Raw genomic sequence first — 113301 nt, 5'->3', positions numbered from 1 at the left:
CCTCCGAAATGTGACTCCGCCGAAGAGCAGGACGAAGAGACGCACGAAGAGCCGCACCGCCCCCGGGATACCCGTCCGGACCGGTCTCGCACTCGCCGGCGCGCTGCTCGCGCTCACCGGCTGGGCGACGGCCGCCGCCCCGGACGCCCGGGCCGACGACCCCGTCACCCTGTCCCAGCAGGGGCAGATCACCGACCGGGTGGGCGCCCTGGGCGACCGCAAGGCCGAGGTCACCGCCGCGCTGGACAAGCTGTACGCCGACCGGAAGGTCCAGCTGTTCGTCACGTACGTGCGCGACTTCTCCGGCCGGTCCGCGCAGAGCTGGGCCGACGCCACCGCACAGAAGAACGGCCTCGGCCAGAACGACGTCCTGCTGGCCGTCGCCACCGGCGCCAGGCAGTACGCCTATTCGGCCGATGTCGACTCCGGATTCACCAAGGAGCAGCTCGCGGCGGTCGCGCAGACCGCCATCGAGCCGGCGCTCAGGCAGAACGACTGGGCGGGCGCCGCGATCGGCGCCGCCGACGGCTATGACGCCGTCCTGGGCGGACAGCCCGTACCCGTGCCGGCGGTCGTCCCCGGCGAGGCCGACCCCGGAGGCGCCGCGGCGGGCGGCGGCGAGAGCGGCGCCGGGGACTTCGTCCTCCCGGTGGTCGCGGTCGGCGCGGCCGGCGCCCTCGGCGCGTACGCGTACACCCGCCGCAAGCGCAAGCAGGCGGGCGGCAGCGGCGGCTCGAAGACCACCGGCTGGTCCGGGCAGGGCCCCGCCCCGCTCTCCCTGCCGGAGCTGGACACCAAGGCCAAGGCCCTGCTGGTGGAGACCGACGACGCGATCCGCACCAGCACCGAGGAACTCGGTTTCGCCACAGCGCAGTTCGGCGAGGAAGCGGTGTCGTCCTTCACGCAGGCGGTGGAGTTCGGGAAGAGCGAGCTGACGGCCGCGTTCCGGCTGCGCCAGCAGCTCGACGACGCGTACCCGGAGGACGACGCCACCCGCCGCCGGATGCTCGACGAGATCGTGGCCCGCTGTACGGAGGCGAGCCGGCGGCTCGACGCCGAGTCGGCGGACTTCGACCGGCTGCGGGACCTGGAGAAGAACGCCCCGCAGGCGCTCGAAACCGTGGAGGCCCACTTCCGGGCCCTGACGGGCCGTACGACCATCGCGGAGGCCACCCTCACGGCGCTCGGCCGCCAGTACGCGGACTCCGCGGCGGCGCCGGTCGCCTCCAACCCCGAACAGGCCAAGGACCGGCTGCTGTTCGCGACGACCAGCCTCGGCGAGGCCCGCGCCGCCATCGGCACCGGCGACAACGGCAAGGCCGCCGTGCACGTCCGGGCGGCCGAGGGCGCGGTGGACCAGGCGGCCACCCTGGTCGACGCGGTGGAGCGGCGCGCGCAGGAGCTGGCGGAGGCCGCCGGGAAGCTGACGGGCGCGCTCAACGAGACGGACACGGACCTCGCCGACGCGAGCGGACTGCTGTCCGGCACCGCCGAGGGCACCTCGACCGCCGATCTGCGCGGCCGGATCAGCCGGGCGCAGGCCGTACTGGCCGACGTACGGCAGGAGCAGAGCGCCGGCCGGTACGACCCGCTGGACGCGCTGCGCCGCGTGGAGGAGGCCGACGCGGCCCTCGACGAGGCGCTGGCCGGGGCCCGCGAGCGGGAGTCGGGCCGGCAGCGGGCCGCGGCCCTGCTCGACCAGGCCCTGCTGACGGCCCGCAGCGCGATCGGCGCGGCCACGGACTACATCACCACCAGCCGGGGTGCGATCGGCAGCCAGGCCCGTACCCGGCTGGCGGAGGCCCAGCGCCACCTGGAGCGGTCCACGTCCCTGGCGGGCTCGGACCCGGCGGGCGCACTCGCCGAGGCCCAGCAGGCGGACTCGCTGGCGCGCCAGGCGCAGCAACTGGCCGAGCAGGACGTACGGGGCTACCAGAACCCGTACGGCGGTGCCGGCCGGCAGCAGGGCGGCGGCATGGGCGGCGCGGTGCTCGGCGGGATCATCCTGGGCGAGATCCTGGGCGGCGGCGGCCGCGGCGGAGGCGGCTTCGGCGGAGGGGGCGGGGGCGGCTTCGGCGGCGGCTTCGGCGGAGGGGGCGGCGGCGGGCGCGGACCCGGCTCCTTCGGCGGCGGCGGCACGCGCGGCCGGATGGGCGGCGGCGGCCGCTTCTGACGCACACACCGCTTGCCGGGGGCCTCGCGGCCACCCCCTTCGCAGGGACCTTCCCCTCGTTCCCTCGTTCCCTCGTTCCCTCGTTCTCCGCTCCCTCGTGTTCCCCCGTTACCCCATCCCCCGCTTTCCCGTCCCCAAGGAGACCCCGCACATGAGCAAGCAGAGCATCCTCGGCCGCGTCACCCAGCTCGCCAAGGCCAACATCAACTCCCTGCTGGACCAGGCGGAGGACCCGCAGAAGATGCTGGACCAGCTCATCCGCGACTACACGAACAACATCTCCGAGGCGGAGCAGGCCGTCGCCACCACCATCGGCAATCTGCGGATGCTGGAGGCGGACCACAAGGAGGACGTGGACGCGGCCGCGGAATGGGGCGGCAAGGCCCTCGCGGCGAGCAAGAAGGCCGACGAGCTGCGGACGTCCGGGTCGGCCGCAGACGCCGACAAGTTCGACAACCTCGCGAAGGTCGCCCTCGGCCGCCAGATGCAGTCGGAGAAGGAGGCGAACACGGCCGCGCCGACGATCGCCGCCCAGACCGAGGTGGTGGACAAGCTGAAGTCGGGCCTGGACTCGATGAAGACCAAGCTGACGGAGCTGACGGCGAAGCGCGACGAGCTGGTCTCGCGGGCCAAGACCGCGCAGGCCCAGAACACGATGATGGACGCGGTCAAGAACATCGACGTGATGGACCCGACCAGCGACATCAACCGCTTCGAGGAGAAGGTCCGCCGCGAGGAGGCCATGGCCCTGGGCAAGCAGGAGCTGGCCGCCTCCTCCCTGGACGCCCAGTTCGAGTCCCTGGACGACCTCGGCAAGACCTCGGAGATCGAGGCCCGGCTGGCCGCCCTGAAAGCGGGCAAGGCCGCCTGAACGTCCTGCCGGTGCGGGCCGCTTCCTTCCGGGGGCGGCCCGTACGCGTGTGTCACCGGGGGCTGCGGACCCCGACGCCGGGGACCCGGCCCCGCTCACCCGGCCCCGCTCACCCGTACATGCTCACCCGTACATGCTCAGCAGTTGCTCCGCCGACAGTTCCGTCACCGATTCCGCCACCGCGCCCGGGAGCGGGAGCTCGAACCAGACCGTCTTGCCCCGGTGGGTGCGGCGGGTGCCCCAGCCCGCGGAGAGCAGACCGACCAGCTGCAGGCCTCGGCCGCCCTCGTCGGTGTCCCGTGCCCGGCGGCGGCGGGGCTGGACCAGGTTGGCGTCCCAGACCTCGCAGACCAGGGTCCGGTCCAGCAGGAGGCGCAGCCGGATCTCGCCCTCTCCGTAGCGCAGGGCGTTGGTGACGAGCTCGCTCACCAGGAGTTCCGTGGTGTCGAGCAGTCCCTCCAGGCCCCACGCGGGCAGTTTCGCCCGGGCCAGCTCGCGGGCCCGGCCCACCGAGCGGGCCTCGCGCGGGAGCTGCCAGTCGCCGACCGCGTCCACCGGAAGGCCCTGGACCCGGGCCATCAGCAGCGCGATGTCGTCCTCTCCGTGCCGGGTGTCCAGGGTGTTCAGGACGTGGTCGCAGACCTCCTCCAGGGGGCGCGACGGATCGGCCAGCGCGTCCCGCAGGCCGCGCAGGCCCTCCTCCAGCGGATGGGTCCGCGATTCCACCAGCCCGTCGGTGTAGAGCGCGAGCAGGGCCCCCTCGGGGAGTTCGACCTCGACCTCCTCGAAGGGTTCCCCGCCGACGCCCAGCGGCATCCCGGTCGGGATCTCCAGGAGCAGTCCGGGGCGGGGCGTACCGCCCTCCTCCACCGGCTCGACCAGCACCGGCGGCATGTGGCCGGCGTTGGCGATGGTGCAGCGCCTGGTGACCGGGTCGTAGACGGCGTAGACGCACGTCGCGAGGTACACCTCGGAGCGGTCGGCGTCCCGGGAGTGCAGGGCGGCCCGGGAGGCCTGCTGGGAGCCGCCGGGCGCGCCGAGGCCCCGGGCGATCTCGTCCAGCGCGGTCAGCACCTCCGCCGGTTCCAGGTCCAGCAGCGCGAGGGTTCGTACGGCGGTGCGCAGTTCGCCCATGGCGACGGCGGCCCGCAGTCCGCGGCCCATGACGTCGCCGACGACCAGCGCCGTGCGGTGCCCGGGCAGCTCGATGACGTCGAACCAGTCGCCGCCGACCTCGGTGGCGGCGTTGCCCGGCAGGTAGCGGCAGGCGATGTCGAGTCCGGCGGCCTCCGGGTCGCCCGGGGGCAGCAGGCTGCGCTGGAGTATCAGCGCGCGCTCGTGTTCGCGCCGGTAGAGCCGCGCGTTGTCGATGCAGACGGCGGCGCGCGCGGCGAGCTCCACCGCGACCGCCCGGTCGCGTTCGCCGAAGGGCTCGCTGCCCTTGGTGCGGGAGAACTGCGCGAGCCCGACCACCGTGTCGTGCGCGACCAGCGGGACCACGAGCGTGGACTGCACGAGGTCCCCGGACTCGGGTCCGCCGCCCTCCACGAGCCGCGGCCGCGCCGTGCGCAGGGCGAAGGCCCCCGGCGAGCCGGCCGGGTACCGGTGCACCTCCCCTACGGAGACCAGCGCGCCCGGACCGGACAGCGGCGCGTCCGACACGGCCGAGGAGAAGGCCACTCGCCGCAGGGGCGCCGAGGGCGCGCGTCCGGGTCCGTAGCCGGGCAGGCTGGGAACGCCGGGGCCCTGCGGGCGGGCGGGGCGGTCGTCGTCGCCGAGCAGCAGGCCCTGGTAGAGGTCGACCGCGGCCAGGTCGCAGAAGCCGGGGACGGTGACGTCGAGGAGTTCGCGGGCGGTGGTCTCCAGGTCGAGGGAGTTGCCGATGCGGTGTCCGGCCTCGTTGAGCAGGGCCAGGTTCCGCCGGACCCCGGCGGCCTCGCGGGCGGCGAGGTGGCGGCGGGTCACGTCGATGCCGATGCCGGCGACCCCGATGGGACGGCCGGTACCGCCGTGCACCCGGTAGAGGTTGATGGACCAGTGCCGGTTGTCCCGGCTGCCGGGGGCGGCGCCGGTGATCTGGAGGTCGTTGACCGAGTCGCCGGTTTCCAGGACCCTGCGCAGGGCCTCGGCCATCCGGTCGGCCTCGTGCGCGGGCAGGTAGTCGTGGACGGTGCGGCCGCGGTGCTCCTCGGCGGCGCCGCCGAAGACGGTCGCGAAGCGGCGGTTGGCCCGCTGCACGGTGAGGTCCGTGCCGAAGAGCAGGAATCCGAAGGGGGATTGACCGAATATCGCCTGCGAGGCGGCCAGATCGGATTCGATCCGGCGCAGCGCGCGTACGTCGACCACGACGCAGAGCGCGGCCCGCTCGGCGGTTTCGGTCTGGGTCGGCATCACATAGATCTCGGCCACCCCGTGCGCACCGTCGCCGCCGGGGATCCGGAAGGGGATCAGACCCGTCCATTCCTTGCCGTCGAGAATCTCGGCCACCCTGCGGTGTGCGCCGGCGCGCAGCTCCGGGGGCATGAAGGCGTCGACGGGGTCACGGCCGACGGCCTCGGCCGCGGTCAGCCCGAAGAGTTCCTCGGCGCGCAGACTCCACTGGTCGATCAGCCCGTCGGGCCCGATCGAGAAGGAAGCGACCTTTATGTAGTCATATATCGAGCCAGGCGGGCTGCTGTGCCACAGGGAGTCGCGCCAGGTCTCCCCGGACGCTCCCCCGGGCACACGGGCCTGATGTGCCTGTACAGGTATCTCGCTCACGCGACCGTCCCCTCCAGCTCACCGCAACCGGACCGGCCATGACCGAAGTATTCAGCACCACGGCGCTCTACGACACGGCCTTCGCGATCACAAAAAGATCCCGTTGTTTTCCAGCCAAGCTTTGTGATCGTCGGCTGCCCCTCACCTTGTTACTCACCAGGAAGAGCCAATTCGAACCACACGGTCTTGCCCGACTTCCCGTGACGGGTCCCCCAGCGCTGTGCGGAGACCGCCACGAGGTGGAGTCCGCGGCCCCCTTCGTCGTCGGGTGCGGCGACGCGCTCGCGGGGTGGATCCGGAAGCGGATCCGAAACCTCCACGAGAAGGGCCGGACCCGAGGGAGCGTCCCGGGCGGCTGGATTGCGCCGTACGAGACGGACTCCGATGGGGCCGGAGGCGTACCTCAGGGAGTTGGTGACCAGCTCGCTGACCAGCAGGACGGTGACGTCGCCGACGGAGTCGAGACCCCAGTCGCGAAGAGTGCCGCGCACCGCGTGGCGGGCGGTGCGGACGGCACCCGGTTCGGCGGGAAAGGCCCATTCGGCGCATTCACCGTCTGTGTCGATCACGCCGATCACTTCCCGGGCCGACTGGCGACCCCAGTCCGGTTCAGCAGGGAACAGAACCTCGAGTACAAGTACGAGATGGGGATTAATAGCGACATACCCGATATTCACGGCGTCGTACCACTCGGGCCCCCACGGACCGGCGCACTGTGGCGCAGACGGCCTAGCGCGTGCGCGTCACGCGCCCCCGCGGCCCCCGCGAACCCCGTCGCGTGCTGCGCCCAGCCGGCGGCCGGCCTCGGCGACGGCCGGGCGGTCCTGGTCGAGCCAGTCCACCGAGTCCAGTTCCTCGGGCCGCAGCCAGCGCAGCTCGTCGTGGTCCTCCAGCGGGAGCGGATCGCCCGAGAGCAGCCGGGCCGTCCACACGTGCAGGACGAGGCCGGGCTTCAGCGGCCACTCCCCCGGGATCCGCTCCAGCGCCTCGGTCTCCACGCCGAGCTCCTCGCGCAGCTCCCGCACGAGCGCCTCGGGTACGGATTCGCCCGGCTCGGCCTTGCCGCCCGGGAGCTCCCAGCGGCCGGCGAGCTCCGGGGGCGCGCTCCGGCGGGCGGCCAGCAGGCGCCCCTCATGACAAAGGGCTCCGCCCACGACCACTCGTACAGTCATGGGCGGAGCCTATGGCAGCGGCGACGGGTGCGCCGCACTGCTCAGTTCCTCGTGCCGGTCCGGCCGGCGGTGCTGTCCTGGCCGAGCCGCTCGATCCAGTAGAGCTGCTTGTGCCCTCTGCTTTCGAGGCTGTCGGCGACCTTCTGGGCCTCGGCCCGGGTGGAGTACCGGCCCACCCGGTAGCGGTTGCCGTTGTCGTCCTCACGTATGACCAGCCACGGGAGCAGGGCACCGCTGTCGTTCATCGCGTTTCACCCTCCGCCGACGTACCTGCCCGGGAAACCGCATTGCGCATATGCCCGAGCCTACGCCCGACCTTTACTCAGCGGATACGGTTTTTCACGAAGAGGTACCTCGCAGGCGTACGCATCCGGCCATGCGTACGAGTGGGCCGTGCGCGCCGGTTCAGAGCCCGCGCACGGTCGGCAGCGGCAGGATCACGGCGCCGCCGGCGCTCTCCTTCCTGCAGACGTCCCCGCAGGTCGCGTCGAGGGAGCAACAGAGCGAGCAGATCGGGCCGGAGACGACCGGGCAGTCGGCGATGTCCGGGAGCTCGTACGCGGACTCGCAGACGGCACAGACGTGCGTGGCGGTGATGTCCGGGACGGTCACGTCCGGGCCGTTGACCGTGTTCGTCCTGGCCAGGTAGTACTTCCCCTTCGTCGCCCAGGCGATCAACGGGCAGAGGACGAGCGCGAGTCCGGCCGCGATGAAGGTGGAGAAAGCCTCCGCGTATGTCCCGAAAAGACCGAAGAAGGCGAGGATAGAGACGGTGGAAGCGATCACCATCGAGCCGAAACCCGCCGGGTTGACCGCGTAGAGGTAGGCCCGCTTGAACTCGATGTACGGCGGGCTGAGCCCGAGCCGCTTGTTGATCACGAGGTCGGCGGCGACGGCGACGATCCAGGCGATGCCGACGTTGGAGTAGAAGCCCAGCAGCTTGCCGAGCATCGCGAACATGTTGAGCTCCATCAACGTCAGCGCGATGCCGAGGTTGAGGAAGATGTACCAGACGCGACCGGGGTGGCGGTGGGTGATCCGGGAGAAGAAGTTCGACCAGGACAGCGAGCCGCTGTAGGCGTTCGTGACGTTGATCTTGATCTGGGACACGATGACGAACAGGGCGGCGACGGGCAGCGCGAGACCGCCGAGCCAGGGGCGCAGCGCCTCCAGCTGCGGGGCGATCGGCTCCAGCGCGTGGGTCTTGCCGACGGCTTCCAGGGCGACGAAGGCGAGGAACGCCCCGCCGAGCTGCTTGGCGGCGCCGATGATCACCCATCCGGGGCCGGCGGCGAGTACGGCGAAGTTCCAGCGGCGGCTGTTGGCCGGGGTCTTGGCGGGCATGAACCGCAGGTAGTCGGCCTGCTCGCCGATCTGCGCGATGAGCGAGAGCGCGATGCCGGTGCCGAAGCCGAAGCCGATCCAGGAGAAGCCGGACCCTGCGCCCTCGGTCCCGCCGAAGTGCGCGAAGGCGCCCCAGGCGTCGGGGGCCTCGAAGGCGAGCACCAGGAAGGGCAGGACCAGACCGATCAGCCAGATCGGCTGGGTCCACGCCTGCACCTTGGCGAGGGCGCCCATCCCCTTGAAGACGATCGGGATGACGATGAGCGTGGTGATCAGGTAGCCGATCTCCACCGGCAGGCCGACGGCCTGGTGCATGGCCTGCGCCATGATCGAGCCCTCGAGCGCGAAGAAGATGAAGGTGAAGGAGGCGTAGATGAGGGAGGTGAGGGTGGAACCGAAGTACCCGAACCCAGCGCCCCGGGTGACCAGGTCCATGTCCAGGCCGTACTTCGCGCAGGCCCGGGCGATCGGGATGCCGGTCAGGAAGATGACGGCGGCGGCCGCCAGGATCGCGGCGGCCCCGCTGGTGAAGCCGTAGGCGAAGACGATGGAGGCGCCGATGGCGAAGTCGGCGAGGTAGGCGATGCCGCCGAGGGCGGTGCCGGCGACGGTGCCGGGGCCCCAGCGGCGGAAGGAGTGGGGCGCGTACCTGAGCGAGTAGTCCTCGCGGCTCTCGTCGGCGGCGAGCTTCGCGTAGCTCCTGCGGGGCGGCGCGGGGGCCGTGGCGGGGGTGACGGTATCGGTCATACCGCCGGAAGGTAGGCCGCCGACGTGACGGCTCGTCACGCTTGGGCATTGCCCGGCGGTTACGCCCCCGGACCCGGCGTGACGGCGGGGTTACGCCCCGCGGACCCCCTGTCCGCCTTCCGGTACCCGGCCGCGGATGCTCCGCCCCACCGCCCCTGCGGCCGCTCCCGCAGATACGTTCCGGCTCGCCGCCGTTGCGGGGACCAGCCCCCGGGAGCTGCGCCGCAGAGGGACCGGGCCCCGCACCCCGCGCGGCAGTGCACCGCGCAGGCGGCCGGGCTGCCCGGGTTCACCTCACCGGCAGGTGGTACGCCAAGCGGTAGCGGTCGGCCGGGACGATGACGTCGGCGGTTTCGACGGCGCGGCCGGACGCGAAGTAAGTGCGCCCGATCACCAGCACCACATGCCCCGGCACCCCGCCGAGCTGCATGTTCTCCTCCGCCAGCCCCGGCCGCGCACCGACCTCCTCGACCACGTTGTCCACGACCACGTCGATCGCGGCCATCCGGTCCACCACCCCGGACCCGCCCAGCGGGCCCTCCTCCGGCAGCATCACCGGGCTCCGGCCGGTCACGGCGAGCGGCTCCCAGGAGGTCGACAGCATCATCACCTCGCCCGCGTCCCGGTAGACGTACCTCGTCCGCATCACCCGCTCGCCCGGTTCGATGCCGAGCCGTTTCGCGATGTCCGCCGGGGCGGCGGCCTGTTCGCTGCTGGAGTCCCAGGTGCCCCGTGCGCCCGCCTCCGCCTGCTCCTGCCGGAAGGGGGTCGAGACCCCGCCGGTGCGGTAGCCGGAGCGGGCGACGCGCCGCGGGACCGGCTGTTCGCGCACGTAGGTGCCGGATCCGGACCGGCCCTCGACCAGGCCCTCCGCCATGAGGACCTTGCGCGCCTCCAGGGCCACCGTGTCGGAGACCCCGTACTCCTCACGGATCCGGGCCTGTGAAGGGAGCCGGGCGTGCGGAGGCAGGGACCCATCGACGATCTTCCGTCGCAGATCACCGGCGACGCGCAGATAGGCCGGCTGCTCGCCGAAAGTCACAGGCCACTCCCATCAGGTTGACAGACAGCTACAGCCTGGCAACCGACGGTTGTCCATCGCAAGCAAGGGCCAGAGTTTCACCCGAAGTGATGAAGCCAGGTCACTCAAACCCACCCGTCACACGGACAACATCGCCTGCTCCACGGACGGCGCCCGGCTCGGCGCACCCGAGCCGTCACCCTGCGGCTCCTCCAGCCACTCCGGCACCGTCGTCGACAGACCGTACGCCCCGCGCAGCGCCTTCTCCGTCGCGACCGGCAGCTCCTCGAGCGCCTGGTCCCAGGCCTTCACGAACCCGTCCCCGGTCGTCGCCTCCGCGGCCCGGCGCCAGTGCCGCCGCGCCGCCTCCACCCGCTCCGCCTGTACTCCCGCCGGCCCGGCCACCTGCGGCCGGGCCTTCGCCGCGTCCAGCATCCGCGCCTCCGCGGCCAGCACCTCGTCCATCTCCCGCGCCCAGGCCCGGTACTCCTCCAGCGCCTCGTCCACGTCCTCGTCGGGCGCGTGGCCCAGCGCCAGATCGGCCTCGTTCATCGCGTGCAGGAAGGCCACCTGGTCCGGTTCCAGCATTCCGGCATCCTTGCGCAGACTGCCCCGCTGCTCCTGCTCCGCCGTGCCGATCACGCACACCAGCCGCCGCTCCCCGTCCTCCCACGTCGCGCGCGAGGGCGCGAAGTAGAACATCTCCGCGTACGGGGGCAGCGCCCAGGTGTCCATCGCGTACGCGTCCTGGGCTCGCCAGCATTCCCGCGCCGTCGACTCCTTCAGCTCCTCCTCGCCGGGGAACCGCGCCCCGCTCAGCGAGTGCGCGAGGGTGACCTCGGCGTCGTGGACCTGCGTACAGGCGATCCGGTACACGAAGGGGTCCTCGGCGAGCAGGTCCCCGCCGGGGACGTTGAAGCAGCTTCCGACGCCCAGCTCCGAGAGGTCGGCCGGCTCGCCCTCGACGTCCTCGTAGGGCTCGGCCGGGCCCATCGCGCGGGCCCGCTCGAAGAAGCCGTCCGCGGCCCACCCGGTGGCGACGACCAGGACTCCGGACAGCAGCACCGACACCACCAGCCCGCAAACGGCCAGCGCCCTGCCGCGCTCGCCCCTCCCGGCGGTCCGACCCCTCCTGCCGGTCTGCACGAGGGCCACGATCGCGAAGACGATGCCCAGGGGCGGGAAGCAGAGCAGCCCGACGAGCAGGGAGGCGAGCGCGAAGCCGTTGAGCGGCGGTGGTCCGTACGCGTACCCCTGCCGGGGCGGCCCGTACGCGTACCCCTGCGGGGGCGGGCCGGACCAGTGGTGCGGGGGCTGCGTGCTCACGGGGCTCCAGAAGCGGGCGTACGAATGCGCGAATAGTACGCAGCGGGGGCGACCGTCGAAACGGTCGCCCCCGCCGGGTTCATCGCGTCACCGACCTCATGGGGGTCAGAACTGGAGCGCCCAGGAGTCGATCTTTCCGGTGTCGATGTTCGCGTTGTCGTTGACCCGCAGCTTCCACACTCCGTTGGCGACCTCGGAGGAGGCGTTGACCGTGACGGACTTGACGATGTTGTCCGCGCTGCCACCGGAGCGGTTGTGCAGGTTGTACAGGGTGCCGTCGGGGGCGACGAGGTCGACCTTCAGGTCACCGATGTACGTGTGGAGGATGTTCACGTCCACCTTGAGCGTGCTCGGGGCGTTGCCGGAGACCCCGCTGACGGTGATCGGCGAGTCGACCGTGGAGTTGTCGGCGATCGCGTAGTCGGCGGTGTTCTCGAAGCGGGTGCCCGGGTTCGGCGGAGTGGTGGTGCCCCCGACGTAGAGCAGGCGGTTCGGGGAGCCGGTGCCGGGGCTGGTCACGACGTTCGGCGTGGCCGCGTTCACCAGGGCCGTGGAGACCTGGGCCGGGGTGGACGCCGGGTTGGCCGCGAGGTAGAGGGCGGCGGCGCCGACCACGTGCGGGGTCGCCATCGAGGTGCCGGAGATGGTGTTGGTCGCGGTGTCGCCGGTGCCCCACGAGGAGGTGATGGAGGAGCCGGGGGCGAAGAGGTCCAGGACGGCGCCGTAGTTGGAGTAGCTCGCCTTGGCGTCGGTGTTGGTCGTGGCGCCGACGGTGATCGCCTCGGTCACGCGGGCCGGGGACTTGGTGTTGGCGTTGGTGGACTCGTTGCCCGCCGCGACCCCGTAGGTGATGCCGCTGGCTATGGAGTTGCGCACGGCGGTGTCCAGCGCGGAGTCCGCGCCGCCGCCCAGCGACATGTTCGCCACGGCCGGCTTGACGGCGTTGGCGGTCACCCAGTCGATGCCGGCGACGACCTGGGCGGTCGTGCCGGAGCCGCTGTTGTCGAGCACGCGCACGCCGACGATCTTCGCCTTCTTGGCCACGCCGTACGAGGTGCCCGCGACGGTGCCGGCGACGTGCGTGCCGTGGCCGTGGCCGTCCTGGGCGGTGTTGTCGTTGTCGATGGCGTCGTAGCCGTCGGAAGCGCGGCCGCCGAGGTCCTGGTGCGTCTTGCGGACGCCCGTGTCGATGATGTACGCCGTCACACCCTCGCCGGCCTTGTCCGGGTAGGTGTAGCTCTGGTTCAGCGGAAGCGCCGTCTGGTCGATGCGGTCCAGGCCCCACGAGGGCGGGTTCGGCTGGGTGGCGTCGACGGTGAACACCCGGTTCTGCACGACGGACTTGACCGCGGGGTCGGCGGCGAGCTTCTTGGCCTGCGCCTCGGACACCTCGACGGAGTAGCCGTTGAGGGCCGCGCTGTAGGTCCGGTCGATCCTCGCGCCGTACCGCTTGGCCACGGCCTTGCCGCTGGCGGCGGTGGAGCGGGCGGCGGAGTCGTTCAGGGTCACGATGTAACTGCCGGAGACGGTGCCCTCCGCGCCGGCGTTCTCGATGACGCCCTGCGGGGCGAGCGGGGCCGCCGAGGCGGGTAAGGCGAGGGCGGCTCCGAGGGCGAGGGCCAGTGTGGCGGTCGCTCCGATGCCGGTGATCTTCCGGCGGGTGTGACGCGTCGCGGACATCTGAGGGGTCCTCCTCATAGGTGGTGCGCTGCGGGGGGTGCGCGGTCGTCGGACCTGTCGCCAGGACATGGCTTTAGCCATGCTCATGACAAGCAATTCGGCTCAACGATGCGCCGCTGACGAAAGGTTGACCCACGGAGTCGCTCCACCACAAGAGGACAACGAACGCGTAACATCCGTGCCATACGTCAGCCATGAACGAGCAAAGGCTCACCGCACATGACGCACGCACTACCCGGCTACGTCTGCGCCGAAGACGGCACCCGCGCCGACGCGCGGACGGCCCCCTGGTGCTGCCCGGTCTGCGGCGGCCCGTGGGACCTCGACTTCGCCCCCGACCCGGCCGCCGTGCTGGATCCCGCGGCCGGCCCCCACTCGCTCTGGCGCTACGGCCCCGCACTGCCGCTGACCGGCGCCTTCGCCGTCACGCTGGCGGAGGGGAACACCCCGCTGGTGCCGCTGGCGGAGCGAGTGCACGCCAAGCTCGACTTCCTGATGCCCACGCTGTCGTTCAAGGACCGCGGCGCGGTGATGCTCGCGGAACTGGCGCGCCGGCTGGGGCCGCGGCGCGTGGTGGCGGACAGCAGCGGCAACGCCGGGACGGCCTCCGCGGCCTACTGCGCGCGGGCCGGGCTGGACTGCGAAGTCTTCGTGCCGGAGGGCACCTCGGCGAAGAAGACGGAGCAGATGCGCGCACACGGCGCGGCGGTGACGGTGGTGCCGGGCGGCCGCGAGGCCGCGGCGGTGGCGGCCCGCGAAGCGGCCGACCTGCCGGGTGTGTTCTACGCCAGTCACGTCTTCAACCCGTACTTCCTGCACGGCACCAAGACGTACGTCTACGAGATCTGGGAGGCGCTGGGCGGCCACCTGCCCGAGGTGATCGTCGTCCCCGTCGGCAACGGCACCCTGCTGCTCGGGGCCGCGCTGGCGGTGGAGGAGCTGGCCCTGCGCGGGGTCCGCGCGCCGACCCTGATCGCCGTCCAGTCGGCGGCCGTCGCCCCGCTGGCCTCCGCCTTCCGCGCGGGCGCCGAGGACGCCGCCGCCGTGCCCCAACTCCCCACCCTGGCAGAGGGAATCGCGATCCCGGCTCCGCCGCGCGCCCGCCAGATCCTGGCGGCCGTCCGCAAGTCCGGCGGGACCTTCCTGACCGTCGGCGACGACCGCGTCCGCGCGGCCCAGCTCGACCTGGCCCGGCGCGGCCTCTTCGTGGAACCCACGGCCGCGGCCTGCTGGGCCGCGGTCGGCCCCACCGCCCCCGACGACCCCCTCCAGGGCCGCACCGCGGTCGTCCCGCTCTGCGGCGCGGGCGCCAAGACGGGGCTGGCGGCGCCGGTGGCCTGACCGGGACGGCCCCGGGCACCCTCGGGACGGCCCTCGGGACGGTCTTCGGGGCGGCCCGCGCGAGGGCCCGGTCCGGGACCCGCCGATGGTTGCAGGGGCCAACGACATAGGCTCCGCGTCATGCGCACCTCAACGGCCCGTGTCTGGATCGCCCTCGCCCTCGTGTACGTCGTCTGGGGTTCGACCTACCTCGGCATCCGGATCGTCGTCGAGACCATGCCCCCGTTCCTCTCCGCCGGGGCCCGCTTCATCACCGCCGGGCTCCTCCTGGCCGGCATCGTGGCCTGGCGCGACGGCCCGGCCGCGCTCAAGGCCACCGGCGCCCAGCTGCGCTCCGCCGTCCTGGTCGGGCTGCTGCTGGTGCTCGGCGGCAACGGCCTCGTCGTCCTCGCCGAGACCTCGATTCCCTCCGGGCTCGCCGCCCTCCTGGTGGCCGCGGTCCCGATGTGGCTGGTCGTCCTGCGCGCCTGCTCCGGCGACCGCCCCTCCCCCCGCACCCTGGCCGGTGTGCTGCTGGGCCTCGGCGGGCTCGCCGTCCTGACCAGCCCGGGATTCGGCGGGGAGATCGCGCTCGGCGGGGTGCTCCTGGTGCTGGCCGGCTCGGTGTGCTGGTCGCTCGGCTCCTTCTCGGGCTCGAAGCTGACCCTGCCCGCGAACCCCTTCACCGGCAGCGCGTACCAGATGCTCGCGGGCGGGGCCGGCGGGATCTTCGTCGGCCTGTGCCGCGGCGAACAGCACGGGCTGGACCTCACCTCGTACTCCACCGCGTCCTGGCTGGCCCTCGGCTACCTCGTGCTGTTCGGCTCGCTCGTCGGTTTCACCGCGTACGTGTGGCTGCTGCGCGCGGCTCCGCTCTCGCTGGTGGCCACGTACGCCTACGTCAATCCGGTCGTGGCCGTCGCCCTGGGCTGGCTCATCCTCGACGAGGCCCTGACCTGGCCGATCGTGCTCGGCGGCGCGATCGTCGTGGCGGCGGTGTGCGTGATCGTGAGCACGGAGCGCCGCGACTGAGGGGCCGGCAGGACCTCAGTCCGCGGCCTTCGCCGCCCGCTCGTAGAGGGCCTTCGCCCGGTCGTCGAACAGCGCGGCCGTGGAGTCCACGTCGGTGTCCCCGCCGCTCAGCACCCCGATGAGCTGCCCCGGCCGCCCCGGCCCGCCGCGGTCGGCGATCCACGGGCTGCCGCTCGTCCCCGTCCAGAACCCCGCGCAGTTGATGTAGAGCATGTCGGGGTCGTCCTCGTCGTGCCGGCTCTGCGTCGTACAGGCGACGGGCTTGTTCTCGGGGTTGTGCTCGGACTCCGGATAGCCGACGACGGTCACGTCCCGCTCGTAGCCGGAGGTCCAGACGGGCTTCGGGGCCTCCCCGCGGCCGACGACCTCCTGCAGGCTGCGCCCCTCCGCATCCGGTTCGACGCTGAGGAAGGCGAAGTCGGCGGTGTCCTCGCCCCACTTGCTCCAGCGCTCGTCGACCTGGACGGAGCGCACCTTCCACAGCCCGAGGGGCCGCTGCCCGGAGCCCTCGCCGGAGAAGGCGGGGGCGAAGGAGAGCTCGCCGATGGCCAGCCCGTCGTGCGCGGCCTCGCCCGGCCGGCCGTCCTCGCCGGCGGGGGCCACGCAGTGCGCGGCGGTGGCGACGACATTGCCCAGCGGGCTGTCGACGACGCTGGCCGTGCACCAGTGCTCGCCGCCCGCCATGAGGACTCCGACGGTGGGGAAGGGGAGCGCCGCGCGGTCCTCGTAGCCGCCGGAGTCGACGAACACCACGGCGAGCAGCGCGGCGACCCCCGCGAGGGCGGCCGAGGCGATCCCGATCCCCTTGATGCCGGGGCTCACCGCGAGGCGGCGCCGCTCGCGCCGCCGCTCGGGGCCGGCCGGGGCTTCGGGGTGGGTGCGGACATCACCTTGCTGATCCACTCCAGCGCACCCTCCCTCATCCCGCGTACGTACGACTTGCCGTTGTGCTCACCATCCTGGATCACCTGCAGCTTGGTGTGCACGGGACCCTTGCCGTGGTCCCTGATGAACCGCTCGGCCTTCTCCCGGCCGGTTTCCCTGGTGCCGATCTGGAAGTTGACGTAGACCTCGGGACCGCCCGCCGCGATCAGTTTCGCGGCGAGCTTCTCGGGGTTGTTCTCGTCCATGGCCTGCGCGTTTCCCTGCCACAGCGGGGAATCGGGGGCGGTGTCCACCCCGCTCGCGATGGCCGCCTTGAAGCGGTCGGGGTACTTCAGGACGTGCTTGAGGGCTCCGAAACCGCCCGACGAGGAGCCCATGAAGGCCCAGCCGTCGCGGGAGGTGAAGGTCCGGAAATTGGCCTTCGCGAAATCCGGGACGTCCTCGGCCATCCAGGTGCCCATCTTGGGCTGCCCGGGGATGTCGGAGCCGTCGAAGTGGTGCTTGGTGTCGGCGTTGATCACCGGCATGATCAGGATGAAGGGCAGGCTCTTGCCGGACTTCGCCCCGTCGCTCACGGCCTGCTGGAGGCCGAGGCCGGGGCCCGTCCCCCAGTAGTTCGTGGGGTAGCCGCGGCCGCCGGGCAGGGAGATCAGGACCGGGAAGGCGCTGTCGGCGTACGCCGGGTCGTCGTACTGCTTCGGCACCCACACCCACACGTCGCCCTTGAACCCGGACTTCTTGCCCGTCAGGGTGGTCTTGGCGATCTGGGTGCCGTCCGGCAGCCGGGAGGTCCGGACGAACGAGGCCTTCGGCCCGGTCGGCATGAGCACGCCGGGCTCGGCGTGCGAGGCGGCGGAGGCCGCGGGCCGGGGCTTTCCGAAGGAGACGGGATCGCCTATGTCCGAGAAGAGGTTGTAGTGGTACGCGGCCGCCCCGCCGCCCGCCAGGAGGGTGAGCCCGAGGCCCCCGCCGATCAGGATCAGGCGCAGCCGGCGCGTGGGGCGGCGGCCCCCGGTCGCGGCGCCGTGGTCCCCGGTCGCGGCGCCGCCCTCGGCCGCCGGACCTGCGCTCTCGGTCGTGGCGGCGGCTTCACCCTGCAGGTCTTGGTGCACGGATCGTTCCCGTTCCTTCTCCGGCGCCCCCTGGGAGCGCGGGTTGGACCGTTTGGTCCCCCTTACATCCATAACAGAGGTATGAACGACCGGATGGGTTGCCTGGGACGGGTGGACGTGGCGAGGGCCACGTGGGGGACGCGCGCCGCGCGCGGTGCGCGCGGGCGCCGCTCCCCCGCGCGGGTGCGTCCGCTCGCTGTCAGCCCGCGTCGGGCTTCGGCCCCTTGAGCACCTTGCTGACCCACTCCAGCGAGCCTTCCTTCATGCCGCGCACGTAGTGCCAGCCGTTGTGCTCGCCGTTCTGGATGTCGCGGATGGTCATCTTGACCGGGCCCTTGGCGTACTTCTGCCGGAACTGCGTCATGCGTTCCTTGCCGCTCTCCTTGGTCCCGATCTGGAAGTTGATGTAGACCTCGGGGCCGCCCGCGTCGATCAGCTTCTGAGCGAGCTTCTCGGGGTTGTTCGCGTCCATCTCCGCCTGGTGGCCCTTCCAGAACGGGGAGTCGGGGACGATCTCGCCGCCGCTGGCGATCACGGCCTTGAACTTGTCCGGGTGCTGGAGGACCTGCTTCATGCCGACGAAGGCGCCGGAGGAGGAGCCCATGAAGGCCCAGCCGTCGCGGGACTTGTACGTACGGAAGTTGGCGCGGGTGAAGTCCGGGACGTCCTCGGCGATCCAGGTGCCCATCTTGGGCCGCCCGGGGATGTCGGAGCCGTCGTAGTAGTACTTCGGGTCCGGGTTGAGCACCGGCATGATCACGATGAACGGCAGGCTGGTGCCGGCCTTGACGCCCTCGCCGATGGCCTTCTGGAGGCCGAGGCTGCGGTCGGCCCAGTAGTTGTCGGGGAAGCCGTTTCCGCCGGGGAGGGCGATGAGCACCGGGAAGCCGCTCTTGGCGTACTTCGGGTCGCCGTACTCCTTCGGCGTCCACACCCAGACGTCGCCCTCGAAGCCGGACTTGGCGCCCTTGAGGCGGGTCTTCGCGATGACCGTGCCGTCGTCGAGCTTGGCGGTCTGCTTGAACGCGGAGGCCGGCCCGGTCGCCTGCCGTACGTCCGGGTCGCCGGTCGGCGTGGGCGGGCTCGCGGGGGCCTCGCCCGGGCCGCCCTGCGCCGCACCGGTGTCAGCGGAGGGCGGGGTCGTGCCGAAGCTCACCGAGGAGCCGTTGCCGGAGAACCAGTCCAGCTTCCAGGCCGCGAAGCCACCGCCTCCGAGGAGGAGCACGAAGGCCATGGCCGCGCCGATCCACGGCACGCGGCGGGAGCGGGCGCGGCGGGAGCGGCGCGGGGGCTCGGGTATGTGCGGGGGGACGTACGCCTCGCTGCCGTAGGCGGGCGCGCCATCGGGTTGGTGTGACAATCCCTGCTGGTGGGGCTGGTACGGCTGGTCATCGGGCCGCGGGCGCTGCGGGTCCTGGTGCACGAACTTCGCTCCGAACGGTCATGACTGCCCCCCGGTGGGACAGAAGGGACTGGGATCCCCCTAGTCCTGATGTGTGAATCCCCCGGAAAGTTCCAAATCAGCGCAAAATCACGATCCGGATTCCGGGCACCTCACTTCAGCGCGTCGAGGACCCCCGCGCACCGCCCGAGCAGTTCGATCAGCAGCTTCCGCTCCTCGCCGCTCAACTCGGCGGCGAGCGCCCGCTCCACCGCCACCGCCCCCGCGTCGGCCAGCTCCATCACGGAGCGCCCCTCCTCGGTGAGCCGGGTCTCCAGGACGTTGCGGTGCAGTTCGTGCGGGGTCCGCTCGATGAGGCCGCGCTCCGAGAGGTTCTTCAGCACGGTGTTCATGGTCGGCGGCGTCACCCCGCACAGGCGGGCGAGCGAGGCGGCGGAGATCCCGGGCTTCTCGGCGAGCCAGAGCAGGGCGGCGTACTGCGGAACCGTTACTGCGGCCGGCTTCACCGCCGTGTTCTTGGCCCCGAGGAGCGCCTGCTCGGCGCGCTTGATGTGGGAGCCGATGCGCTCCTCGGCGGGCATGGAAGTCATCCCCGCATCATAAAGCCCTTGCATGCATTAGAGCCCTAACTTAGATTCGTGCCCACATAGAGAGAAGAGGACGTCCGATGACGAAGAGCTCGACGAAGAAGTTCCTGCCCGCCGCCCTGCTCACCCTGACCGCCGCCCTCACCCTCGGCGCGGCCCCCGCCGCCACGGCCTCCGGCGTCACGGCCGCCGGCGTCACGGCCGCCGGCGCCACGGCCGCCGACGGCCCCGATCGCCAGGGGGCCCGGACGGGCATCTCCACGGCCTTCACCCTCCCCGGCACGCAGGTCTTCCCGGAGGGCATAGCCGCCGACCCCCGCACCGGCACGGTCTACGTCGGCTCCTACAAGGACGGCACCGTCTACCGGGCCCGCTCCGGCGGGCGCGCGGCGGAGGTCTTCCTGCCCGCCGGCACCGACGGCCGCCACACCGCGAACGGACTGCGGGTCGACGGCCACGGCCGGCTCTGGGTGACCGACTCCACCTCCGGCGTCTCCGTCTACGACACCCGCTCGGGGGCCCGTACGGCCCACTTCGAGATACCCGGGAGCGCACCGCGCTTCCTCAACGACCTGGCCGTCACCCCGGACGGCACCGCCTACCTCACCGACAGCGTCCGCGCGGTGGTCTACCGGGTCACCCCGGAGCAACTCGCCGCCGGCTCCGGCCCGCTGCGGGCCGCGTACGACCTGAGCGGGCGGCTCACCCCGTCCCCGGCGGGCAGCTTCAGCCTCAACGGCATCACCGCGGACCCGGCCGGGCGGTTCCTGCTCACCGTCGACATGACGGCCGGCGATCTGTACCGCATCGACCCGGTCTCCGGCGCGGTCTCCCGCGTGGCGCTGACCGGCGGGGACCTGAAGACGGCCGACGGCCTCGACCTCGCGCCCGGCGGCGTCCTGCGCGCGGCCCAGAACACGCGGAACACCCTGAGCCGCTGGCAGGTTTCGGCCGACGGCACCCGGGCCCGCCTGGTCCGCACCGTCACGGACCCCTCGCTCCAGATCCCGACCACGCTGGTCCGGGTCCCGGGGCGGACGCTCGTGGTGCGGTCCCAGTTCGACAAGGACGGCGGGGTGCTGCCGTCCACCGGCGCGCCGACCGCCTTCACGGTCGCCTCGGTCCGCGGGTTCTGACCCGCGGGCGGGTCCCGCCGGAGGGTCCCGTCGGAGGGTCCCGTCGGAGGTAGGGCTGGCCATACCCCCGAAGCTCGCCCCTGCCCCGCTGACCGGGGGCCGCGCGGCCGGTTGGCTGGGAACCATGCTGAGGATCGCGTTGAGGTCGCTGCGGCGGCGCTGGATGACACAGGTGGGGACGTTCGTGGCGGTGGCCCTGGGGGTCGCGCTGATGACGGTCATGGGGCTGGGGCTGGCCGCTTCGGCGGCGCTGCCCGCGGGGGCCGGGGTGGTGGGCCTCAACTCGATGCTGGGTACCGCGGGCGGGGTGAGCTCGTTCGTGGCGGCGTTCGTCGTGGCGTCGACCTTCTCGTACGCCGTGGCCGCGCGGCGGCGCGAGCTGGGGCTGCTGCGGCTGGCCGGGTCGACGCCCGGGCAGCTGCGGCGCCTCGTGCTGACGGAGGCGGCGGCCGTCGGGCTGGCCGGATCCGCGGCCGGGGTCGCCCTGGGCCGGGAGGGTGCCCCGCTGATGGCCCGCTGGACGGTGGCGCAGGGGCTGGCGCCCGCCGGGTACGCGATCGGGGACCAGACCTGGCCGCTGCACACGGCGTTCTGGACGGGACTGCTCGTCGCGCTGTCGGGGGCGTACGCCGCTTCCCGGCGGGCGGGCCGGGTCGGTCCGCTGGAGGCGCTGCGCGAGGCCGTGACCGACGGGCGGCCCATGACCCCGGGGCGCTGGGTGGCCGGGGGCGGCCTGCTGCTCTGCGCGGTCGCCTTCGTGGGGTGGCGGCTCGGGTCGGATCCGGGCTCGCTGCTCAAGCGCAAGACGTACACCTGGCAGCCGATGCTGCTGATCTCCGCGTGCGGACTGCTGGCTCCGGTGCTGGTACGGCCCGTCGTACGGCTGCTGATGTGGGTGCCGGTCCGGCTGACGTCCTACGCCGGCCGGCTGGTGCGGGCGAACGCCTCCGCCGGGGTCCGCCGGACGGCCGCGGTGGCGGCGCCGGTGCTGGTGATGGTCGCGCTGACCGGATCGCTGCTGGGCTCGGCCTGGACCCTGAAGGAAGCCAAGGCGGTGGAGGCCCGGGCCCGGACCGGCGCGGACTACGTACTGACCGGCGGGCGGCTGCCGGACCGGGCGGCGGCCCGGGGGTTCGCCGGTGTCCCGGAGGCGAGCGCCCTCTCGGTGGCCGACACCCGGCTGACGGTGCTGGAGGAGGGGTTCGTGAAGGTGCCGACGGAGGCCTTCGCGGTCGACCCGGCGGCGCTGGCGGAGGTCTCCCGGCTACCGGTGGTTGCCGGCTCGGTCGCCGACCTGGACGACGGCGGCATCATCGTCACGCAGGAGTGGTGGCAGCACCGGGTCGGGGACTCGGTACCGCTGTGGCTGGCCGACGGCACCGCGGCCCGGCTGCGCATCGTCGCCGTGATGCGGACGGGCACCGGCGACAACGGGGCCTACGTCACCCCGCGCAACGCGCCCGGCGCGAAGGTCTCCCGCATCGAGGTCAGGGCCCCCGCGTCAGCGGCCGCGGCGGTCCGCGAGACGGCGGCCCGTTACGGGGCCACGGCCCACACCAAGGAGGAGTGGCTGACGGCGACGCACCCGCGCACGAACCGCTTCACGGCGCTCGGTTACGTCCTGGTCCTGGGCATCGCCCTGGTCTACACGGCGATCGCGCTGGCCAACACCCTGCTGATGGCCACCTCCGACCGGGGCGGCGACCTGCGCCTGCTCCGGCTGGCCGGGGCCACCCGCGGCCAGGTACTCGCCGTGACCACGGCCGAATCCCTGCTGGCGGCCGCGGTCGGCGCCCTCCTGGGGACGGCGGTCACCGCGGTCAACCTGACGGGCATGCGCGCCGCCCTCGCGGTCCTCGGGGTCGACTCGCCGGTGGTCGTCCCCTGGCTCCCGATGGGCGCGGTGGCCGGTGTCTGCGCCGCGCTCTCGGTCCTGTGCACGCTGCTGCCGGCGTCCCGCGTCCTGCGCGACAGGACGGGGCGGCGCAGGGCGGGGCGGCGCGGGACGCGGTCGGGGGAAGTGCCCGCCATCGCCGCCGGGTTGACCTCGGGCTGAAGCACTCACCGCGAAGGGCCTCCCGGCCGGAGCCGGGAGGCCCTTCGCGCGTGTGCGTGCGAGGTCTCACTTACCGCCGACGGGCTGCAGGTCGGGGGTCTCGACCCGGGGCTCGGGGTCGTCCTCGCGCAGGAACAGCTTGCTCGGCCACCACATCCACCGGCCGACGTCCAGGGTCAGCGCCGTGACGAGGACCGAGCGGACGATCATGGTGTCCAGCAGGACGCCGAACGCCACCGCGAAGCCCAGCTCGGCCGCGAACACCAGCGGCAGCGAGGCCATCGCCCCGAAGGTTCCGGCCAGCACCAGACCGGCCGAGGTGATCACACCACCGGTGGTGGACAGGCCCAGCAGCGCGCCGCGCCGGGTGCCCTGCTCCATCGACACCTCGCGCACCCGGGTGACCAGGAAGATGTTGTAGTCGATGCCCAGCGCGACGAGGAAGACGAACGTCAGGAGCGGGAAGGAGGCTTCCGCGCCCGCGAAGCCGAAGACGTGGTCGAACACGAGACTGCTCACGCCGAGGGCGGCGCCGAAGGACAGCACCACCGTGCCCATGAGCAGCAGCGGCGCGACGACCGAGCGCAGCAGCAGCATGAGGATCAGCAGCACCACGACCAGGACGATCGGGATGATCACCTTGGAGTCGCGGGCGGCGGCCGTCTGCGTGTCGAGCATGACCGCCGAGCTGCCGCCGACCTGGGCATCGGCGCCCTCGATCGCGTGGACCGCGGTCCTGGCCTTCTCTACGGTGGTCATCGCGGCCGTACTGCTGGGGTCGTCCTTCAGCTCGCCGAGCAGGATGGCCTCGCCGTCCCTGACGGTCGGGGGCGAGACGGCCGCGATGCCGGGGACGGCGAGCAGTGCGGTCCGTACCTCTTGCGCCGAGACGGCGTTGCCGACGACGTAGATGGGGTCGCCGGAGCCGGCCGGGAAGTGCTCCGACCGGATCTGCTCGCCGACGGCCATCTGCGGGGTGTGGGTGAACTGGTCCTTGTTGGCGAGCCCGTCGGCCTTGAGGCCGAGTACGCCCAGCGCCATGACGGCGAGCGCGAGCGCGGTGCCGATCCACACCAGCCGCGGCCGGCCGGAGACGGCGGTGCCGACCCGGGCCCAGATTCCGTTCTCGGCGGTGGCGGGCGCTCCGTAGGCGGGCTTCACCGGCCAGAAGATCCAGCGGCCGCAGGCCACGAGCAGGGCCGGCATCAGGGTGACCATGGCGAGCAGTCCGACGAGGACACCGACGGCGCAGGCCGGGCCGAGTCCCTGGGTGGAGTTGAGGGTGGCCAGCATCAGCAGCATCAGGCTGACCGCGACGGTCGCGGCGCTGGCCATGATCGCGGGGCTGGAGCGGTACAGGGCCTCCGCCATCGCGTCGTGCCGGTCCTCGTGCTTCAACAGCTCTTCCCGGTAACGGGAGATGAGCAGGAGCGCGTAGTCGGTGGCGGCACCGAAGACCAGGACGGTCAGGATGAAGCTGGTCTGCTTGTTGACGACCAGGCCGGCGTTCTTCGCCAGTACGTAGATCACCGCCTCCGAGGTGACCAGGGCGACGCCCACGGTCAGCAGCGGCAGGAGCGGCAGCAGCGGGCTCCGGTACGTCAGCAGCAGGATCGCGACCACCACGAGCGCGGTGATCGTCGTCAGGGCCCCACCCCCGCTGAAGGCCTTGATCGAGTCGGCCGCGTAACCGGACGGGCCTGCGACGTGGAAGCCGAGACCGCCGGCGTTCTCCTTGCCGACCTCGGTCATCGCGTCGACGACCGCGCCGATCCCCTCCCAGCCCGACTGGTCCGTCTTGACCTGGACCACCGTCTGGATGGCCTTGCCGTCGTCGGACTTCACCGGGCCCTGCGCCTGCCCGACGACGTTCTCGATGCCCTTGAAGGCCTCGGCGTCGGCCTTGGCCTTGGCCATGTCGGCGTCGGTGACCCCGGCGGACCGGTCGTAGACCACGACGGCGGGCAGGGTGTCCGCGGGCATGAACTTCCCGGCCCGCTCCACGACGGCGGTCGACTCCGCATTGCCGGGCAGCCAGGCCGAACTGTCGTTCTCTTCGACGTCACCGAGCTTTCCGGCGAGCATGAGGGCCGGCACCAGCAGGGCCGCCCACACCGCGATGACGACCCATTTGCCCAGTCTCCCACTGGGCAGGGCCGCTATCTTCCGCATCATGTTCTTCCCCCGGTCTTCGTTGCGGAACGACGCGAGGACGAGGAGTGCGGCCTTGCCCCCAAGTCGTTAACGGTCAAGAGACTAGGGCACGTTGGGGTGGCCAGAGTGGAGGGAGGGAGGCCCGGACCCCCCTCCCCCGCGCACGCTTCCGGCGGCCGGTGACGCCCCGGCGTCATCAGGGTGACATCCGGGCTCAGCGACCGGTCAGGACCCGGTCAGGTGCTCCGGGCGCACCGGCGTCTTGTTCAGCTCCAGCCCGGTCGCGGCGCGGATCGCCGCGAGGACGGCCGGGGTGGACGACAGGGTCGGGGCCTCGCCGATGCCCCGTACCCCGTACGGGGAGTGCGGGTCGCCCAGCTCGAGGTAGTCGACCGGGAGCGTCGGCGTGTCCAGGATGGTGGGGAGCAGGTAGTCCGTGAAGGAGGGGTTCTTCACCTTCGCGGTCATCGGGTCCACGATGATCTCCTCCATGATCGCGACGCCCAGGCCCTGGACGGTGCCGCCCTGGATCTGGCCGACCACGGACAGCGGGTTGAGGGCCTTGCCCACGTCCTGGGCGGTGGCCAGCTCCACGACCTTGACGAGTCCGAGCTCGGTGTCCACCTCCACGACCGCGCGGTGCGCGGCGAAGGAGTACTGGACGTGACCGTTGCCCTGACCGGTCCGCAGGTCGAAGGCTTCGGTGGGCCGGTGGCGCCACTCCGCCTCGATCTCCACGACCTCGTCCTCCAGGACGTCCACGAGGGCGGCGAGCACCTCTCCCCCGCCGCTGATCACCTTCCCGTCCTCCAGGAGGAGTCCGGCGCCGGCCCATCCCGCGTGCTCGGCGCCGAACTTGCGCCGGCCCAGCTCCAGGACCTCCTCCCGGACGAGCCCGCAGGAGTTCTTGATGGATCCGCCGGTCATGTACGTCTGGCGGCCCGCCGAAGTCGAACCGGCCGAGCCCACCTGGGTGTCGGCGGGATGGATGGTGACCTGCTGGACGCCGAGTTCGGTGCGGGCGATCTGTGCGTGGATGGTGATGCCGCCCTGGCCGACCTCCGCCATGGCCGTGTGGATCAGGGCGACGGCCTCGCCGTTGATGACCTCCAGGCGCACCTTGGCCGTGGAGTAGTCGTCGAAGCCCTCGGAGAAGCCGACGTTCTTGATGCCGACGGCGTAGCCGACGCCCCGGACGACCCCTTCGCCGTGCGTGGTGTTCGACAGACCGCCCGGCAGCGCGCGCACGTCGGCCGCGCCCTCGGTGCTCTCCCACTGGCGCTCGGGCGGCAGCGGACGCGCCTTGACCCGGCGCAGCAGTTCGGCGACCGGGGCCGGGCCCTCCACGACCTGGCCGGTGGGCATGACCGTGCCCTGCTCCATGGCGTTGAGCCGGCGGAACTCCACCGGGTCCATGCCCAGTTTCGCCGCGAGCTTGTCCATCTGGGCCTCGTACGCGAAGCAGGCCTGGACGGCGCCGAAACCGCGCATCGCGCCGCACGGCGGGTTGTTCGTGTAGAGGCCGACCGCCTCGATGTCCACGTCGTCGATGACGTACGGACCGACCGAGAGGGAGGCCGCGTTCCCGACGACCGAGGCCGTGGACGAGGCGTAGGCCCCGCCGTCGAGCACGATCTTGCACTTCATGTGCGTGAGCTTGCCGTCGCGGGTGGCGCCGTGCTCGTAGTACAGCTTCGCCGGGTGGCGGTGGACGTGCCCGAAGAAGGACTCGAAGCGGTTGTAGACCATCTTCACCGGCTTGCCCGTGCGCAGCGCGAGCACACTGGCGGTGATCTGCATCGAGATGTCCTCGCGGCCGCCGAAGGCGCCGCCGACACCGGCCATCGTCATGCGGACCTTCTCCTCGGGCAGGCCGAGGACCGGGGCGATCTGTTTGAGGTCCGAGTGCAGCCACTGGGTGGCCACGTACAGGTCGACTCCCCCGTCCTCGCAGGGCACGGCCAGTCCGGACTCGGGTCCGAGGAAGGCCTGGTCCTGCATTCCGAAGGTGTACTCGCCGGTGACGATGACGTCGGCGCGCTCCCGGGCCGCCGCCGCGTCTCCGCGGAGGATGGGCTGGCGGTGCACGATGTTCGGGTGCGGGACGTGGCCGGAGTGGTGGTCGTCCCGGTTCTCGTGGACGAGTACGGCACCGGGCGCGGTGGCCGAGGCCTCGTCCGTGACGAGCGGCAGCTCCCGGTACTCGATCTTGATCTTCGCGGCGGCGCGGCGGGCGGTCTCCGGGTGGTCGGCGGCCACCAGGGCGACCGGCTCTCCGTGGTGGCGGACCTTGCCGTGCGCCAGGACCGGAGTGTCCTGGAACTCCATCCCGTAGTACTTCACCGGGGTCGGCAGGTCCTCGTAGGTCATGACCGCGTGCACGCCGGGCAGGGTCAGGGCCTCGGAGACGTCGATGGACAGGATCTCGGCGTGCGCGAGCGTGGACCGCAGGGCCTGGCCCCACAGCATGTCCTCGTGCCACATGTCCGAGGAGTACGCGAACTCGCCGGTCACCTTCAGGGTGCCGTCCGGGCGCAGCGTCGACTCTCCGATGCCGCCCTTGGTGCGGGTGCCCTGGGTTCCCTGGGTGACCTCGGTGGGAATGCCGGTGGTGATGCCAGCCATGATCAGACCGTCCTTCCTGGAGTCCTACGTGTGAAGCCGCACCGGACGGGGCGGCCGTCGGTGAACGTCTGCTGGACGGTGGCGAGTTCGCCGCCCACGCCTCTGCTCCGGCTCCCGCTCTGGGGCTCGCTCTGGGTCTCTGTCTCGCCCGCGCCCGTGCCGGTGTCGCGACCCCCGTGCGCGACACGCTGCCCGGCGCGGGCGGCCGGTCCTTCGACCATCACGTCCGTCCCACCCGCGATCGGCACGGCCCGCGGGGTGGCCGGCCTTCGCGGCGAGCGCCTCCCCCAGTCGGCGGGGCGGAGAAATTCCATGAGCGGCCCTCCTCATTCCATTCGCATGTGGCCAGAAGTCGGCGTCGGCCGCATGCGCAGAAGTAGATCCCGCACCCCACGGGGCGAGGCAGTCACCGATCGCTCAGAACCGGCTTCTCCAACGGCTGTGGACGAGCGTGCTTTCGCACGGCTGCACCGCTGTGAGCTGCGCCGATTCCTCTCCCGCACACCCCGCTCCGTGCGAAAGTAGCGATCATGCGGCTACGTGAACTCCTGGACGCCACCGAGCTCGGGCTGCTCCTGCTCGTGGGCCATGCCACCGACGAGACCGACGCCCCGCCCGGCACCCCCTCCCTCGACCGCACCATTTCCGCCGTCGCGACCAATGACCTGGCCGACCCCGGCCGCTTCCTCACCGGCGGAGAGCTCGTCCTCACGGGGCTCGCCTGGTGGCGGGAGGACGGGGACGCCGAGTCGTTCGTACGCGTCCTGCACCGGGCGGGCGTCACGGCCCTCGCGGCCGGCGAGGTCGAACACGGGCTCGTCCCGCACGACCTCGTGCGTGCCTGCCGGCGCCACGGACTCCCGCTGATCGCCGTACGGCCGGAGACCTCGTTCGCCGCGGTCACCGAGTACGTCCTGCGCCGGCTGCACCGCCGGGACCCCGGCAGCCCCGCCGGCATCGCCGGCCTCGCCGCCCTGGTCGAGCGCCACCGGCGGCTCCTCGCCGACCGGGCCGCCCCGGACTCCGTACTGGAGCTGCTGCGGCACACCCTCGGCGTCGACGTGCGCGTCCTGTCCGCGACCGGACGCCAGGTCTCCGGACCCCGGCCGCCCCTGCGCGCCAAGACGGCGGCGGCACTGGCCGCCCGCCACCTCGCCGCCCGCCGTGCACGCGGGACGGCCCCCCACCCCGTCACGCTCGGCGCCCGCCCGTACTCCCTCGTACCGGTACCCGCGCCCGTGCCGCCATCGGGATCCGCTCCCCACGCCGCCGAGCTGGGCGACTGGCTCCTCGTCCTGGAGGCCGACACCTCGCTCTGGCCGGCCCCCGACCGGGAACTCCTCGACCGCACCGTCGAACTGGTCGCCGACGCCCGCGCCGCCCACGAACAGGCCAAGACGGCGCGCAACGACCTGGCCGACCGCTCCCTCGCCCTGCTGCACAGCGACGTCCCGGCCGAGGAGATCCCCATCCGGCTGCGCAGCACCGCGCAGGCCGTGGTCAGCGGAGTCGGCCACTGGCCGCGGTGCCAGTTCGTGGTCGCGGGCGGCGAGTGGCACGCGGGCCGCCCCGTCCCCGCCGCGGCCCTGCGCGTCCTCCTGGAGGAGGCCCTGATCCAGGAGGACGGCCCGGTTCCGGTCTCCACGGAGGACATCGCCGCCACCGTCGACGGCGACCGGGCCGTACTCCTCGTCCTGGTCCCCGAGCCCTCGGACGCACACCCCGACCCGGCCCTCGACCACGCTGCCCTCGAGCGCAGGCTCTCCGCGGCGCTCGTCCGCTGGCTCGGCCCGGCGGACGGCGTCTCGATCGGCGTCAGCTCCCCGGTGGCCGAGCCGGGCAACGCCCGCCGGTCACTGGAGCAGGCCCACAACGCCCTGCGGATCGCCCGCGCCGCCCCCGGGCAGGTGACGGTCCGCGGCCCGGAAGACCTCACCTCGCACATCCTGTCCTTGCTCCCCCTCATCCCGGCCGAAGCCCGCCGCGCCTTCGCCACCCGTCTCCTGGGCCCTCTGCGCGATCACGACGCCCGCCACCGCACCGAGCTCCTGACCACCCTGGAGACCTTCCTCGACTGCGACGCCTCCTGGACCGCCTGCGCCGCCCGCCTCCACCTCCACGTGAACTCCCTGCGCCAGCGCATCGCCCGCATCGAACACCTCACGCACCGCGACCTGTCCCGCCTGGAAACCCGGCTGGACTTCCTGGCGGCCCTGAAATCCGGCTGACCGGGGATCACCGGCACAGCTCCCCTGAACGGCCGCAATCGCTATGGTTGGCTCATGACCGCACTGCCCGACTGGATGCGCCCTCCGCGCCCGGAAGGCTGGTTCGCGGAGGACCTCGACCGTCTCCCCGAGGCGCCCCGCCACACCGAGCTGATCGATGGAGCCCTCGTCTTCATGATGTCGCCGCAGCGGTCCTGGCATGGCCGCCTTGTCACCGCGCTGACCACCACGCTGACGGCACAGGTACCCGCCGGTTGCGAGGTCGAGCGGGAGATGACGATCCGCCTTGATGCCCGCAACCGTCCCGAGCCGGACCTCCTGCTGACGGACCTGCCCTATGACCCCGACCGCACCTGGTACGCCCCGGAAGACGTGAAGCTCGTCGTCGAGGTCGTCTCCCCCGAATCCGCCCACCGCGACCGCACCGTAAAGCTGCGCAAATACGCCGAGGCCGGTATCCGGCACTACTGGTGCATCGAGGACGAGGACGGGGCACCCGTCGTCCACGTCTACGAGCTCGACGAGCCCACCGGGGCCTACGCGCCCGCCGGCATCTTCCGCAACACCCTCCGGCGCCCCGTGCCCTTCGAGATCAACCTGGACCTCGGCACGCTCACGCCGCCGCGGAGCGGCTGAATACCGGCAGGGCATGCGGAAGGGGCCGGACTCGTCGGAGTCCGGCCCCTTCCCGTTGCCCTGGCTACGAGCCCCCGGTCACAGCCGCTTCGCGCTCCGCAGGGTCGTCGCGTAGTAGCCGTTGCCGTCGAGGCGGGAGGTGCCGCCCTTGTCGCCGATGGTCGGTCCGTTGGCCTCTTCGCGGCTGGATATGAAGATCTGGTGGCCGTCGGTGTCGGTGCCGAGGTAGATGCCCGTGTGGTCCAGCCGCTCGCCGGTGCGCCCGTCCAGCTTGAAGAACAGGATGTCGCCCGGCTGCAGGACGTCGATGGAGGTGGGCCGGTTCTCGGCGCCGACGCCCTTGAGCGGGATGACGTTCACGCCGGTCTTCGAACGGGCCATGCCGTTCGCGGTGCGCGGCAGGCCGTCACCGGCGGTGTCGGTGGCCATCAGCGGGAAGCGGGCCCGGTAGCCGAAGACGGTCCGGACGAAGCCGGAGCAGTCCATCGAGCGGGCGCGCATCGCTTCGGGCTTCGCGGTGGTCCCGCTGCGGAAGGTGTACGGGATCCCCAGGTAGTCGTAGAAGTCCGACTCCTCCAGGCGGTAGTCGTTGCCGACCGAGCCGTTGGGGTTGATCGGGCCGAAGTTCGCGTCGCCGGCGTACGAGACGCCCTCCGCGTCCTTCTTGACCGGGGCCTGGTCTCCGTACTGGAAGGCCATGGCGAAGATGTCGTCCTCCTCGCTGCCCAGGTACTTCTTGAACCACTCCTGGAACCACTGCTCCTTCTCGGCACCGCTGCGCCAGGTCTCCGGCATCAGCCGCACCCAGTTCTCGGTGACCACCCGGGTCTTGGTGGTGGCCGGCTCGGTGAAGGTGCGGCTGGGGCCGGTGAGCGTGGCGGTGCGGGCGCCGTCGGTGAAGGTCGCGAGGATCCCGCCCTTGCCGTCGCGCAGCACGGAGCGCTCCGGGTTCTTCAGCCGTTCCCACTTCTGCGCGCCTTCGTCGCCGCCCCCCTTGCCGGCGACGGGGGCGTCGACGAGCGACTGGATGGCGGGCGCCTTGGCCTGCTCCTCCTTGCGCAGCTCGATGGTGAAGTAGACGCTGCCGGCCAGCAGGGCGATCACGGTGGCCGCGTGCAGGACGGGACGTGTGCGGCGCTTGGACGTGGCGGTCATCGGTTACTCCGGGCGAGGTCGGTCGGGCGGGCGAAAGGACGGGCTGGGGCGGCGGACCGCGGCGGGGTCACGCGTGCGGCATGACGCCGAGCAGGATGCCGGCGGTCAGTACGACGTACGTCATCAGCGTCGCGGAGCCGGTGGCCAGCAGGGTGGCCCCCTTGGGCTGGCGGACCAGCTGGTAGGCGATCAGGCCGGGCACGATGAAGCCGAGGGTCTGGTTCGCGTACAGCAGCGGGAACTTCATCTGCAGCAGGATCACGACGCCCCCCTGGAGCAGCACGCCGATGAGCACGACGGTCGCGAACAGCCGCTTGCCGTAGAGGATCACGTAGCGCTGCGCGACGAGCGTGAGCGCGTACGTCAGGACGGTGACGCCGAGGACGATCGCGGCGCGCTGGAGGTCCTCGATGAGGGTGAGGGCGAGCCAGCCCGGGGTGATCATGCCGCCGGGAGACAGGTTGGTCGTCAGGTAGCAGACGAGGGAGAACAGCAGACCCAGGGCGATGCCGATCGCGGCGATCTCGGGGGTGAGGACGGCGGGGATCAACGGGGTTCTCCTGGGTTAGACCACTGCGGGGGCCGAGGGTGCTGCGGGTGCTGCGGGTTCTCGGGCTGAGGATTCTGGTGCTGCGGGTTCTGGTGCTGCGGGTTCTGGTGCTGGCGGGGCGGCGGCGGGAGCTGCGGCTGTTGCTGGAGCGGCTGCGGATGCAGGGCCAGCGGCTGCGGCTGCTGGAGCTGCGGCCACGCCGCCGACGTCAGCTCCGGGCGCTGCTGCTGCTGATGCTGCTGCTGCTGCGCCGCCTGGTACTGCTGCTGCTCCGCGGGCGGGAACTGCTCGTACGCGGGCGCGTAGGGCCGCGGCTGCGGGAACTGCTGCGGGAACTGCTGGTTCGGGTAGTGCGGGAACTGCGGGTTCGGGTGCTGCTGGCCCTCGCCGCGCGGCTGCGGGATGTGGGGGTTGCGCATCCGGCGCGCTTCCTCGGCCGCGGGCAGGTTCGCGTACGGGTCGAGGTGCTTGACGTACAGCGTCATGGTCTGGTCGTGCCGTACGTGCTGCGTGGGCGCGCCCGGCGTGGGCAGGGCGTCGCCGTCCTCCTCGAAGGAGGGCAGCTCGGCGAGGTGCTCCAGCAGGATCTCGCCCTGGCCGTGGATGTTGCCGATGGCCACGAGCGAGGAGTCCGCGCCGAGGTGGTCGAAGAGCTCGTTCATGAACTCCTCGCCGTCCCGGCCGTCGCCGCCGAGGTCGACGGCACGGCCGCGCCAGTCGGCGGGGATCGCGTCGATGGCGCTCTTCGACGGGTGCCCGATCACGAACACCTTGTCGGGCTTGAGGTCGGGCACGATCTGGCCCATCTGGCCGTTGCGCTCGACACGGTCGGGGCGGCAGTTGATGACCACGTTCAGCGGGCGGTTGATCGCGCCGAGGTCGAGCAGCTGGTTGATGTTCATCAGCGTGGACTCGGGGTCGTTGGCCGCGAACACGTTGGCGAACCGCAGCCGCTTGTCGCCGGGGCCGACGTAACGCTCGACGGAGAGCACACCCGGGTCCGGCGGGGCGTCGTACATGCCCTGCAGCGCGGTCTCCCGGTCGATGCCGAGGAGATCGGCCACGACCAGCGCGATGGCCACGTTCTCCTTGAAGGTGAACCAGCTGAAGCCGCGCAGCTCCTCGTCGCTGACGATCTCGGGGTCGGCGTAGATGAGCCGGCAGTTCCGCGCGTCCGCCTCTTCCTGGAGGACGTGGAAGCGGTCCTTCTCGGCGGTGACGCAGATGCCGCCGTGCGGCATGGAGCGGGACAGCGAACGGCCGATGTCGTCGAGGGTCGGGCCCATCTCGGCCACGTGGTCCTCGCGCACGTTGCACAGCACGCCGATGGTGGACTGGATCAGCTTGGCCTGGTTGAGCTCCTGGAGCGGCGGCATGACGGCCATGCACTCCATGACCAGCGCGTCGGGCTTGTAGGCCGCGGCGCGGCGCACGATGCCGATCTGCTCGACGACGTTGGCGATGCCGAACTTGCGGTAGACCGGCTCCTCGGTGGCGTCGGGGTGGATGAAGCGGGCGGCGGTGCCGGTGGTCTTGGCGACCGTGACCAGATCGCCGCCGCGCAGCGCGCCCGCGACGAGCCGGGTGATGGAGCTCTTGCCGCGGATGCCGTTGACCAGCACCCGGGTGGGTATTTCTGCCAGGTTGGCGAAGTGCCGCCGCTGCTCGATGATGCCGGCGATCAGCATCACCACGCAGCAGACGACCAACACGCTGAAGAGAAAGAGCACGGGGTCAGTTCCTTCCGGCCTTGGCAGCCTGGCCGGACCGGCCGGCGGTGCTGGTGGCTTCCCGCTTGCGCAGTTCCTGGAGCTGCTGCCTGATGACTTCCAGGCTGCGGGTGACGGCGCCGACCTCGTCGTGGTGGCGCGGGTAGAGGACGGTGCGGCGGTCGCCGTCCGCCAGGGCTTCGGCCCGCCGCGCGAGTTCGCGCAGCGCCTGGACCACCACGATCTGGAGCCAGCCGAGACAGACCAGGGCGGCCGTGAGGCCGAGCAGGCCGGCCAGCACCGTGCGGTTCTGCAGGTTGTACTCGGGGATGGCCAGGCCCTTGGCGGGCTGCCAGCTGACCACGGTCCAGGTGAGCGGCTTGGCGGCGCCGCCGCCGGCCATCGGGACCGCGGCGGCGATGGTGATGTCCTGGTCGTCGTTGCGCAGCACGACGCTGCTGGGGCGCGGGCCCTTGCCGACCTTCTGGTTGGTGCCGGCCACCAGCGCCCGCAGGCTGTCGTTGGGCAGCTGCGAGAAGGCCAGGTAGCCGTTGTTGCCGCCGATGATGCGCTGCTTCTCGTCGATCACCCGGATCTCGCCCAGGCCGGGACGCTTGAGCAGGGAGTTGAGGAAGTCGATGCGCAGCTCTCCGACCACGGACGCGCCCTTGATGCCGGGGGCCGCGGCGAACTCGACGATGACCGGCGCGTTGCCGGATTCGAGCAGTGCCACGGGCGCGTCGACGGCGGGTGCCTTGCCGTGCGGGCGCCGGGGCTCGGCCCCGACCTTGGCGGTGATGGTGCCGTCCGCCTGGAGGACGTACAGGGACTCGTAGCGGCCATGCTGGGTGAGGGTGCGTTCCAGGATGCCGGTCATCTCGGCGGGGGTGGTGGCCGGGCCGATCAGCGAGCCCACGGAGGCGAGGTCCGTGTGCCCCTCGTTGAGGGCGCGGCGGACCCGGTCGGCGAGGGTGTCGGTGCGTTCGCGCTGGTCCTGGACGATCGTCTGCGGTACGCCGACGGAGTCGCCGGCCCGGTTGAGCAGCAGCACCAGGGGCGCGGACCACAGCAGCAGGAGCGCGCCGCAGGTGGCGAGAAGGGCGCGGGCACCGATCCGGCCGCGGCCGCGGCCGGGGCTGTGTGCCTTCTGGTCCTCGGAGGACTCGCCGAGCAGCTGGCGGCGCAGCCGCTCCAGGGCGGTGCCGATGCGGGCGGCCTCACCGTACTTGGGCCGGTTGACCGGACGGTTCAGGTCGCCGCGGCTGAGCCGGCGGCTCTCCAGGAAGAGCTGGAGCAGCGGCTTCTGCACGGTGCCGATGAGGAGGGAGACGGCGAGGAGGCCGATGACGAGCAGGACGGCCGCGGCGACGATCCCGAAGAAGGGGTCGACGAGGGAGGCCCGGTCCTCGGTGACGCTGATGAGGGAGATGACCGTCAGCCCGAGGGCGGTGGCGGCGGTGCCCTTGCCCGCCTCGGGGCCGGTCAGGCTCGCGTAGCCGACGACGGTCCGCTCACCGCCGTTGGAGGAGCCGAGCAGGCTGCCGCTGACACCGCGGAAGCCGCCCCCGCCGGGCTCCTTGGTGGTCAGCGGGTTCGCCTTGGTCTTCCTCGCGGCGATCTTGGCGTACTTCTTGAGCTGCTTGCGGGCCTGCTCGGTGTCTTCCTTGACGTCCTCGGACTGGATCTGCTCGTCGTTGGCGATGCCGTCGCTGCTGAGGATCTGTCCGGTGGGGTCGGTGACGGCGATGGCCCGGAACTTGCCGAGGCTGACGCCGGGGAACCTCAGGCTGCTCGAGGCGACGAGCAGTTTCTGGGGCTGGCCGGGCCAGGACAGCACGGCGAAGGTGAGCAGGCGGGTCTCGCCGTTCTCCAGCCGCACCATGCGCGGGACGAGGCCGTTGGCCTCGGCGAGCTTGGTGTGGTCGATGGCCTTCAGCGGCACGTTCTCGCCGCGCTGGGCCTCCAGCCGTCCCGACTTGACCTCGATGACGGCGGTGCCGCGCCACTTCTGGTAGACGTTGCCGAGCTTGTCGAGCACCGTGTCGGCGGAGACCGGGGCGCCCGCGTTGAAGAGGGTGGCGGTGCGGGAGATGTCGGTGATCGACTCGTCCAGCGAAGCCCGCATCGCGATGGCGCCGTCCTCCGCGAAGTACTGCTGGGACGTGCGGACCGCCTCGGGGACGGACTCATTGCCCACCTTGCCGAGGTGGAATGCGGTGAGCGCGGCAAGGGCGAGCAGCAGCGCGGACAGCGCGGCGATGGGCGGCCGGATGCCGCCCAGCAGCGACATGTCAGCCCTTCGGCGGGCCTTCTGCCGCCGCTTCGTGCGCGACGCGGACAACGGGACTCCTGTGGGTGCGGGTGCGGGGTGCGGGTGCGGGTGCGGGTTCGCTGGGCGACACGTCCGGCGGGCGGACTGCGTTCGCCCGGGTCCTAGCGGTTCGTCAGCGGCGCCAGTCCGTCCTTGCCGCCGCCCCGGTTGAGCAAGGTGCCCTGGGTGCGTTCGTACGCGAGCTGGTAGCGGGCACGCCGTTCGGCCGAGAGCCCGCTGTCGTTCTTCAGCGCGGTGGCGAGCTCGATCAGCCTGTGGTCCTTGACCTGTCCGGTGTCGGGCAGCTTGACCGCGGGGTCGGAGACTTCCAGTTCCGGCGGCAGCTCCACGAAGGTGGGGACGTACCGGGCCTTGACGTCCCACTTGCCGTTCTTCTCGGCGAATTCGAACCAGCCGATGACGCCTTCCTCGGACAGCCCGCTGGGCACCTCGTGCCGGGCGAGCTGGTTGCCGAGCCCGTACGCGACCCAGATGTCGCCGACCTTCTCCATGGGCTGGACGACGTGGGCGTGGTGGCCGATGACCAGGTTGATGCCGGTCTTCTCGGCGACCTTCTTGGCGAGGCTCAGCTGGAGCGAGTTCGGGGCGGGCTGGTGTTCCGTGCCCCAGTGGATGCTGAGGATGACGACCTCGGCGCCGGCGGCCCGGGCGGCCTTCTCGGCGGCCGAGATGGCGTCCAGCGAGGTCTTGTTGGCCAGCCACGGCTTGTCCGCGGGCACCTGACGGCCGTTGAACCCGCCGGCGAAGGAGATCTGCGCGACCTTGACGCCCTTGACGTCCATGATCAGCGGCTTGGCGGCCTCCGCCTGGCTGCGGGCGGAGCCGGTGTGCTTGAGCCCCGCCTTGTCGAGGGCGTCGAGGGTGTTCTTGACACCGCCCTCACCGTGGTCGAGCACGTGGTTCGACGCGGTCGAGCAGGTGTCGTACCCGAGGTCCTTGAGGGTCGTGGTGACCTGCGGCGGCGCGATGAAGTCCGGGAAGCTCTGGAAGGGCCCCTCCGGCTTGCCCAGCACGGGCTCCATGTGGCAGATCGCCAGGTCGGCCTTGCTGATGACGGGCTTCACCCCGGCCATGATCTGTCCGAAGTCCATGCCGGCCTTGCCCTTGGCCTTGGCATCCTGCTCGGCCTGAGCGGTCAGCTCGGGGTGGATGAGAACGTCACCGGCCGCGGCCACGGTGAAAGAACGCCCACCGGACCCCGTGGACAGACGACCCTTGGCATCACCACCGGATCCCCCGTCTCCGAGGAGTCCACAGCCGGTGAGGGCTGTCGACAGGAGCAGGGTGAGCGCTCCGGTGCGGAGCGTGACGAGAGAGGCGGATATCTTCACTCGGTCTATCTTTATCCGATCATGACTCCGTTCCTCGCGAAACGTATAACGATTAAGGCAACTCTGTGCGCGGTGGCCATCATGGCCGCGATTGTGGCGTATTTCACGCTCTCCGCAGGGCAACCATCGGGCGAAATGCAGGTGAATTCCAGACCTTCGGCTGCCCCGGGGGTCGACCTGGAAAAGCGGATTACGGCATTCACCCAGGGATTCGGCGAGCGGGGGGGCTACCGGATCCCCACCGCGACCGAGCGCCGGACGGTCACGCAGGGTGTCGCCCTCCTCCTCGACGGCAAGGAGGAGGCGGCGCGCAAGCGGCTGGCCGAGGTCGATTTCACCGTGCAGTCGTTCACGGACACCGTCAGCGGCCGCGACTACGCCGAGGTCGCGGACGCGGCGGGCTCTTCGGGCTCGGCGAACCGCGGCTGGGGCCGGGTGTACGTCAACCTGGGCGTCCCGCTGACCTGGAGCGTGCAGGTCCCCCACCCCGTCGCCGACCAGGAGACCGAGCGGCTCGGCGCCCGCGTGCTGCGCGGGGCGCCCGGCGGGGTGATGGTGCTGGCCGGCGCCCACCGGACCGCCGGCGAAGGGGACTCCGCCGATGTGGCGCACCGCACGGACTCGGTGTTCCACAAGGTGATCGAGGAGCTGATGGAGCGCGGTCTGCCGGGCGTGCAGCTGCACGGGTTCGCCAACGAGTCCTTCCCCGAATTCGACGCCGTGGTCTCGACCGGGGCCGGGGACCGCGCGGTGTCCGAGGCCAGGACCCTGTCGGCGGCGCTGACCGACGAGGGCCTGGAGGTCTGCCGGGCCAATGTCCGGAAATGCAAACTGTCCGGAACCTCGAACGAGCAGGGCCAAGTGGCGGCCGAGGAAAAGCTGCGTTTTCTCCACATTGAACTCGCGAGGGTGATAAGGACGGACGACAGCCGCCTCGACGATGTGACGGAAGCCATAACGGTTCTCACCAAGCGCTGGTCGAAATCTTGACCGTCTCGACCGGATTTGACTGGTTTGACCGCAGTGACCGCACACCGAAGGGGCCGGCTCACGTAGGAGCCGGCCCCTTCGGACCACTCAGACGTTGAAGCGGAACTCGACCACGTCGCCGTCCTGCATGACGTAGTCCTTGCCCTCCATGCGGGCCTTGCCCTTGGAACGGGCCTCGGCGACCGAGCCGCAGGCGACCAGGTCCTCGAAGGAGATGATCTCCGCCTTGATGAAGCCGCGCTGGAAGTCGGTGTGGATCACACCGGCGGCCTCGGGGGCGGTGGCGCCCTTCTTGATGGTCCAGGCGCGGGTTTCCTTCGGGCCGGCCGTCAGGTAGGTCTGCAGGCCCAGGGTGGCGAAGCCGACGCGGCCGAGGGTGGCCATGCCGGGCTCCTCCTGGCCGACCGACTGGAGGAGCTCGAGCGCCTCGTCGTCGTCGAGCTCGATGAGCTCCGCCTCGAGCTTGGCGTTCAGGAAGATCGCCTCGGCCGGGGCCACCAGCGCGCTCTGCTCGGCCTTGAAGGCGTCGTCCGTCAGCTCGTCCTCGTCCACGTTGAAGACGTAGAGGAACGGCTTGACCGTGAGCAGGTGCAGCTCGTGGAGGAGGTCACCCTGCTCCGTGCCCTTCGTGATGCCGTGCGAGAAGAGGGTGTCGCCCGCTTCGAGGATCTTCACGGCCTTCTCGACGGCCGCGAGGACCGCGACCTTCTCCTTCTGGAGGCGGGACTCCTTCGTCAGACGGGGCACCGCCTTCTCGATGGACTGGAGGTCCGCGAGGATGAGCTCGGTGTTGATGGTCTCGATGTCGTCCTTCGGCGAGACCTTGCCGTCGACGTGGACGACGTTCTCGTCTTTGAAGGCGCGGATGACCTGGCAGATCGCGTCCGACTCGCGGATGTTCGCGAGGAACTTGTTGCCGAGGCCCTCGCCCTCCGACGCACCGCGCACGATGCCCGCGATGTCGACGAAGTCGACCGTCGCCGGGAGGAGCTTGGCGGAGCCGAAGATGCCGGCCAGGACGCCGAGGCGGACGTCCGGAACGCCGACGACGCCGACGTTCGGCTCGATCGTGGCGAACGGGTAGTTGGCCGCCAGCACGTCGTTCTTGGTCAGGGCGTTGAACAGGGTCGACTTGCCGACATTCGGCAGGCCGACGATTCCGATCGTGAGCGACACGTTGGCGACTTCCCGTAGCTGGAGGGGGCGGCGGCCCGGAGTGGGCCATCGGACAGTTTACTTTCCGATGAGGGGGCCCGGATGTACGCGTGTCCGGGCACACGATCGGCTGCTTCCCCGCCTAGTTTTGGAGGGTGGAGCGATACAAGGCGCGTACGGTACGTCACCCGGCGGAGCGGTCTGCCGAGCGGACCCCCCAGCGAGGGCCGACGCCGGTGCGCCGGCTGCCGCGGCCCCGGCTGACCGGGCTCGGCGGCGGGCTCTTCGCCTGCGCCGCGATGTTCCTGATCGGCGGCCTCGACTGGCTGCTGTTCGACGCCTCGCTGTTCGTCTACGGCCTGTTCTTCCTGCCGGTCGCGGCCGCCACCGCCCTGTGGGTACGGCCCGCCGACCTGATCACCGCGCCCATCACCGCCCCGATCGCCTTCGCCGCCGGAGTGTGGCCCGTGTCGGGCGGCTCCGGCGGGTTCGCCGGCGAGGTGATGGGGCTGGTGTCCGCGCTGTCCCTGCACGCCGGCTGGCTGTACGCGGGCACGCTCGTGGCGGCGCTGATCGCGGTGGTGCGCAAGGCCGTCCTCATCGGCCGCCGCCGGATGCCCCGCCGTATCGCCTGAGCCCGGCGGTCGCCTGAGCCCGGCGTCGTCTGAGCCCGGCGGTCGCATGAGCCCGGCGGCCCGGGGCCCTGCGGGGGCCCGGGCCTGCGGCTACTGCTGCGCAGCCGAGCGCGCCGCCATCGCCGCGCCCACGATGCCCGCGTTGTTCTGCAGCTCCGCCGGCACGATCCGCGCCCGGACGCCCTCGATCAGCGGCAGGAACTTCTCCGGCTTTCGGCTCACGCCGCCGCCGATGATGAAGAGGTCCGGGGAGAAGAGCATCTCCACGTGCGCCAGGTACTTCCCCACCCGGCGCGCCCAGTGCTCCCAGGTCAGCTCCCCGTCCTCCTTCGCCTTCACCGAGGCCCGCGTCTCCGCATCGTGGCCCTTCAGTTCCAGGTGGCCGAGCTCGGTGTTGGGCACCAGCCGTCCGCCCGTGAAGAGCGCGCTGCCGATCCCGGTGCCCAGCGTGAGCAGGATGACGGTGCCGTCGACCCCGCGCCCCGCCCCGTAGGCCATCTCCGCGACCCCGGCCGCGTCCGCGTCGTTCAGGACCGTCACCGGGCAGCCGTCCAGGCGCGAGGAGAGCAGCGCCGCCGTGTCCACCCCGACCCAGGCCTTGTCCATGTTGGCCGCCGACCGGGTCACCCCGCCCGTGACCACCCCCGGGAAGGTGACCCCCACCGGGCCCTCCCAGCCGAAGTGGCGCACCACCTCGACGACGCAGCCGGCCACCCCGTCGGGGGTGGCCGGCTGCGGTGTCAGCACCTTGTGGCGCGCCTGCGCCAGGTCGCCACGGTCCAGGTCCACAGGAGCGCCCTTGATCCCGGAACCGCCGATGTCCACGCCGAAGATCTCCATGGACTCACCGTACGAAAAGTCCCGCCGGAGCGCCCTGCCGAGGAGATGCCTACTTCTGTACGCCCGAAGCCGGGCCCGCACCCGCGCCCGGCGCCGCCACGAGCTCCGCCGCCTCCGCGCGCAGGTCGCGGCGCAGTTCCTTGGGCAGGGAGAAGACGATGGACTCCTCGGCCGTCTTGACGATCTCCACGTCCGCGTACCCGCGCGCGGCCAGCCACTCCAGCACCTCTTCGACCAGCACCTCCGGCACCGAGGCGCCCGAGGTCAGACCGACGGTGGTGACGCCCTCCAGCCAGGCCTCGTCGATCTCGCTGGCGAAGTCCACGAGGTACGAGGCCTGCGCGCCGGCGTCGAGGGCGACCTCGACGAGGCGGATCGAGTTCGAGGAGTTCTTGGAGCCGACGACGATGACGAGGTCGCAGTCCTTGCCCATCACCTTGACCGCCTCCTGGCGGTTCGAGGTGGCATAGCAGATGTCGTCGCTGGGCGGCGAGACGAGCAGCGGGAACTTGGTCTTCAGGGCGTCGACCGTCTCCATCGTCTCGTCGACGGAGAGGGTGGTCTGCGACAGCCAGACGACCTTCGACTCGTCGCGGACGGTGACCTTCTCGACGTCGTGCGGGCCGTCCACGATGGTGATGTGGTCCGGGGCCTCGCCGGAGGTGCCGATGACCTCCTCGTGGCCCTCGTGGCCGATGAGGAGGATGTCGAAGTCCTCGTTCGCGTAGCGGATCGCTTCCTTGTGGACCTTGGTGACCAGCGGGCAGGTCGCGTCGATCGTCGCGAGCTTGCCGCGCGCCGCCTCCTCGTGGACCACGGGGGCCACGCCGTGCGCGGAGAACATCACGATGGACCCCTCGGGGACCTCCTCCGTCCGCTCGACGAAGATGGCTCCCTTCCGCTCCAGGGTCTGCACGACGTACTTGTTGTGGACGATCTCGTGCCGCACGTAGACCGGCGCGCCGTACTGTTCGAGGGCCTTCTCGACGGCGATCACGGCTCGGTCCACGCCCGCGCAGTAGCCGCGCGGGGCGGCCAGGAGAACGCGGCGGGATGCGGGAGCGGGGGCGTCAGCAGTCATGGGCTCCATCGTACGGGGGTGTCCAGCAGGCCGGGGGTCGCCCGTTCGGCACAAACTGGGTCGAACATCCGCACCTGCCTTACCCCCGGAGGAAAGATGGCGTCCGCGACGGATCCCAGCACGCCGCCCGGCCCGCCCGGTCCGTCCGGTCCCTCCGGCGGCCCGTCCGCCGCGCCGGGCACCTCGCTGCGCCGCAGTCTCGGATTCCGGGACCTGGTGGTCTACGGGCTGCTCTTCATCGCCCCCATGGCCCCGGTCGGCGTCTTCGGCACCCTCGACGCCAAATCGCACGGTGCCGTCGCCCTCGTCTACCTCGTCGCGACGGTGGCGATGGCCTTCACGGCCTTCTCCTACGCGCAGATGGTGCGCGTGGCCCCGCAGGCCGGCTCCGTGTTCACGTACGCCCGCAAGGGCCTCGGCGAGGGTCCCGGGCTGATCGCCGGCTGGATGGCGATGCTCGACTACCTGCTGATCCCGGCGGTCGCCTACCTCTTCTCCGGCATCGCCATGAACGCCCTGGTCCCGGAGGTCTCCCGGTGGGTGTGGACGGCCCTGGCCGTGGTCGTGACGACCCTGCTCAACCTGTGGGGCGTACGGGCCGCCGCCCGCGTGGGCTTCGCCGTGCTGGCCATGGAGATCGCGGTCCTGCTGGTGTTCCTGGTCTCGGCGGTGACCGTGCTGGTCCGGGGCGCGGAGCACCGCGCCTGGCTCTCCCCCTTCACCGGGGACGGCTCGCTCGGCGGGTTCTCCACGGCCGCCGTGCTCGGCGCGGTCTCGGTCGCGGTCCTGTCCTACCTGGGCTTCGACGCCATCGCCTCCTTCGCCGAGGAGGTCACCGGAGGCAGCGCGAAGGTGGCCCGGGCGGTGCTGTTCTGCCTGGCGCTGACCGGCGTGCTGTTCATCGCCCAGACCTATCTGGCGGCCCTCCTGAGTCCCCTCTCGGCGGCGGAGCTGGCGGCCGACCCGGCGAAGCAGGGCCCGGCCTTCTACACGACCGTCGAAGCCTCCGTGGGCATGTGGCTGCACGACCTGGTCGCCGTCAGCAAGGCCATCGGGGCCGCCTTCGCCGCGCTGGCCGGACAGGCCGCGGCCGGCCGGCTGCTCTTCGCGATGGCCCGCGAGCGGCGGCTGCCCCGCGTGCTCTCCCACACCTCGCACGGGACCCCGCGCCCGGCCCTGCTGCTGGCGGCGACGGTCACCCTGATCGCGGCCGTGTGGGCGGCCCGGCGGGACGACGGGCTGGACCACCTGGTCTCGGTGGTGGACATCGGGGCGCTGGTGGCGTTCACGCTGCTGCACGCCTCGGTGGTCGGCTGGTTCGTGGTCAAGCGCCGCGAGGGGGCTCCGAACTGGTTCAAGCACCTGGTGATCCCGGTCCTCGGCGCCGCCGTGACCATCACGGTGATCGTCGAGGCCTCGCGGACGGCGCAACTGGTGGGGGCGGTGTGGCTGCTGGCGGGCCTGTGCGTGCTGGTGGCCCAGCGCGGGCGGCGCGGGCAGGATCAGGGCTCCCGGCCCGACGCCGGTGTCGGCGCAGGCGGTTAGCCTGCGTGCATGGGTCTGAATTCGTCGGCTGACGCGCCGCTGCCGGTCGGTCAGGTGTCCCGGCTCATCGGGGGCTGGATCGACAAGCTCGGTCAGGTGTGGGTGGAAGGGCAGATCACGCAGCTCTCGCGGCGGCCGGGAGCGGGGGTGGTCTTCCTGACGCTGCGCGATCCCTCGCACGACATCTCCCTCAGCGTGACCTGCTTCCGGCAGGTCTTCGACGAGGTCGCGGACTCCGTGACGGAGGGCGCGCGCGTGGTCGTGCTCGCCAAGCCCGAGTGGTACGCCCCGCGCGGGCAGCTGTCCCTGCGGGCCACCGAGATACGGCCCGTCGGCATCGGCGAGCTCCTCGCCCGGCTGGAGCGGCTCAAGCGCTCCCTCGCTTCCGAGGGGCTTTTCGCGCTGGACCGCAAGAAGCCGCTGCCGTTCCTGCCGCAGCTGATCGGGCTGGTGGTGGGTCGTGCCTCGGCGGCCGAGCGCGACGTCCTGGAGAACGCCCGGCGCAGGTGGCCGGCGGTCCGCTTCGAGGTCCGCAACGTCGCGGTCCAGGGGGTGCACGCGGTGCCCCAGGTGATCCAGGCGGTCAAGGAGCTGGACTCCATGCCCGAGGTGGACGTGATCATCGTGGCCCGCGGCGGCGGCAGCGTGGAGGATCTGCTGCCCTTCTCCGACGAGGAGGTCGTACGGACCGTCGCGGCGGCCCGTACGCCGGTGGTCTCGGCGATCGGGCACGAGCCCGACTCCCCGCTGCTGGACCTGGTCGCGGACCTGCGGGCGTCCACGCCCACGGACGCGGCGAAGAAGGTGGTCCCGGACGTCGGCGAGGAGCTGGAGCGGGTGCGCCAGCTGCAGGGCCGGGGGCTGCGCGCCGTGCGCGGGCTGCTCGACCGGGAGGAGCGGGGGCTCGCGCATGCGCTCGCGCGGCCGGTCTTCGTCCATCCCCAGCGGATGGTGGAGACCCGGGAGGCGGAGGTGGACGCGCTGCTGGCGCGCGGCCGCCGGACCCTGGGGCACTTGCTGGACCGGGCCGATTCGGAGCTGGCGCACACGCTCGCCCGCGTGGTGGCACTGTCCCCGGCGGCCACGCTGGAGCGCGGGTACGCAGTGCTCCAGCGGGGCGACGGGCACGTGGTGCGCTCGCCCGAGGACGTGTCGGCGGGCGATGTGCTGCGGGCGCGGGTGGCGGAGGGAGAGTTCTCGGTGCGGGTCGCCTCGGCCGAAGGGCCCTCGTAGGCAGGTCGCTTGACCGGCAGATCGCTTCACACTGCCGCAACAAATTTCGGTGTACTACACAGTTAAGGTGGGAGCGGGAATGGCAGAGACCGATACGGCGCTGGGGTACGAGCAGGCCCGGGACGAGCTGATCGAGGTCGTCCGCAAGCTGGAGGCCGGCGGCACCTCGCTGGAGGACTCCCTCGCACTCTGGGAGCGCGGCGAGGAGCTCGCGAAGGTGTGCCGCCACTGGCTGGAGGGGGCCCGCGCCCGGCTGGACTCGGCGCTGGCGGCGCGCGAGGCGGCCGAGGGGGCCGGCGGGGAGTGATCCCGCTCACCCGGAAACAGATTTAGTTGAATTTTCATCTACTTTCGTCGTAGTCTCTGGGCATCGCTTCAGTCCCGTACAGAAGAAGGCTTTCCGATGTCTCTCGTTCTCGACGCCGCCGCTCAGGACCTCCTCTTCCGTGAGGCCCGCACCGCCAACACGTTCTCCGACGAGCCGGTGACCGAGGAGCAGGTCCAGGCGATCTACGACCTGGTGAAGTACGGCCCGACCGCCTTCAACCAGACGCCGCTGCGCATCACCCTGGTCCGCTCTCCCGAGGCCCGCGAGCGCCTCGTGAAGCACATGGCCGAGGGCAACCAGGCCAAGACCGCCGCCGCCCCGCTGGTCGCGATCCTGTCCGCGGACAACGAGTTCCACGAGGAGCTCCCGCAGCTGCTCCCCCACTTCCCGCAGGCCAAGGACGCCTTCTTCTCCGCGCGCCCGGTCCGCGAGCAGTCCGCGCTGGTCAACTCCGCGCTGCAGGCCGCGTACTTCATCATCGGCGTCCGCGCCGCCGGCCTGGCCGCCGGCCCGATGACCGGTCTGGACTTCGCCGGCCTCCAGAAGGAGTTCCTGGACGACGACCACACCCCGCTGATGGTGATCAACATCGGCAAGCCGGGCGAGGACGCCTGGTTCCCGCGCTCCCCGCGCCTGGAGTTCGACCAGGTCATCACGACCGTCTGAGGCCGGCCCCGCAGGCGGTGAACGAAAAGGCCGCGCTCCCCGGAATCCCGGGGGCGCGGCCTTTTCGCGTCGTACTGCGTCGTACTGCGTCGTACTGCGTCGTGCCCTACGAGCCCTGCTTGAACTCCAGCGCCGCGGCCATCGCGCCGAGCTGCTCGAAGGAGGCCGTCCCGGTCACGACCGTGACGTAGCCCTGCTCCTTGCGCACGAGGGCGTCGTACTTCTCGCCGTCCCAGCGCTCCCAGACCTGGTCCCCGACCTGCTGGGTCTCCCCGGTGGCCTGCGCCTTCCGGGTGACCTTCCCGATGTACTTGTCCGTGGCGTCCGCGGACTGCTCCACCGCCACGTACTGCTGTGCCGGGTCCAGGAAGCCCAGGTGCCAGGCGCTGGCCTCCTTGCGCGCGTACCCGACGGAGGTCGCCCGCCACTCCGGCGGCAGCCCGACGGGCACCGCCACGGGGTACGGGGCCGCGCGCCGGGCCGTGAGGCTTTCGACGCGGTAGTCGACCACGTTCGTCGGATCGGCCTTCTCGTCATGTGGGATGACCAAATAGATCCCCCCGACCACGAGCCCGATCACCGCCAGCGACCGGACCATGTCCACGACCGTCTGCTTGCCCTTCATACCTGCCACGACACCATCGTCCCGCATGGCTCCGGGCGATCACCGCCGGGGTCGCAATGGCGCGCCACGGGCGGCGCAAGATGTCCGCTCAGGACAATCGGCTGACCGATATGGCGCTCATACGTGACCCGGTCTGCTCAATATGTCGACGTACCGATAGAGTCCAGGGACCCTCACTCCCGGCCGTCGCCGTACAGAAAGGTGCGCTCCGATGACCGAGCACAACCTGCCGCCCCAGCTCGAAGTCTCTCCGGAGGCACCCGACCGCAACCTCGCCCTGGAACTCGTACGGGTCACCGAGGCCGCCGCCATGGCCGCGGGCCGCTGGGTCGGACGCGGTGACAAGCTCGGCGCCGACGGCGCTGCCGTCAACGCGATGCGCACCCTGATCTCCACCGTTTCGATGAACGGCGTCGTCGTCATCGGCGAGGGCGAGAAGGACGAAGCCCCGATGCTCTTCAACGGCGAGCGGGTCGGCGACGGCACCGGTGCCGAGGTCGACATCGCCGTGGACCCCATCGACGGCACCACCCTGAACGCCAAGGGCATGCCGAACGCCATCGCCGTTCTGGCGGCCGCCGACCGCGGCACCATGTTCGACCCGTCCGCGGTCTTCTACATGGAGAAGCTGGTCACCGGTCCCGAGGCCGCCGACTTCGTCGACATCAACGCCCCGGTCTCCGTCAACATCCGCCGCGTCGCCAAGGCCAAGAACATGGCCGTGGAAGACGTCACCGTGATCATCCTCGACCGCCCCCGCCACGAGGGCATCGTCAAGGAGATCCGCGAGACCGGCGCGCGCATCAAGTTCATCTCCGACGGCGACGTCGCCGGCTCGGTGCTGGCCGTCACGGAGGACAGCGGCATCGACCTGCTGCTCGGCATCGGCGGCACCCCCGAGGGCATCATCTCGGCCTGCGCGATCAAGTGCATGGGCGGCACCATCCAGGGCAAGCTGTGGCCCAAGGACGAGGCCGAGCGCCAGAAGGCGATCGACGCGGGCCACGACCTGGACCGCGTCCTGTTCACGGACGACCTGGTCTCCGGCGACAACGTGTTCTTCGTCGCCACCGGCATCACCGACGGCGAGCTGCTGCGCGGCGTCCACTACCGCTCGGAGACCGCGACGACCTCCTCGCTGGTCATGCGCTCGAAGTCGGGCACGATCCGGCAGATCGACTCGACCCACCGCCTCTCGAAGCTCCGCGCGTACAGCGCGATCGACTTCGACCGCGCCAAGTAGGCCACGGGCGGCACGGCATCACGGAAGGGGCGCTCCCGCGTGCGGCGGGGGCGCCCCTTTGCCGTTCGTCTTTGCCGTTGCCGTTCGGTTGTCGTTGTTCTTGCCGTTCGGTTGTCGTTGTTCTTGCCGTTGGTCCGCTGCCGGCCCGCGCGGCGCGGAGCCCCGCGCCGCCTACGAGGCTTCGCGCAGCTCCACCGCCCGGCGCCGCCGGCGGGCCAGCACCACCCGGCGCTCGGCGGCCGTCAGCCCGCCCCAGACCCCGTAGGGCTCGGGCTGGATCAGCGCGTGCTCCCGGCAGGCGACCATGACGGGGCAGCGGGCACAGACCCGCTTGGCGGCGTCCTCACGGGACAGCCGGGCCGCGGTCGGCTCCTTGGAGGGGGCGAAGAAGAGCCCGGCCTCGTCGCGCCGGCACACCGCGTCCGCGTGCCATGGGCCGTCCTCTTCCCTGGCCGGCACCCGAGGCTTCGGCACGACCGCCGCCGGGCGCCCCTGGAGACTCTGGACGGCGGCTACCTGCAGGGACTGGCGCGGCGGATGCGGCACGGTCTACTCCTGACGACGTATACGCGAGCGAGAGAGGCGACGCACCTGTCCCTACCCGCTGTGGGCGCCCCTATGCACCGTGTGCCGCCGATCCGGCCGGTTCGACCGAAAGGTGCTCCCGCCCGGCCCGGCCCCTCGTGCCCCTTCCCGGCCCCGCCCGGCCGCGCCCCCGTCACCCGGACGTCACGCGGCGGACGGCGTCCAGCCGGGGCTGCGGCCCAGGAAGGCGAGCAGCGCACCGGCCGGATCAGTGTCCGGATCGGGCGCGGGGGTGAGCGCCGGGGCGTACGCGAACCCGCGCAGCGGCTCGGCGAGCACCCGGGCGGCCGGGCTCAGGGCCGCCGCGAGGGCGGGCGTCAGCGGAGAGGCCTGGCCGGTGGCGACCGCAAGGTCCCAGGCGTGGACGGCCGCGTCGAGGGCGGCCGCGGCGACCGCGGTCTCGGCGTCGAGGGTGAACGGAGGCAGCGGGACGGCCACCTCCGCGGTGCCGGGCGCGACCCCGGCGAAGGCCTCGGCGGCGGCGTCGAGGGCGGGCTCCAGCAGCTCCGCGGGGCTGCCGGCCAGGGTGCCGGTGGGCGCGAAGGGGTCCTCCGCCGGTCCCGGCCCGCCGGTGAGGCGGCCCGCGTAGGCGAGCTGGTCGCCCGCCGCGTGCTGGAGCACTTGGCCGACATTCCACTGATCGCACGGTGTCGGTGCGCTCAGGGCATCGGCCGGTATGGCGACGGCGACGGAGCGCAGCGCCGCGTGCGCCTGGTCGAGCAGGTCCCACTTGGATGCGGTCATGAGCCCGACCTTACGAGCACCTACCGGCCAAGGGGGCTGATTTCAGCTCCAGTTGCCCGCGTGTCGGCCTTACCGGGCGCCCTCCAGGCCCTTGCGGAGCCTGTTCGCCAGGTCCACCAGGCGGGCGCCGAGCTTGGGGCGGGCCTCGATGTTGCCCAGCAGCGCGAAACCGCGGACGATCACGACCGGGGCCTGCGGGTCGGTCTCCACGCGCCCTTCGCCCCGGACCTCGAAATTGCCGAGGACCCCGCTGCCGTAGCCGCGCAAGGTGACATTCTCCGGGACCAGGATCTCGACGTTGCCGAGGATGCTGGTCACGTTGATCTCGGTGACCTGTTGCTCGAAGACCGCCTGGGTCAGGTCGATGCTGATGTCACCCATGACGGAGACCGCACGGGTGTGCGCGCCCGGCCGCCAGCGCCCCTTGCGGGAGGAGCTGCTGCACACGGCCACGATCGTCTCGACCGGGGCGCCCGCGGGTGCTCCCGCGTACGCGGGCTCCTGCCGGCTGCCGGCGCCGGGCGCGGGCAGGTCCCGTACGAGCACGTCCAGCTCGGCGACCGTCTTCAGCGCGTACAGCGAGTCGAGCCGGTCCGAGTGCTCCTCGGCGGTCAGCCGTCCCTCGGCCACGGCGTCGGCGAGGATGTGCGCGATCCGGTCCCGGTCCGCATCGGAGGCGCGCAACCCGGGGGCGGGCACGGGGGCCGGCGCGGGGGCCGGCGCGGGGGCCGGCGCGGATGAGGGCTGCTTTTCCAGGTCCACGCACCCCAGCATAGCGAGACACGATAGATCGCGATACCGGCCAGTGAGCCTTACCTCACAACAAAAGCCGCCGGAAGAGGTCCTACGCTGGTTACCGCGCTGCCAAACGGTCGTCAGCGCCGTCTGCCGAGTGAGGGAATGACTGCCGTCATGCCAGAGTTTGCGTACACCGACCTGCTGCCCCTGGGCGAGGACTCCACCCCGTACCGCCTGGTGACCTCCGAAGGCGTCTCCACCTTCGAGGCCGACGGCCGTACCTTCCTCAAGGTCGAGCCCGAGGCGCTGCGCAAGCTCGCCGAAGAGGCCATCCACGACATCCAGCACTTCCTGCGCCCCGCGCACCTCGCGCAGCTGCGCCGGATCATCGACGACCCCGAGGCCAGCGCGAACGACAAGTTCGTCGCCCTCGACCTCCTGAAGAACGCGAACATCGCGGCGGCCGGCGTCCTGCCGATGTGCCAGGACACGGGCACGGCGATCGTGATGGGCAAGCGCGGCCAGAACGTCCTGACGGAGGGCGCCGACGAGGCGGCCCTGTCCCACGGCATCTACGACGCGTACACCCGCCTCAACCTGCGCTACTCACAGATGGCCCCGGTCACCATGTGGGAGGAGAAGAACACCGGCTCGAACCTGCCCGCGCAGATCGAGCTGTACGCGACCGACGGCGGCGCGTACAAGTTCCTCTTCATGGCCAAGGGCGGCGGCTCCGCCAACAAGTCCTTCCTCTACCAGGAGACCAAGGCGGTCCTCAACGAGGCCTCCATGATGAAGTTCCTGGAAGAGAAGATCCGCTCGCTCGGCACCGCGGCCTGCCCGCCGTACCACCTCGCGATCGTGGTCGGCGGCACCTCGGCGGAGCACGCCCTCAAGACCGCGAAGTACGCCTCGGCCCACTACCTGGACGAGCTGCCCACCGAGGGCTCCCCGCTGGGCCACGGCTTCCGCGACGAGGCCCTGGAGCAGCAGGTCTTCGAGCTGACCCAGAAGATCGGCATCGGCGCGCAGTTCGGCGGCAAGTACTTCTGCCACGACGTCCGCGTCGTCCGCCTCCCCCGCCACGGCGCGTCCCTCCCGATCGCGATCGCCGTCTCCTGCTCCGCGGACCGCCAGGCCACCGCGAAGATCACCGCCGAGGGCGTCTTCCTCGAGCAGCTGGAGCGGGACCCGGCGCGCTTCCTCCCGGAAACCACGGACGAGCACCTCGCCGAATCCGAATCCGCGGACGTGGTCTCCATCGACCTGAACCAGCCGATGGAAACGATCCTCGCGACCCTCACCCAGCACCCGGTGAAGACCCGCCTCTCCCTCACGGGCCCGCTGGTCGTGGCGCGCGACATCGCGCACGCCAAGATCAAGGAACTCCTCGACTCCGGCGCGGAGATGCCGCAGTACCTGAAGGACCACCCGGTCTACTACGCGGGCCCCGCGAAGACCCCCGAGGGCTACGCCTCCGGCTCCTTCGGCCCGACCACGGCCGGCCGCATGGACTCCTACGTCGAGCAGTTCCAGGCGGCGGGCGGCTCCAAGGTCATGCTGGCCAAGGGCAACCGCTCCCAGCAGGTCACCGACGCGTGCGGCAAGCACGGCGGCTTCTACCTCGGCTCCATCGGCGGCCCGGCGGCGCGCCTCGCCCAGGACTGCATCAAGAAGGTCGAGGTCCTGGAGTACGAGGAGCTCGGCATGGAAGCCGTCTGGAAGATCGAGGTCGAGGACTTCCCGGCCTTCATCGTGGTCGACGACAAGGGCAACGACTTCTTCCAGAACCCGGCCCCGGAACCCACGTTCACCCACATCCCGGTCCGCGGCCCGGGCCTGTGACCTGACGAACGCAGAGGGGCGCCGCGCCGCATGGCGCGGGGCCCCTCTTGTCTTGTCTTGCGTTCTACTCGGCAGCGGGGTCGGCTCCGCCGGAGGTACGCGCGATGCTGTCGTCGATGTTCGCGAGGACCTTGCGCGTGATGCTGAGCTCGTAGTTGAGGAGCTTGCGGCCGAATTTCCCCGGCCCCCGCTCATAGCGGGCCCTCCCTCGCTCCGAGGTGAAGGCGGACGCGGGAACCGCGTCTTGCCCCTCCGGGATGAACTTGAACACCTCTTCAACGGCAGCCAGCGCACTCACCATCGCACCCCGGTACTTGTGGTGTTCAGATTCAGGCGAGTTCAGCACCCCCAGGCTGGCCCAACGGCCGAACCGGTCCGCGACCTCCGCGAACTCACCGGGATCGATGATCTCGGACGGCTCGGCACCACCGTAAGCAGGCGGAGGCGGCGGAATCTCCACCGCCATCACGAACTCGAAGCGCCGGTCCCGACCACAGCCACGACACACACCCTCATACACCGCCACGAGGTCATCGCCGTGCTGCTCCAGGTGATGCCGACGCTCGAAATCCGCACCCCCACACTCACAGGGGTGGAGATCCATATACAGGTGCGCTTCCGACGAAGAGCGAGCTCTCAACATCACCCAGCGGCCGCGTCAGCTCCGCCCGACGGGCGCGCGACGCTGTCGATGGCTTCAAGGGACCGGCGCGTAATGTCGAGCTCGATCTCAAGGATTTCACGCGTGAAATTTTCTGGGTCCTTCTCGTAGCGGGCCCTCCCCCGCGCAGAGGTGAAGGCGGACGCGGGCACGGCGTCCTGGCCCGCCGGGATGAACTTGAACACCTCTTCGACGGCAGCCAGCGCACTCGCCATCGCACCCCGGTACTTGTGGTGCTCGGACTCAGGCGAGTTCAGCAACCCGATCCCCGCCCAACGACCGAAGCGGTCCGCCACCTCGGAGAATTCGCCGGGGTCGATGATCTCGGACGGCTCGGCACCACCGTAAGCAGGCGGAGGCGGCGGAATCTCCACCGCCATCACGAACTCGAAGCGCCGGTCCCGACCACAGCCACGGCACACACCCTCATACACCGCCACGAGGTCATCACCGTGCTGCTCCAGGTGATGCCGACGCTCGAAATCCGCCCCCCCACAGTCACAGGGGTGCAGGTCCATGTACAGGTGCGCTTCCGACGAAGAGCGAGCTCTCAACATGGCATGATCTTAAAGTCTGTTGTGCGATGTGCATATGACGCTTCCTGGGGAGGGGCATCACATGGAGCCGTCGGCCTACCCTCTGATGGGTACCGGGGCCCTACCGCCATACCAGTCCGGACAGCAGGCCGAGCTCGTTTCGGCTGCAGCCCAGGACATGGAAGGGGTGGCCGCCGCTGTCCTGCGCGAGCGGCTCGGTGGCTTCCAGTCGCTTCAGGACGGGGCGGGGCGCCAGCATTTCAAACTGCTGGACGGCAACGGCGACGAGGCGACCATCTGGGTGGACGCCGTTCCGCTGGAGGCCGAGGGAATCGTCGCCACGGCGACGAACACCAAGTCACAGAACTACGTGATCCTCGTCTCCGATCGCCTTCCGCGCGAACTGCTGGGACGGGTACTCGCCCACGAGCTGGGCGAACTCACCACGGTGCGTCAGCGAGCGGCCGAGGGCCTGACTCCCGTGCGGGAGGATCTCCTCCGCGAAGGTCCCGAGCTCCCGGCCGAGCGGGAACTGTCCGCCGCAGACATGGGACGCATTGGCGAGCTCGACTGGCTTGCCTCACGGCAGGCAGACCCTGACCTTTCGCCGCAGGAGCAGGCAGCCGCGCGGGCCGAATTCTCTGCGCTGCTCGACCCGTACGGAATCCGGCCGACCGCCGCAGTGGATCACGAGGCATTTTCCTCACAAGCGAACGCGGCGGTCCACCGGCTCAGGGCGTCAGTCGGACAAATGTCCCCTGCTTCCAAGCGCCTCGTCAGAGACCTCGCCCATCCCATAGAGCAGCTCAACCCCGCCGACGCCACCGCACTCCAGGCCTCCCGCGAGGCCGCCACCCGCGCCGAGCGGCAGGTCGCCGCGTTCATCGGGCGGCGCGAGGTCACCATGGCCATGCCCGGCTACGACCAGAACGGGCTCCCGCTGCCGCGCGACCAGACCGGGGTCGCCGTCGGCGAGTGGTCGGCGTGGCGGACGCATGTCAGCGAGCAGACCGACCAGAAGCTCCAGGAGCAGATCGCGCGCGGGGAGACCCCGGTGCGCAAGGTGACGATCGGCGGCGGGGCGAGCCTCAGTGGCCGGGACCCGGAGGCGTTGCTGGTCGATGCCGTCGGGCGGTGGCAGCGGGATCCCGGCGTCGGGATCGTGCAGTCGGCGGATCAGGACCGGGATCTGGCCCAGTGGATGGGAGTGGACCCCTACGCGGCGGTGGACGACCCCCGCAAGCGGGTGCCCATCGACGCGGTCCGGGTGTGGGAGGACCAGCTGGCCACCCAGGGCGACATGGTGAACGGGCACGCGCGACTGGAGCTCGGCGAGAACGGCGAGCTCGTCGCCGAGATCAACACCCTGGGCAAGGACGGTGTCGCGACGGGGAAACCCCTGCAGGTGACCTGCGACGGCACGCCCGTCGTGGCGACCGGTCTGCCGCCGGAACTCGTACCCGGAACCGTGCGCGACCAGCGCGGCCGGCCAGGGGTGGAGAGCCGGGGCGAAGCCCTGCGGCTGGTCGGGGACCGGCTGCGGGAGCTCGAGGGCGAGGGTGTCGCCGGGGCGGGCGAATTGCGCGCCTCGCTGCAGGAGGCCGAGCGGGGCGGCGCCGACACCCGGACCGTCCTGGAACAGCTGGATGCGTCCCCGCTGAACGAACTGCTGCGGGCCGGTCCGGACGGCAGCCCCGCCACCCGCATCGAGGGCTGCTTCGCGGTCCTGAACGCGACCCAGAAGTGGGAGGCCGCGCGCGAGGACGCTCCCGGGCGGGCGCTGATGGGCGACGAGGTCGCCGACAACCGGTTCGACGCGCGCGACGCCGATCACTGGATCATCGCCGGATCCGGCGGAACCGGCGTCGCGAACGCCGAGATCATCCTGCGTGAGAACCCGAACGCGCGGGTCACCATCATCGGTCGGGGCAATCCGCCGCCCGCCCTGGCCCACCAGGTGCAGTTCGACGCGATGGACGCCGAGTGGGGCAAGGAGAACGGCGACGGGCGGCTGGAGTTCGGCTACGCGAGCATCGGCGACATCGAAACCGTCCGGGGCGAAGACGGGCGGACCCGCTTCCGGATGACGTACAAGACCAGCCAGGAGGAGAACGCGGAAACGGTGACGGTCGACGCGGACGGCTACGTCGCGAGCCTGGGCCGTACGAACCCGCTGCCCGCCGCCGTCCAGGGTCTGGCGGACCAGGTACGGGACCGGGGCGGCCAGGTCAGGGGGGACCTGATGTTCGACCGGGACGACCAGTACATCGGCTACGGCCTCACCTTCGACGTGGACGGCAAGGAGCATCGGGTCGACGTCGACGGCGCGGCGTCCTGGCAGCTGCCGCGCGAGGTCTTCCCCCCGGAGAACGGACTCCAGCAGGAGCTGAACGCGATGGGAACGCGCGCGCTGCCTTCCGAGACGGGCAACGCCGCGCCGGGGTTCGCCCCCATCGCCCGGCAGAGCGCGCTCCGGGCACGGGCCGTCGCGCAGGTGCGCGAGGGGGACACTCAGGCGGTACAGCGGCTGGAGACGGTGCCGGACCGCTGGAAGCGCCCTTCCAAGCCTGCCCGGAGCACCCCGGCCACGACCGTGGCCCGGGAGGACCCGGCCGCCGCCGTGGACCGGGAAGCCCCCACGCTTTCGGCTGCCGCCATCGACCCGGCGGCCACCGCGCCCCCGGCCGCCACGGTCGACTCCGCGACTCCGGCGACTCCGGCCACCCCGGCAGCCCCCGCGACCCCGGCCGCCCCCGCACCCCCCGTGCCCAAGACACCCCCCGCGCCCGAGGCGGCCCCGCCCGGCCGGGGGGCGCCCGGGGGGCACCTCTGGCAGCTCGGCGTCGCCCGGCCCGGAAAGGGCGGGCCCCCGACCCCGCCGGCGTCCGGCCAGGGCCCCCCGCCCCCGGAGACCGGCCCGACCCGCCCGGGCCTCGGCCACGGGGACTGACCGGGCGGGGGCCGGGGCCCCGTACCGACGGCCGAGCAGGGTGCGCGGGGTGCGCGGAGTACGCAGCGTGCGCGGGGAACCGTCACGAACTGTTCGGCCGTCGGTGGAGCACGCTGCACCGGCCCGGTCATCGCATCCGGTTACCGTCTACTCCATGACGCAGCCGTTCCCCTCCACCGCGCGCGCCACCCGCGTGGTCGCCCACCGCGGTGCCTCCCACGAGCACCCCGAGCACACCATGGCCGCCTACCGGCAGGCCATCGCCGACGGGGCCGACGCGCTCGAGTGCGACGTACGGCTGACCGCCGACCACCGGTTGGTCTGTGTGCACGACCGGCGGGTCGAGCGGACCTCCGACGGGCGCGGGGTCGTCTCCGAGATGACGTACGAGGAGCTGCGCGCCCTCGACTTCGGGGCGTGGAAGGGGCCCGGCCACGCCGGGGCCCGGGTGCTGCTCTTCGAGGACCTGGTCAAGGAGGCGCTGGCCGCGCCGTACCCGGTCGGGCTGGCCGTGGAGACCAAGCACCCCACCCGCGCGGGCGGCCGGCTGGAGGCCGAGCTCGTGCGGCTGCTCGGGGAGTACGGGCTCGCCGACGGCTCCGCCGGCCGCGTCGAGGTGATGAGCTTCTCCCGGACCGCGCTGACCCGGATGCACCGCCTCGCGCCGGGGCTGCCGGCCGTGTACCTGATCGAGCGCAGGGTCCGTCCGGTCCGGCCCCCGTACGCCACCCACGCGGGCCCGGGCATCGAGCTCGTACGGCGGGATCCGGGGCTGGTGGGCCGGCTGAAGGCGAAGGGGCTCGAGGTCCGCGTATGGACCGTGGACGAGCCCGAGGACGTGGAGCTGTGCGTGCGCCTGGGCGTGGACACCCTCATCACCAACCGCCCCCGGGACGTACGCAAGCTGCTGCTCGACATGTGAGCACCCGGCCGGGGTGCGCCGGCCGGGTGTGGGGGGTCGTCTGGGTGTGGCTGTCGTCCGGACGGGGCTGTCGTCCGGGCGCCGGAACCTACGGGGTGCGGGTCCGGAGGGGGTTGCCGGAGCGGGTTGCCGGAGGGGTTACGCGAAGCGCTGGTTGGCCGAGCCGTTGCAGGTCTGGAGGCGCAGCGGCTCGTGGGCCGCGGCCACCGTCAGGCACATGCCCGGGGCGGCGGCGGGCCTGAAGGTGGCTCCGTCGCGGACGAACTGCTGGTTGGCGCCGCCGTGGCAGTTCCAGATGATCAGTGCGGTGCCGCCGCCGTAGTTGGCGCCGGGTGCGTCCAGGCAGCGGTCGTGGGTGAGCTCGACGTGCAGGGACTTCTTCGCGGAGTCGTACCACCAGCCCTGGTTGCGGCCGCCGTGGCAGTCCCAGCCAAGGACCTTGGTGTTGTTGGCGCTGGCGCCGCCGTTGGAGTCGACGCAGTTGCCCGTCGCCTCGTTCTTCAGCGGCTTGTAGAGGTCGTCCCAGGCCCCGGCCTGCAGGACGGGGGTGCCGGTGCTCGCCGGGTCGGCGCAGGAGGCCTCGCGCAGGCCGGAGGAGTAGAGCTGGGTCAGACAGGACGCGAAGGCGCCGTGGCCGCGGTAGTTGGGGTGGAAGGACTGCCGGGCGGTGTTCTCGTCCCACGGGAAGTGGTCCCCGAGGTCGAGGTAGAGGCCGCGGGCCCAGGTGTCCTCCATGCAGACCTCGTGGCCCTGGAAGAGACGCGAGTTGTCGAGGTAGGTCGCGCCCGCGGCGAGGGCGGCCGCGCGCATGCCCTTCTCGAAGGTGGGCACCGCGTAGTTGCGGCCCCAGGCGGCATCGGAGTCGTAGCCGGCGCAGCCTCCGGGGAGCTTGCCCGGGAAGTCGGGGTTGTCGTTGAAGTCGGGGCCGATCGGGCTGGGGTAGCCCATCACGACCAGTTTGTAGTCGGTGTCGGCGTAACCGGCGTCGCGCATGACAGTCTTGAGGTCGCCGATCGTCGACTGCACCTTGGGCTTCAGCCCGTCGACGCGGGCCTGCCAGCCCGGGCCGTACTTCGGCTCGCAGGTGCCCTGGCTGAGCACCCATCGGGTGACGCAGTCGGTCATGACCGGGCCGAACTGCAGGTCGTCGTTGGCTCCGGCGACCAGCAGTACCATCTTGATCTTGGTGTTGCGGGCCTTGATGGCCAGGCTGTCGCTCTGCACCAGCTCGTCGGCGTACTGCTTGCTGCCGCCGATCTTGATGTTGCCCGTGTAGCCGCCGGAGCAGGCCGCGTTGAAGGTGTAGTCGGCCGCGATGCCGGTGCGGTGGATCGCCGCGTCGGGCGAGCGGTGGCACTGGTTGGACGAGGTGTTGGTGGCGGGGTCGTAGTTGCCGACGCCCTCGCCGGAGATCTCGCTGTCGCCCAGCGAGATCAGACCGGTCTTGCGGTCCGCGAGGGGGCGGATCGCGGAGTCTCCGTAGATCTTGACGGCCTCGGCGGCCCGGATGGCCTCCAGTTCGGGCGTGAGGGGCGTGACGGCGGCCCCGACGGCGGCCCCCGCGGAAGACCCGGCGGTCGTCGCCGCCTGGGCCATGGGGGTGATGGCGGTGACGCCCCCGAGGGCGGCCGCGACCGCCGCGACGGCGGCAAAGGTAGATCTGAACCTGGATTGTGTACGGACACGTGCCATGAGCGCCTCCCCGATCTCAGTGTTACCCCCGGTATTTACTGGCCAGTAGGCGAGTTGGGAACAGTCCGAACAAGACAATTGCTCAACTTTTTGAGGAGGCACCACAGATGACCGATGATCAGCAGCCGACCGAGGACTCCGCGGAGTACCGCACCGAGCACGACTCCATGGGCGACGTACGGGTCCCCGCGCACGCCAAATGGCGAGCTCAGACCCAGCGCGCCGTGGAGAACTTCCCCATCTCCGGGCTGCGCCTGGAGCGCGCCCACATCGAGGCCCTGGCCCGGATCAAGGCCGCGGCCGCCACCGTCAACGCCCGGCTCGGCGTGGTCGACGAGGCCATCGCCGCCGCGATCGTCTCGGCGGCCGGCGAGGTCGCCGACGGCCGCTGGGACGAGCACTTTCCCGTGGACGTGTTTCAGACGGGTTCCGGCACCTCGTCCAACATGAACGCCAACGAGGTGATCGCCACCCTGGCCGCCGAGCGGCTCGGCCGCGCCGTCCACCCCAACGACCACGTCAACGCCTCGCAGAGCTCCAACGACGTCTTCCCGTCCTCCATCCACATCGCGGCCACCGCCGCCATCACCGGCGAGCTCATCCCCGCCCTGGAGCACCTGGCCGGCGCGATGGAACGCAAGTCCGCCGAGTTCTCCCAGGTGGTCAAGGCCGGCCGGACGCATCTGATGGACGCCACCCCGGTCACCCTGGGCCAGGAGTTCGGTGGATACGCGGTCCAGCTCCGCTATGGAGTCGAGCGACTGCGCGCGGCGCTGCCGCGGCTGGCCGAACTGCCCCTGGGCGGGACCGCCGTGGGCACCGGGATCAACACCCCGCCCGGGTTCTCCGCGGCCGTGATCGCCGAGGTGGCCGCGGCGACGGGGCTGCCGCTGACCGAGGCCCGGGACCATTTCGAGGCCCAGGGGGCCCGGGACGCCCTCGTCGAGACGTCCGGAATGCTCCGTACGGTCGCCGTCTCGCTCACCAAGATCTGCAACGACCTGCGCTGGATGGCCTCGGGCCCGCGCACCGGATTGGCCGAAATCAATCTCCCGGATCTCCAGCCGGGGTCCTCGATCATGCCCGGGAAGGTCAATCCGGTCGTCCCCGAGGCCGCGCTGATGGTCGCCGCCCAGGTGATGGGGAACGACGCGGCGGTGGCCGTGGCGGGCGCCGCGGGCAACTTCGAGCTCAACGTGATGCTCCCCGTGATGGCCCGCAACCTCCTGGAGTCCATCCGGCTGCTGGGCTCCGTGAGCCGGCTGCTGGCCGACCGCACGGTGGACGGAATCACCGCCAACACGGCCCGGGCCAGGGAGTACGCCGAGTCCTCGCCCTCCGTGGTGACCCCGCTGAACCGGTACATCGGCTACGAGGAGGCCGCCAAGGTCGCCAAGAAGTCCCTCGCGGAGCGCAAGACGATCCGCGAGGTCGTCCTCGAGTCGGGCTACGTGGACCGGGGCGACCTCACCCTGGAGCAGCTCGACGAAGCGCTGGACGTGCTGCGGATGACCCGCCCCTGACCCCGGCGCGGCCGCCCCGTCCCGGGGTCCGGATCCGGTCGTTTCCCGCCCCCGGGCACCTCGGTGACCTGCAGCGCAGCGATCCTCCGGACCCCAGCCCTAAGATCTGCCCATGACAGGTACCGGAGGCCGCGGGGGCGGCAGTGCGCGGAGCTCCGCACGGGGCTCGGCACGGGGCGCGGCACGGAGTGCGGAGCGGACCGTGGAGCGGGGCGCCGCCGAGGGCGTCCGCTGGGCGCCCGGGGAGCAGATCCTCTGGCGCTACCGCGATCACGCGCCCGGCGCGAAGGGCGCCGTCCACATCTGCCGGCCCGTGACCGTGGTGACCGACACCGACGAGCTGCTCGCGGTGTGGATGGCCCCCGGGACCGAGTGCGTCAAGCCGGTGCTCGCCGACGGGACCCCGGTCCACGAGGAGCCGCTCGCCACCCGGTACACCGCGCCGCGGACCACCGTACGGTCACGCTGGTTCGGGGCCGGGGTGCTGAAGCTGGCACGGCCCGGGGAGCCGTGGTCGGTGTGGCTGTTCTGGGGGCCCGGCTGGCGGCTCAAGAACTGGTACGTGAATCTGGAGGAGCCCCGGTCCCGGTGGGCCGGCGGCGTGGACTCCGTGGACCACTTCCTCGACATCGCCGTCTACCCTGACCGAAGCTGGAAGTGGCTGGACGAGGACGAGTTCGCGCAGGCCCAGCGGTCCGGTCTGATGGACCCGGAACAGGCCCGGCGCGTACGGGACGCCGGCCGCGCGGCGGTGGACGTGATCCGGGCCTGGGGTCCGCCGTTCTCCGAAGGCTGGCAGGATTGGCGACCGGACCCGGCCTGGGGCGTACCGGCCCTGCCGGAGGACTGGGACCGCACCCCGGCGCATATGACCTCATGAGACCCTTGATGCGCCCCCGGGGGGCAATCGTAGGATCGTCCTGCACCGGGGCGTCGGGGGGCAAATGTCGCCGTCAGAACAGCATTTGACCTAGGCCGACGCGATAACGAGAGGTAACGAGCGGGACGCGGAAACGCGGGGTGATGGTGTCCCCGCCGCTGAGCGGGTATACCGCGACTGACCGAGTTGAGTGCAGCGCACATCGAGCGCAAACGGACGGAATGCCACGCGTGACGGAGTACCCCACCTCTCAGGAGGGCCCCCAGCCGGTTGCCTCCGGCGGTCGGACGGACGAGTCCGGCCACGGCACGGAGGAACTGGGCCACGGCAAGGCCCCGCTCCCGGCGGCCGAGGCCGTGCGCACGCACGCGCAGCCCCAGGCGGCGGACCTGCCCCGCCCCCGCGCCACGGCGGAGGTGCCGTCCGCCTCCGACGGTGCCGGGGAGCCCGGCGATTCCCCTGCCGCGCCCGGCCAGGGCGCCGCCCGGGTCCGGGCCGGCCGTGACGAGGCCGCGGCCGCCGAGGCCGGCAGTGCGCGCACCCGCGACGGCGAAGCCGCCCGCGAGACGGGTCGCGAGGCGGCCCGCGAGACGGGTCGGCCCGGCACCGCGTCCGGACCGGGCTCCGGCGCGTCCGGGACCGCGCAAGGACCCGTCAGCGGCATCGGGGTCGACGCGACCATCGCGCGGCGGGAAGGTGACCGGCTGCGGTTCGTCGGAGCCGCCACCCGGCGGATCGCGCGCGGGATCGACCTCGACGAGATCGTGCTCGGCCTGTGCCGGGCCACCGTGCCCACCTTCTCCGACGCCATCCTCGTCTACCTGCGCGATCCCCTCCCCGTCGGCGACGAGCGGCCCGTCGGACCGGTCGTTTTAAGGCTCCGCCGAACCGACCGGCTCCGGCCGATCGACGAGTTCACGGGAGCGGGAGCCGGCACCGGCACGGGAGCCGGATCCGGTGCGGGAGCCGGCACCGGTGCGGGAGCCGGCACCGTCGGCGCGATGACCCCCGACGGCGAGCTCGACTTCAGCCAGCTCGCCCTGGTCGGCCCGCAGGGTGACCTGCCCGCGGCCGAGCTGTGCGAGATCCGCCCCGGCGGGGCCCTCGCCGAGGTGCTGCGCGGCGTGCGGCCCGTCTTCGGGTCCTCCGCCGCCGCCCGGGCCGCCCTGCCGGAGCTGCTGGGCTCCGACCACCCCGTCCCGCGCGGCCAGCGGGCCATCCTCGCGCCGCTGCGGGGCCGCCGCCGCGTCATCGGCGCGGCGGTGTTCCTGCGCACCCCCGAGCGGCCGGCCTTCGAGACGAACGACCTGCTGGTCGCCGCGCAGCTGGCCACCCACACCGCGCTGGGCATCGACAAGGCCGTGCTCTACGGCCGCGAGGCGTACATCGCCGACGAGCTCCAGCGCACGATGCTGCCCGACAGCCTTCCCCAGCCGACCGGGGTCCGCCTCGCCAGCCGCTACCTGCCCGCCGCCGAGACGGCCCGGGTCGGCGGCGACTGGTACGACGCCATACCCCTGCCCGGCAGCCGGGTCGCACTCGTCGTCGGCGACGTCATGGGCCACTCCATGACCTCCGCCGCGATCATGGGACAGCTCCGCACGACGGCCCAGACGCTGGCGCAGCTCGACCTGCCGCCCGCCGAGGTCCTGCACCACCTGGACGAGCAGGCGCAGCGCCTGGGCTCCGACCGGATGGCCACCTGCCTCTACGCCGTCTACGACCCGGTCTCGCACCGGATCACCATCGCCAACGCCGGCCACCCGCCGCCGGTCCTGCTGCACCTGGGCGGCCGCGCCGAGGTGCTGCGCGTACCCCCCGGCGCCCCCATCGGCGTCGGCGGCGTGGACTTCGAGGCCGTGGAGCTGGACGCCCCGGCCGGGGCCACCCTCGTGCTGTACACCGACGGCCTCGTCGAGTCCCGGCTGCGCGACGTCTGGACCGGCATCGAGCAGCTCCGCGAGCGCCTCGCCACCACGGCGCAGCTGACGGGCCTGGACCACCCGCCGCCGCTGGAGGCCCTGTGCGACGACATCCTGGACATGCTCGGCCCCGGTGACCGGGACGACGACATCGCGCTGCTCGCGGCCCGGTTCGACGGGATCGCGCCCAGCGACGTGGCGTACTGGTTCCTGGACCCGGAGGAGACCGCTCCGGGCCGGGCCCGCCGGTTCGCCCGCCGCGCGCTGGCGCGCTGGGGTCTGGAGGAGCTGGAGGACTCCCTGGAGCTCCTGGTCAGCGAGGTCGTGACGAATGCCGTGCGGTACGCCGAGCGGCCCGTGACCCTGCGCCTCCTGCGGACGGACGTACTGCGCTGCGAGGTCGGCGACGACTCCCCGCAGCTGCCGCGCCAGCGCCGGGCGCGGGACGACGACGAGGGCGGCCGCGGCCTGTTCCTGGTCAACCGGATGGCCCGCCGCTGGGGTGCCACCCGGCTGAGCAGCGGCAAGGTCGTCTGGTTCGAGCTGGCCCTGCCGCCCGTACCGGGTGCGCCGGGTGCGCCGGGCGTGCCCGAGCGCCGCTGACCGGGCCGCCACCCGGTCCGTACGCACCACTGCCCCGCCGGCACGAAGCCGCGGGGCAGTGGTGTGTACGGGGCGGGGTCCTGCGGTGGCTACCGCTCCGGTTCCCGGTCCGACGGCGGGGGCTTCGGCGAGTTCGACTTGCTCCCGCTCGGCGACGGGGTGCCGCTCGGCGTCCGGCTCGGCGACGGGGTGCCGCTCGGCGTCCGGCTCGGCGACGGGGTGCCGCTCGGCGTCCGGCTCGGCGACGGGGTGCTGCTGGGCGACGGGGTGCCGCTCGCGGACTTGCTCGGCGTGCTCGACGGGGAGTTGCTGGGGCTCGACGACTGGACCTTGCCCATGTCGGCCTCTTCCAGGTCGAAGGAGCCCGTGTCGGCGCCCTTGAGCGCGGCGAGCGTGTACTCCTTCCAGATCGCGGCCGGGAAGCTGGAGCCGCCCGCGCGTCCGCCGCCGGCGGTACCGGTCAGGCTGGTCTGGGTGTGGGTGCCGGGCTCGTCACCGAACATCGCGACGACGGTGACCAGTTCCGGGGTGAAGCCGGTGAACCAGGCGGCCACGTTCTTCTCGGTGGTGCCGGTCTTGCCCGCGGCCTCGTAGGCCGAGCTCTTCACGGCCTTGCCGGAGCCGTCCTCGACGACGCCGGTGAGCACCTTGGTGACGGTGTCGGCGGTCTTGCGGCTGATGGCCTGGTTGCCGACGGCGCGGACCGGCTTGTACTCGCGGGTCGCGTGCTCGGCGGACTTGATGATGCTCGGCGTGACCTTCTTGCCGTGGTTGTCGAAGGTGGCGTAGACGCCGGCCATCTCCAGGGTGTCGGCGCTCATGGTGCCGAGCGACATGGCGGGCCTGTCCTCGGGCCAGCCGTCGCGGTCCTGCATGCCGAGTTCCAGGGCGGTCGTCTTCGCGTTCTTCGGCCCGACGTCCACGATCATCTGGGCGTACACGGAGTTCACCGAGGAGTTGGTGGCGGACTGCACCGTCATCATCGGGTCGCCGTAGTCGCGGTCGTCCTGGTTCTGCGGGTTGAACGGAGTGTCGCTGCCGACCACGGGACGCTTGCTGGTGCCGTCGTAGAGGGCGTTGGGCGTGATCGGCTTGCCCTCCTGCGTGCTCGCCTTGTGCTCCAGGGCGGAGGCCAGCACGACCGGCTTGAAGGTCGAGCCCGGCTGGAAGTCCTTGCGCAGGGCGTTGCTGGCCCACTGCTCGCTCTGCCCGGTGCCGCCGTACATCGCGACGATCATGCCGGTCTTCGGGTCCACGGACGTGGCTCCCGCCTGCACGGCGGCGTCGACGGGGCGGCCCTTGCGGTCGAGCTTGGATTCCAGCTCGTCCTGGACCGCCTTCTCCAGCGCGGCCTGCTTCTTCGGGTCGATGGAGAGGGTGATCTCCCAGCCACCGGCCTTGAGCATGGCGTCCGTCATGCCGGTCTGGCGCTTGAGCTCCTCGTCGGCGGCCTGGATCAGGTAGCCCTTCTGGCCCTCCGAGCCGGCGGCCGCCTTGGGCTTGATCGGCTCCTGGAACTTCATCTCCTGGCGCTTGGCCTGGTCCAGCGCGCCCATCTCGACCATGTTGTCGAGGACGCCGTTGAAGCGGATCATGACCAGCTTCTTGCCGTTCGGGCCGGCGGTCGCCCAGTCGTACTGGCTGGGGGCCTGGAGGACGGCGGCGAGGTACGCGCCCTGTTCCAGGGTCAGCTTGTCGGCGTCGACCCCGTAGTAGGCCTGGGCCGCGGCCTGGATGCCGTAGGCGTTGCGCCCGTAGAAGTTGGTGTTCAGGTAACCCGCGAGGATCTCGGGCTTCTTCATCTCCTGGTCGACCTTGAGGGAGATGATCAGCTCCTTCAGTTTGCGGGTCGGAGTCTGGTCCTGCGTCAGGTAGAAGTTCTTGACGTACTGCTGGGTGATCGTCGAACCGCCCGCCTTGCCCTTGCCGGTGACGGTGTTGAACAGGCCGCGGCCGATGCCCTTGAGGTCGATGCCCCGGTCGCTGTAGAAGGACTTGTTCTCGATCGCGATGAAGGCCGTCTGCACGTTCTTCGGAATCTTGTCGATCGAGACGATCTGACGGTTCGTCGCGCCGACGCGGGCCATGACCGAGCCGTCGGCGAGCTTGTAGACGTTGTTCTGCGTCAGCGCGTCGGCGTTCGGGTCCGGCGGTTCCACGTAGAAGTAGAGGCCGATCAGGGCCGCCATGCCGAGCAGCGTCGCCCCGAGGAAGGTGCCGAGCACCTTCCTCCAGGTGAAGAAGCGGCGTATGCCGGTGGGCTTCCCGCCCTTGCCCTTGCCGCGCCCGCGCGGCGCTCGTCGCGCACCGCGCTGCTGCTGCGCCCTTCGCGCTTCTGCTCGGCCCATCGCTCCCGCTCCGCTCGATAACCCCCCGACGTCAGCTCAGAAAGCTAACACCGCAGGCTGTGACAAAAACCGGCCACCCAATGGATATACGGGGCAATTCGGACGTGACAATGAGCACCCGCCCCACCGGAACCGACGCAGCCGGAACCCCGGAGGTTGCCGGACCCGCACCACCTTCCCACCGTCCGGGCCGTCCAATTCTCACCCGACTCCCATCGGGCTCCCGTCGGGCTCCCGTTAGACCCGAAAAAGTGATATCACTTTGCTAAGCGGCTCGACCGGCCGCAACTGAGGGAAACGGGGCGGAAGATGACGAACACCACGGGCGGTACCGAGACCGGCGTACGGGAGTTCCCCGCGCGGAGCGTGGGCGGCGGGCTCGCGCTGCTGCTCGGCCTGGCGGGAGTTGCGGCCGGGGCGGGCCTGATCGCGCTCGGCGCGGTGTCCGGCACCGACGGCGCCAAGGTGGGCCTGATCGCGGCGGGCGTCGCTCTGATCCTCGCCGCCCTCATCGCCATGGGCGGGCTGAACACGGTCTCGCCGGGCGAGGCCCGCGTGGTCCAGCTGTTCGGCCGCTACCGCGGCACCGTCCGCACCGACGGACTGCGCTGGGTCAACCCGCTGACCTCCCGCCGGCCCCTGTCCACCCGGGTCCGCAACCACGAGACGGCCGTCATGAAGGTCAACGACGCCTACGGCAACCCGATCGAGCTGGCGGCCGTGGTCGTGTGGCGGGTCGAGGACACCGCCCGGGCCGTCTTCGAGGTCGAGGACTTCACCGAGTTCGTCGAGACCCAGACCGAGGCGGCCGTCCGGCACATCGCGATCGAGTACCCCTACGACGCCCACGAGGACGGCGGCCTGTCGCTGCGCGGCAACGCCGAGGAGATCACCGAGAAGCTCGCCGTCGAACTGTCCACCCGCGTCGAGGCGGCCGGCGTCCACATCATCGAATCCCGCTTCACCCACCTCGCGTACGCCCCGGAAATCGCCTCCGCGATGCTCCAGCGGCAGCAGGCGGGAGCGATCGTCGCGGCGCGCAAGCAGATCGTCGAGGGCGCGGTCGGTATGGTCGAGCTGGCCCTGAACCGCCTCGCGGAGCAGGAGATCGTGGACCTCGACCCGGAACGGAAGGCGGCGATGGTGTCCAACCTGATGGTGGTCCTGTGCGGCGACCGCGCGGCCCAGCCGGTCATCAACACGGGCACCCTCTACCAGTGATCCCCGACGACGGCACGGACTCCCCCACCGACCGGGCGGCCTCCACCGGCCCGGCCGGCTCCGGGGCAGCCGGGTCCGGTGCGGGCGAGGCACCGCCCGCGGCGCCGCCCAAAGCGGCCGGGCGGCAGGCCCGCAAGCAAGTGCTGCTGCGGCTCGACCCGCAGGTGCACGACGCGCTCGCGCGGTGGGCCGGGGAGGAACTGCGCAGCGCCAACGCGCAGATCGAGTTCCTGCTCCGCCGCGCCCTGGCCGAGGCCGGCCGCCTCCCCGGCGGGGCGGGCCCGATCGCACCCCGGGGCCGCCCCCGCACCACTCCGGATTCCTGAGCCCGCCGGGACGGCCGGCCGGGCACCGGACCGGCGGACCTCCGGCCGGCCCGCTAAGAAGGCCGGTTGAGCAACACGAAGCCGTCCTCCTGGGCCACCGCCCGGTACCCCTCGCTCCGTGCCCGGGCGAGGGCGATGGACTCGTCGATCACCGACAGCGGCCACCGCAGCTCCGGCGCCACCCCGGTGTCCACGATGATCCACTCGGGGTCCGGCCGGCTGTCCGCCCAGCCGTGCAGGCTGACGCTCGTACGGTTCGACAGGTGCGGGACCAGCCCGTCCGAGGCCTGGACCGTGGCCCCGTCCGGGATGCGGTCCATCAGCCGCTGCGCCACGGCCACCCGGGGGTCGGTCCGCCAGAAGGCCGGCCGCCCCAACTGCCCCAGCGAGTGGACCGGCAGCAGCAGCAGGCAGACCCCGACCGCACCCGCCAGGTAGCGCCGCAGCCCGGCGGTGGTGGTGCCGCGCCGCGCCAGGGCGTCGACGAAGGCGGCGAACACGATCGGCATCACCGTGAGGGAGTAGTGGTACCCGGTCCCCCAGTGGGCCGGGTTGTCGGAGATCCCCCGCCACAGCAGCCCCGGCACGGCGATCAGCACCAACGGGGAGCGCAGGGCCAGGAACAGGGTCGGCGCCAGCACCGTCAGCAGCGTGGCCACCTTGGTGTCGGGGGTGACGAGCCCGATCGTGGCCTTGAACAGCAGGTCCCCGAAGCCGCCCGCGGCCTCCGACCCGGCGGCCGCCGCGCCTGCGCCCCCGCCCAGGTAGGAGGCGTAGAAGTACGAGCCGCTCGGGCTCAGGGCGGGCAGCACCAGCGTCATGGTCAGCAGCGTCCACGCCGCGCCCGTCACGGCGAGGGCGATGCCGGGCCGGCGCCCGCCCCGGCCGCCGCGCCACGCGATGAGCCCGCCGATCACGGCCACGGTCAGCCCGAGGTCCTCCTTCACCAGCACGAGCGGCAGCGCCCAGTACGCGGCGGCGCGCAGCCGCCCGCTGCCCAGCGCGGCCAGCGAGCAGGCCAGCAACGGTACGGCGAAGGCCCATTCGTGGAAGTCGAAGCCGATCGCGCTCGCGATGCCCCACGAGAGCCCGTAACAGAGCCCGATCACCACGGCGGCCGCGTCGCCCAGCGTCCGGCGCGCCCAGAGGGTCAGCGGAAGCACGCTGACGGCGACCAGTGCCGCCTGGGCCACGAGGAGGGTCCGCGCCGAGGGGAAGATCCGGTACAGGGGGGCCAGTACGGCCAGGACGGGGCTGAAGTGGTCGCCCAGGATGGGGAAGTCCGGCCCCTTGACCTCCGAGACCGGCAGCCGGCCCACGGCGTAGGAGCGGACGGCCTGTTCGAAGATCGCCAGGTCGAAGCTGTGGGAGTGCAGGCGCGCGTGGGTCCGCAGCGACAGCGCCGCGTAGAGGAGGAAGAGCCCGCCGGCCAGGGCCCACGCCCACCACGGGACCGGATGCGGGGCCTCGGGGGACGGCTCCGCATCCGGCTGTCCCGCGGGGGCGGACTGCTGGGGCGGGAGCGCTGCGGTGACGCCGGTGGGGGGTGCGTGCATGGCGGGCCTTTCGGGTGCGGGGCCGATGCCCACAACGTGCCAGCCGCGCCGGGCCCCCGTCCCGAACCGCGCTCCGTACACCCGCCGGTCCCTACGAATGGGCGCAAACCGTCCGAAGATCATCTCTGCACCGCGTGTATACATCGAGCGTATACACCGCGTGTATAGTCATCGGCATGTCCATCAGTCACGCACTCCTCGGCCTCCTGGAGGCCGGACCCCGGCACGGTTACGACCTCAAGCGGACCTTCGACGAGAGATTCGGCCACGACAAGCCCCTGGCCTACGGGCAGGTCTACTCGACCATGTCCCGGCTGCTGAAGAACGGTCTGGTCGAGGTCGACGGAGTGGAGAGCGGCGGCGGCCCCGAGCGCAAGCGGTACGCGATCACCGACGCCGGGATCACCGACGTCGAAGGCTGGCTCGCCCAGCCCGAGAAGCCCGAGCCGTACCTGCAGTCGACCCTCTACACGAAGGTCGTCCTCGCCCTCCTCACCGGCCGCAGCGCCCAGGAGCTGCTGGACACCCAGCGCGCCGAACACCTGCGCCTGATGCGCATCCTCACCCAGCGCAAGCGCAAGGGGGACCTCGCCGACCAGCTGGTCTGCGACCACGCCCTGTTCCACCTCGAAGCGGACCTGCGGTGGCTCGAACTCACCGCCGCCCGCCTCGACCAGCTCGCCCAGGAGATACGCCGATGACCCCCGCCGGCACGCTGCTCAGCGCCACGGACCTGCGCAAGACCTACGGCACGACCCACGCCCTCGACGGCGCCGAATTCTCCATCCACGCGGGCGAGGTCGTCGCGATCATGGGCCCCTCCGGGTCCGGCAAGTCGACCCTGCTGCACTGCCTCGCCGGGATCGTCACACCCGACTCCGGCACCATCACCTACGCCGGACGCGAGCTCTCCGCCATGAGCGACGGCGAGCGCAGCGCCCTGCGCCGCGGCGAGTTCGGCTTCGTCTTCCAGTTCGGCCAGCTCGTCCCCGAGCTGACCTGCGTCGAGAACGTCGCCCTGCCGCTCCGTCTCACCGGCGTGAAGCGCAAGCAGGCCGAACGCACCGCGCTGGAATGGATGGAGCGGCTCCAGGTCGACGACCTCGGCCGCAAGCGCCCCGGCGAGGTCTCCGGCGGCCAGGGCCAGCGCGTCGCCGTCGCCCGCTCCCTCGTCACCGGCCCCCGTCTGATCTTCGCCGACGAGCCCACCGGCGCCCTCGACTCCCTCAACGGCGAGCTCGTCATGCAGCTGCTCACCGAGGCCGCCCGGTCCACGAACGCCGCCGTCGTCCTCGTCACGCACGAGACCCGCGTGGCCGCGTACTCCGACCGCGAGATCGTCGTGCGCGACGGCAAGTCCCGCGACATGGAGCGCGCGATATGAGTCACGGCACCCACGGGAAGCAGAGCGGCCCGGGCGAGCAGGGTGCGCTCGCCGTCTGGCTCCGCGACCTCGCACTGGGCACCCGCTTCGCCTTCGGCGGCGGCCGCGAAGGCTGGACCCGTACCCTCCTCACCGGCGTGGGCGTCGGCCTCGGCGTCGCCCTGCTGCTCGTCACCAGCGCGATTCCCGCCGCCATGGCCGCACGCGACGCGCGCGGCGACGCGCGCCAGACGTCCGGCGCACCTCAAATCCGGGAGGCCGGCCGCGACACCCTGCTGATCGTGGACGCGGACCAGTCGTACCGCGGTTTCGGGGTCGACGGGCGGCTCGTCCAGCCCGAGGGGCCGGACGCCCCGCTGCCGCCCGGCCTGAAGAAGTTCCCCGGCCCCGGCGAACTGGCCGTCTCCCCCGCCCTCGACAAGCTGATGAAGACCGGCGAGGGCGAGCTGCTGCGCGACCGCCTCGACGGGAAGATCGTCGCGACCATCGGCGACGCGGGCCTGGTGGGCCCCGGCGACCTCTACTTCTACGCGGGCAGCGACAAGCTCGCCGAACTCCACAAGACCGCGCCCAGTTACGTCAAGCGGGTCACCGCCTTCGAGATCGCCGTCCAGAAGGAGGCGCTGGACCCCGTCCTCACCCTCCTCGTGGTGCTGACGTTCGTCGCCCTGCTGATGCCCGTCGGCGTGTTCATCGCCGCCGCGGTGCGCTTCGGCGGCGACCGGCGCGACCGCCGGCTCGCGGCGCTGCGCCTGGTGGGCGCCGACGGCCGGATGGTCCGCCGGATCGCCGCGGGCGAGGCCATGGCCGGCTCGCTCATCGGCCTGGTGCTGGGCACCGGCTTCTTCCTGGCCGCCCGGCAGCTCGCCCCGGCCATGGACCTCCACCAGCGCAGCGTCTTCGCCGCCGACCTCAACCCGACCCCCTGGCTGGCCGCGCTCGTCGCGATCGCGGTACCCGGCGCGGCCGTCGCCGTGACCTTGTTCGCCCTGCGCGGCGTGGTCATCGAGCCGCTCGGCGTGGTCCGTACGACGACCCCGCGCAAGCGCCGCGTCTGGTGGCGGCTGCTGCTCCCGTTCGCCGGAATCGGCCTGCTGGCCCCGATGATGGGCCGCGGCAACGACGGCGGACAGTTCAACCAGTGGCAGGTCTCCGGCGGCGTGGTCCTGCTCCTCGCCGGCATCACCGTCCTGCTCCCCTGGGTGCTGGAACGGGTCGTCGGCCGCATCGGCGGCGCGGGCCCGGTCTCCTGGCAGCTCGCCTCCCGCCGGCTCCAGCTCACCAGCGGCAGCGCCGCCCGGCTGGTCAACGGCATCGCGGTGGCGGTCGCCGGAGCCATCGCCCTGCAGATGCTCTTCGCCGGCACCGAGGCCTCGTACACCCGCGAGACCGGCCAGGACCCGACCCGGGCCTCGCTCTCCATCCTCATGCGCTCCTCCGAGGGCGTGGAGGCCGTCGGCCGGCAGCTGGCCGGGACCGAGGGCGTCACCCAGGCCGTCGCCCTGACCTCGACCCAGGCCGCGCGGACCCCGGGCATGTCCTACGAGGACAAGTCGATCTCCCTGACGATCGGCACCTGCGCCGCCCTCAGGGAAGTGGGCACCCTGCCCTCCTGCAAGGACGGCGACACCTTCGTCCTCACCGGCGGCGCCGACTCCGGCGGCATGGACGGCGACACCGCCCGGCCGGGCGAGAAGCTGTTCGCGGGAAACGTCTACGGCAGTGAGGGCGCCCCGCCCACCGCCTGGACGGTGCCCGCCGGCGCGAAGACCGCAGCGGCCCGCAAGGACCCGAACGGCACGCTGCGCAGCGGCCTGCTCGTCACCCCGGCTGCGGCCCCCAAGGCGCTCGGCGACTTCCACACCTCGCAGGTGTACGTGAAGCTGGACCCGAAGCAGCCCGATGCCCTGGAGCTGGCTCGCACGGCGGCCTTCAAGGCCGATCCGCTGGCCGTCGCCATGACCATGCAGGCCATCGAGACCGCGAGCCGGTACTCCTCCATCCGCACGGGCCTCTTCGTCGGCTCGGCCTGCGTCCTGATGCTGATCGGCGCCAGCCTGCTGGTCTCCCAGCTGGAGCAGCTGCGCGAGCGCAAGAAGCTGCTGTCGGCGCTGGTCGCCTTCGGCACGAAGCGCTCCACGCTGAGCATGTCGGTGTTCTGGCAGACCGCCCTGCCGATCGGCCTGGGCCTGGCCCTGGCCACGGTGGTCGGAGTCGCCCTCGGCGTCGTGCTGATGCAGATGGCCGCCGTCACCCTCCGGATCGACTGGACCTCGATCCTGTCGATGATCGGCATCGGCGGGGGCGTGGCCGTCCTGGTGACCCTGCTCAGCCTGCCGCCGCTGCTGCGCCTGATGCGCCCGGACGGGCTGCGCACCGAGTAGCCCCCGTTCGCGACCGCCCTGCACCCGCTCCTCAGTCCGTCAGCCAGACGGGGAGCGGGCGTACGGCTTCGCGCAGCGCGTCGGCGACGGCGCGGAACTCCTCCTCGCGGGCCGTTCCCGTCCGCATGGCCAGCGCGATGCGCCGCGAGGGCGCCGGTTCGGCGAAGTACCCCGTGGCCAGGTGCTCGTTGCGGGCGGTCTCCAGGCGCAGCGCGGTGCGCGGCAGCAGCGTGACCCCGAGGCCCCCCGCGACCAGCTGGACGAGGGTGGACAGCCCGGCGGCGGTCGTGGTGACGTCCGCCCCGGTGGCGCGTCCCGCGTCGCGGCAGATGTCGAGGGCCTGGTCGCGCAGACAGTGTCCTTCGTCGAGAAGAAGCAGCCGCAGCCCGCGCAGTTCCTCGCGCGGGATGTCCTTGCGGCCGGCGAGCGGGTGATCGCGCGGCGCGAGCAGGACGAAGTCCTCGTCGAAGAGGGGCAGTTCGGTGACTCCGGGCACCCCGAGCGGTACCGCGAGCAGCAGCAGGTCGAGCCGCCCCCCGGCCAGCCCCTCCAGCAGGGAGGCCGTCTGCTCCTCGTGTACCTGGAGGTCGAGCCGGGGGTAGCGCCGGTGGAAGAGTCCGAGCACGGTCGGCAGCAGGTACGGGGCCACGGTGGGGATCACCCCGAACCGCAGCGCCCCGGTGAAGGGGGCCCGTACCGCTTCGGCCTCCTCCAGCAGCCCGCCCATCGCGTCGAGCACGGCCCGCGCCCGGCCCGCGATGCGTTCCCCGGCGGGCGTGAGCAGCACCTTGCGCGTGGTCCGCTCCAGCAGCCGGACCCCGAGCGCCTCCTCCAGCGCGGACACGGCCCCGGAGAGCGCGGGCTGGCTCATCCCGATCGCGGCGGCCGCGTCCCGGAAGTGCAGTTGCTCGGACACGGCGGCGAAGGCCCGCAACTGGGCGAGCGTCGGCTGTTTCGTTCCCCTGTTACCCACGGCCATTGATAGGCACCTCCGATCAGAGCTCATCAGGGTAGCTATTTCCGCAATCAATGCGGCTGTGTCAGCATGTGAGATACGTCCAACCCCCTCGGAAAGCCCCCAAAAGGGTCACTTTCCTATCCGCAAGGAGAGCGCGTGCTCACTGTCGGCGACCAGTTCCCCACCTACGACCTGACCGCTTGTGTCTCGCTCGACGCCGGAGCCGAGTTCGCGCAGATCGACCACAAGACCTACGAGGGCAAGTGGAAGATCATGTTTTCCTGGCCGCTCGACTTCACCTTCGTGTGCCCCACGGAGATCGCCGCCTTCGGCAAGCTCAACGACGAGTTCGCCGATCGTGACGCCCAGATCCTCGGCTTCTCGCTCGACTCCGAGTACGTGCACCACGCCTGGCGCAAGGACCACGCCGACCTGCGTGACCTGCCCTTCCCGATGATGTCCGACATCAAGCGCGAGCTCTGCGCCGACCTGGGCATCCTCGGCTCGGACGGTCTCCCGATGCGTGCCGTCTTCATCGTGGACCCGAACAACGAGATCCAGTTCTCCATGGTGACCGCCGGTTCCGTCGGCCGGAACCCCAAGGAGGTCCTGCGGGTGCTCGACGCCCTGCAGACCGACGAGCTGTGCCCCTGCAACTGGACCAAGGGCGAGGGCACCCTCGACGCCGGCGCGCTGCTGGCCGGTGCGTGAGCGATGTCCCTCGACTCCCTCAAGTCCGCCCTGCCGGACTTCGCCAAGGACCTGAAGCTGAACCTCGGTTCGGTCATCGGCAATCAGGACGCCCTCACGCAGCAGCAGCTGTGGGGCACGGTCCTGTCCTGCGCCATCGCCGCGCGGTCCCCGCGCGTCCTGCGTGAGCTGGAGCCGGAGGCCAAGGCGGCCCTGTCGCCGGAGGCGTACACCGCCGCCAAGTCTGCCGCCGCGGTCATGGCGATGAACAACGTCTTCTACCGCACCCGCCACCTGCTCTCCGACCCGGAGTACGGCAACCTGCGCGCGGGCCTGCGGATGAACGTCATCGGCAACCCGGGTGTGGAGAAGGTCGACTTCGAGCTGTGGTCGCTCGCCGTCTCCGCGATCAACGGCTGCGGCCAGTGCCTGGACTCGCACGAGCAGGTCCTGCGCAAGGCCGGCGTGGACCGCGAGACGGTCCAGGAGGCCTTCAAGATCGCCTCGGTGATCCAGGCCGTCGCCGTCACCCTCGACGCGGAAGCCGCCCTCGCCGGGGAGTGACACCCCGCCGTACGCGCCGCGAAGGGCCCCGCGACTCCGGTCGCGGGGCCCTTCGCGCGCGCTAGCGCTTCAGCTTCGTCATCAGTGTCCGCATGTCCTCGATCATCGCCGCGTGCATCGCGTTCTCGTCGATGGTGCCGGCGGGGACGTTCCCGTCGACGGCCGCGGCCTCGCGCACGTGGAACCACTGCACGGTGAGGGTGAAGACCGCCCCTCCGTCCAGCACCATGAGCCGCGTTCCGTCGCGCGCGTACTGCCGGTCGAGCACCGCCCGGTCGCCGAGGCCGGGCACTTCCTCCCGCTCGTCGGTGTCCATCCGGGTCGCCGGATCCGTCCCGGGGCCGGTGGCGAACTCCGGCGCGGGGTCGCCCTTCTTGTGCAGCTCGACCAGCAGCTCGGCCCCGTACATCATGGCCCCGTCCTCGTACTGCGTGGAGACCGTGCAGTACGACCAGTCCTGCGCGAGGAACATGCCCGCGCCGCTCTGGCGCCCCTCGAACTCCCGGCCGGCCGCCTGGCTGACCGTCTTGAGGTCGAACTCCTTGCACAGGTCCGGGGAGTGCCGGTAGCCGAGGCGCGGTACGTCCGGGAGGAAACTTTCCTGCACGGCCAGCGCGCCCGCCCACACCGCCGAGGACGCCACCACCCCGGCCAGCGCCCACAGCCATGGCCCGCGCGTGCCCCGTACGTGTTCCCGCTCGAGCTCGCGCCCGCCCGGGAGGGCCTCCGCGGTGCCGTCCGCCCCGCTCGCCGTCTCCCAGCCCCCGTCGATCTCCGGCTCGCCGATCATCCCCGTGTCCCCCGTCCCCCCGCGCCCCCGCGGCAATCGCGCCTACCTGCGCAGCGCCTTCATCAGGCCGTGCATGTCGTCGATCATCGCAGCCTGGACCGCGTCGGAATCGGGCTTCGGCGGATCTTGCGGAGGCCCGGAACCGGAGATCGGATTCCCGTCACCGTCGACCGTGTCCGGGCCGAACGCCCACACCGACACGTCCACGGTGAACACCGCACCCCCGTCGAGAACGGCGAGCCGCCACGACTGCTCGTACTCCATCTCCCAGATCAGCGCCCGTTCCCCGAGCCCCGGCACCGAGCGCGGCTCCGCGCGGTTCATGCCGGCATAGCCCGCGGGCGCGGGATCCGCGCCGAACTCCGGGGCCGGGTCGGTCCGTTTGTGCAGGGTCATCGAGGCCTGGGCCTCGTACGAGAGCCGGAACCCGGGCTTCTCCGAGGGGTCCGTGTTGGTGCTCAGCCGGCAGTACGCCTGGTCCACTCCCGGGTGCTCGAACAGCTTCGGGGTGGAATTCCACTGGATCACCTCGGCCAGCCGGGCCAGCGTGGGCAGCTTCGCCTCGTCGCACAGGCTCTGGGGCAGCGCGTAGCGCAGCGGCGGGCGGTCGTCCTGCGGGGTCACGGACCACCAGGCGCCCGCCCACAGCGTGGAGGCGATCAGGGCCCCTCCGAGGGCCCACCGCCAGGGGCGCCGGCCGGGAGGCGGGGACCCCTCGTAGTGCTCCGGCCCCTGCGGGCCCTCCGGCTCCTCCAGGACGTCCGGCCCCGGTATGCGGTACGAGCCGCCGTCAAATTCAGGCTCCGTTATCACCCGTACGTGTCTCCTCCGCCTCGGCTGCCGTCTGACCCAGGGCCGTCGCACCGTGCGGCCCGGGGCCGACCGGGGAGAGCCCGTGATGGAGCTGTTCGCGGGAGTAGGCCCGCAGGTACCCGACCACCGTGTTGGTGACGGCGACCAGGGGAACGGCGACCACCGCTCCGCCGATGCCGGCGACCAGGCCGCCGGCCGCCACCGAGAGCACCACCGCGAGCGGGTGGACCCGTACCGCCCGGCCCAGGATGAAGGGCTGGAGCACGTGGCCCTCGATCTGCTGCACGGCCAGGACCACCAGCAGCACCATCGCCGCGGTGAACGGACCCTGGGTCACCAGGGCCACGACCACGGCGAGGGCGCCGGAGATCACCGCGCCGACGAGCGGGATGAAGGCGAAGAGGAAGATGAAGACGGCGAGCGGCACGGCCATCGTCACGTCGAGGAAGTACAGGCCGAGGCCGATGAACACGGCGTCGATGAGGGCCACCAGGACCGTGCCGCGCACGTACGCGGTCAGGGTGCGCCAGGCGCGCGGACCGGCGCCGGCGACGCCGGGGCGGGCGGCGGCCGGGAGCAGGCTCGTGGTCCAGGTCCAGATGCGCTTGCCGTCGTAGAGCAGGAAGAGCGTGGAGAACATCGCGAGCAGCATGCCCGTCAGTACTTCGACGAGGACCGTGACGCCTTGCAGGCCGGCGGAGGTGATCTGCTCGGTGTTGGTGCCGATGGTCTCGCTGAGGTTCTTGGCGATCTCGTTGATCTGCTTCTCGGTCACGTGGAACGGACTGTCCAGCGCGGCGAGTTTGAGGTCGTTGATGCCTTCGCGCAGCCGGTCGGAGAGCTGGTCGAGGTTGTCCATGACCTGCCAGACCACGAACCAGCCGACCAGCCCGATGACCACGAACCCGAGGATCGCGGTGACGGCCGTGGCCAGCCCGCGGGGCATGCCGAGCCGGCGCAGCCGGACCACGAAGGGCTGGAGCAGCGCGGTGACCAGGAGGGCGGCGGCGAAGGCGAGGACGACCAGGCGGACTTCGCTGATCACCCGCATCAGGACCCAGAGCATCCCGGCGAGCAGCAGCAGCCGCCAGCTCGCCTCGGCGGCGACGCGCACCCCCCACGGGATGACGGACACGGGGTCGGGGCGCACGGGGGCGGTGTAGCCCGCGTGTTCGGCGCCCGGGGCCGCGGGGGGCGGGGAGGCGGGCGCCGCGGAGGCCGCCTGGGCCTGGGGGGGCGGCGCGGAGTCGGAGGTCTCGGCTTCGACCTCGGCGCGCCGTTCCGCGAGCCGGGCCTCCACGTGGCTCAGCCTCTTGCCGAGCCGGCCGAGCCAGCCTGTCTTCGCCATCTCGTTCCCTTCCCCCGCCCTGGACCGCGTGCCGGGGCACACCTCGAAAGACCGTACACGCGAGGAGCCCCGCACCGTAGGACGATGCGGGGCTCTTCGAGGTTGAGGCGCGCGGGCGCGCTCTCGTACCGGTGTGTCCGGGTGTGCCTAGTACCAGTGGTTGGCCTGGTGGAAGCTCCACGCGCCGCACGGGCTGCCGTAGCGGGAGTTCATGTAGTTCAGACCCCACTCGATCTGGGTGGCGGGGTTGGTGCGCCAGTCGGCGCCCGCCGAGGCCATCTTCGAACCGGGCAGGGCCTGGACGAGGCCGTAGGCGCCCGAGGACGCGTTCACGGCACGGTAGTTCCAGGTGGATTCCCGGTTGATGATGTTGGAGAAGCACTGGAACTGCCCCGCCGGGACCATCTGCTTGGCGATCGCCTTGACCTGGGCGACCGTGTAGGTGGCCTGGGGTGCGAAGGAGGATCCGTCGCGGGGGTTGGAACGGCTGGCGGCCTGCTCCTTCTCCTCACGCTCCTTCTTCGCCTTGTCGTCAGCGGCCTTCTGCGCCTCGGCCTTCTTCGCCTTGGCGTCCTGGGCGGCCTGGATGCGGGCCGCTTCCTCCACCGAGCGCTTGGCGTCGGTGTCGGCGGCGTGGGCGATGGAGTCGGCCTGCTGCGTCAGGGACGCGTTCTGGACCTGCGCCTGCTCGCCGAGCGGGATGTCCGTGAGGAGGGTCACCCCGGACGCGGTCGTCTCGAGATCGTTCGCGACGGGGTCGCCGGTGGCAACACCCACGACGGCGCCGACGGTGGTGACGGCCGTGGCCGAAGCCACAGCGAATCCCCGAACCGAGATCCGGCTCACACGGTTTCCTTCCAGCAGCGCCCGCAGTGACCGCGCGGGCGCAATAGTGCCCTCGACACTGGCCTCCGTGGTGGTTCGGTCACTGGAGGCGCGGGCCCGTGGGCAACTCCCTTGCGGGAGTGCCGCGTGATGCTCCGGGCGGCATACGGCGATCGATTGTGGAGTTAGCGGTACTGCGCGTATCTCACGGGAGATACAGGTGTGCCGTATGCGGGGCCTGACGGAAAACAGACTCTGCCGGACCTCGACGCCGCAGGGCAATTCTCCGTTGCGTGGGAAAGGTCACACCTGCCGTGTCGCCACTGGTTTCGACAAACCCCTGTGCGTGAAGGCGCCGCCCGGCTAGGCTCTCTGGCCTTTGCCGGGCGGCGCCAACTCACCTTCCCGCTATGGGTGTTTTACCTGCTTTGCGACCCGTGCGGGTCGGCCGGGCGGCCCTACAGGTTCTCCAGCATCTCGGTGACCAGCGCGGCGATCGGGGAGCGCTCCGAACGGGTCAGCGTGACGTGCGCGAAGAGCGGATGCCCCTTCAGTTTCTCGACCACGGCGACGACTCCGTCGTACCGGCCGACCCGCAGGTTGTCCCGCTGGGCCACGTCGTGGGTGAGAACCACCCGCGAATTGGCCCCGATACGGGACAGAACGGTCAGCAGGACATTGCGCTCCAGGGACTGCGCCTCGTCCACGATGACGAACGCGTCGTGGAGCGAGCGGCCGCGGATGTGCGTGAGCGGCAGGACCTCCAGCATCCCGCGGTTCAGCACCTCCTCGATGACCGCACGCCCGGCGACCGCCGAGAGCGTGTCGAACACCGCCTGGGCCCAGGGGCTCATCTTCTCGGAGGCGTCCCCGGGGAGGTAGCCGAGGTCCTGGCCGCCGACCGCGTACAGCGGCCGGAAGACCATCACCTTCTGGTGCTGCCTCCGCTCCAGCACGGCCTCCAGCCCCGCGCACAGCGCCAGCGCCGACTTTCCGGTGCCGGCCCGGCCGCCCATCGAGATGATCCCGATCTCGGGGTCGAGCAGGAGGTCGAGCGCGATCCGCTGCTCGGCGCTGCGGCCGTGCAGCCCGAAGGCCTCGCGGTCGCCCCGTACGAGCTTCACGTTGCCGTCGGCCGTGACCCGGCCGAGCGCCTTGCCGCGCTCGGACTGGAGGACCAGCCCGGTGTGCACGGGAAGTTCCGCGGCCTCCGGCACGTAGAGCCGCTCCTCGGAGAAGAGGAGGTCCACCTGCTCACCGGAGAGTGCCAGCTCGCTCATGCCGGTCCAGCCGGCATCGGTGATCGCGAGCTCCGCGCGGTACTCCTCGGCGATCAGCCCCACGGAGGAGGCCTTGATGCGCAGGGGCAGATCCTTCGAGACGACCGTGACGTCGTAGCCCTCGGCCTGGAGGTTGCGCGCGACCGCGAGGATCCGCGAATCGTTGTCCCCCAGCCTGAAACCGGCGGGCAGGACGCTCTGATCGGAGTGGTTGAGCTCGACGCGCAGGGTGCCGCCCAGATCGCCCAGCGGGATGGGTGCGTCGAGGCGTCCGTAGCGAACCCGGAAGTCGTCGAGCAGGCGCAGGGCCTGGCGGGCGAAGTAGCCGAGTTCGGGATGGTGCCTCTTTGCCTCCAGCTCGGTGATCACGACGATCGGGAGCACTACCTCGTGCTCGTCGAAGCGGGTGATCGCGTTGGGGTCTGCCAGCAGGACGCTGGTGTCGAGGACGTAGGTCCGCCTGTCGGGCAGGCGGCTCTTTGTGCTGGTCACCACGGAAGGACGTACCCCCTCGGAAGAGGTCGGGCCATGAAGACCGGACCGGTCATCGGCACCCCTGCGCGGGCCGACTTCCGGCCCTCCACTCCGTCCGTGCGAACCGCACGTGCGTCCTGGTGCAAAGGGCCTCCCGGGCGGACGACCCCATGCCGTCCGCTGAGACTCGACACCCGTGGATCGGGCGTCGACCTGCAAGGGATATTCCCCGAATGGGTCCAGCCATGCCATGGCATATGACGGACGCTCGGTGAATCCCTGGTGAAGGCCTCGCGCGGAGGGCTCCGGGGGACGCGCAGGACGTACGGGAACACGGGTGCGGCGCGCCACGGAGGGGTCCGGGCGCGCCGTGAGGTGCCGAGGGGGCGTCAGAGACCCGCAGGTCAGGTGCCGTACGGGTGCCCTGCCGGGCGGATCAGCTGCCGTAGCGCCGGTGACGGGCGGCGTAGTCGCGCAGGGCGCGCAGGAAGTCGACCTTGCGGAAAGCCGGCCAGAAGACTTCGCAGAAGTAGTACTCGGAGTGCGCGCTCTGCCACAGCATGAATCCGGACAGCCGCTGCTCTCCGCTGGTGCGGATCACCAGGTCCGGGTCGGGCTGGCCGCGCGTGTAGAGGTGCTCCGCGATGTGCTCGATGTCGAGGATCTCGGCGAGCTCCTCGAAGGAGGTGCCCTTCGAGGCGTGCTCCAGCAGGAGCGAGCGGACCGCGTCGGCGATCTCCTGGCGGCCGCCGTAGCCGACCGCGACGTTGACGAGTATCCCGTCGACGTCGCGGGTGGCCTCCATGGCCTCCTTCAGGACGCTCTGGGTCCCGGCGGGCAGGATGTCGAGGTTGCCGACGTGGTGGACGCGCCAGCGGCCGTCGGCGGCGAGGCCCCGGACGGTGTTCTCGATGATGTTGAGCAGCGGGCGGAGCTCGACCTCGGGACGGTCCAGGTTGTCCGTGGAGAGCATCCACAGGGTGACGACCTCGACGTCCGTCTCGGTGCACCAGCCCAGCATCTCGGAGATCTTGTCGGCGCCGGCCTGGTGGCCCTGCACCGTCGTGCCCCCGGACGCCTTCGCCCAGCGCCGGTTCCCGTCCAGGATCACGCCGATGTGCTTGGGCGTCTCGTCATGATCGATGCGGCCTTCCACCCGGCGTGCGTAGAGCCTGTACACAGGACGGCGTACCAGGTCGCGCAGCTTCACGATCTTCCAGCCCCTCCGAGCGATACCCCCGTGCGGAATGCGGTGGTCCCCCCAAGTCCGCCACAGACCGCCACATTACTGCGGAGAGGGATCCGGCACCCAACTCGGTCCTGTCACAAGTCCGTGATAGGGAGGACAACGTGACTGAAAACAATCTCTATCGGGCAGAGCCCTCGCGCTACGACTCCATGGAGTACCGGCGCACCGGCCGCAGCGGCCTCAAGCTCCCCGCGATCTCCCTCGGCCTCTGGCACAACTTCGGCGACGACGCGTCCCTGGGGTCCCAGCGGGCGATCCTGCGCCGGGCCTTCGACCTCGGCGTCACCCACTTCGACCTGGCGAACAACTACGGCCCGCCCCCCGGCTCGGCCGAGCTGAACTTCGGCAAGATCTTCGCGCAGGACTTCGCGTCCCACCGCGAGGAGCTCGTCCTGTCCACGAAGGCCGGCTACCTCATGCACGAGGGGCCGTACGGCGAGTGGGGCAGCCGAAAGTACCTGCTCGGGTCGCTGGACGCGTCGCTGAAGCGGATGGGCGTCGACTACGTCGACATCTTCTACTCGCACCGCTTCGACCCGGACACCCCGCTGGAGGAGACCATGGGCGCGCTGGCGTCCGCGGTCCAGCAGGGCAAGGCGCTCTACGTGGGCGTGTCCTCGTACACCGCGGAGCAGACGGCCGAAGCGGCCCGGCTGCTGAAGGAGATGGGGATCCGTCCCCTCATCCACCAGCCCTCGTACTCCATGATCAACCGCTGGACGGAGGACGACGGCCTGCTGGACACCCTGGAGGAGGCCGGCATGGGCTGCATCTCCTTCGTGCCGCTCGCGCAGGGGCTGCTGACCGGGAAGTACCTCAAGGGCATCCCTGAAGGCTCTCGGGCCACCCAGGGCAAGTCCCTCAACCCGGACCTGCTGTCGGACGAGGTCGTGCGCCGGCTGAACGGGCTGAACGAGATCGCGGCGCGGCGCGGACAGACGCTGGCCCAGCTCGCGCTGAACTGGGTGCTGCGGGACGAGCGGATGACCTCGGCGCTGATCGGCGCATCGAGCGTGAAGCAGCTCGAGGAAAACGTGGCTTCCCTGTCCGGCGCACCGCTGTCGGAGCAGGAGTTGAAGGAGATCGACTCCTTCGCCGTGTCCACCCCCGGCGCCAACATCTGGGCCCAGCGGGGCTGACCTGCGCCTTTGCCGGGCGCTGCCCGGAGACAAAAAACGGGCCGGTCCGTGGGGGGGATACGGACCGGCCCGAGGGGGGGGTTCCACCATAACCCTTCGTAAAGCCTGCTGCGCGCATCACCGCGCCACGATTACGCTCCGGAGCCGGCCGGGAGCACTCCGCAGAACCGAAACGGCCCCACAGCCCTTGCGGGGCCCGGCCGGAGCCCGTACGGACCAACCTGCGGGGGTCCCTCCCCGGGGGGACCCCCTCGGGTGCGCCGCCTTGACGCCGAAGCCCGTATCGGGGGCGGTGGCGGCGGCCTAGGGTGGCCCGCATGGGGAAGAGGGAACGGTGGCGCGACGGCGGGGCCACGCTCTACGTCGACCGGGGCGCGGCCCACGTCGACCGGGGCGCGGCACCGGGAATGCCCGCGGGACACCCGGAACGTGCGGGGCACCCGGAGCCGCTGGAGGTGCCCCTCGAGGTGCCCGTGGAGGTGGCCGCCTCCTATCGGGCCCGCACGCGCGGTCTGCTCGGGCGGGACGGGATCGAGGGGGCGATGCTCCTGACCCCGGCCTCGAGCGTGCACACCTTCCGGATGCGCTTCGCCATCGACGTGGCCCACCTCGACAGCCGGCTCACCGTCATCGCGCTGACCACCATGGCGCCCGGCCGGCTGGGTCTCCCCCGGCTGCGCGCCCGCCACGTCCTGGAGGCCGAGGCCGGTGCCATGGCCGCCTGGGGCCTGCGCGTGGGCTCCCCGCTCCGGGTCCGTCTCACCACGCGCTAGGCGCGGCCCCGCACCGGCGGTAGGTTGGGGCGGTTGAGCTGGGGTGTGGCAGGGGAGCGGCATGACCGAGAACGCGCGCGTCAAAGCGCTGGAGCAGATCATGCCGGCGACCCACGGAGCCGACGAGGACATCGACTGGCAGGCGGCCGAGGCCGTCTGGGGCAGCCGTTTCCCCGCCGATTTCATCGCCTTCATGGGCCGCTTCGGCGCGGGCTCGATCAACGGCGAGGCCAGCGTGCTGCTTCCGCTGCCCAAGCCCGGACTCCAGTGGGATCCGGCGCAGATGGCGGAGGAGACGGCCAACGCCCGTCAGGTCTGGGAGGCGGAGGGCGGCCGGGCCGCCTTCGACGTGGACCCGGAGTCGATCCTCGCCTGGGGCGTCACCGGCGGCTCCGACATCCTGTGCTGGCTGACGACCGACCCCGACCCCGACCGCTGGCCCGTTCTGGTGGTCGGCCGGCACACCGCCGACTCCTTCGCGGTGTATCCGTACGGCATGGCCGAGTTCCTCTACCTGCTGTGCTCCGACGAGTTCGACGTGAGCCCGGTCAGCATCACCTTCTGGGACGGCGGCCACCTCAGCTTCGTGCACTGGCGCAAGGCCCAGCGCCGCTGGCAGGAGGGGCGCAACCCCGAGACGGGCGAGCCCGATCCGTACGCGGGCGACTTCGCGGACTGAGTTCCCGCCCCTCCCCCGCCTCTCCCCCGCCACGGCCCCTCCCCTCCCCTCCCCTCCCCTCCCCTCCCCTCTCTCCCTCCCCCCCTCCCACCCGTTCCGCCGCGCTCCGTGGCCGGAAACGGGCGTTTCGGCATGTCTACGCGCGTCCGAATTGTTGATCACATATCGGAAAACACCATTCTGAAATGCCGCACTTGGAGCATTGACCACAAGTGCCGACCCAATGGAACCAACCACCCTCCCTCAGGAGAGAATTCCGGCCAACGGGCCACTGAGGGACAGCACAGCCCGGAGTAACTCATAAGTAATAACGGGACTCAAAAGAAAATCAGGGGAATACACCCGTGCGACGAAGAATCTTCGGCACGGCCGCCACCACGGTCGTGCTCGGTCTGCTGATACCGCTGGCCGGCTGTGGCAGCTCCGGTGGAAGCGCTGATGACAGCGGCACCCTCCGCCTCGTCGCCGCCGAATACGGCGACGCCTCGGCCAACAGCAGTTCCAAGGCTTTCTGGGACAAGGTGACGGCTGATTTCACCGCCTCGCACCCCGACATCAAGGTCCAGGTCCAGATCCTGCCGTGGGCCGACATCGACCGTGAAGTCTCCCGCATGGTCAAGGCCGGCAACGCCCCGGACATGGCTCTCATGGGCGGCTACTCGGACTTCGCGGCGCAGGGCAAGCTCTATTCCGCGCCCGAACTCCTCTCGGTCGCCGCCGAGGCGAACTTCCTCCAGCCCCTCTCCGACGCCGGCTCCGTCGGCAACACCCTCTACGGCCTGCCCTTCGTGGCGAGCAGCCGCCTCCTCTTCTACAACGAGGAGCTGTTCACCGAGGCCGGGATCATCCCGAAGGGCTCCAAGAACGGCTGGCAGCCCAAGACCTGGTCGGACCTGAAGGCGGCCGCCACGGCGCTCAAGGCCAAGGGCGTGAAGACCCCGTTCGCCATGCCCCTGGGCCCGGAGGAGGCGCACGCCGAGGCGATGATCTGGGAGCTCAGCAACGGCGGTGGCTACGCCGACAGCAGCGGCAACTACAGCCTGGCCTCGGACCAGAACATCACTACCTTCACGTGGATCAAGAACAACCTGGTCGCCCCCGGGCTGCTCGGCCCCGTTCCGCCGTCCAAGCTCAACCGCGCCGACGCCTTCGCCGCGTTCACGCGCGGCGAGGTCGGCATGCTGAACGGCTACCCCCAGCTCGCCCACGAGGCGCGCAACAAGGGGATCACGGTCGGTGCCGTCGCGATGCCCGCCTCGGACATGCTGAACACCGGGGAGGTCCCGCCGAACGTGGGCGTGGCCGACTGGATGATGGCCTTCAAGCAGAACGGTCACCGCGACGAGATCGGCACGTTCCTGGAGTTCGTCTACCGGGACAAGAACCTGTCGGACTTCGCCGGCCGCTACCACCTGCTGCCGTCCACCGTCTCGGCTTCCCGCACGATGGCCGGAACCTCGGGCATGGACAAGAACGACCAGCAGTTCCTGAACGCCCTGCGCGGTGCGCAGCTCTACCCGGTCGACGACCCGTCCTGGGTGGTCATCAGTGACACCATCAAGCGGAACATCGGCCGCGCCGTGGACCCCGGCGGCGACCCCAAGGCCGTCCTGGAGGAGATCGCCTCCAAGGCCAAGGAGGCCAAGAAGGCCCGCTGACGCGCGGCCGGACCGACGCGCAGATACCCCCGAACGCCCCTTCCGAAAGGGACCTTCGCCCCCTGCCGCACCCCACCCCGTGCGGCATCATGGCTGGTACGGCCTTGATCCAAGGCCGAGGCCCAGTCGCCCGCGAGCGCCCACAAGGCGCGCGGGGCGGCCGGCCCACCTCTCCCACCTCACCCACCTCACCCCCTCCGCCCGTCCCCTCCGGGGACGCGGGGCGATGCGATCCGGCTCGGCTAGCTCGCGCCCTGGTTCTTCGGGGTGAAGGCCGTGCGGTACTGCTCGCAGCTGGAGTCCCACGACAGGGACCCGGTGAGGGTGCCGTAGCCGGTGCGGGTCACCGACCACTCCACCGTGTACTTCCCGGTGTCGCACGTGATGCGCTTGCCGCCGGGGACCTTCGTACGGCCCGTCGCGGGCCGGTCCTTGAGATCCCGGCGCACCTGCGCCACCTCGGCGCGCCGGGCGTTGCGCAGGACGGCGCGCAGGACGAACACCTGCTTGCCGTCCTTCGTCGTGAGCAGCTTCTTGACCCCCTGCGAGTCGGACACCGACCACGCGAACTCGTACCCCGGCTCCCAGGCCAGCGTGGCGGGATCGCCGATCTTGCGCTCGTACTCCTCGGCGCCCTTGGGGCCGGGGCGGGTGATGGTCTTGTACTGGATGCCGGGGTGGAAGCGGAACTGCGCCTCCACCTTGTGCATGTCGTCCTTGGTCCACATCGACTTCATCTTCCCCTCCCCTCCGCTCGGGTCCTGGAGGTAGTCCGCGCTGCCCGCGGCGGTGGCCGCACCGCCCGAGAGGGCCGGAGCGAGGGCCGCGGCGGCGGCGAGGACGAGGGCGGCGGTGCGGGTGCGGTTCATGCCCGGACCAACGGGACCCTCCGGCGGGCCGGAACGACGCCGGGCACCCTTTCACCCGTACGGGATCCGGCCGGGGGCCGGTGGACGTTCCGACTACGCCTGGCCGGTCTCGAAGCGGCTGATGCGGCCTCCGCCGGGGGCGATGACGAACCTCCAGGAGGTGCGCATCTCGCCCCAGGTGTCGTTGCGGTAGCCGATGGTCAGGGTGCGGCCGCCGTCGGACTCGGACTGGACGTCCATGTGGCCGCCGGCGTCGAAGATCTCCCGGTCGATCCACGCGTGGAGGTCGCGCTCCGTACCGTCGTCGGACATGGTCGCGTCCGCGGTCAGGAGCGCGAGGAAGGCGTCCTTGTCGTGCGCGTTGACCGCGCTGACGAGGGCGCCCACGACGGGGTCGGACAGCTTCCCGGGGGCGATGGCCACGGAGACCTCCTGGTCGGGCGTACGGACGTACGGGCGCGGGGCCGCGCCGGTACGGGCTTGCGTGCGCGACCAGGGAACACCGCGGGCGGCGCCGGGGCGTCGACCCTCACCCGTTCGCCACCGGACGGCGTGTCAGGCGGCCGCTGCGGCTCAGGCGCTGGGGCCGGTGACCACGGGGAAGCCGGTGGGCCGGCCCTGCTCCTTCAGCCAGGCCAGGACCTGGTCGAGGGCTTCGACGCTCTGGGCGCGGTCGCCGCCGCCGTCGTGGAACAGGATGGTCGGGCCGTTGCCGATCTCGGCCTTGACGGCGGCGACGATCGTGGCCACGCCGGGCTTGCTGAAGTCCTTGGTGTCGACGTTCCAGCCGAGCGGGCGCATGCCGTTGGCGGCGGCCAGGGCCCTGCTCTCGGGGGTGAACGCGCCGCCGGGGGCCCGGTAGTACTCCACCTTGGCCCCGCCGCCCGCGGCGTCCTCGATCTGCTTCTTCGCGTCGAGGATCTGCTGCTGCTGGTAGGCCAGGGGCTTCTTGTCCATCCCCGTGTTGTGGTCCATCGTGTGGTCGCAGAGCCGGTGGCCGCCGGCGACGACCTTCTTGACCAGGTCGGGGTGTTCCTTGGCCTGCGGTCCGATCATGCAGAAGACCGCCTTCACGTCGTACTTCTTCAGTACCTCCAGCACCTTCGGGGTCCACTTGGGGTCGGGTCCGTCGTCGATGGTGATGTTGACCGCGTCGCCGCCGCTCTCCGACGCGTGGGCTATGCCGTCCGGGACCTGCCCGCCCGGCTTCCCGGGCGCCTGCGGCTCGGCGTCGCCGCCGCCTTTCGCGGAGTCGTCGGTCTGCCGGGATACGTGTCGGAGGTTGGTGTCGTGGCCCGGGCCGGCGAGCGCCGTCACCCCCCACGCGGTCGCGGCCACCGCCGCCACCGCTCCGGCGACGGCGATCCGTGCCTTCGTACCCCGCATCTGCGTGTGCGTCATGAACCCCATGTGCTGTCTCAACTCCCCATATCCACGTCCGCCGTGTGACCTCGCACTGGTCAGGACGTCGGTCGGGGATGCGGGGTTCCAGCCGAATGGCCCATAAATTCCGGGTTGGAGGACTTTGGTCCTTGATCGTCCCGAATTCCGTCCCGACTGAAACCGAGGACGAACGGACCGGCCTCATACCGGACATCCCGGTGCCAAGACCCGGGCTCTAGCCGGAGGTTCACCTACCCATGCGCAAGGCAGCAATCACCCCCTCCTTCGCCCCGCACGCGCTGCTCGCCCTGCTCACCCTGCTCGCCCTGTCGGTGACGGCGTGCGGGGGCGACGGGGGCGGGAACGCCGCGGAGGCCTCGCGGCCGGCCGCCGAGCTGAGTCTCGTACCGCCTGACGGGGCGAAGGACGTCAAGCCGGGCGGGCCGCTGACGGCGCGGGTGAACAACGGCACACTGACGGCGCTGACCGTGACCGGACCCGACGGGCAACCGGTCGGGGGCACGCTCGAGGACGGGGCGTTCACTCCGGAGGACGGCCTGGCGGTGGACACCGAGTACAAGGTGCGGGCGACGGCCGCCTCGGCGGACGGCAAGGAGACGGCGTCCGAGTCGGCCTTCCACACCCTCAAGCCCGCCAAGGAGCAGACGGAAACGGTGACCGTGCTGCCCGCGGGCGGGACGACGGTCGGCGTGGGCCAGCCGCTCTCCCTCACCTTCGACCACAAAGTGAAGAACAAGGCCGAGATCGAGCGGCGGCTGAAGGTGACCACGAACAACGACACCGAGGGCTCGTGGGGCTGGCTGACGGAGACCCTCACCGGCAAGGACCGCGTGGACTGGCGCCCGAAGGAGTACTGGAAGCCGGGCACCCGGGTGACCCTGGAAGCCCCCCTGTCGGGGGTGGACACGGGATCCGGACGCTACCTGACGAAGTCGTACTCGACCTCCGCCACCATCGGCAGGAGCCAGCTGGCCAAGGTCGACGTCCCCGCCCACAAGCTGACGCTGGAGCGCGACGGCCGGGTGGTGAAGTCCATACCGATCACGGCGGGCGACCCGGCGAAGACGCCGACGTGGAGCGGAAGGATGCCCCTCATGGCCAAGGAAGGAAAGATCAAGATGACGGCCGCTTCGGTCGGCCTGACCGGTTACGACCAGTGGGTCGACAAATCGATGCGCATGACGGTCTCGGGCACGTTCGCGCACCAGGCGGAATGGGCGGAGAGCTACATCGGCTCGGCGAACAGGAGCCACGGCTGCATCGGCATGAAGGCGGCGGACGCCACGTGGTTCTACGCCCAGGCACAGATCGGCGACGTCTTCGACGTCACGGGAGGCAAGGAAACGGTGGCCGCCGGCAACGGCTTCGGCGAGTGGAACCTGCCCTGGGACCAATGGCGGAAGCACTCGGCCCTGAAGTAGTCCGACCGATCCAGCCCCGCCCGGGGTACGACGGGGGCCCGGCCCGAAGGATCCGCAGATCCACCGGGCCGGGCCCACCGTTCACCGACGCGCGAGCAACTCAGTGCACGACGACCGTCTCCGGAGCCGCCTCGGCCCTGGCCGGGCCTCCACCGTCGGAGCCCCCCGCCGGTCCGGCGCCCCGCAGCGGGACCTCCTTGACGAACCAGGCGGCCACGAAGCCCAGTACCGCGATCCCCGCACCCAGCAGGAACGCCGAGTGCGTACCGGCGGCCACCGCGTGCTGGTAGGCGTCCCGCACGAGCTCCGGCAGCTTCGCCAGACTCGCCGCGTCCAGCTGTGCGGAGCCCGCCGCGGTCGCCGCTTCGGGGCCGAGCCGGTCGGTCATGGTGCTGGTGACCTGACTGGTGAACAGGGAGCCCATCAGCGCGACGCCGAAGGAGCCGCCGAGCGTGCGGAACAGGGTCGCCGAGGAGGACGCGACGCCCATGTCCTTCATCTCGACGCTGTTCTGCGCGACCAGCATCGTGATCTGCATCAGGAAGCCGAGGCCGGCGCCGAGCACCGCCATGTAGACGCCGGACATCAGGCGGCTCGTCCCGGTGTCCATGGTGGCGAGCAGGAAGAGCCCGACGACCATGAGCCCGCCGCCGACGATCGGGAAGATCTTGTACTTGCCGCTGCTGGTGGTGATCCGGCCCGCGACCAGCGAGACGGCCATCATCGAGAGCAGCATCGGCAGGAGCAGCAGGCCGGAGTTGGTGGCCGAGGCGCCCTGGACCGACTGCTGGAAGAGCGGCAGGTACAGCACGCCGCCGAACATCGCGAAGCCGACCAGGAAGCCGATCACGGACATGAGGGTGAAGTTGCGGCTGCGGAAGATGTGCAGCGGCATGACCGGGTCGGCGGCCTTGGTCTCGGCGTAGAGGAAGCCGGCGATGGAAACGATGCCGACGGCGATCAGGCCGATGATCTCGGTGGAACCCCACGCGTACTCGGTGCCGCCCCAGGTGGTGACGAGGACCGTGGAGGTGATGCCGATGGTGAGCAGCGCCGCGCCGAGGTAGTCGATCTTGGGGCGTTCCCCGTGGGTCTTCTTCGGGAGGTGCAGCACCGCGGTGACCATGGCCAGGGCCACGGCGCCGAGCGGCAGGTTGATGTAGAAGGACCAGCGCCAGCCCATGTGGTCGGTGATGGTGCCGCCGACCAGCGGTCCGCCGATCATGGCGAGGGCCATCACGCCGGCCATCATGCCCTGGTACTTGCCGCGCTCACGGGGCGGGATCAGGTCACCGATGATCGCCATGACGCCGACCATCAGACCGCCGGCGCCGAGGCCCTGGATCGCGCGGAAGCCGATGAGCTGGCCCATGTCCTGGGCCATGCCGCTGAGCGCGGAGCCGATCAGGAAGATGACGATCGAGGTGAGGAAGGAGCCCTTGCGCCCGTACATGTCGCCGACCTTGCCCCAGATAGGGGTGGAGGCGGCGGTGGCCAGGGTGTAGGCGGTGACGACCCAGGAGAGGTGCTCCAGGCCGCCGAGTTCGCCGACGATCGTGGGCATGGCCGTACCGATGATCATGTTGTCCAGCATGGCCAGCAGCATCGCGATCATGAGCGCCATCAGGACGACCCGCACGCTGCGCGGCTTCACCTCCTCCGAGGCGTCCGCGTTCTTCTTGATTTCCACCATGTTCCACTCCCCTGGCGCATACGCACCGGCCCTGGGACTTACTTGCCGACCGGCTAGTTCACTACACTGGGGAAGGTAGACCCGTAACTAGCCGGGCGTCAAGTAAGTAATCAGGGGAGAGCCCATGTCCAGCAGCAGTCCGCAGCAGCGCCGCGGCAACACGCGGCAGCGCATCCAGGACATCGCACTGGAACTCTTCGCCGAGCAGGGGTACGAGAAGACGTCGCTGCGGGAGATCGCGGAGCGGCTGGGGGTCACGAAGGCGGCGCTGTACTACCACTTCAAGACCAAGGAAGACATCATCATCAGCCTGTTCGACGACCTGACCCGGCCGATCGACGAGCTGATCCAGTGGGCGGAGGAGCAGCCGCGCACGCTGGAGATGAAGCGCGAGGTCCTGCGCCGCTACAGCGAGGCGATGGCGGGCGGCGCCTCCCTGTACCGCTTCATGCAGGAGAACCAGGCGTCGCTGCGGGAGCTGAGCATCGGCGAGACGGTGAAGAAGCGCCTCCTCACCCTGGTGGAGCTGCTCCGGTCCGGCCAGGAGGACGCCCCGCTGGCCGACCAAGTGCGGTGCGTGAGCGCCCTGTTCACCCTGCACGCGGGCATGATGTTCCTCCAGCACGTGGAGGGGGACAACCCGGAGGAGACCCGGCAGGCCGCCCTGGAGGTCGCGACGGACCTGATCACCCAGGCCCACCGGCAGGCATAGACCCCACCCCCCGCCCCCGCCCCCGCCCCCGCGTTCACTCGATCGAACGAACAAGGCGGCAAATTATTACTCTCCGTAGTCAATGCGGCTACTTTTGGTGATGTGCGCTGCGGAAGAGCCTCGGCGCCCGAGCCAAAGGCACCGCCGTCATGATGCGTCTCGCCGTCACCACCGCCGCTGCCGCGGCAGCCGCCTTCGTCACCGCTCTCGCGCCGCAGGCACCCGCGCCCCTCTCCTACGTGGCCCTCGGGGACTCGTATAGCGCCGCCTCCTTCGTGCGCCCCTGGAACACCGACGGATGCGGCCGCTCCGAGCAGGACTATCCACACCAGGCCGCCCGGCGGCTGAAGTTGAAGCTCACCGATGTCACCTGCTCCGCCGCGGAGGTCAGAGCGGGGCTGCTGGGGCCGCAGTCCGAGCTGAAGGGGCCACCATCCGTGCCCCCACCGGGAGGGTGGACCGCAAAGCCGGCGCAGATCAGGGCCGTTACGGCAGCCGCCGATCTCGTCACGGTCGGCGCCGGCGGCAACTCCGTGGGTTTCTCCGAGATCGTCGAGACCTGCGTGAAGCGCGGCCTGGCCTCTTTCGGTACGGGCACCCCGTGCACCGATCACTACACGCGGGGCGGGGGCGCCGCGGGGCTCGACGCCCGGTTCAGCGCGCTGGAGGCCGATTTCTCCGCCCTGCTGAAGGAGATCCGCACCCGCGCCCCGCGCGCCGGGGTGGCGGTCGTCGGGTATCCGGCCGTCGTGGACGAGGCCGCGGGCTGCGGCTGGGGGTCCTGGCACCAGCTCGGAACCGTCACCAAGGGCGACATGCCCTGGCTCGACAGCCTGGAGCGCCGGGTCAACGCCCTCCTGAGGGAGCAGGCCCGCCGGAGCGGCGCGGTGTACGTGGACACCTACTCCTCCAGCACCGGGCACGGGGTGTGCGCGAGCGGAGAGCAGCGCTGGATGTACGGGATCAAGGACAGCCTGACCGGGCCGGGCGAGCAGAGCGACCCGCCCTCCGAGCTCTGCCGCTCCATCCCGGCCCGGGGCGAGGCCTGCACCGTCCTCCACCCGAACCTCCGCGGCGCCACCCACCAGGCGGACCGCGTCGCCGAGGCCCTGACCGCACTGGGGGCGACCAGAGCCTGACGGCGGATGGACCACCCGCCGGCGCGGGGCGGCCGGCCCCGTGCGGGGTCAGTGATAGTAGGTGTCGAGCGAGGCGATCCAGAGCGCCGACAACGGCAGGACCGACAGCTGGACGGCCGCCGTGGTCCAGCACCGCCCGAGGATCGCGGCGGAGGCGCTCCACAACGCCGTCGTGCGCAGCAGGTCCACTGCCCCCGCCTGGTAGCCCTGCCCGCCGGGATCCATCATGCCGGGGTACCCCAGCCACTCCTCGGTGAAGATCCCTTCCATGCCGAACGCGAGGACCGCCGACACCAGCCAGAGGTCGGCCGGCAGGACCGCCACGGCGAGCGTCCGGTCGAAGCGGAGGTATGCGGGCGCCGGGAGCAGCAGCCGGACGAACGGTCGCCCGTGACCCCGTACCCACTGCTCCCCCCGGCCTCGCCACAGCACCGAGGCGGCGTACCCGAGCCCGGCGAGGGCCAGGGCCCAGCCGACGGTGAAGAACAGCCCGAAGATCAAGACACCCATGCTTCACCAGATGCCCCCCACCCCTGGAGTGGTTCCCCCCGGCGCCTGGCGGGAGTCCCGGAGGCCTGAAACGGCAGCAGGGCCCGGGACGCGTGGTGCGGTCCGGGCCCTGCTTCGTGCGGGGTCGCCCTGGGGGCGGTGGTGCTTCAGCTCTGGGCGGGGGCTTCGTCCGTCCGGTCGGCGCCCTCGGCCGCGGCTGCCTTCTCGCGCATCTTGCGCAGCAACTCCGCCCTCTGGTCGGCCGCGCCCTGGCGGTCGAGGTTGCGGTGCGGGCCGTTGTTCGCCCGTTCGGCGCGGGACTGGCGCTTGCGCTGCCCGCCGCCCTGGCCCACGGGGTTGTTGATGTTCTTGCTGACGGTCACGGGTTCTCCCGGTCATGAGTGCGGAGTGATCTACGGATGCGTTGGTGGGGGACGGTCGGCGGCGTCGTCGTCGAAGGACGTCAGCCGGGGCCCATCACGCGCTCACTCGTAAATCGGCCTCTGGAAGAACATGACAAAGACGTTACCCGCTTCCGTCGGCCCCTGACACCAACCCTTGCGGGGCGGCCGTCAGCGGGCTTCGCGGGACTCCCGCCACTGGGCGAGTTCGGCTTCGACGTCGAATTCCTTGAGGTTCAGCGGGGGGCCGGGCGGGGGCCTGCGCAGGGCCGTGCGGATCTTGTCGTTGATCTCCGTGAGGAGGTCGCGGACCTGGCGTTCGGTGCGGGAGGCCTTGATCGCCTCGCGGGCGTCTTCCGCCTCCTTGCGGAGTGCGAGCGCCGGCGGGAGGACCGCGAAGCCCTCGCGGTGCAGTTTGCCCTTGACCCACCAGAGCTCGTCGTACGGGGCGTCGAGCGAGGCCAGCGGTTTTCCGAAGCCGGGCAGATTCTCGATCTCGCCGCTCGCCTCGGCCTGTCTGATCTGGCGGTCCACGAAGGATTCGAAGCTGACACCAGGCGGTTTGCGCTCGGTCACATTGCCTCCCAAGGGTTCCTGCAAGCATAACTCCGAAGACTGGGGAGGGGGTTGCGGAGCGTAACCGTCCCGACTCCGGGCTCAGAGGCGGCGGTCCGACTCGTCGATCGGGATGTCGTTGATGCTGGCCTCGCGACGGCGCATCAGACCCGCGGCGTCGAACTCCCACTGCTCGTTGCCGTGGCTGCGCCACCACTGGCCGCTCGCGTCGTGCCACTCGTACTCGAAGCGGACCGAGATGCGGTTGTCGGTGTACGCCCACAGCTCCTTGCGCAGCCGGTACTCCAGCTCGCGCTCCCACTTGTCGGCGAGGAAGGCGCGGATCTCGGCGCGGCCGGTCAGGAAGCGGTCGCGGTTCCGCCAGGCGGAGTCCTCGGTGTAGGCGAGGGAGACGCGTTCGGGGTCGCGGCTGTTCCAGGCGTCCTCGGCGGCCTGCACCTTGGCGCGGGCGGACTCCTCGGTGAAGGGCGGGAGCGGCGGTCGAACGGAACGAGTAGCGGTCACGGTGGGATACCTCTCCACATCGACTGGGGCAGGGCAAGGCGGGGCAGAGGCAGAGGGAGGGGAGAACGCTCGTTCTCTGCGTTGCCCCGAGCCTAGAGAACGTACGTTCTCCGCGCAAGCGATTCTGGTCTACGCTGCTTCCATGCCCGCCGCCCCGATGAACGACGAAGACGCCCGCACCCGCCTGCTCGACGCCGCGGAGGCGCTGTTCTACGCCGAAGGCATCCAGGCCGTGGGCATGGACCGGATCCGCGCCGAGTCGGGGATCCCGCTCAAGCGGCTCTACCGCCTCTATCCGGCCAAGGAGTCCCTGGTCACCGCCTATCTGGAGCGCCGCGACCGCCGCTGGATGGGGAGCCTGCGCGCAGCGGTCGCGGGGCAGGCCGACCCGGTCGGGGCGGTCTTCGAGTGGCTCGCCCGGTGGTTCTCGGAGCCGGGCTTCCGCGGCTGCGCGTTCCTGAACGCGTACGGGGAGCTGGGCGCGGGGCCCGCCGGAGTGCTGGACGTCGTACGCCGCCACAAGGCGGAGCTGCGGGCCCTGCTGGCCGACGCCGCCGGGCCGGGCCGGGAGGGGCTGGCAGAGCAGTTGCTGCTGCTGGTCGAGGGGGCGACGGTGGTAGCGGCCCTGGAACCGGGCCCGGGAGCGGCGGTGCGGGCGCGCGAGGCCGCCTGCGTCCTGGTCCGGGCCGGCGGAGGGATTCACGCGGCTGCCGAGTGATCGGTTACGCGTCGTACACAACCGGGTCGCATTGTCAGCTTTTAACTGGTGTTGGAACTTTTGTCCACCGGAAGACCGCATTCGGCGGTCGCCCTCCGGTTCCGTCGCTTTTCCTCGCGGAGGAAACACCCTTGTCTGCTTCCCGCTGCACGTCGGCCGCCCTGGTCGTCGCGGCCGTCACCGCGACCTGCCTGCTGCCGGCCGTGCCGGCTTTCGCCGCCGGCTCGCCGCACATCCGGTTCTCCCAGCCGTACGTCCCCTCGATCGCCGCCGGAAAGACCGGCCGCGTGGTAATCGTGGCGGAGACGGACGGGGATCCGGCGCTCAGCAGCAGCTTCCGGATCACCGCGCCGGAGCGGACGACCTTCCCCGAGGCCCGCTTCTACTGGAACGGCGACCGTTCGGGGGCGCCCTGCACCCTCTCGGGCAACGCCCGCCAGCTGACCTGTGACGCCGGGACCCGGGCGGGCTTCGCCTTCCCGGCGGAGAGCGGCACCCGGCTGGGCGTACTCGTACGGGTGGACGCGGACGCTCCCGAGGGCACGACGCTCGACGGCGGCGAGTGGGCGGCCGGGGCAGGCTCCTCGCCCGGCCTGTACGCGGTGTCCACCCCGGTGACGGGCCCCAAGGGCGACGACGGGCAGGACGGCCACGACGGAAAGCCGGGCCACGACGGAAAGCCCGGTCACCACGGCAAGCCGGGCCGCCCCGGCCCCAAGGGCGACAAGGGCGACCAGGGCGAGCGGGGCGAGAAGGGCGAGCGCGGGGACCGCGGGGACCGCGGCGAGAAGGGTGACCGCGGCGAGAGGGGCGAGCACGGGCCGAAGGGTCCGCAGGGTCCCAAGGGCCACAAGGGACCGAAGGGCGACGCGGGACCGCAGGGTCCGAAGGGCGACCAGGGACCGGCCGGAGGCCCCCAGGGCCCGAAGGGCGAGACCGGGGCACCCGGCCCGAAGGGCGACACGGGCCCGGCGGGCGGCCCGAAGGGCGACACCGGGGCTCCCGGGCCGAAGGGCGACACGGGCAACCCCGGTCCGGCGGGACCGGCGGGAGTGCCCGGACCGGGCGGACCCCAGGGCCCCAAGGGCGACACCGGCCCGGCCGGCGGACCCAAGGGCGACAAGGGCGACAAGGGCGACCGGGGTGACCGCGGGAACACCGGCCCGGCCGGACCGACTGGTTCGCGCGGACCGGGCGGACCGAAGGGCGACCAGGGCAAGAAGGGCGACCGCGGCCCCGGCGGACCGAAGGGCGAGCAGGGCGAGAAGGGCAACCGCGGACCGGGCGGACCCAAGGGCGACCAGGGTCCGAGGGGTCCGCAGGGCCCGAAGGGCGACAAGGGCGACCAGGGCAAGCCCGGCAAGTGCAAGTGCGGCAAGGACCACGGCGGTAAGGACCACGGTGGCAAGGGCGACAAGCCCGGCAAGCCGACGGCCCGCATCGTCAGCGACAAGCTGCACGTCCGCACCGGCCCCGGCACGCACTACAAGAAGACCGGCGCGATCAAGCACGGCACCGAGGTCCAGGTGATGTGCAAGACCAACGGCACCTCGGTCGACGGCAACACCCTTTGGTACAAGCTCGCCGACGGCCGCGGCTGGATCGCCGCCCGCTACGCCGAGAACCTGAACCGCATCCCCTCCTGCTGACCCAGCCCCACCCACCCTTCGGTGCGCATCGAGGCCCCCGAGCCCCGGTGCGCACCGAAGTCGTTTCCGCCCCGCAGAAGACATCCGCACGGACGACGAAATCCGAAGCATCCCCCCACACGGACCGCTAATCCCAGCCATCAACAGGTAGTTGAACAAAAGAAACCGAAGAGTAGCCCTTGTGTCCCCACCGCCACCGCGGGCAAGATCTAGCCCTTGTACGCGGCTCAGAGGGGCACAGCCAGTGGTGAGCAAAAGGGCCGGCAGCGACGGGGGCGGCCTGCGCGCCGGCAGCCTGGGGACGCTCGACTCCATCGTCATGGCGGTCGCGGGCTGCGGGCCGGCGTACACCGTCGCCGCGACGATCCCCGCGCTCATCGCCGCCGTCGGGGTCGCGAGCCCCGCCGTGCTCCTGTACTGCGCGATACCGATGACCGGCATCGCGCTGGCCTTCCGCCATCTGGGACGCCTCGACGTCAACGCCGGGGCGAGCTACGCCTGGGTGGCGCGCACGCTGCACCCCTTCCTCGGCTTCCTCAGCGGCTGGGCCCTGGTCGTCGCCGCGACGGCCTTCCTCGTGTCGGCCACCCTCCCGGCCGGCAGCGCCACCCTCGCCCTCATCAGCCCCGAGCTGGCCTCGCACACCGGCCTGGCCACGGCCGTCGGCGCGGGCTGGTTCCTGCTCATGGCGGGCGTGGTGGCGCAGGGGGCCCGGATCAGCCCGTACACCCGCCGGATCCTGACCGGCCTGCAGCTCGTGCTGCTCCTGGCCTTCGCCGTCGCCGCCCTGGTCAAGGACGGGAACGCGGCGGACTTCTCGCTCTCCTGGTTCGGCTTCGGCCACTTCGACGCGTCGCACAGCTTCGTCGCCGGCGCGCTGATCGCGGGGGTCAGCTACTGGGGCTGGGACGTCTCCAGCAATCTCAACGAGGAGACCCGCACCAGTCGCCGTTCCTTCGGGCTCGGCGGCCTGATCGGCGTCGCACTGTCGTTCGCGATCTTCGTCGTCTTCACCATCGCCACCAACATCCTCATCGGGGCGGACGCGGTACGGAACAACCCCGACGGCTTCCTCTCCGTGCTCGGCGACGCCGTCTGGCCGGGCTGGGGCGGCCGGCTGCTCGTCCTCGCCGTCGTGCTGTCCATGATCGCCACCCTGGAGACGAGCCTCCTCCAGGCGACCCGCACGCTCTTCGCCATGGGCCGCGACCGCACCGTGCCCGCCGCGTTCGGCCGCATCCACCGCAACTGGCAGACGCCCTCCGTCGCCACGGCCACCGTGGCGGCCGTGGCCCTCCTGCTCGTCGCGGTGTCCGCCTCGGCCGGCTCCGGCACGCAGTTCGTACGGGACGCCGTCAGCGGCATCGGCCTGCACATCGCCTTCTACTACGCCCTCGCCGGACTCGCGGCCGTGGTCGCCTACCGCAAGGTGCTGTTCAGGTCCGTGGGCACCTTCCTCCTCGTCGGGCTGTGGCCGCTCGGCGGAGCCCTGTTCATGATCTGGATCTTCGCGATGTCGGTTCCGGAACTGACCGGCAGCGCCCTCGCCATCGGCCTGGGGGCACTCGCGCTGGGCCTGATCCCGATGACCTTCTCCCGGCTGCAGGGGGCCTCGTACTTCCGGCCCCGGCCGCTGGATCCCGAACAGGACGTCTTCTCCGAGGAACAGGGCTCCGGACCGGGCGGCGGACCCGGCCTCGCGGCGGCCGACCGGCGGGACGACGTGCTCACCGACTTCTGACGGCACGCAGAGCGCCGGCACCCGTGCCGCCCGCACCGGCGCCGGCACCGGCGCCGGCGCGCCCGTCGCCCCCGTCGTCCACCCCCACCGATCCGAGGAGTGTCCATGGCACCCTGGCCGCGCCGCCGCCGTTCCGGAGCACCGGTCTACGACCAGGCGTACGGCGACCGAGGCCTGGAACAGTGCCGTCAGGACATGGTGATGGGCCGCTGGGAAGGGGCCCGTGACCTGCTGGCCGAGCACCCCCGTGACGACTGGGACCGGCGCGCGCACCGCATCCGGCTGCTCGCGGACGCCGCGGCGAGCCGGCGCACCGTGGACGTCTGGTACGCCGCCGACCCGGCCGATCCGGACGCGGCCGTACTGCGTGCGGAGACCGAGGTGATGCGGACGTTCGCCGCGGCGCGCAGCGGGGCGATGCCCGCGAACGACAGCCTCGATCAGGTGGCCGGGCTGTGTCTGCGGGCCGCCGATCTGGCGCCCGAGGACCCGTACCCGTACGTCTCCCTCGTGACGCTCGCCAGGCTGTACGACCGCGGCGACCCGAACATGGGCCACTGGTGGAAGGAGCTCCGCGCCCGCGACCCCTACCACCGGGAAGCCCACCACCAGGCGCTGCGCTACCTCTCCCCGCGCTGGCACGGATCGAACGGCGAGGCCAACAACTTCGCCTGGGACGTGGCCGTCTACGCCCCGCCCGGTTCCCCGCTCGTGGTGCTGCCGCAGGTGGCGCGGGCGGAGCAGTACCGGCACCAGACGGAGGCGGAGGGGCGCACGGCGATCGGTCTGGCCTACCACTGGAGCGGGGACCGGGCGCGCTGGGACCTGCGCAACGCGCTGGACAACTGGATCGCCCACCGCACGGTGTCGTACGCCCAGGACGTCGCCGACCTGAACTACCTGGCCCACGGCCTGGTCCACGCGGGCATGGAGGCGCAGGCGCCGGCCGTCTTCGCCCTGCTGGACAACAGGGCCACGCGGGTCCCGTGGTCGTACAGCGGCGACGCGGAGAGCCTCTTCGTCCGCTGGCGGGACAAGGCGCTGGACCTGCCGGACCAGCGGCGGGTCTGAGACGCCGCTCCCCGGCCGTCGCGGTCCGATCGGTTTGTCAAGCCCCGAAAGTCAGGGGCATGACGCGGTGCGCCGGCCCGGGCTCAATGGAGGGGGGATCACGTAGAGCAGGTGACCACCCGCATCATCGGCCTTTCTCTCCGCCCTGTCCCTGTCTGCTCGCCGGAGGTGAACTCTCATGACCCACAGACCCCGCACACGACAACGGTTCGCCGTTCTCACCGCCTCGGCCGCCCTGGCCGCCACAGGCGCACTCCTGCCCTCCAACGCGTTCGCCGCGTCGACGGCGGCGCCGCAGGCCGACCCCACCAGCGTCACCGCGGCGGCATCCGGTCGCGACGGTCACCGCGATCGCGGTGACGACGGCTACCGCATCCGCTACTGCCATTGGCACCAGCGCTCCCACCACCAGAGCTGGGGCCGGTGGGACTGCCACACGTACTGGTACGGAAACGGTCACTGGAACGGCCATGGGAACGGTGACTGGAAGAACAACTGGAAGAACGACTGGAAGGGCGACTGGAGCGGCCACGACGGCCGCGGCCACCGTGCCTGATCCAGCCGGGCCGGAAGGCCGGATCCACACGCCGGACCGGGCGGCACGTCCGCCCGGTCCGGCTCCTCGACATCCCGTGGAAAAACTTCGGCGGTGATGTCGAGAACCCGTGCCGGGCTCCGTCTCCTCAGTGAGAGCGGCCAGAATGGGCCGCACCGCACCGAGGAGACCACCATGGCCAAGTACCTGCTTCTCAAGCACTACCGCGGCGCCCCGGCTTGCGCCAACGACGTCCCCATGAGCGAGTGGACTCCGGAGGAGATCACGGCCCACATCCAGTACATGCGCGACTTCGCGGACCGGCTGGAGGGCACCGGCGAGTTCGTCGACGGTCAGGCCCTCGCCCCCGAGGGGACCTGGGTCCGCTACGACGGCGAGGGCCGCCCGCCGGTCACCGACGGCCCCTTCGCCGAGACGAAGGACCTGATCGCCGGGTGGATGGTGATCGACGTCGACAGCTACGAGCGCGCCGTCGAGCTGGCCGGTGAGCTGTCGGCGGCTCCCGGGGCGGGCGGCAAGCCGATCCACGAGTGGCTGGAGCTGCGCCCGTTCCTGGCCGCGCCGCCCACCGTCCCCGAGTGCCACTGACGTGTCCATCGACGAGGCCCTCCTGCGGAGCCTCACCCCGAACGTCCTCGGAATCCTCGTCCGCCGCGGAGCAGACTTCGCGGCGGCCGAGGACGCCGTACAGGAGGCCCTGCTCGAAGCGGTCCGGGTCTGGCCCGAGGACCCTCCCCGGGATCCGAAGGCCTGGCTGGTCACGGTGGCCTGGCGACGGTTCCTCGACGCGACGCGGGCGGACACCGCCCGCCGCCGTCGTGAGGACCGGGTGGAGGAGGAGCCGGCGCCCGGCCCCGCGCCCGGGGTGGACGACACGCTCCAGCTCTACTTCCTGTGCGCGCACCCGTCGTTGACCCCGTCCTCCGCCGTCGCGCTCACCCTGCGCGCCGTCGGCGGACTCACGACGCGCCAGATCGCGGCGGCCTACCTCGTCCCCGAGGCGACCATGGCGCAGCGCATCAGCCGCGCCAAGCGCACCGTCTCCGACGTCCGCTTCGACAGCCCCGGCGACGTCGGCACGGTCCTGCGCGTCCTCTACCTGGTCTTCAACGAGGGCTACTCCGGCGACATAGACCTGGCCGCCGAGGCGATCCGTCTCACCCGCCGCCTGGCGGCCTCCATCGACCACCCCGAGGTGTCCGGGCTCCTCGCCCTGATGCTGCTCCACCACGCCCGGCGCGCGACGCGCACCACCCCCGACGGCAGCCTGATCCCCCTCGCCGAGCAGGACCGCGGCCGCTGGGACAAGGCGCTGATTGCGGAGGGGATCGGCATGCTCCATCCCGCTCTCGCCCGCGACCGACTGGGCGAGTTCCAGGCCCAAGCTGCCATCGCCGCCCTCCATGCCGACGCGCAGAGAACCGAGGAGACCGACTGGGTGCAGATCGTGGAGTGGTACGACGAGCTGGTCCGGCTGACCGACAGCCCGATCGCCCGCCTCAACCGCGCGGTGGCGGTCGGCGAGGCCGACGGCCCGCGCGCCGGCCTGGCGGCCCTCGCGGAACTGGACGCCACGCTCCCCCGCCACACGGCGGTGGCCGCGTACCTCCACGAACGCGACGGCGACCCGGCGACGGCGGCCCGCCTGTACGCCGAGGCGGCCCACCAGGCCCCCAACCTCGCGGAACGCGACCACCTGACCCGCCAGGCGGCCCGCCTGAACTCCGCCCGCCGGCGCGGCTGACGGCCGTCCGTCGGCGTGGTGTCCGAAACACCCCGTGCCGTCCGTGGCCGTTGTTACCCTCACTCCGCACTTGATCAACAGCGGCCAAAGCGGGGGAACATGCGAGCGGCGAGAACAATGGCGGGCGCCGTCCTGTCGGTCACCTTGGTGGCCGGTTGCAGCAGCACAGACAGCACGAACGGCACGGGCGGGGACGGCAAGGGCGCCTCCGGCGTCTTCGGCCAGCAGGACGCGGCAAAGGCGCCGGCCAAGCTGAGCGTGCCCCCGCAGTACGACGGGGCCAAGGGCTGGGACGAGACCCTCGGGTGGGTGCCCGATTCGGTGGGATCGCTGCCGTTCACGGACGTACCCCGCAGCGACATGGTCGCGATGCTCTACGGGTCCTCCGACGGCTACACCGTGCAGGCCAAGGCCGGCGCCGGCGGGAAGGTCGGCTGGAGCTCCGTCCCGTGGAAGGTCCCGACACCCGTCGGAGCCGCCGAGGGCGAGGCCTCGTCCGACGATGAGGTGGAGATCCCCGACCTGATGGGTTTCGAGCAGGACGGCCGAGGCTATGTCGTGGCGTGGGCCCACGGGATGAGCGGCAAGGACGCGCTGCACGAGGGCACCGAGGTGGTGCGCCTGGCGGTGTTCCCGTCCGACGCCTCGGGCTCGGGGGTCAAGCCCCTGCGGGAGGTGGACGTACCGGTGTCGGCGTCGCCGAACGAGGTCCGGGTCGGCGCGCACGGCGGGCGGCTGCTCGTCGCGTACGGGGACACCGGGCCGTACCCGCGCTCCGGGGCCACCGTGGACGTGACCACCGGGACCGTCACCCCGTACAAGGACCCGAACGGGCTCCTGCCCCAGTGCGCCCAGGCCGCCGCCTGCAAGAGCAGCCGGGTGATGGCGGTGAGCGCCGACGGCCCCCTGGTCTCGATGGGCCTCGGGCGCGGGTTCGGCATGCCGGGCCGCTGGTTCAGCGACACGGTCCGCCCCGACGGGGTGCAGCAGAAGGCCGGCATCCTCGACGACTGGAACGGCAGGGCGTACGGGGTGGCGGCCGGCCGTCTCCTCGCCTCGTGGGACAACGGAGGGAAGTACGACTCGGACAGTCCCGCCACCTGGTCGGTGCACGACGTACGGACCGGCGCCCTGCTGGCCCGTATGGAGTGCGCGTACAACGAGAAGCCCGACATCCTCGACCAGTCCCCCGACCACCGGACCTTCGCCTCCCCCTCGGGCCGCTACCTCGCGGCCGGCCCGGTCGCCTTCGACTTGGAGAAGAAGCGGGGCATCTGCCTGGCGGGTGACGGGAACCGCAAGACGATCAACCTCGCCTCGGTCCGTGACGACGGGACGGCCTACGGAGAGGTCGAGGAAGAAGTGGGCTCCGGCTCCGATGCGGTCGTCGCGCAGGTCGACCTCAACTCCGCCACCGGCGAGGCGAAGGTACTGGGCGCGGGTGTCAACGTCCCGCTCCTCACCGACGTGGGCGGCAGCGGTCTCTTCGTCACCCGCGACGAGAACAAGCGCGTACTGATCTCACTCCGCCGGGGCAACTGACCCGCCCAGGTACCCGGCGGCCCCGGCGACCGGCAGACTCGCCCAGGTCCGCGTCCCGCCGCCGGGCTCCCGGGACTCCCCGAACCCCCAGGCCCCGCCACAGTCCCGCACGACGGCGGCCATGACGCGCAGCGCGGCCCGTCGGCGGGCCTCGCAGTGGGCGGCGAGGCGGGGGTGGGCGTGGGCCGCGTGCCCGTCGTACACGGTGAGGCGCAGGGCCCCCTCGCGGTGGCGGAGGGCGAGGTAGAGGCTCCGACCGGGGTCCAAGTACCACGCCGCCGCGATGAGTTCACCGACGACCTGCACGGCGGCGGGCACGACCCCGTCGAGGCGATGTGCGTGCAGGACGGACCGTACGGTGCTGCGCGCGATCTGGGCGCTGTAGGGCTCCCCGGGCACGGTCAGGCTGCACGACAGCCCGTCGGGGGACGGCGGCTCGTCGCTCGGCGGGCAAGCGTCGAAGCAGCCGGGGCTGGGGGCCATGAAGGGGCTGAGCATGACGGACTCCCTGTCGTGAGCTCGGTTGCTCTCGCGTTGCGTGGGGGCAGTGGCTCGTCGCCGAGGCCGAGGCCGAGGCATGCTGCGGCGATGCACTTCCAACTCCCTTGCGTGAGCGGTGCACTACTCAAGGTAGCGAACCGGGTGGACAATTGACCACCTCAGTTCGGAAGTTGAGCCACTGTGGATCTGCGGGCTGTCGGCACGGCAGACTGCACCCATGCCCCCGAGGACCTCGCCGACCGAACGACAGAAGCGACTGGGTGCCGAGCTGCGCAGGTTGAGGCTGGCAGCAGACGTCTCCGCCGAGTCCGCCGCAGGACTGCTAGGTGTCGACCGCTCCAAGATCTCGGCCATCGAGCAGGGGATCCGCACCATCAGCGAGGAGCGACTCCGGTCGCTGGCCTGCCATTGCGACTGCGCTGACGAGCGGTACATCGACGCACTTGTCGCCATGGCCCAGCCGCAGAAACGGGGGTGGTGGGAGCGCTATCGGGGCGCTCTGTCCTCCGCGATACTCGACATCGCGGAACTGGAGTCCTACGCCACCCGGATCCGGTGCGCACATTCGGTGCACATTCCGGGGCTCCTGCAAACCAGCGATCACGCACTCGCCATCTTCCGGTTCGCAGTACCGGCCCTCCCGGAACCCGAGGCCGCACTCCGCCTGGCGCACAGACTGGAGCGCCAACAGGTACTGGAAGGTGGATCAGCACCGGCGTACGTCGCGATCCTGCATGAAGCGGCATTGCGGATGCAGTTCGGTGGACGCCAGGTCGCGCGGGCGCAACTGGAGCACCTACTCCAGGTCTCCGAGCAGGACAACATCGCCGTCCGTGTTCTCCCCTTCGAGGCGGGAGGATTCCCCGGAGCCGGGCAGACGGTCAACTACCTGGAGGGGCCGGTCCCCCAGCTCGACACCGTGCAGAGCGACACCACACATGGCCCCGACTTCCTCCACAACGAGGCCCAACTATCCAAATACCGCGCCCAACTGGACTGGACGGAACGGCTCAGCCTTTCGCCCGCCAAGTCACGCGACTTCATCCACGGCCTGGCGCGCCAACTGTGAGGCGAACGATGACCAACATCACCTGGGAAGACCCCTACTGCGCTGAGGCCAGCGCCTGTTACCGAATCGGGGTGGACGGGGACGGCAACAGCTACATAGCCCTGTCCGGCCAGGAGCACACCTACCTCACGGACACCCGCGAGGCATTGCACCAGCTGATCCGGGACATCAAGGCCGGCAAGGCCGACCACCTGCTGACGGACTGACCCCGCCCCCGCCAGCGCGGGTGACGGGGCCCCGCTCTACTTGATGCTGCGCGGGAAGGTGATCTCCACGCGGCGGTTCTTCTTGCGGCCTTCCTCGGTGCCGTTGTCGGCGATCGGGTAGTCCTCGCTGTAGCCGCGTACGTCGAAGGTGACGCTGGGATTGGTCACCGTCTTCGCCAGCTCGGCCTGGACCGCGTCGGCACGCTTCTTGGAGAGTTCCTTGCCGTGCTCGTAGCTGCCCTGGTCGTCGGTGAAACCGAAGATCCGGACGGTGGTGGCCTTCTGGGTGTTAATCTCCTGCGCGATGGCCTGGATACGGGCGGCGGCCTGGGCGTTGAAGATGGCACTGTCCTCGGGGAACATCACCTCGGACTGGAGCGCCATCATGACGGTCTGGTTCGTCTCCTGGCGCCGCTCCTCGCCGCCGATGTCTTCGACTACCTCCACCATGTCCAGCACCTTGGGGGGTGCGAGGACACCGCCTTGCGGGAGTTTCAGACCAGGAGAGTCAGCTTTGACAGGCACAGGGGCCGAGGCCGAGGCCTGTGTCCCGGGAGGTACAGACGGCGTTACGTCATCCGCCTGCGCGCTGGTCGCGCCGATGAAGTGGACGCCCGCGATGATGAGACCGGCGACGGCCGTGGCAGCGGAAGTGCGATGGCGTTTGGTCATGGGGTCACCCGGATATTTTGATGGTGGCCGCGGCAAAGGTCGGCAGACCGAACACGACCTCGGTGGTGGTGGCTGGTGGTGCGGGGAACTGAGCGAAGAAGCCGGCGCTCTCCCCGCTCTTGATGAACGCGAGACCGGTAGTGCATGCACAACGTCCCTCCGTGTCACGCAGCACGAGGTAACGCTTCTTGCCCACGGCGTCGACCAAACTTGCGCCGGCAACCGACGCGGGACTGGCAGTCTTCTCATCACCGCGCAAGGGCCCGATGTTGGAGAACGTGGTGGAACCTGTGTTCTTGATCTGACCGCTGACGGTGACGTACCCATCTTGGTCGCGTACAGCCGAATTTAGCTCCACGACAACGCCGGACGGCCCTTGCGCCGTAGCGATCACCTCGAGAGGCCCCGAGCCCTTACTTGCCGTGGGCGCGGGCTGCTGAGGGCTACTTTCCTGACTCTGGGGAGTCGCGGACTTCGTCGGCTCCTTCGCTTTCTCGCCACCTCCGCCGCACCCGGCCAACGCGAGGGCCAAGACCGCCGCAACCACAACGGCCGCTCCCCCGCGGACCTTCGCCTTCTGCCGCATGCTCATGTACGCCGTTTCCTTGTCTCTCGTTCGATGTCAGTCGGCCAGTCGCACAACGAAGAGTTTCCTCGCCAGCTTGTACAAAGACCCAGGATCTGACGGATTCACGATGATCACCGATCCGTCCCGGCACTGAATGTCGACAGGGCCGCCACCCTCGGGTGGTGGCGGGGTGGGCGCGGGTTGCAGGGAACACCGTGGTTCGATCAGGGCCGTTGCAGTGGCGCGGCCATGCACGTTCTCGGTCCCGGGGACGACCGAATCCCCGACTGTGCCGTTGGTCGTCACCGAGACGGTGAACTCCGGGACGTCGAAGTCGCATGCCGCAGTGGCGTCGTTCGTGCCGGCGAAGGCAGTCGCCTTGGCACAAGCCCCTTCGGTATCGAAGTGACGACCCCTGATGATCTCCTCCCAGTCCTCCGGTGTGAGAGTGAGGAGATTCCTGCCCCTGAACGCGTTGTCCCTGACCTCCTGGGCAGCCGCGAGCGCCGCTGCGTCGGCGGCGCCCTGCGCATCGCTGCGCGTGGCCCCCGCCATCCCGACGACGACGAAGGCCAACGCAGCAAAGAGCAGACATGCCATCATCGCGGCGTAGAAGGGGAGAACTTGCCCCGCGTCACGCGACACCGCCCTGGCCATCAGGACGTGATGTCCGCCAAGACCGCTGAGATGGCGGCCGCAATGTTGGCCGCGAGTCCAGACCCGATGATCGCCGCGATGATCAACGCAATGATCACGATGATCCCCAGGTACTCGAAGACCGTCTGCCCCTCGTCCCCACCCCGCCGCATCCGGTTCTTCCGCTCGACGATCGCCTTGAGCAGCTTGAGGTTCTGCATGGGAGTCCTCTCCAGAGCCGGCGCCGATATCGGTTCGCGGACGGTACGTCGACACACCAGCAGTTGCAAAGGGTCCCGGGACCCAATTACGGACCCACTGCGCACTCCGTCTACCCATGGCCAGCCACCCCCGGACGGGCGGTTCCCAGCCAACGGGCTATCGCCTCGCTGCGCGTGGCGGTCTGGAGCTTCGCGAAGATCCGGTTGATGTGGTTCTTGACCGTCTTCTCACTGATAAAGCAACTGGCTGCGATCTGCTGGTTACTCATACCGGAAGCGATGAGATCCATGACCTCCTCCTCACGTGAACTCAGCCCGAACACAGCATGGTTGGGAAGACGCTCCGTCGACTGTCCCACAGTTCGTTGCTGGTGCGAAGAGGTCCGCAGTTCCGCGAGCACCGCACTCGCCGCCGTCGGGCTGAAATGCGCCCGCCCGGCGCGGACGTCGCGGACGGCTGCGACGAGGTAGTCCGGCGTGAATTCGCCGTGCACCAGATAGCCACCCGCACCCAACAACAGCGCCTCGCGGACGATCTCCGACTCCTGGCTGTACGTCAGCATCAGCACGGGCGCGAGCTGTACGAGGTGGGGCAGTGCAGAGATGCCGTCCACCCCCGGCATCCGGACGTCCAGCAGGACCACATCAGGCGCATGGAGCCGGGTCAGATGCAGCGCCTCGCGGCCGTCCACCGCCTCGGCCGCCACCTGGATCCCCTCCGCGGCAGCCAGGAGGGCCGCCAGACCTGCCCGTACGACCGGGTTGTCGTCGGCGATGAGTACGCGCAGCGGCGCCATCACACACCACCCCCCAGAGCGAGGGCCGCCAGCGGAAGGGCCAGCCGGACCTGCGTCCCCGGCTGCCCACCCGGGCGGGCTCCGATGTGCAGACGGGCACCGATCGCGGCTGCTCGCTCCGCCATGCCCACCAAGCCGAAACGGCCCGTGCCGGACAGCGACGTAAGGTCAACATCGCCCGGAAGCCCGCGTCCGTCGTCTTCGATCACCAGTACCAAGTCAGGGGCAGCCACAGCCGCCTCGACGGTGATCCGCGCGGCTCCCGCATGCCGCCGGGCATTCTCCAGGGCCTCCCCCGCCACCGCCAGCAGGTGCCGGGCCACTGGGGAGGGGACCACCGGGAGCGTGCCCGTCAGGCGCAGCTCAGCCTCGCCCGGGGCTATCCGGGCCTGGAGTTCCGAGGCCAGTGACACCCCCGGCGCGTCCGGGTCCCGGCGCAGGTCGGTCAGTACGTCCCGGGACTCCGCGACCGCACGGCGGGCCGCGCCGGATATCAGGGCGGCCTGTCGGCGGAGGGCCGCCGGGTCGGAGGTTCGGGTCAGGGCTTCGGCGGCGAGGGCCAGACCGTGCAGGGTCTTCGCGACGGAGTCGTGCAACTCTCTTGCCAGGTGGTCCCGTTCGACCTGTACTGCCTCCGCCACCGCCTGGCGGGCCTTCGTCTCCAGCAGGGCCTCGCCGGCCGTCCCGAAACGGAGGAACAGGCCGCGCAGGCTCGCCCCGGCCGCGCCCGCCAGGACGCAGCACACCGCCAGAACCAGTGCCTCGGCTACGACCGCCACCACGGCCGCCTGGACGATCGCGTAGACGGCCGCGCCGCCCCGGGCGTAGACGATCCCGGCCAGCAGCGGGGTGCACACCGAGGCGAGGAGGAGCGGCGAGCTGGTGCCGGGGGTGGCCGTCAGGAACAGGAGCCCGCCGAAGAACATCCAGTCGACCGCCAGCGGCCAGCGGTGGCGCAGGAGCAGCGGTCCGAAGCGCTCCCATTCGCGGAACAGGACGTAGGACAGCAGGAAGGTGAGGAGGACCGCGCCGCCTGCCAGGTGCGTCGGTGCCCCGGGTGCCGTGCGGCTGAGCACGACCGGGGTCCCGAGGGCGATCATCACGAGGCGAAACGCGAAGACCTGGCGGCACAGCGCCTGCAGGGCATTGACCTGGAGGGAAATCGGCAACCGCACTGCGGAGCCTGCGGACGGGCGGTCCCGGGCGGCGGCAGACGTCGTGACGTCCAGAGAGGCCGTCATGGCTCAGCCGCCCCCGAACAGATCGCTGAAGTCGACGTCCGCTCCATACACGAACCCGCCGATCAACAGGATCATCGTGCCGGGCAGCATGAAGGTGGTGACGGCGAAGGTCGCCCTCGGGACGGCCCTGGCGGCCCGTCGGCGGGCGTTCTGGGCATCGGTGCGGCGCATGTCCTCGGCGATTGCAATCAGGGTGTCGACGATCGGGGAGCCGAGTTCCTCGCCCTGCTGGAGGGCGGTGACGAACTGCGCCACCTGCTCCGAGTCATTGCGTCGGCGCAGCTCGTCGAAGGCCTGACGGCGGCTGACCCCCATGGTCATCTGCTGCAAGGTGATCCTGATCTCGTCGGACCACGGGCCCTCGTACTTGTCCGCCACCCGTTCCAGCGCGGGCCGGAAGCCGATCCCCGCGCTGACGACCACGGCCAATACGTCCAGGAAGTCCGGCAGGGTCCGCTCGATGTGATCGCGGCGGATCCGGATCGCCGACCAGAGACCGGCCTCGATCCAGAAGATCCCGAAGGCGACCATGACCAGCGCCAGGACCAACTGCCCGTTGATCAGCATGGCGAAGGCCCCCACACCACCCAGGAGAGCATAGACGGCACGGCGTGCGGCGTAGCGGTCGATGGTCAGGCCGGACGGGTTTCCGGCCCTGTCGATCTGGCGGCGTTTGCGTGCCACCCTGTCCGGGCCCATCAGGCGCAGTATCAGCGGCGCGTAGCGGATTCCGGCGCGGTCGATGAGCGAGCCGACGGCCGTCGTACGGGTGGCGCCGACCTCCAGGGCCAGCATCAGGTCGCTCGGGAGCTTGGTGTCGGCGCGGTAGAGCCGGATGCCGTGGAACACGCCGAAGACCGACAGGGCCACGGCCAGGGCCAGGAGCAGCGCGATCATTCCGGCCTCCTCAGACGGCGATCTTGGTCAGGCGGCGGATGAAGACGAAGCCGAGCGCGAAGAGCCCCAGCGCGACCAGGACGGCGCTCTGCCCGACGACGGACCCCGTCATGCGGTCCAGCGCGCCGGGCATCATCGCGTCCACCAGGAGGAGCGAGCCGACGCCCATGACGGGTACCAGGTACGCCGTGACCGTCACCTGGGACAGCTGCGTACGGACCTCACGGCGGGTCTCCTTCCGCTGCTCCAGCGTCACCGTCAGGTTGCGCAGGCTGCCCACGATCGCGCCGCCCGCGCGGGCAGACAGGACAAGGGTGGAGACCAGGACGACCAGTTCCCGCGAAGGCAGCCGTTCCTCGATCTCGCCCAGAGCTTCTTCCATGGGGTGGCCGACCGCGAGCCGGTCGGCCACTCGCGCCAGCTCCTCGCCGGCCGGTGCGTCCAGTTCCTCGGCGGCCATGCCGATGGCCGTGCGCAGAGCCAGGCCGGCCTGTGTGGCGTTGGCGAGGATCCGGGCCACGTCGGGGAGCTGGTTGATGAACCGCTCGGTGCGGCGCGACCGCTGCCAGTTGAGGAAGGCGTTGGCCCCCCACAGGGCGATCAGGCCGGCCACCGGACCGAAGAAGGGTGCCAGGAAGGAGGCCGCGACCAGCCAGATCCCGGCGACCGCGGCCAGCATGTAGACGAAGTACTCGCCGACGGTGAGGTCGAGTCCGGTCACCGCGAGCTTGCGCCCGATGCCGCGGCCCAGCCTGGTCTTGCGCAGGCGCCGGTCCACGCCCGGGAACCGGCGCGTGCGACCGAGGGTCGCCGGCAGACCGGTCGCCGAGAGGCGCTCGATGAGCGCAGCGCGCTGGGCGCGGCCCGTCGAGTAGGCGTGGATGCCGAGGACCGCCAGGACGCAGGTCAGCAGCGTGGCGCCGAGGGTGAGCGAGATCAGTGGGTTCACAGGGCGGTCCGGGTGATGCGGGCGGGGAGGGGGCCGGTGAGCGGGTCGGTGAAGGGTGCGTCAGCCGGTGCGACCCCGAAGGCCTGTGGGATCGGCTGGTTGTTCATGTAGAGGCGGTCGGCGAGCCAGCGCGGCAGCGGGTAGTACTCGAAGCGGCCGTGGACGCGGCCGTCGGGTCCCATGGGCTGAGCCGCGAAGCGGCACACCGTCGTGATCCGGAAGGGCTCGCGGCCGTGGGAGTCGAGGAGGGAGATCTCGGTGATGCGGCGCATGCCGTCGCCGAAGCGGGTCAGCTGGACGATGACGTTGACGGCGCTGTTGATCTGGTCCTGGAGGGCCTCGAAGGGGACCTCGACCTCCGACATCGAGGCGAGGGTCTGCAGGCGCATCAGGGCGTCGATGGCACTGTTCGCGTGCACGGTGGCAAGCGAACCGTCGTGGCCGGTGGACATCGCCTGGAGCATGTCGAGCGTCTCGCCGCCGCGGACCTCGCCGACGATGATGCGGTCGGGGCGCATGCGCAGGGAGTTGCGGACCAGGTCGCGGATGGTGATCTGGCCCTTGCCCTCCACGTTAGGCGGGCGGGACTCGAGCCGGATGACGTGTGCCTGCTGGAGCTGGAGCTCGGCGGAGTCCTCGATCGTGATGATGCGCTCGCCCTCCGGGATCAGGCCGGAGAGGGCATTGAGGAGGGTGGTCTTGCCGGTGCCGGTGGCCCCGGAGACGATCACGTTCAGCTTGGCCGTGACCAGGCCCGACAGCAGGAGCAGCATCTGCTCGTCCAGCGAACCGAGGCCGATCATCTCGTGCAGGGTGAAGGCTCGAGGGAAGCGGCGGATCGTGAGGGTGGCGCCGGTCAGCGAGAGCGGCGGGATGATCACGTTGACGCGCTCGCCGCTGGGCAGGCGGGCGTCGACCATCGGATTCGCTTCGTCCACACGGCGGTTGACCGTGGAGACGATGCGCTCGATGGTCTGCATCAGCTGCTCGTGCGAGGCGAAGCGGAGAGGGAGCTGCTCCACGCGGCCGGAGCGCTCCACGAAGATCTGGTCGGGGCCGTTGACCATGATCTCGGAGATGGTGGGGTCTTCGAGGAGCGGTTCGAGCACGCCGAGGCCGAGGGCCTCGTCCACGACGCGGCGGATGAGCTGGGCGCGCTCGGCGGTGGAGAGGACCGGTCCCTCGCGGCTGATGATGTGGCCGAGTACGCGCTCCAGGCGCGCTCGGCGCTCGGCCGGCGCGAGCGCGGACATCTCGGCGAGGTCGATCTCCTCCAGCAGCTTCGCGCGGTATGAGGAGACCAGGCGGCCGTCCTCGCGCGGGTTGTGGCGGTCGTCGGGGGTGTTCACCCTGGAACGCAGGCTCATGGTCCGGTCACCTCGGGGTCGTCGTTGGGCATGACGGCGCTCCGGGTGACTGGAAGGTCGCCCATCCCCGGAATGATCGATTCGATCGTGAGGGTCACCGTCATCCTGACCGCGTCCCGGGTCTTGGTCGGCTCGATCTCCGCTCCCGCGGCGAGGCTCGGCGAGATCGCCTGCAGGCCGGCAGCCACACCCGCACCCGGATC

The 113301-nt window shown here is 71.2% G+C and carries 102 protein-coding genes (1 of these 102 running past the window's edge); 45 read left to right on the top strand and 57 right to left on the bottom strand.

The genetic code is table 11. The features are described from left to right. The first annotated feature begins 103 nt into the window (after positions 1-103). Together ACFYM0_RS19070 and ACFYM0_RS19065 are read left to right on the top strand one after the other, a co-directional pair. On the top strand, positions 104-2173 hold the full coding sequence (locus tag ACFYM0_RS19070) for a TPM domain-containing protein (RefSeq protein WP_388503036.1): 2070 nt from the start codon (positions 104-106) through the stop codon (positions 2171-2173). Between the two features lie 151 nt (positions 2174-2324). Further along, entirely contained in the window at positions 2325-3044 is a 720-nt protein-coding gene (locus tag ACFYM0_RS19065) for a PspA/IM30 family protein (RefSeq protein ID WP_388502689.1), read from the top strand. A 123-nt stretch (positions 3045-3167) separates the two neighbouring features. Here the strand turns inward: ACFYM0_RS19065 and ACFYM0_RS19060 are convergent, their stop codons facing one another. From ACFYM0_RS19060 to ACFYM0_RS19025, 8 genes are all read right to left on the bottom strand, one after another. After that, positions 3168-5768 carry a SpoIIE family protein phosphatase gene (locus tag ACFYM0_RS19060; protein ID WP_388503034.1) on the bottom strand — a complete coding sequence of 867 codons (2601 nt, stop codon included), beginning with the start codon at positions 5766-5768 and terminating at the stop codon, positions 3168-3170. Between the two features lie 185 nt (positions 5769-5953). After that, positions 5954-6382: an ATP-binding protein gene (locus tag ACFYM0_RS19055; RefSeq protein WP_327254771.1), complete on the bottom strand. Its 429-nt coding sequence runs from the start codon at positions 6380-6382 to the stop codon at positions 5954-5956. A gap of 165 nt (positions 6383-6547) precedes the next feature. Beyond that, a complete protein-coding gene (locus ACFYM0_RS19050; protein ID WP_388502686.1) occupies positions 6548-6976 on the bottom strand; it encodes a (deoxy)nucleoside triphosphate pyrophosphohydrolase in 429 nt (142 codons plus the stop codon). A 41-nt stretch (positions 6977-7017) separates the two neighbouring features. Beyond that, entirely contained in the window at positions 7018-7221 is a 204-nt protein-coding gene (locus ACFYM0_RS19045) for an SPOR domain-containing protein (protein ID WP_254382854.1), read from the bottom strand. A 160-nt stretch (positions 7222-7381) separates the two neighbouring features. After that, entirely contained in the window at positions 7382-9067 is a 1686-nt protein-coding gene (locus ACFYM0_RS19040) for a purine-cytosine permease family protein (RefSeq protein ID WP_388502683.1), read from the bottom strand. Positions 9068-9356: 289 nt separating this feature from the next. After that, complete coding sequence (locus ACFYM0_RS19035) at positions 9357-10109, bottom strand: GntR family transcriptional regulator (RefSeq protein WP_388502680.1); 753 nt, start codon at positions 10107-10109, stop codon at positions 9357-9359. A 117-nt stretch (positions 10110-10226) separates the two neighbouring features. Further along, positions 10227-11414 carry a septum formation family protein gene (locus ACFYM0_RS19030; protein WP_388502678.1) on the bottom strand — a complete coding sequence of 396 codons (1188 nt, stop codon included), beginning with the start codon at positions 11412-11414 and terminating at the stop codon, positions 10227-10229. A 105-nt stretch (positions 11415-11519) separates the two neighbouring features. Further along, the gene (locus tag ACFYM0_RS19025) at positions 11520-13094 is read right to left on the bottom strand and encodes a S8 family peptidase (protein ID WP_388502677.1); all 1575 of its coding nucleotides are present in this window, start codon (positions 13092-13094) and stop codon (positions 11520-11522) included. Between the two features lie 219 nt (positions 13095-13313). Here ACFYM0_RS19025 and ACFYM0_RS19020 point away from each other — a divergent pair, with 219 nt between their 5' ends. Then, entirely contained in the window at positions 13314-14435 is a 1122-nt protein-coding gene (locus ACFYM0_RS19020; RefSeq protein WP_388502674.1) for a pyridoxal-phosphate dependent enzyme, read from the top strand. A 120-nt stretch (positions 14436-14555) separates the two neighbouring features. Further along, positions 14556-15446, top strand: coding sequence for an EamA family transporter (locus ACFYM0_RS19015; protein ID WP_388502671.1), 891 nt, complete (start codon positions 14556-14558; stop codon positions 15444-15446). Positions 15447-15461: 15 nt separating this feature from the next. Here the strand turns inward: ACFYM0_RS19015 and ACFYM0_RS19010 are convergent, their stop codons facing one another. The 4 genes from ACFYM0_RS19010 to ACFYM0_RS18995 all read right to left on the bottom strand — a co-directional run bounded on the left by ACFYM0_RS19010 (position 15462) and on the right by ACFYM0_RS18995 (position 19435). Then, positions 15462-16349, bottom strand: coding sequence for a trypsin-like serine peptidase (locus tag ACFYM0_RS19010; protein ID WP_388502668.1), 888 nt, complete (start codon positions 16347-16349; stop codon positions 15462-15464). Continuing rightward, positions 16265-17443 carry an alpha/beta hydrolase gene (locus tag ACFYM0_RS19005; protein WP_388502666.1) on the bottom strand — a complete coding sequence of 393 codons (1179 nt, stop codon included), beginning with the start codon at positions 17441-17443 and terminating at the stop codon, positions 16265-16267. The genes ACFYM0_RS19010 and ACFYM0_RS19005 overlap by 85 nt, the downstream gene beginning before the upstream one ends. Before the next feature lie 199 nt (positions 17444-17642). Then, complete coding sequence (locus tag ACFYM0_RS19000) at positions 17643-18803, bottom strand: alpha/beta hydrolase (protein WP_388502665.1); 1161 nt, start codon at positions 18801-18803, stop codon at positions 17643-17645. 194 nt (positions 18804-18997) lie between these two features. Then, positions 18998-19435 carry a MarR family transcriptional regulator gene (locus tag ACFYM0_RS18995; RefSeq protein ID WP_327254761.1) on the bottom strand — a complete coding sequence of 146 codons (438 nt, stop codon included), beginning with the start codon at positions 19433-19435 and terminating at the stop codon, positions 18998-19000. A gap of 77 nt (positions 19436-19512) precedes the next feature. Between ACFYM0_RS18995 and ACFYM0_RS18990 the strand changes: the two genes are divergently transcribed. Then, complete coding sequence (locus ACFYM0_RS18990) at positions 19513-20568, top strand: SMP-30/gluconolactonase/LRE family protein (RefSeq protein ID WP_388502663.1); 1056 nt, start codon at positions 19513-19515, stop codon at positions 20566-20568. A gap of 124 nt (positions 20569-20692) precedes the next feature. Beyond that, complete coding sequence (locus ACFYM0_RS18985; RefSeq protein ID WP_388502661.1) at positions 20693-22624, top strand: FtsX-like permease family protein; 1932 nt, start codon at positions 20693-20695, stop codon at positions 22622-22624. Positions 22625-22690: 66 nt separating this feature from the next. On the opposite strand, the gene ACFYM0_RS18980 is transcribed toward ACFYM0_RS18985, so the two are convergent. Both ACFYM0_RS18980 and ACFYM0_RS18975 read right to left on the bottom strand, forming a co-directional pair. Beyond that, a complete protein-coding gene (locus tag ACFYM0_RS18980; RefSeq protein ID WP_388502659.1) occupies positions 22691-24799 on the bottom strand; it encodes an MMPL family transporter in 2109 nt (702 codons plus the stop codon). A 204-nt stretch (positions 24800-25003) separates the two neighbouring features. Then, a complete protein-coding gene (locus ACFYM0_RS18975) occupies positions 25004-27403 on the bottom strand; it encodes a xanthine dehydrogenase family protein molybdopterin-binding subunit (protein ID WP_388502656.1) in 2400 nt (799 codons plus the stop codon). A gap of 530 nt (positions 27404-27933) precedes the next feature. Here ACFYM0_RS18975 and ACFYM0_RS18970 point away from each other — a divergent pair. Both ACFYM0_RS18970 and ACFYM0_RS18965 read left to right on the top strand, forming a co-directional pair. After that, positions 27934-29631: a PucR family transcriptional regulator gene (locus tag ACFYM0_RS18970; protein ID WP_388502653.1), complete on the top strand. Its 1698-nt coding sequence runs from the start codon at positions 27934-27936 to the stop codon at positions 29629-29631. 54 nt (positions 29632-29685) lie between these two features. After that, a complete protein-coding gene (locus ACFYM0_RS18965; RefSeq protein ID WP_388502651.1) occupies positions 29686-30267 on the top strand; it encodes a Uma2 family endonuclease in 582 nt (193 codons plus the stop codon). A 78-nt stretch (positions 30268-30345) separates the two neighbouring features. On the opposite strand, the gene ACFYM0_RS18960 is transcribed toward ACFYM0_RS18965, so the two are convergent. The 5 genes from ACFYM0_RS18960 to ACFYM0_RS18940 all read right to left on the bottom strand — a co-directional run bounded on the left by ACFYM0_RS18960 (position 30346) and on the right by ACFYM0_RS18940 (position 37344). Then, the gene (locus ACFYM0_RS18960; protein ID WP_388502649.1) at positions 30346-31422 is read right to left on the bottom strand and encodes a C40 family peptidase; all 1077 of its coding nucleotides are present in this window, start codon (positions 31420-31422) and stop codon (positions 30346-30348) included. A gap of 67 nt (positions 31423-31489) precedes the next feature. Further along, the gene (locus ACFYM0_RS18955; protein WP_243335815.1) at positions 31490-31972 is read right to left on the bottom strand and encodes a poly-gamma-glutamate biosynthesis protein PgsC/CapC; all 483 of its coding nucleotides are present in this window, start codon (positions 31970-31972) and stop codon (positions 31490-31492) included. Next, on the bottom strand, positions 31969-33702 hold the full coding sequence (gene pgsB / locus ACFYM0_RS18950; RefSeq protein WP_388502647.1) for a poly-gamma-glutamate synthase PgsB: 1734 nt from the start codon (positions 33700-33702) through the stop codon (positions 31969-31971). Before pgsB ends, ACFYM0_RS18955 begins: the two co-directional genes overlap by 4 nt. A 4-nt stretch (positions 33703-33706) precedes the next feature. Continuing rightward, positions 33707-35971 (bottom strand): HAMP domain-containing protein, encoded by a 2265-nt coding sequence (locus tag ACFYM0_RS18945; RefSeq protein ID WP_388502646.1) that lies wholly within the window; start codon positions 35969-35971, stop codon positions 33707-33709. Between the two features lie 143 nt (positions 35972-36114). Beyond that, on the bottom strand, positions 36115-37344 hold the full coding sequence (locus tag ACFYM0_RS18940) for a CapA family protein (RefSeq protein WP_388502644.1): 1230 nt from the start codon (positions 37342-37344) through the stop codon (positions 36115-36117). Positions 37345-37365: 21 nt separating this feature from the next. Between ACFYM0_RS18940 and ACFYM0_RS18935 the strand changes: the two genes are divergently transcribed. Beyond that, complete coding sequence (locus ACFYM0_RS18935) at positions 37366-38334, top strand: hypothetical protein (RefSeq protein WP_388502641.1); 969 nt, start codon at positions 37366-37368, stop codon at positions 38332-38334. 87 nt (positions 38335-38421) lie between these two features. Here the strand turns inward: ACFYM0_RS18935 and ychF are convergent, their stop codons facing one another. Then, the gene (gene ychF, locus ACFYM0_RS18930; protein WP_388502639.1) at positions 38422-39510 is read right to left on the bottom strand and encodes a redox-regulated ATPase YchF; all 1089 of its coding nucleotides are present in this window, start codon (positions 39508-39510) and stop codon (positions 38422-38424) included. 134 nt (positions 39511-39644) lie between these two features. On the opposite strand from ychF, the gene ACFYM0_RS18925 reads away from it, so the two are divergent. Beyond that, positions 39645-40124, top strand: a complete 480-nt coding sequence (locus ACFYM0_RS18925) for a DUF6542 domain-containing protein (protein WP_388502637.1) — start codon at positions 39645-39647, stop codon at positions 40122-40124. 90 nt (positions 40125-40214) lie between these two features. Here ACFYM0_RS18925 and ppgK read toward each other — a convergent pair whose 3' ends face one another. Then, entirely contained in the window at positions 40215-40964 is a 750-nt protein-coding gene (gene ppgK, locus ACFYM0_RS18920) for a polyphosphate--glucose phosphotransferase (RefSeq protein WP_388502636.1), read from the bottom strand. 49 nt (positions 40965-41013) lie between these two features. After that, a complete protein-coding gene (locus ACFYM0_RS18915) occupies positions 41014-42054 on the bottom strand; it encodes a 4-hydroxy-3-methylbut-2-enyl diphosphate reductase (RefSeq protein ID WP_388502633.1) in 1041 nt (346 codons plus the stop codon). 87 nt (positions 42055-42141) lie between these two features. Between ACFYM0_RS18915 and ACFYM0_RS18910 the strand changes: the two genes are divergently transcribed. The 4 genes from ACFYM0_RS18910 (at position 42142) to ACFYM0_RS18895 (ending at position 45817) form a co-directional block, all read left to right on the top strand. Next, entirely contained in the window at positions 42142-43590 is a 1449-nt protein-coding gene (locus ACFYM0_RS18910; RefSeq protein ID WP_388502631.1) for an APC family permease, read from the top strand. Between the two features lie 9 nt (positions 43591-43599). Further along, on the top strand, positions 43600-44823 hold the full coding sequence (xseA, locus tag ACFYM0_RS18905; protein WP_388502629.1) for an exodeoxyribonuclease VII large subunit: 1224 nt from the start codon (positions 43600-43602) through the stop codon (positions 44821-44823). Positions 44824-44902: 79 nt separating this feature from the next. Continuing rightward, entirely contained in the window at positions 44903-45130 is a 228-nt protein-coding gene (locus ACFYM0_RS18900) for an exodeoxyribonuclease VII small subunit (protein ID WP_250742764.1), read from the top strand. A 96-nt stretch (positions 45131-45226) separates the two neighbouring features. Continuing rightward, positions 45227-45817 carry a malonic semialdehyde reductase gene (locus ACFYM0_RS18895; protein WP_388502626.1) on the top strand — a complete coding sequence of 197 codons (591 nt, stop codon included), beginning with the start codon at positions 45227-45229 and terminating at the stop codon, positions 45815-45817. A 106-nt stretch (positions 45818-45923) separates the two neighbouring features. On the opposite strand, the gene ACFYM0_RS18890 is transcribed toward ACFYM0_RS18895, so the two are convergent. Beyond that, complete coding sequence (locus ACFYM0_RS18890; RefSeq protein ID WP_388503032.1) at positions 45924-46442, bottom strand: DUF4245 domain-containing protein; 519 nt, start codon at positions 46440-46442, stop codon at positions 45924-45926. 211 nt (positions 46443-46653) lie between these two features. Here ACFYM0_RS18890 and glpX point away from each other — a divergent pair, with 211 nt between their 5' ends. Then, positions 46654-47685: a class II fructose-bisphosphatase gene (glpX, locus tag ACFYM0_RS18885; protein ID WP_243335787.1), complete on the top strand. Its 1032-nt coding sequence runs from the start codon at positions 46654-46656 to the stop codon at positions 47683-47685. A 171-nt stretch (positions 47686-47856) separates the two neighbouring features. Here the strand turns inward: glpX and ACFYM0_RS18880 are convergent, their stop codons facing one another. The 3 genes from ACFYM0_RS18880 to ACFYM0_RS18870 all read right to left on the bottom strand — a co-directional run bounded on the left by ACFYM0_RS18880 (position 47857) and on the right by ACFYM0_RS18870 (position 49776). Then, positions 47857-48231 (bottom strand): WhiB family transcriptional regulator, encoded by a 375-nt coding sequence (locus ACFYM0_RS18880; RefSeq protein WP_374323290.1) that lies wholly within the window; start codon positions 48229-48231, stop codon positions 47857-47859. Between the two features lie 183 nt (positions 48232-48414). After that, on the bottom strand, positions 48415-49014 hold the full coding sequence (locus ACFYM0_RS18875; protein ID WP_388502624.1) for a TIGR03086 family metal-binding protein: 600 nt from the start codon (positions 49012-49014) through the stop codon (positions 48415-48417). A 69-nt stretch (positions 49015-49083) separates the two neighbouring features. Continuing rightward, complete coding sequence (locus ACFYM0_RS18870) at positions 49084-49776, bottom strand: DUF1707 domain-containing protein (RefSeq protein WP_388502622.1); 693 nt, start codon at positions 49774-49776, stop codon at positions 49084-49086. Positions 49777-49926: 150 nt separating this feature from the next. Here ACFYM0_RS18870 and ACFYM0_RS18865 point away from each other — a divergent pair, with 150 nt between their 5' ends. Continuing rightward, positions 49927-51597, top strand: a complete 1671-nt coding sequence (locus ACFYM0_RS18865; protein WP_388502620.1) for a fumarate hydratase — start codon at positions 49927-49929, stop codon at positions 51595-51597. Positions 51598-51661: 64 nt separating this feature from the next. Here ACFYM0_RS18865 and ACFYM0_RS18860 read toward each other — a convergent pair whose 3' ends face one another. Then, positions 51662-52201, bottom strand: a complete 540-nt coding sequence (locus tag ACFYM0_RS18860; protein WP_388502618.1) for a hypothetical protein — start codon at positions 52199-52201, stop codon at positions 51662-51664. Positions 52202-52239: 38 nt separating this feature from the next. Further along, the gene (locus ACFYM0_RS18855; RefSeq protein ID WP_388502616.1) at positions 52240-52815 is read right to left on the bottom strand and encodes a hypothetical protein; all 576 of its coding nucleotides are present in this window, start codon (positions 52813-52815) and stop codon (positions 52240-52242) included. A 166-nt stretch (positions 52816-52981) separates the two neighbouring features. On the opposite strand from ACFYM0_RS18855, the gene ACFYM0_RS18850 reads away from it, so the two are divergent. Both ACFYM0_RS18850 and ACFYM0_RS18845 read left to right on the top strand, forming a co-directional pair. After that, complete coding sequence (locus ACFYM0_RS18850) at positions 52982-55744, top strand: hypothetical protein (protein ID WP_388502613.1); 2763 nt, start codon at positions 52982-52984, stop codon at positions 55742-55744. A 154-nt stretch (positions 55745-55898) separates the two neighbouring features. Continuing rightward, positions 55899-56666 carry a glycerophosphodiester phosphodiesterase gene (locus ACFYM0_RS18845; protein WP_388502611.1) on the top strand — a complete coding sequence of 256 codons (768 nt, stop codon included), beginning with the start codon at positions 55899-55901 and terminating at the stop codon, positions 56664-56666. 138 nt (positions 56667-56804) lie between these two features. On the opposite strand, the gene ACFYM0_RS18840 is transcribed toward ACFYM0_RS18845, so the two are convergent. Next, positions 56805-58358 carry a ricin-type beta-trefoil lectin domain protein gene (locus ACFYM0_RS18840; protein ID WP_388502610.1) on the bottom strand — a complete coding sequence of 518 codons (1554 nt, stop codon included), beginning with the start codon at positions 58356-58358 and terminating at the stop codon, positions 56805-56807. A gap of 107 nt (positions 58359-58465) precedes the next feature. On the opposite strand from ACFYM0_RS18840, the gene ACFYM0_RS18835 reads away from it, so the two are divergent. From ACFYM0_RS18835 to ACFYM0_RS18825, 3 genes are all read left to right on the top strand, one after another. After that, positions 58466-59881, top strand: coding sequence for a class II fumarate hydratase (locus ACFYM0_RS18835; protein WP_388502607.1), 1416 nt, complete (start codon positions 58466-58468; stop codon positions 59879-59881). Between the two features lie 112 nt (positions 59882-59993). After that, positions 59994-60761: a DUF402 domain-containing protein gene (locus ACFYM0_RS18830; protein ID WP_388502604.1), complete on the top strand. Its 768-nt coding sequence runs from the start codon at positions 59994-59996 to the stop codon at positions 60759-60761. A 221-nt stretch (positions 60762-60982) separates the two neighbouring features. Continuing rightward, the gene (locus ACFYM0_RS18825; RefSeq protein WP_388502601.1) at positions 60983-63286 is read left to right on the top strand and encodes a SpoIIE family protein phosphatase; all 2304 of its coding nucleotides are present in this window, start codon (positions 60983-60985) and stop codon (positions 63284-63286) included. Positions 63287-63375: 89 nt separating this feature from the next. Here ACFYM0_RS18825 and ACFYM0_RS18820 read toward each other — a convergent pair whose 3' ends face one another. After that, a complete protein-coding gene (locus ACFYM0_RS18820) occupies positions 63376-65634 on the bottom strand; it encodes a transglycosylase domain-containing protein (RefSeq protein ID WP_388502599.1) in 2259 nt (752 codons plus the stop codon). A 309-nt stretch (positions 65635-65943) separates the two neighbouring features. Here ACFYM0_RS18820 and ACFYM0_RS18815 point away from each other — a divergent pair, with 309 nt between their 5' ends. Together ACFYM0_RS18815 and ACFYM0_RS18810 are read left to right on the top strand one after the other, a co-directional pair. Next, positions 65944-66855: an SPFH domain-containing protein gene (locus tag ACFYM0_RS18815; protein WP_388502596.1), complete on the top strand. Its 912-nt coding sequence runs from the start codon at positions 65944-65946 to the stop codon at positions 66853-66855. Further along, on the top strand, positions 66855-67181 hold the full coding sequence (locus ACFYM0_RS18810; protein WP_388503029.1) for an AT hook motif protein: 327 nt from the start codon (positions 66855-66857) through the stop codon (positions 67179-67181). The genes ACFYM0_RS18815 and ACFYM0_RS18810 overlap by 1 nt, the downstream gene beginning before the upstream one ends. A 53-nt stretch (positions 67182-67234) precedes the next feature. Here ACFYM0_RS18810 and ACFYM0_RS18805 read toward each other — a convergent pair whose 3' ends face one another. Further along, positions 67235-68737, bottom strand: a complete 1503-nt coding sequence (locus ACFYM0_RS18805; RefSeq protein WP_388502594.1) for a DUF2079 domain-containing protein — start codon at positions 68735-68737, stop codon at positions 67235-67237. 176 nt (positions 68738-68913) lie between these two features. On the opposite strand from ACFYM0_RS18805, the gene ACFYM0_RS18800 reads away from it, so the two are divergent. Genes ACFYM0_RS18800 through ACFYM0_RS18790 form a run of 3 tightly spaced genes read left to right on the top strand, consistent with a single transcriptional unit; the run spans position 68914 to position 72505 of the window. Next, complete coding sequence (locus ACFYM0_RS18800; RefSeq protein WP_327254726.1) at positions 68914-69438, top strand: PadR family transcriptional regulator; 525 nt, start codon at positions 68914-68916, stop codon at positions 69436-69438. Next, on the top strand, positions 69435-70121 hold the full coding sequence (locus tag ACFYM0_RS18795) for an ABC transporter ATP-binding protein (RefSeq protein WP_388502591.1): 687 nt from the start codon (positions 69435-69437) through the stop codon (positions 70119-70121). The genes ACFYM0_RS18800 and ACFYM0_RS18795 overlap by 4 nt, the downstream gene beginning before the upstream one ends. Further along, positions 70118-72505: an FtsX-like permease family protein gene (locus ACFYM0_RS18790; protein ID WP_388502588.1), complete on the top strand. Its 2388-nt coding sequence runs from the start codon at positions 70118-70120 to the stop codon at positions 72503-72505. Before ACFYM0_RS18795 ends, ACFYM0_RS18790 begins: the two co-directional genes overlap by 4 nt. A 31-nt stretch (positions 72506-72536) precedes the next feature. Here the strand turns inward: ACFYM0_RS18790 and ACFYM0_RS18785 are convergent, their stop codons facing one another. Beyond that, positions 72537-73484 carry a hydrogen peroxide-inducible genes activator gene (locus tag ACFYM0_RS18785; RefSeq protein WP_388502586.1) on the bottom strand — a complete coding sequence of 316 codons (948 nt, stop codon included), beginning with the start codon at positions 73482-73484 and terminating at the stop codon, positions 72537-72539. A 135-nt stretch (positions 73485-73619) separates the two neighbouring features. On the opposite strand from ACFYM0_RS18785, the gene ACFYM0_RS18780 reads away from it, so the two are divergent. Together ACFYM0_RS18780 and ACFYM0_RS18775 are read left to right on the top strand one after the other, a co-directional pair. Beyond that, a complete protein-coding gene (locus tag ACFYM0_RS18780; RefSeq protein ID WP_388502584.1) occupies positions 73620-74174 on the top strand; it encodes a peroxiredoxin in 555 nt (184 codons plus the stop codon). A gap of 3 nt (positions 74175-74177) precedes the next feature. Continuing rightward, positions 74178-74717 (top strand): alkyl hydroperoxide reductase, encoded by a 540-nt coding sequence (locus ACFYM0_RS18775; protein ID WP_388502582.1) that lies wholly within the window; start codon positions 74178-74180, stop codon positions 74715-74717. A 61-nt stretch (positions 74718-74778) separates the two neighbouring features. Here the strand turns inward: ACFYM0_RS18775 and ACFYM0_RS18770 are convergent, their stop codons facing one another. The 6 genes from ACFYM0_RS18770 to ACFYM0_RS18745 form a co-directional block, all read right to left on the bottom strand. Then, on the bottom strand, positions 74779-75507 hold the full coding sequence (locus ACFYM0_RS18770) for a hypothetical protein (protein WP_388502580.1): 729 nt from the start codon (positions 75505-75507) through the stop codon (positions 74779-74781). 42 nt (positions 75508-75549) lie between these two features. Beyond that, on the bottom strand, positions 75550-76320 hold the full coding sequence (locus tag ACFYM0_RS18765) for a hypothetical protein (protein ID WP_388502577.1): 771 nt from the start codon (positions 76318-76320) through the stop codon (positions 75550-75552). Beyond that, complete coding sequence (locus ACFYM0_RS18760; protein ID WP_388502574.1) at positions 76304-77668, bottom strand: AI-2E family transporter; 1365 nt, start codon at positions 77666-77668, stop codon at positions 76304-76306. Before ACFYM0_RS18760 ends, ACFYM0_RS18765 begins: the two co-directional genes overlap by 17 nt. Before the next feature lie 147 nt (positions 77669-77815). After that, positions 77816-78514 (bottom strand): transglycosylase SLT domain-containing protein, encoded by a 699-nt coding sequence (locus ACFYM0_RS18755; protein WP_388502571.1) that lies wholly within the window; start codon positions 78512-78514, stop codon positions 77816-77818. Between the two features lie 437 nt (positions 78515-78951). Next, a complete protein-coding gene (locus ACFYM0_RS18750; RefSeq protein ID WP_327254717.1) occupies positions 78952-80268 on the bottom strand; it encodes a PhoH family protein in 1317 nt (438 codons plus the stop codon). 415 nt (positions 80269-80683) lie between these two features. Then, a complete protein-coding gene (locus tag ACFYM0_RS18745) occupies positions 80684-81457 on the bottom strand; it encodes an isoprenyl transferase (protein ID WP_327254716.1) in 774 nt (257 codons plus the stop codon). A gap of 140 nt (positions 81458-81597) precedes the next feature. On the opposite strand from ACFYM0_RS18745, the gene mgrA reads away from it, so the two are divergent. The 4 genes from mgrA (at position 81598) to ACFYM0_RS18725 (ending at position 85745) form a co-directional block, all read left to right on the top strand. Further along, entirely contained in the window at positions 81598-82635 is a 1038-nt protein-coding gene (mgrA, locus tag ACFYM0_RS18740) for an L-glyceraldehyde 3-phosphate reductase (RefSeq protein ID WP_388502567.1), read from the top strand. 317 nt (positions 82636-82952) lie between these two features. Continuing rightward, positions 82953-83408 (top strand): DUF192 domain-containing protein, encoded by a 456-nt coding sequence (locus ACFYM0_RS18735; protein WP_388502565.1) that lies wholly within the window; start codon positions 82953-82955, stop codon positions 83406-83408. Between the two features lie 61 nt (positions 83409-83469). After that, positions 83470-84087 (top strand): SMI1/KNR4 family protein, encoded by a 618-nt coding sequence (locus tag ACFYM0_RS18730; RefSeq protein ID WP_327254713.1) that lies wholly within the window; start codon positions 83470-83472, stop codon positions 84085-84087. Between the two features lie 344 nt (positions 84088-84431). Further along, positions 84432-85745, top strand: a complete 1314-nt coding sequence (locus tag ACFYM0_RS18725; protein WP_388502561.1) for an extracellular solute-binding protein — start codon at positions 84432-84434, stop codon at positions 85743-85745. Positions 85746-85987: 242 nt separating this feature from the next. Here the strand turns inward: ACFYM0_RS18725 and ACFYM0_RS18720 are convergent, their stop codons facing one another. From ACFYM0_RS18720 to ACFYM0_RS18710, 3 genes are all read right to left on the bottom strand, one after another. Beyond that, complete coding sequence (locus tag ACFYM0_RS18720; RefSeq protein ID WP_388502558.1) at positions 85988-86614, bottom strand: hypothetical protein; 627 nt, start codon at positions 86612-86614, stop codon at positions 85988-85990. A gap of 93 nt (positions 86615-86707) precedes the next feature. Then, entirely contained in the window at positions 86708-87037 is a 330-nt protein-coding gene (locus ACFYM0_RS18715) for a nuclear transport factor 2 family protein (RefSeq protein ID WP_388502556.1), read from the bottom strand. Positions 87038-87187: 150 nt separating this feature from the next. Next, positions 87188-88015: a polysaccharide deacetylase family protein gene (locus ACFYM0_RS18710; RefSeq protein ID WP_388502553.1), complete on the bottom strand. Its 828-nt coding sequence runs from the start codon at positions 88013-88015 to the stop codon at positions 87188-87190. A gap of 239 nt (positions 88016-88254) precedes the next feature. On the opposite strand from ACFYM0_RS18710, the gene ACFYM0_RS18705 reads away from it, so the two are divergent. Then, on the top strand, positions 88255-89439 hold the full coding sequence (locus tag ACFYM0_RS18705) for an Ig-like domain-containing protein (protein WP_388502551.1): 1185 nt from the start codon (positions 88255-88257) through the stop codon (positions 89437-89439). 100 nt (positions 89440-89539) lie between these two features. Here the strand turns inward: ACFYM0_RS18705 and ACFYM0_RS18700 are convergent, their stop codons facing one another. Beyond that, on the bottom strand, positions 89540-91132 hold the full coding sequence (locus ACFYM0_RS18700) for an MDR family MFS transporter (protein WP_388502549.1): 1593 nt from the start codon (positions 91130-91132) through the stop codon (positions 89540-89542). Positions 91133-91256: 124 nt separating this feature from the next. Here ACFYM0_RS18700 and ACFYM0_RS18695 point away from each other — a divergent pair, with 124 nt between their 5' ends. Beyond that, a complete protein-coding gene (locus ACFYM0_RS18695) occupies positions 91257-91844 on the top strand; it encodes a TetR/AcrR family transcriptional regulator (protein WP_388502546.1) in 588 nt (195 codons plus the stop codon). 149 nt (positions 91845-91993) lie between these two features. Continuing rightward, positions 91994-92983: an SGNH/GDSL hydrolase family protein gene (locus ACFYM0_RS18690; protein WP_388502544.1), complete on the top strand. Its 990-nt coding sequence runs from the start codon at positions 91994-91996 to the stop codon at positions 92981-92983. Positions 92984-93031: 48 nt separating this feature from the next. Here the strand turns inward: ACFYM0_RS18690 and ACFYM0_RS18685 are convergent, their stop codons facing one another. The 4 genes from ACFYM0_RS18685 to ACFYM0_RS18670 all read right to left on the bottom strand — a co-directional run bounded on the left by ACFYM0_RS18685 (position 93032) and on the right by ACFYM0_RS18670 (position 94953). After that, on the bottom strand, positions 93032-93493 hold the full coding sequence (locus ACFYM0_RS18685) for a hypothetical protein (RefSeq protein ID WP_388502541.1): 462 nt from the start codon (positions 93491-93493) through the stop codon (positions 93032-93034). 146 nt (positions 93494-93639) lie between these two features. Continuing rightward, positions 93640-93855: a DUF6243 family protein gene (locus ACFYM0_RS18680; RefSeq protein ID WP_388502540.1), complete on the bottom strand. Its 216-nt coding sequence runs from the start codon at positions 93853-93855 to the stop codon at positions 93640-93642. A 189-nt stretch (positions 93856-94044) separates the two neighbouring features. Further along, positions 94045-94449, bottom strand: a complete 405-nt coding sequence (locus ACFYM0_RS18675) for a DUF1992 domain-containing protein (protein ID WP_388502537.1) — start codon at positions 94447-94449, stop codon at positions 94045-94047. 81 nt (positions 94450-94530) lie between these two features. Next, on the bottom strand, positions 94531-94953 hold the full coding sequence (locus tag ACFYM0_RS18670; protein ID WP_388502535.1) for a nuclear transport factor 2 family protein: 423 nt from the start codon (positions 94951-94953) through the stop codon (positions 94531-94533). 157 nt (positions 94954-95110) lie between these two features. Between ACFYM0_RS18670 and ACFYM0_RS18665 the strand changes: the two genes are divergently transcribed. From ACFYM0_RS18665 to ACFYM0_RS18630, 8 genes are all read left to right on the top strand, one after another. After that, entirely contained in the window at positions 95111-95671 is a 561-nt protein-coding gene (locus ACFYM0_RS18665) for a TetR/AcrR family transcriptional regulator (protein ID WP_388503026.1), read from the top strand. Positions 95672-95802: 131 nt separating this feature from the next. Next, entirely contained in the window at positions 95803-97320 is a 1518-nt protein-coding gene (locus ACFYM0_RS18660) for an SH3 domain-containing protein (RefSeq protein ID WP_388502534.1), read from the top strand. Between the two features lie 319 nt (positions 97321-97639). After that, complete coding sequence (locus ACFYM0_RS18655) at positions 97640-99061, top strand: APC family permease (protein WP_388503023.1); 1422 nt, start codon at positions 97640-97642, stop codon at positions 99059-99061. Positions 99062-99166: 105 nt separating this feature from the next. Continuing rightward, positions 99167-100132 carry a hypothetical protein gene (locus tag ACFYM0_RS18650; RefSeq protein ID WP_388502532.1) on the top strand — a complete coding sequence of 322 codons (966 nt, stop codon included), beginning with the start codon at positions 99167-99169 and terminating at the stop codon, positions 100130-100132. 178 nt (positions 100133-100310) lie between these two features. After that, positions 100311-100688, top strand: coding sequence for a hypothetical protein (locus ACFYM0_RS18645; RefSeq protein WP_388502530.1), 378 nt, complete (start codon positions 100311-100313; stop codon positions 100686-100688). A 174-nt stretch (positions 100689-100862) separates the two neighbouring features. After that, the gene (locus ACFYM0_RS18640; protein WP_250742811.1) at positions 100863-101276 is read left to right on the top strand and encodes a YciI family protein; all 414 of its coding nucleotides are present in this window, start codon (positions 100863-100865) and stop codon (positions 101274-101276) included. 7 nt (positions 101277-101283) lie between these two features. Further along, a complete protein-coding gene (locus tag ACFYM0_RS18635; protein ID WP_388503021.1) occupies positions 101284-102432 on the top strand; it encodes an RNA polymerase sigma factor in 1149 nt (382 codons plus the stop codon). A gap of 117 nt (positions 102433-102549) precedes the next feature. Next, entirely contained in the window at positions 102550-103974 is a 1425-nt protein-coding gene (locus tag ACFYM0_RS18630; RefSeq protein WP_388502527.1) for a hypothetical protein, read from the top strand. On the opposite strand, the gene ACFYM0_RS18625 is transcribed toward ACFYM0_RS18630, so the two are convergent. Then, positions 103954-104472 (bottom strand): ATP-binding protein, encoded by a 519-nt coding sequence (locus ACFYM0_RS18625; protein ID WP_388502525.1) that lies wholly within the window; start codon positions 104470-104472, stop codon positions 103954-103956. The two genes, ACFYM0_RS18630 and ACFYM0_RS18625, sit on opposite strands and share 21 nt — an antisense overlap. A 220-nt stretch (positions 104473-104692) precedes the next feature. Here ACFYM0_RS18625 and ACFYM0_RS18620 point away from each other — a divergent pair, with 220 nt between their 5' ends. Both ACFYM0_RS18620 and ACFYM0_RS18615 read left to right on the top strand, forming a co-directional pair. Further along, the gene (locus ACFYM0_RS18620) at positions 104693-105544 is read left to right on the top strand and encodes a helix-turn-helix domain-containing protein (RefSeq protein ID WP_388502523.1); all 852 of its coding nucleotides are present in this window, start codon (positions 104693-104695) and stop codon (positions 105542-105544) included. Between the two features lie 8 nt (positions 105545-105552). Then, positions 105553-105750 carry a hypothetical protein gene (locus ACFYM0_RS18615; RefSeq protein ID WP_388502521.1) on the top strand — a complete coding sequence of 66 codons (198 nt, stop codon included), beginning with the start codon at positions 105553-105555 and terminating at the stop codon, positions 105748-105750. 36 nt (positions 105751-105786) lie between these two features. Here ACFYM0_RS18615 and ACFYM0_RS18610 read toward each other — a convergent pair whose 3' ends face one another. The 10 genes from ACFYM0_RS18610 to ACFYM0_RS18565 form a co-directional block, all read right to left on the bottom strand. Next, entirely contained in the window at positions 105787-106422 is a 636-nt protein-coding gene (locus ACFYM0_RS18610; protein ID WP_388502520.1) for an OmpA family protein, read from the bottom strand. Positions 106423-106426: 4 nt separating this feature from the next. Beyond that, the gene (locus ACFYM0_RS18605) at positions 106427-107014 is read right to left on the bottom strand and encodes a hypothetical protein (protein WP_388502517.1); all 588 of its coding nucleotides are present in this window, start codon (positions 107012-107014) and stop codon (positions 106427-106429) included. A gap of 30 nt (positions 107015-107044) precedes the next feature. Beyond that, entirely contained in the window at positions 107045-107647 is a 603-nt protein-coding gene (locus tag ACFYM0_RS18600; RefSeq protein WP_388502515.1) for a pilus assembly protein TadG-related protein, read from the bottom strand. After that, positions 107647-107847, bottom strand: a complete 201-nt coding sequence (locus ACFYM0_RS18595; RefSeq protein ID WP_388502513.1) for a hypothetical protein — start codon at positions 107845-107847, stop codon at positions 107647-107649. Before ACFYM0_RS18595 ends, ACFYM0_RS18600 begins: the two co-directional genes overlap by 1 nt. Positions 107848-107957: 110 nt before the next feature. Continuing rightward, complete coding sequence (locus tag ACFYM0_RS18590; protein WP_388502511.1) at positions 107958-108644, bottom strand: response regulator; 687 nt, start codon at positions 108642-108644, stop codon at positions 107958-107960. Further along, positions 108644-109885, bottom strand: a complete 1242-nt coding sequence (locus tag ACFYM0_RS18585) for a sensor histidine kinase (RefSeq protein ID WP_388502508.1) — start codon at positions 109883-109885, stop codon at positions 108644-108646. Before ACFYM0_RS18585 ends, ACFYM0_RS18590 begins: the two co-directional genes overlap by 1 nt. 3 nt (positions 109886-109888) lie before the next feature. After that, positions 109889-110779 carry a DUF5936 domain-containing protein gene (locus ACFYM0_RS18580; protein WP_388503018.1) on the bottom strand — a complete coding sequence of 297 codons (891 nt, stop codon included), beginning with the start codon at positions 110777-110779 and terminating at the stop codon, positions 109889-109891. A 13-nt stretch (positions 110780-110792) separates the two neighbouring features. Further along, on the bottom strand, positions 110793-111731 hold the full coding sequence (locus ACFYM0_RS18575) for a type II secretion system F family protein (protein WP_388502506.1): 939 nt from the start codon (positions 111729-111731) through the stop codon (positions 110793-110795). After that, positions 111728-113098, bottom strand: coding sequence for a CpaF family protein (locus ACFYM0_RS18570; protein WP_388502504.1), 1371 nt, complete (start codon positions 113096-113098; stop codon positions 111728-111730). Before ACFYM0_RS18570 ends, ACFYM0_RS18575 begins: the two co-directional genes overlap by 4 nt. Then, positions 113095-113301: the 3' portion of a TadE/TadG family type IV pilus assembly protein gene (locus ACFYM0_RS18565; protein WP_388502502.1), read on the bottom strand. 189 nt of this gene lie beyond the right edge of the window; 207 of the gene's 396 nt are visible here — the last part of the coding sequence; its start codon lies beyond the right edge, outside the window; its stop codon occupies positions 113095-113097. The genes ACFYM0_RS18570 and ACFYM0_RS18565 overlap by 4 nt, the downstream gene beginning before the upstream one ends.

The organism is Streptomyces sp. NPDC006487 (assembly GCF_042870555.1).
Classification (GTDB): Bacteria; Actinomycetota; Actinomycetes; order Streptomycetales; family Streptomycetaceae; genus Streptomyces.
The sequence above is the reverse complement of the archived record's forward strand: the minus strand, read 5'-3'. Positions and strand labels throughout refer to the sequence as shown.

Bases quoted from the DNA above. Each gene is read 5' to 3' on its own strand.
- ACFYM0_RS19065 (WP_388502689.1), top strand. From the start codon at position 2,325: ATGAGCAAGCAGAGCATCCTCGGCCGCGTCACCCAGCTCGCCAAGGCC.
- ACFYM0_RS19050 (WP_388502686.1), bottom strand. From the start codon at position 6,976: ATGACTGTACGAGTGGTCGTGGGCGGAGCCCTTTGTCATGAGGGGCGC.
- ACFYM0_RS19045 (WP_254382854.1), bottom strand. From the start codon at position 7,221: ATGAACGACAGCGGTGCCCTGCTCCCGTGGCTGGTCATACGTGAGGAC.
- ACFYM0_RS19040 (WP_388502683.1), bottom strand. From the start codon at position 9,067: ATGACCGATACCGTCACCCCCGCCACGGCCCCCGCGCCGCCCCGCAGG.
- ACFYM0_RS19025 (WP_388502677.1), bottom strand. From the start codon at position 13,094: ATGTCCGCGACGCGTCACACCCGCCGGAAGATCACCGGCATCGGAGCG.
- ACFYM0_RS19020 (WP_388502674.1), top strand. From the start codon at position 13,314: ATGACGCACGCACTACCCGGCTACGTCTGCGCCGAAGACGGCACCCGC.
- ACFYM0_RS19015 (WP_388502671.1), top strand. From the start codon at position 14,556: ATGCGCACCTCAACGGCCCGTGTCTGGATCGCCCTCGCCCTCGTGTAC.
- ACFYM0_RS18995 (WP_327254761.1), bottom strand. From the start codon at position 19,435: ATGACTTCCATGCCCGCCGAGGAGCGCATCGGCTCCCACATCAAGCGC.
- ACFYM0_RS18990 (WP_388502663.1), top strand. From the start codon at position 19,513: ATGACGAAGAGCTCGACGAAGAAGTTCCTGCCCGCCGCCCTGCTCACC.
- ACFYM0_RS18985 (WP_388502661.1), top strand. From the start codon at position 20,693: ATGCTGAGGATCGCGTTGAGGTCGCTGCGGCGGCGCTGGATGACACAG.
- ACFYM0_RS18980 (WP_388502659.1), bottom strand. From the start codon at position 24,799: ATGATGCGGAAGATAGCGGCCCTGCCCAGTGGGAGACTGGGCAAATGG.
- ACFYM0_RS18975 (WP_388502656.1), bottom strand. From the start codon at position 27,403: ATGGCTGGCATCACCACCGGCATTCCCACCGAGGTCACCCAGGGAACC.
- ACFYM0_RS18970 (WP_388502653.1), top strand. From the start codon at position 27,934: ATGCGGCTACGTGAACTCCTGGACGCCACCGAGCTCGGGCTGCTCCTG.
- ACFYM0_RS18965 (WP_388502651.1), top strand. From the start codon at position 29,686: ATGACCGCACTGCCCGACTGGATGCGCCCTCCGCGCCCGGAAGGCTGG.
- ACFYM0_RS18960 (WP_388502649.1), bottom strand. From the start codon at position 31,422: ATGACCGCCACGTCCAAGCGCCGCACACGTCCCGTCCTGCACGCGGCC.
- ACFYM0_RS18945 (WP_388502646.1), bottom strand. From the start codon at position 35,971: ATGTCGCTGCTGGGCGGCATCCGGCCGCCCATCGCCGCGCTGTCCGCG.
- ACFYM0_RS18935 (WP_388502641.1), top strand. From the start codon at position 37,366: ATGACTCCGTTCCTCGCGAAACGTATAACGATTAAGGCAACTCTGTGC.
- ppgK (WP_388502636.1), bottom strand. From the start codon at position 40,964: ATGGAGATCTTCGGCGTGGACATCGGCGGTTCCGGGATCAAGGGCGCT.
- ACFYM0_RS18915 (WP_388502633.1), bottom strand. From the start codon at position 42,054: ATGGAGCCCATGACTGCTGACGCCCCCGCTCCCGCATCCCGCCGCGTT.
- ACFYM0_RS18910 (WP_388502631.1), top strand. From the start codon at position 42,142: ATGGCGTCCGCGACGGATCCCAGCACGCCGCCCGGCCCGCCCGGTCCG.
- xseA (WP_388502629.1), top strand. From the start codon at position 43,600: ATGGGTCTGAATTCGTCGGCTGACGCGCCGCTGCCGGTCGGTCAGGTG.
- ACFYM0_RS18900 (WP_250742764.1), top strand. From the start codon at position 44,903: ATGGCAGAGACCGATACGGCGCTGGGGTACGAGCAGGCCCGGGACGAG.
- ACFYM0_RS18895 (WP_388502626.1), top strand. From the start codon at position 45,227: ATGTCTCTCGTTCTCGACGCCGCCGCTCAGGACCTCCTCTTCCGTGAG.
- ACFYM0_RS18890 (WP_388503032.1), bottom strand. From the start codon at position 46,442: ATGAAGGGCAAGCAGACGGTCGTGGACATGGTCCGGTCGCTGGCGGTG.
- glpX (WP_243335787.1), top strand. From the start codon at position 46,654: ATGACCGAGCACAACCTGCCGCCCCAGCTCGAAGTCTCTCCGGAGGCA.
- ACFYM0_RS18875 (WP_388502624.1), bottom strand. From the start codon at position 49,014: ATGACCGCATCCAAGTGGGACCTGCTCGACCAGGCGCACGCGGCGCTG.
- ACFYM0_RS18865 (WP_388502620.1), top strand. From the start codon at position 49,927: ATGCCAGAGTTTGCGTACACCGACCTGCTGCCCCTGGGCGAGGACTCC.
- ACFYM0_RS18860 (WP_388502618.1), bottom strand. From the start codon at position 52,201: ATGGATCTCCACCCCTGTGAGTGTGGGGGTGCGGATTTCGAGCGTCGG.
- ACFYM0_RS18855 (WP_388502616.1), bottom strand. From the start codon at position 52,815: ATGTTGAGAGCTCGCTCTTCGTCGGAAGCGCACCTGTACATGGACCTG.
- ACFYM0_RS18845 (WP_388502611.1), top strand. From the start codon at position 55,899: ATGACGCAGCCGTTCCCCTCCACCGCGCGCGCCACCCGCGTGGTCGCC.
- ACFYM0_RS18840 (WP_388502610.1), bottom strand. From the start codon at position 58,358: ATGGCACGTGTCCGTACACAATCCAGGTTCAGATCTACCTTTGCCGCC.
- ACFYM0_RS18835 (WP_388502607.1), top strand. From the start codon at position 58,466: ATGACCGATGATCAGCAGCCGACCGAGGACTCCGCGGAGTACCGCACC.
- ACFYM0_RS18830 (WP_388502604.1), top strand. From the start codon at position 59,994: ATGACAGGTACCGGAGGCCGCGGGGGCGGCAGTGCGCGGAGCTCCGCA.
- ACFYM0_RS18825 (WP_388502601.1), top strand. From the start codon at position 60,983: ATGCCACGCGTGACGGAGTACCCCACCTCTCAGGAGGGCCCCCAGCCG.
- ACFYM0_RS18820 (WP_388502599.1), bottom strand. From the start codon at position 65,634: ATGGGCCGAGCAGAAGCGCGAAGGGCGCAGCAGCAGCGCGGTGCGCGA.
- ACFYM0_RS18815 (WP_388502596.1), top strand. From the start codon at position 65,944: ATGACGAACACCACGGGCGGTACCGAGACCGGCGTACGGGAGTTCCCC.
- ACFYM0_RS18805 (WP_388502594.1), bottom strand. From the start codon at position 68,737: ATGCACGCACCCCCCACCGGCGTCACCGCAGCGCTCCCGCCCCAGCAG.
- ACFYM0_RS18800 (WP_327254726.1), top strand. From the start codon at position 68,914: ATGTCCATCAGTCACGCACTCCTCGGCCTCCTGGAGGCCGGACCCCGG.
- ACFYM0_RS18795 (WP_388502591.1), top strand. From the start codon at position 69,435: ATGACCCCCGCCGGCACGCTGCTCAGCGCCACGGACCTGCGCAAGACC.
- ACFYM0_RS18790 (WP_388502588.1), top strand. From the start codon at position 70,118: ATGAGTCACGGCACCCACGGGAAGCAGAGCGGCCCGGGCGAGCAGGGT.
- ACFYM0_RS18785 (WP_388502586.1), bottom strand. From the start codon at position 73,484: ATGGCCGTGGGTAACAGGGGAACGAAACAGCCGACGCTCGCCCAGTTG.
- ACFYM0_RS18775 (WP_388502582.1), top strand. From the start codon at position 74,178: ATGTCCCTCGACTCCCTCAAGTCCGCCCTGCCGGACTTCGCCAAGGAC.
- ACFYM0_RS18770 (WP_388502580.1), bottom strand. From the start codon at position 75,507: ATGATCGGCGAGCCGGAGATCGACGGGGGCTGGGAGACGGCGAGCGGG.
- ACFYM0_RS18760 (WP_388502574.1), bottom strand. From the start codon at position 77,668: ATGGCGAAGACAGGCTGGCTCGGCCGGCTCGGCAAGAGGCTGAGCCAC.
- ACFYM0_RS18735 (WP_388502565.1), top strand. From the start codon at position 82,953: ATGGGGAAGAGGGAACGGTGGCGCGACGGCGGGGCCACGCTCTACGTC.
- ACFYM0_RS18730 (WP_327254713.1), top strand. From the start codon at position 83,470: ATGACCGAGAACGCGCGCGTCAAAGCGCTGGAGCAGATCATGCCGGCG.
- ACFYM0_RS18720 (WP_388502558.1), bottom strand. From the start codon at position 86,614: ATGAACCGCACCCGCACCGCCGCCCTCGTCCTCGCCGCCGCCGCGGCC.
- ACFYM0_RS18710 (WP_388502553.1), bottom strand. From the start codon at position 88,015: ATGACGCACACGCAGATGCGGGGTACGAAGGCACGGATCGCCGTCGCC.
- ACFYM0_RS18705 (WP_388502551.1), top strand. From the start codon at position 88,255: ATGCGCAAGGCAGCAATCACCCCCTCCTTCGCCCCGCACGCGCTGCTC.
- ACFYM0_RS18700 (WP_388502549.1), bottom strand. From the start codon at position 91,132: ATGGTGGAAATCAAGAAGAACGCGGACGCCTCGGAGGAGGTGAAGCCG.
- ACFYM0_RS18695 (WP_388502546.1), top strand. From the start codon at position 91,257: ATGTCCAGCAGCAGTCCGCAGCAGCGCCGCGGCAACACGCGGCAGCGC.
- ACFYM0_RS18690 (WP_388502544.1), top strand. From the start codon at position 91,994: ATGATGCGTCTCGCCGTCACCACCGCCGCTGCCGCGGCAGCCGCCTTC.
- ACFYM0_RS18685 (WP_388502541.1), bottom strand. From the start codon at position 93,493: ATGGGTGTCTTGATCTTCGGGCTGTTCTTCACCGTCGGCTGGGCCCTG.
- ACFYM0_RS18665 (WP_388503026.1), top strand. From the start codon at position 95,111: ATGAACGACGAAGACGCCCGCACCCGCCTGCTCGACGCCGCGGAGGCG.
- ACFYM0_RS18655 (WP_388503023.1), top strand. From the start codon at position 97,640: ATGGCGGTCGCGGGCTGCGGGCCGGCGTACACCGTCGCCGCGACGATC.
- ACFYM0_RS18650 (WP_388502532.1), top strand. From the start codon at position 99,167: ATGGCACCCTGGCCGCGCCGCCGCCGTTCCGGAGCACCGGTCTACGAC.
- ACFYM0_RS18645 (WP_388502530.1), top strand. From the start codon at position 100,311: ATGACCCACAGACCCCGCACACGACAACGGTTCGCCGTTCTCACCGCC.
- ACFYM0_RS18640 (WP_250742811.1), top strand. From the start codon at position 100,863: ATGGCCAAGTACCTGCTTCTCAAGCACTACCGCGGCGCCCCGGCTTGC.
- ACFYM0_RS18630 (WP_388502527.1), top strand. From the start codon at position 102,550: ATGGCGGGCGCCGTCCTGTCGGTCACCTTGGTGGCCGGTTGCAGCAGC.
- ACFYM0_RS18625 (WP_388502525.1), bottom strand. From the start codon at position 104,472: ATGCTCAGCCCCTTCATGGCCCCCAGCCCCGGCTGCTTCGACGCTTGC.
- ACFYM0_RS18620 (WP_388502523.1), top strand. From the start codon at position 104,693: ATGCCCCCGAGGACCTCGCCGACCGAACGACAGAAGCGACTGGGTGCC.
- ACFYM0_RS18615 (WP_388502521.1), top strand. From the start codon at position 105,553: ATGACCAACATCACCTGGGAAGACCCCTACTGCGCTGAGGCCAGCGCC.
- ACFYM0_RS18610 (WP_388502520.1), bottom strand. From the start codon at position 106,422: ATGACCAAACGCCATCGCACTTCCGCTGCCACGGCCGTCGCCGGTCTC.
- ACFYM0_RS18605 (WP_388502517.1), bottom strand. From the start codon at position 107,014: ATGAGCATGCGGCAGAAGGCGAAGGTCCGCGGGGGAGCGGCCGTTGTG.
- ACFYM0_RS18600 (WP_388502515.1), bottom strand. From the start codon at position 107,647: ATGGCCAGGGCGGTGTCGCGTGACGCGGGGCAAGTTCTCCCCTTCTAC.
- ACFYM0_RS18595 (WP_388502513.1), bottom strand. From the start codon at position 107,847: ATGCAGAACCTCAAGCTGCTCAAGGCGATCGTCGAGCGGAAGAACCGG.
- ACFYM0_RS18590 (WP_388502511.1), bottom strand. From the start codon at position 108,644: ATGGCGCCGCTGCGCGTACTCATCGCCGACGACAACCCGGTCGTACGG.
- ACFYM0_RS18585 (WP_388502508.1), bottom strand. From the start codon at position 109,885: ATGACGGCCTCTCTGGACGTCACGACGTCTGCCGCCGCCCGGGACCGC.
- ACFYM0_RS18570 (WP_388502504.1), bottom strand. From the start codon at position 113,098: ATGAGCCTGCGTTCCAGGGTGAACACCCCCGACGACCGCCACAACCCG.